The sequence below is a fragment of the Streptomyces sp. NPDC055966 genome, assembly GCF_042269865.1.
Taxonomy (GTDB): Bacteria; Actinomycetota; Actinomycetes; order Streptomycetales; family Streptomycetaceae; genus Streptomyces.
The window spans coordinates 229,357-342,594 of sequence record NZ_JBHJYK010000003.1 but is presented as its reverse complement, the minus strand read 5'-3'; the positions used below and the strand labels follow the sequence as shown (position 1 = coordinate 342,594).

Annotated in this window: 108 protein-coding genes, 1 tRNA gene, 3 pseudogenes and 1 riboswitch (3 of these 113 running past the window's edge); of the genes and pseudogenes, 69 read left to right on the top strand and 43 right to left on the bottom strand. The window is 69.8% G+C overall.

All coding sequences use genetic code 11. The features are described from left to right. Positions 1-32, top strand: partial view of an MFS transporter gene (locus ACFC8N_RS08475; protein ID WP_376287503.1) — the end only. It extends 1,210 nt beyond the left edge of the window; the window shows 32 of its 1,242 coding nt (coding positions 1,211-1,242); its start codon lies beyond the left edge, outside the window; it ends in the stop codon at positions 30-32. Here the strand turns inward: ACFC8N_RS08475 and ACFC8N_RS08470 are convergent. Together ACFC8N_RS08470 and cynR are read right to left on the bottom strand one after the other, a co-directional pair. Then, positions 1-804, bottom strand: partial view of a slipin family protein gene (locus ACFC8N_RS08470; protein WP_376287501.1) — the 5' portion only. 75 nt of this gene lie to the left of the window's left edge; only the first 804 of its 879 coding nucleotides appear in the window; it begins with the start codon at positions 802-804; its stop codon lies beyond the left edge, outside the window. The genes ACFC8N_RS08475 and ACFC8N_RS08470 overlap by 107 nt on opposite strands. Before the next feature lie 134 nt (positions 805-938). Further along, complete coding sequence (cynR, locus tag ACFC8N_RS08465) at positions 939-1,847, bottom strand: transcriptional regulator CynR (protein ID WP_376287499.1); 909 nt, start codon at positions 1,845-1,847, stop codon at positions 939-941. A 137-nt stretch (positions 1,848-1,984) separates the two neighbouring features. Between cynR and ACFC8N_RS08460 the strand changes: the two genes are divergently transcribed. The 5 genes from ACFC8N_RS08460 (at position 1,985) to ACFC8N_RS08440 (ending at position 7,688) form a co-directional block, all read left to right on the top strand. After that, positions 1,985-2,578 carry a carbonic anhydrase gene (locus ACFC8N_RS08460; RefSeq protein WP_356019964.1) on the top strand — a complete coding sequence of 198 codons (594 nt, stop codon included), beginning with the start codon at positions 1,985-1,987 and terminating at the stop codon, positions 2,576-2,578. Between the two features lie 44 nt (positions 2,579-2,622). After that, positions 2,623-3,093 (top strand): cyanase, encoded by a 471-nt coding sequence (cynS, locus tag ACFC8N_RS08455; protein WP_356019962.1) that lies wholly within the window; start codon positions 2,623-2,625, stop codon positions 3,091-3,093. Between the two features lie 141 nt (positions 3,094-3,234). Next, positions 3,235-4,020, top strand: coding sequence for a hypothetical protein (locus ACFC8N_RS08450; RefSeq protein WP_376287497.1), 786 nt, complete (start codon positions 3,235-3,237; stop codon positions 4,018-4,020). A gap of 14 nt (positions 4,021-4,034) precedes the next feature. Then, positions 4,035-6,278, top strand: coding sequence for a bifunctional polysaccharide deacetylase/glycosyltransferase family 2 protein (locus ACFC8N_RS08445; protein ID WP_376287496.1), 2,244 nt, complete (start codon positions 4,035-4,037; stop codon positions 6,276-6,278). A 189-nt stretch (positions 6,279-6,467) separates the two neighbouring features. Next, on the top strand, positions 6,468-7,688 hold the full coding sequence (locus tag ACFC8N_RS08440; RefSeq protein ID WP_376287494.1) for a peptidase S8: 1,221 nt from the start codon (positions 6,468-6,470) through the stop codon (positions 7,686-7,688). Positions 7,689-8,139: 451 nt separating this feature from the next. On the opposite strand, the pseudogene ACFC8N_RS08435 reads toward ACFC8N_RS08440, so the two are convergent. Next, a pseudogene (locus tag ACFC8N_RS08435) lies at positions 8,140-8,552 on the bottom strand (hypothetical protein); the annotation flags it as partial. Here ACFC8N_RS08435 and ACFC8N_RS08430 point away from each other — a divergent pair. The 16 genes from ACFC8N_RS08430 to ACFC8N_RS08355 all read left to right on the top strand — a co-directional run bounded on the left by ACFC8N_RS08430 (position 8,516) and on the right by ACFC8N_RS08355 (position 26,451). Next, the gene (locus ACFC8N_RS08430) at positions 8,516-9,343 is read left to right on the top strand and encodes a hypothetical protein (protein ID WP_376287492.1); all 828 of its coding nucleotides are present in this window, start codon (positions 8,516-8,518) and stop codon (positions 9,341-9,343) included. The pseudogene ACFC8N_RS08435 and the gene ACFC8N_RS08430 overlap by 37 nt on opposite strands. 336 nt (positions 9,344-9,679) lie before the next feature. Next, the gene (locus tag ACFC8N_RS08425) at positions 9,680-10,045 is read left to right on the top strand and encodes a VOC family protein (RefSeq protein ID WP_362816644.1); all 366 of its coding nucleotides are present in this window, start codon (positions 9,680-9,682) and stop codon (positions 10,043-10,045) included. A gap of 1,204 nt (positions 10,046-11,249) precedes the next feature. After that, on the top strand, positions 11,250-11,834 hold the full coding sequence (locus ACFC8N_RS08420) for a hypothetical protein (protein ID WP_376287490.1): 585 nt from the start codon (positions 11,250-11,252) through the stop codon (positions 11,832-11,834). A 37-nt stretch (positions 11,835-11,871) separates the two neighbouring features. Then, positions 11,872-12,612 (top strand): YcnI family protein, encoded by a 741-nt coding sequence (locus ACFC8N_RS08415; RefSeq protein WP_362816638.1) that lies wholly within the window; start codon positions 11,872-11,874, stop codon positions 12,610-12,612. Between the two features lie 203 nt (positions 12,613-12,815). After that, a complete protein-coding gene (locus ACFC8N_RS08410; protein WP_356019947.1) occupies positions 12,816-13,058 on the top strand; it encodes a hypothetical protein in 243 nt (80 codons plus the stop codon). Continuing rightward, entirely contained in the window at positions 13,058-15,313 is a 2,256-nt protein-coding gene (locus ACFC8N_RS08405) for a heavy metal translocating P-type ATPase (protein WP_376287488.1), read from the top strand. Before ACFC8N_RS08410 ends, ACFC8N_RS08405 begins: the two co-directional genes overlap by 1 nt. Then, positions 15,310-15,831, top strand: coding sequence for a copper chaperone PCu(A)C (locus tag ACFC8N_RS08400; RefSeq protein ID WP_356019944.1), 522 nt, complete (start codon positions 15,310-15,312; stop codon positions 15,829-15,831). Before ACFC8N_RS08405 ends, ACFC8N_RS08400 begins: the two co-directional genes overlap by 4 nt. Positions 15,832-16,048: 217 nt before the next feature. Further along, positions 16,049-16,708: a hypothetical protein gene (locus tag ACFC8N_RS08395; protein ID WP_376287486.1), complete on the top strand. Its 660-nt coding sequence runs from the start codon at positions 16,049-16,051 to the stop codon at positions 16,706-16,708. Positions 16,709-16,876: 168 nt separating this feature from the next. Next, complete coding sequence (locus ACFC8N_RS08390; RefSeq protein ID WP_362816631.1) at positions 16,877-17,491, top strand: sigma-70 family RNA polymerase sigma factor; 615 nt, start codon at positions 16,877-16,879, stop codon at positions 17,489-17,491. A gap of 193 nt (positions 17,492-17,684) precedes the next feature. Further along, positions 17,685-18,773, top strand: coding sequence for an ABC transporter substrate-binding protein (locus ACFC8N_RS08385; RefSeq protein WP_376287484.1), 1,089 nt, complete (start codon positions 17,685-17,687; stop codon positions 18,771-18,773). 2 nt (positions 18,774-18,775) lie between these two features. After that, the gene (locus tag ACFC8N_RS08380) at positions 18,776-19,846 is read left to right on the top strand and encodes a FecCD family ABC transporter permease (RefSeq protein WP_376287482.1); all 1,071 of its coding nucleotides are present in this window, start codon (positions 18,776-18,778) and stop codon (positions 19,844-19,846) included. Further along, positions 19,843-20,658, top strand: a complete 816-nt coding sequence (locus tag ACFC8N_RS08375; protein ID WP_376287480.1) for an ABC transporter ATP-binding protein — start codon at positions 19,843-19,845, stop codon at positions 20,656-20,658. The genes ACFC8N_RS08380 and ACFC8N_RS08375 overlap by 4 nt, the downstream gene beginning before the upstream one ends. Before the next feature lie 150 nt (positions 20,659-20,808). Then, entirely contained in the window at positions 20,809-22,263 is a 1,455-nt protein-coding gene (locus tag ACFC8N_RS08370) for an MFS transporter (RefSeq protein ID WP_362816624.1), read from the top strand. Between the two features lie 16 nt (positions 22,264-22,279). After that, positions 22,280-24,106, top strand: coding sequence for an asparagine synthase (glutamine-hydrolyzing) (gene asnB / locus ACFC8N_RS08365; protein ID WP_362816622.1), 1,827 nt, complete (start codon positions 22,280-22,282; stop codon positions 24,104-24,106). Between the two features lie 11 nt (positions 24,107-24,117). Beyond that, positions 24,118-25,380, top strand: coding sequence for a cytochrome P450 (locus ACFC8N_RS08360; RefSeq protein ID WP_376287478.1), 1,263 nt, complete (start codon positions 24,118-24,120; stop codon positions 25,378-25,380). A gap of 132 nt (positions 25,381-25,512) precedes the next feature. Continuing rightward, complete coding sequence (locus tag ACFC8N_RS08355) at positions 25,513-26,451, top strand: L-tyrosine/L-tryptophan isonitrile synthase family protein (protein ID WP_376287476.1); 939 nt, start codon at positions 25,513-25,515, stop codon at positions 26,449-26,451. 34 nt (positions 26,452-26,485) lie between these two features. Here the strand turns inward: ACFC8N_RS08355 and ACFC8N_RS08350 are convergent, their stop codons facing one another. Then, positions 26,486-27,595 (bottom strand): HoxN/HupN/NixA family nickel/cobalt transporter, encoded by a 1,110-nt coding sequence (locus ACFC8N_RS08350; protein ID WP_356019922.1) that lies wholly within the window; start codon positions 27,593-27,595, stop codon positions 26,486-26,488. 26 nt (positions 27,596-27,621) lie between these two features. Then, a riboswitch (cobalamin riboswitch) is annotated at positions 27,622-27,811 on the bottom strand. 99 nt (positions 27,812-27,910) lie between these two features. On the opposite strand from ACFC8N_RS08350, the gene ACFC8N_RS08345 reads away from it, so the two are divergent. Further along, on the top strand, positions 27,911-28,291 hold the full coding sequence (locus ACFC8N_RS08345; protein ID WP_362816616.1) for a metalloregulator ArsR/SmtB family transcription factor: 381 nt from the start codon (positions 27,911-27,913) through the stop codon (positions 28,289-28,291). A 327-nt stretch (positions 28,292-28,618) separates the two neighbouring features. On the opposite strand, the gene ACFC8N_RS08340 is transcribed toward ACFC8N_RS08345, so the two are convergent. From ACFC8N_RS08340 to ACFC8N_RS08330, 3 genes are all read right to left on the bottom strand, one after another. Further along, positions 28,619-29,158 carry a hypothetical protein gene (locus tag ACFC8N_RS08340; protein WP_376287473.1) on the bottom strand — a complete coding sequence of 180 codons (540 nt, stop codon included), beginning with the start codon at positions 29,156-29,158 and terminating at the stop codon, positions 28,619-28,621. A 493-nt stretch (positions 29,159-29,651) separates the two neighbouring features. Continuing rightward, the gene (locus ACFC8N_RS08335) at positions 29,652-30,029 is read right to left on the bottom strand and encodes a hypothetical protein (protein WP_376287471.1); all 378 of its coding nucleotides are present in this window, start codon (positions 30,027-30,029) and stop codon (positions 29,652-29,654) included. A 93-nt stretch (positions 30,030-30,122) separates the two neighbouring features. Further along, positions 30,123-30,320 carry a dehydrogenase gene (locus ACFC8N_RS08330; RefSeq protein WP_376287469.1) on the bottom strand — a complete coding sequence of 66 codons (198 nt, stop codon included), beginning with the start codon at positions 30,318-30,320 and terminating at the stop codon, positions 30,123-30,125. A 319-nt stretch (positions 30,321-30,639) separates the two neighbouring features. On the opposite strand from ACFC8N_RS08330, the gene ACFC8N_RS08325 reads away from it, so the two are divergent. Beyond that, positions 30,640-32,592, top strand: a complete 1,953-nt coding sequence (locus ACFC8N_RS08325) for an ATP-dependent endonuclease (protein ID WP_376287467.1) — start codon at positions 30,640-30,642, stop codon at positions 32,590-32,592. Next, positions 32,592-34,442 carry an ATP-dependent helicase gene (locus ACFC8N_RS08320; RefSeq protein WP_376287465.1) on the top strand — a complete coding sequence of 617 codons (1,851 nt, stop codon included), beginning with the start codon at positions 32,592-32,594 and terminating at the stop codon, positions 34,440-34,442. Before ACFC8N_RS08325 ends, ACFC8N_RS08320 begins: the two co-directional genes overlap by 1 nt. A 383-nt stretch (positions 34,443-34,825) precedes the next feature. On the opposite strand, the gene ACFC8N_RS08315 is transcribed toward ACFC8N_RS08320, so the two are convergent. From ACFC8N_RS08315 to ACFC8N_RS08300, 4 genes are read right to left on the bottom strand one after another with little or no spacing between them, the layout of a single operon-like run. Next, positions 34,826-35,203: a hypothetical protein gene (locus ACFC8N_RS08315; RefSeq protein WP_228623261.1), complete on the bottom strand. Its 378-nt coding sequence runs from the start codon at positions 35,201-35,203 to the stop codon at positions 34,826-34,828. After that, on the bottom strand, positions 35,200-35,547 hold the full coding sequence (locus tag ACFC8N_RS08310) for a hypothetical protein (protein WP_376287463.1): 348 nt from the start codon (positions 35,545-35,547) through the stop codon (positions 35,200-35,202). The genes ACFC8N_RS08315 and ACFC8N_RS08310 overlap by 4 nt, the downstream gene beginning before the upstream one ends. Further along, positions 35,541-35,969: an ATP-binding protein gene (locus ACFC8N_RS08305; RefSeq protein ID WP_376287461.1), complete on the bottom strand. Its 429-nt coding sequence runs from the start codon at positions 35,967-35,969 to the stop codon at positions 35,541-35,543. Before ACFC8N_RS08305 ends, ACFC8N_RS08310 begins: the two co-directional genes overlap by 7 nt. A gap of 46 nt (positions 35,970-36,015) precedes the next feature. Next, a complete protein-coding gene (locus ACFC8N_RS08300; RefSeq protein WP_228623305.1) occupies positions 36,016-36,423 on the bottom strand; it encodes an NUDIX hydrolase in 408 nt (135 codons plus the stop codon). A gap of 110 nt (positions 36,424-36,533) precedes the next feature. Between ACFC8N_RS08300 and ACFC8N_RS08295 the strand changes: the two genes are divergently transcribed. Further along, entirely contained in the window at positions 36,534-37,322 is a 789-nt protein-coding gene (locus ACFC8N_RS08295; RefSeq protein ID WP_228623264.1) for a GntR family transcriptional regulator, read from the top strand. 22 nt (positions 37,323-37,344) lie between these two features. Here the strand turns inward: ACFC8N_RS08295 and ACFC8N_RS08290 are convergent, their stop codons facing one another. Continuing rightward, positions 37,345-37,710: a hypothetical protein gene (locus ACFC8N_RS08290; protein ID WP_376287459.1), complete on the bottom strand. Its 366-nt coding sequence runs from the start codon at positions 37,708-37,710 to the stop codon at positions 37,345-37,347. A gap of 180 nt (positions 37,711-37,890) precedes the next feature. Here ACFC8N_RS08290 and ACFC8N_RS08285 point away from each other — a divergent pair, with 180 nt between their 5' ends. From ACFC8N_RS08285 to ACFC8N_RS08245, 9 genes are all read left to right on the top strand, one after another. Continuing rightward, positions 37,891-38,247, top strand: coding sequence for a hypothetical protein (locus tag ACFC8N_RS08285; protein WP_376287457.1), 357 nt, complete (start codon positions 37,891-37,893; stop codon positions 38,245-38,247). Then, positions 38,247-39,623: an FtsK/SpoIIIE domain-containing protein gene (locus tag ACFC8N_RS08280; RefSeq protein WP_376287455.1), complete on the top strand. Its 1,377-nt coding sequence runs from the start codon at positions 38,247-38,249 to the stop codon at positions 39,621-39,623. The genes ACFC8N_RS08285 and ACFC8N_RS08280 overlap by 1 nt, the downstream gene beginning before the upstream one ends. A gap of 40 nt (positions 39,624-39,663) precedes the next feature. Beyond that, positions 39,664-40,275 (top strand): DUF2637 domain-containing protein, encoded by a 612-nt coding sequence (locus tag ACFC8N_RS08275; protein ID WP_376287454.1) that lies wholly within the window; start codon positions 39,664-39,666, stop codon positions 40,273-40,275. 10 nt (positions 40,276-40,285) lie between these two features. Then, positions 40,286-40,477 (top strand): mobile element transfer protein, encoded by a 192-nt coding sequence (locus ACFC8N_RS08270; protein WP_228623269.1) that lies wholly within the window; start codon positions 40,286-40,288, stop codon positions 40,475-40,477. A gap of 17 nt (positions 40,478-40,494) precedes the next feature. Then, positions 40,495-40,689 (top strand): hypothetical protein, encoded by a 195-nt coding sequence (locus ACFC8N_RS08265; protein WP_376287452.1) that lies wholly within the window; start codon positions 40,495-40,497, stop codon positions 40,687-40,689. Positions 40,690-40,714: 25 nt separating this feature from the next. Further along, positions 40,715-40,960, top strand: a complete 246-nt coding sequence (locus ACFC8N_RS08260) for a SpdD protein (RefSeq protein WP_376287739.1) — start codon at positions 40,715-40,717, stop codon at positions 40,958-40,960. A 157-nt stretch (positions 40,961-41,117) separates the two neighbouring features. Next, positions 41,118-42,398: a replication initiator gene (locus tag ACFC8N_RS08255; RefSeq protein WP_376287737.1), complete on the top strand. Its 1,281-nt coding sequence runs from the start codon at positions 41,118-41,120 to the stop codon at positions 42,396-42,398. Further along, positions 42,391-42,603 carry an excisionase family DNA-binding protein gene (locus ACFC8N_RS08250; protein WP_228623273.1) on the top strand — a complete coding sequence of 71 codons (213 nt, stop codon included), beginning with the start codon at positions 42,391-42,393 and terminating at the stop codon, positions 42,601-42,603. The genes ACFC8N_RS08255 and ACFC8N_RS08250 overlap by 8 nt, the downstream gene beginning before the upstream one ends. After that, entirely contained in the window at positions 42,603-43,763 is a 1,161-nt protein-coding gene (locus ACFC8N_RS08245) for a tyrosine-type recombinase/integrase (protein WP_376287450.1), read from the top strand. The genes ACFC8N_RS08250 and ACFC8N_RS08245 overlap by 1 nt, the downstream gene beginning before the upstream one ends. Before the next feature lie 81 nt (positions 43,764-43,844). On the opposite strand, the gene ACFC8N_RS08240 is transcribed toward ACFC8N_RS08245, so the two are convergent. Continuing rightward, positions 43,845-43,917, bottom strand: a tRNA-Arg gene (locus ACFC8N_RS08240). 517 nt (positions 43,918-44,434) lie between these two features. Beyond that, positions 44,435-45,354 (bottom strand): annotated as a pseudogene (locus ACFC8N_RS08235) (alpha/beta hydrolase). 1,421 nt (positions 45,355-46,775) lie between these two features. Between ACFC8N_RS08235 and ACFC8N_RS08230 the strand changes: the two are divergent. From ACFC8N_RS08230 to ACFC8N_RS08220, 3 genes are all read left to right on the top strand, one after another. After that, entirely contained in the window at positions 46,776-49,016 is a 2,241-nt protein-coding gene (locus ACFC8N_RS08230) for an MMPL family transporter (RefSeq protein ID WP_376287448.1), read from the top strand. A gap of 409 nt (positions 49,017-49,425) precedes the next feature. Next, positions 49,426-50,439: a DMT family transporter gene (locus tag ACFC8N_RS08225; protein WP_376287447.1), complete on the top strand. Its 1,014-nt coding sequence runs from the start codon at positions 49,426-49,428 to the stop codon at positions 50,437-50,439. 11 nt (positions 50,440-50,450) lie between these two features. Then, positions 50,451-51,380, top strand: coding sequence for an SGNH/GDSL hydrolase family protein (locus ACFC8N_RS08220; protein ID WP_376287445.1), 930 nt, complete (start codon positions 50,451-50,453; stop codon positions 51,378-51,380). A 4-nt stretch (positions 51,381-51,384) separates the two neighbouring features. On the opposite strand, the gene ACFC8N_RS08215 is transcribed toward ACFC8N_RS08220, so the two are convergent. The 3 genes from ACFC8N_RS08215 to ACFC8N_RS08205 all read right to left on the bottom strand — a co-directional run bounded on the left by ACFC8N_RS08215 (position 51,385) and on the right by ACFC8N_RS08205 (position 54,409). After that, on the bottom strand, positions 51,385-52,044 hold the full coding sequence (locus ACFC8N_RS08215) for a LuxR C-terminal-related transcriptional regulator (protein ID WP_376287443.1): 660 nt from the start codon (positions 52,042-52,044) through the stop codon (positions 51,385-51,387). Beyond that, the gene (locus ACFC8N_RS08210) at positions 52,032-53,186 is read right to left on the bottom strand and encodes a histidine kinase (RefSeq protein ID WP_356019878.1); all 1,155 of its coding nucleotides are present in this window, start codon (positions 53,184-53,186) and stop codon (positions 52,032-52,034) included. The genes ACFC8N_RS08215 and ACFC8N_RS08210 overlap by 13 nt, the downstream gene beginning before the upstream one ends. A 797-nt stretch (positions 53,187-53,983) precedes the next feature. Next, complete coding sequence (locus tag ACFC8N_RS08205; protein ID WP_356019876.1) at positions 53,984-54,409, bottom strand: hypothetical protein; 426 nt, start codon at positions 54,407-54,409, stop codon at positions 53,984-53,986. A 181-nt stretch (positions 54,410-54,590) separates the two neighbouring features. Between ACFC8N_RS08205 and ACFC8N_RS08200 the strand changes: the two genes are divergently transcribed. After that, complete coding sequence (locus ACFC8N_RS08200; RefSeq protein WP_376287441.1) at positions 54,591-54,875, top strand: hypothetical protein; 285 nt, start codon at positions 54,591-54,593, stop codon at positions 54,873-54,875. Continuing rightward, positions 54,872-55,216, top strand: a complete 345-nt coding sequence (locus ACFC8N_RS08195; protein ID WP_376287439.1) for an SDR family oxidoreductase — start codon at positions 54,872-54,874, stop codon at positions 55,214-55,216. The genes ACFC8N_RS08200 and ACFC8N_RS08195 overlap by 4 nt, the downstream gene beginning before the upstream one ends. Positions 55,217-55,496: 280 nt before the next feature. Here the strand turns inward: ACFC8N_RS08195 and ACFC8N_RS08190 are convergent, their stop codons facing one another. From ACFC8N_RS08190 to ACFC8N_RS08145, 10 genes are all read right to left on the bottom strand, one after another. Continuing rightward, entirely contained in the window at positions 55,497-56,945 is a 1,449-nt protein-coding gene (locus tag ACFC8N_RS08190; RefSeq protein WP_376287437.1) for an MFS transporter, read from the bottom strand. Positions 56,946-57,053: 108 nt separating this feature from the next. Beyond that, the gene (locus ACFC8N_RS08185) at positions 57,054-58,328 is read right to left on the bottom strand and encodes a cytochrome P450 (protein ID WP_376287435.1); all 1,275 of its coding nucleotides are present in this window, start codon (positions 58,326-58,328) and stop codon (positions 57,054-57,056) included. A 23-nt stretch (positions 58,329-58,351) separates the two neighbouring features. Then, positions 58,352-59,545, bottom strand: a complete 1,194-nt coding sequence (locus ACFC8N_RS08180; protein WP_376287433.1) for an NAD(P)/FAD-dependent oxidoreductase — start codon at positions 59,543-59,545, stop codon at positions 58,352-58,354. Further along, positions 59,542-59,742: a ferredoxin gene (locus ACFC8N_RS08175; protein WP_356019864.1), complete on the bottom strand. Its 201-nt coding sequence runs from the start codon at positions 59,740-59,742 to the stop codon at positions 59,542-59,544. Before ACFC8N_RS08175 ends, ACFC8N_RS08180 begins: the two co-directional genes overlap by 4 nt. Next, entirely contained in the window at positions 59,739-60,416 is a 678-nt protein-coding gene (locus tag ACFC8N_RS08170) for a TetR/AcrR family transcriptional regulator (RefSeq protein ID WP_376287431.1), read from the bottom strand. Before ACFC8N_RS08170 ends, ACFC8N_RS08175 begins: the two co-directional genes overlap by 4 nt. Before the next feature lie 2 nt (positions 60,417-60,418). Continuing rightward, the gene (locus tag ACFC8N_RS08165) at positions 60,419-61,639 is read right to left on the bottom strand and encodes a cytochrome P450 (protein ID WP_376287429.1); all 1,221 of its coding nucleotides are present in this window, start codon (positions 61,637-61,639) and stop codon (positions 60,419-60,421) included. Between the two features lie 246 nt (positions 61,640-61,885). Continuing rightward, positions 61,886-63,448 carry a hypothetical protein gene (locus ACFC8N_RS08160; protein WP_376287427.1) on the bottom strand — a complete coding sequence of 521 codons (1,563 nt, stop codon included), beginning with the start codon at positions 63,446-63,448 and terminating at the stop codon, positions 61,886-61,888. Then, positions 63,441-64,397, bottom strand: a complete 957-nt coding sequence (locus tag ACFC8N_RS08155; RefSeq protein WP_356019855.1) for a hypothetical protein — start codon at positions 64,395-64,397, stop codon at positions 63,441-63,443. The genes ACFC8N_RS08160 and ACFC8N_RS08155 overlap by 8 nt, the downstream gene beginning before the upstream one ends. Before the next feature lie 417 nt (positions 64,398-64,814). Beyond that, positions 64,815-65,675: a hypothetical protein gene (locus ACFC8N_RS08150; RefSeq protein ID WP_376287426.1), complete on the bottom strand. Its 861-nt coding sequence runs from the start codon at positions 65,673-65,675 to the stop codon at positions 64,815-64,817. Positions 65,676-65,863: 188 nt separating this feature from the next. After that, positions 65,864-66,364 (bottom strand): hypothetical protein, encoded by a 501-nt coding sequence (locus ACFC8N_RS08145; RefSeq protein WP_376287424.1) that lies wholly within the window; start codon positions 66,362-66,364, stop codon positions 65,864-65,866. Between the two features lie 518 nt (positions 66,365-66,882). Between ACFC8N_RS08145 and ACFC8N_RS08140 the strand changes: the two genes are divergently transcribed. Beyond that, positions 66,883-67,224 (top strand): helix-turn-helix transcriptional regulator, encoded by a 342-nt coding sequence (locus tag ACFC8N_RS08140; protein ID WP_356019849.1) that lies wholly within the window; start codon positions 66,883-66,885, stop codon positions 67,222-67,224. A gap of 69 nt (positions 67,225-67,293) precedes the next feature. Further along, complete coding sequence (locus ACFC8N_RS08135) at positions 67,294-67,761, top strand: hypothetical protein (RefSeq protein ID WP_376287422.1); 468 nt, start codon at positions 67,294-67,296, stop codon at positions 67,759-67,761. A 214-nt stretch (positions 67,762-67,975) separates the two neighbouring features. On the opposite strand, the gene ACFC8N_RS08130 is transcribed toward ACFC8N_RS08135, so the two are convergent. The 3 genes from ACFC8N_RS08130 to ACFC8N_RS08120 form a co-directional block, all read right to left on the bottom strand. Beyond that, complete coding sequence (locus tag ACFC8N_RS08130; protein ID WP_356019845.1) at positions 67,976-68,878, bottom strand: aldo/keto reductase; 903 nt, start codon at positions 68,876-68,878, stop codon at positions 67,976-67,978. 407 nt (positions 68,879-69,285) lie between these two features. Next, positions 69,286-70,287 (bottom strand): SMP-30/gluconolactonase/LRE family protein, encoded by a 1,002-nt coding sequence (locus tag ACFC8N_RS08125; protein ID WP_376287420.1) that lies wholly within the window; start codon positions 70,285-70,287, stop codon positions 69,286-69,288. 487 nt (positions 70,288-70,774) lie between these two features. Further along, positions 70,775-71,704, bottom strand: a complete 930-nt coding sequence (locus ACFC8N_RS08120; protein WP_376287418.1) for a helix-turn-helix transcriptional regulator — start codon at positions 71,702-71,704, stop codon at positions 70,775-70,777. Between the two features lie 226 nt (positions 71,705-71,930). Between ACFC8N_RS08120 and ACFC8N_RS08115 the strand changes: the two genes are divergently transcribed. From ACFC8N_RS08115 to ACFC8N_RS08105, 3 genes are all read left to right on the top strand, one after another. Then, a complete protein-coding gene (locus ACFC8N_RS08115) occupies positions 71,931-72,770 on the top strand; it encodes an SDR family oxidoreductase (protein ID WP_356019838.1) in 840 nt (279 codons plus the stop codon). 17 nt (positions 72,771-72,787) lie between these two features. Continuing rightward, positions 72,788-73,579, top strand: coding sequence for an SDR family oxidoreductase (locus tag ACFC8N_RS08110; RefSeq protein WP_376287416.1), 792 nt, complete (start codon positions 72,788-72,790; stop codon positions 73,577-73,579). Positions 73,580-73,670: 91 nt separating this feature from the next. Beyond that, positions 73,671-74,003 (top strand): carboxymuconolactone decarboxylase family protein, encoded by a 333-nt coding sequence (locus ACFC8N_RS08105; protein WP_356019833.1) that lies wholly within the window; start codon positions 73,671-73,673, stop codon positions 74,001-74,003. Positions 74,004-74,102: 99 nt separating this feature from the next. On the opposite strand, the gene ACFC8N_RS08100 is transcribed toward ACFC8N_RS08105, so the two are convergent. The 4 genes from ACFC8N_RS08100 to ACFC8N_RS08085 all read right to left on the bottom strand — a co-directional run bounded on the left by ACFC8N_RS08100 (position 74,103) and on the right by ACFC8N_RS08085 (position 78,161). Further along, the gene (locus ACFC8N_RS08100; protein ID WP_356019831.1) at positions 74,103-74,981 is read right to left on the bottom strand and encodes a helix-turn-helix transcriptional regulator; all 879 of its coding nucleotides are present in this window, start codon (positions 74,979-74,981) and stop codon (positions 74,103-74,105) included. 481 nt (positions 74,982-75,462) lie between these two features. Then, complete coding sequence (locus ACFC8N_RS08095) at positions 75,463-76,701, bottom strand: low temperature requirement protein A (RefSeq protein WP_376287414.1); 1,239 nt, start codon at positions 76,699-76,701, stop codon at positions 75,463-75,465. Positions 76,702-76,803: 102 nt separating this feature from the next. Then, entirely contained in the window at positions 76,804-77,187 is a 384-nt protein-coding gene (locus tag ACFC8N_RS08090) for a nuclear transport factor 2 family protein (protein WP_362816578.1), read from the bottom strand. Between the two features lie 41 nt (positions 77,188-77,228). Next, a complete protein-coding gene (locus ACFC8N_RS08085) occupies positions 77,229-78,161 on the bottom strand; it encodes a helix-turn-helix transcriptional regulator (protein ID WP_376287412.1) in 933 nt (310 codons plus the stop codon). 183 nt (positions 78,162-78,344) lie between these two features. Between ACFC8N_RS08085 and ACFC8N_RS08080 the strand changes: the two genes are divergently transcribed. From ACFC8N_RS08080 to ACFC8N_RS08065, 4 genes are read left to right on the top strand one after another with little or no spacing between them, the layout of a single operon-like run. Further along, the gene (locus tag ACFC8N_RS08080) at positions 78,345-79,316 is read left to right on the top strand and encodes an aldo/keto reductase (RefSeq protein WP_376287410.1); all 972 of its coding nucleotides are present in this window, start codon (positions 78,345-78,347) and stop codon (positions 79,314-79,316) included. Positions 79,317-79,363: 47 nt separating this feature from the next. Then, positions 79,364-79,780, top strand: a complete 417-nt coding sequence (locus tag ACFC8N_RS08075) for a cupin domain-containing protein (protein WP_376287408.1) — start codon at positions 79,364-79,366, stop codon at positions 79,778-79,780. Between the two features lie 26 nt (positions 79,781-79,806). Next, entirely contained in the window at positions 79,807-80,772 is a 966-nt protein-coding gene (locus tag ACFC8N_RS08070) for an aldo/keto reductase (protein ID WP_376287406.1), read from the top strand. A 22-nt stretch (positions 80,773-80,794) separates the two neighbouring features. Next, positions 80,795-81,829, top strand: coding sequence for a zinc-dependent alcohol dehydrogenase family protein (locus ACFC8N_RS08065; RefSeq protein ID WP_376287404.1), 1,035 nt, complete (start codon positions 80,795-80,797; stop codon positions 81,827-81,829). A 6-nt stretch (positions 81,830-81,835) separates the two neighbouring features. On the opposite strand, the gene ACFC8N_RS08060 is transcribed toward ACFC8N_RS08065, so the two are convergent. Next, entirely contained in the window at positions 81,836-82,738 is a 903-nt protein-coding gene (locus ACFC8N_RS08060) for a helix-turn-helix transcriptional regulator (protein WP_356019812.1), read from the bottom strand. A gap of 249 nt (positions 82,739-82,987) precedes the next feature. Here ACFC8N_RS08060 and ACFC8N_RS08055 point away from each other — a divergent pair, with 249 nt between their 5' ends. The 6 genes from ACFC8N_RS08055 to ACFC8N_RS08030 all read left to right on the top strand — a co-directional run bounded on the left by ACFC8N_RS08055 (position 82,988) and on the right by ACFC8N_RS08030 (position 90,146). Then, the gene (locus ACFC8N_RS08055; RefSeq protein WP_356019810.1) at positions 82,988-84,418 is read left to right on the top strand and encodes an MFS transporter; all 1,431 of its coding nucleotides are present in this window, start codon (positions 82,988-82,990) and stop codon (positions 84,416-84,418) included. Next, positions 84,415-84,801, top strand: a complete 387-nt coding sequence (locus tag ACFC8N_RS08050; protein WP_376287401.1) for a DUF2255 family protein — start codon at positions 84,415-84,417, stop codon at positions 84,799-84,801. Before ACFC8N_RS08055 ends, ACFC8N_RS08050 begins: the two co-directional genes overlap by 4 nt. Before the next feature lie 24 nt (positions 84,802-84,825). After that, positions 84,826-85,869: an NAD(P)-dependent alcohol dehydrogenase gene (locus tag ACFC8N_RS08045; protein ID WP_356019806.1), complete on the top strand. Its 1,044-nt coding sequence runs from the start codon at positions 84,826-84,828 to the stop codon at positions 85,867-85,869. A 118-nt stretch (positions 85,870-85,987) separates the two neighbouring features. Further along, the gene (locus ACFC8N_RS08040; RefSeq protein WP_376287399.1) at positions 85,988-87,391 is read left to right on the top strand and encodes an MFS transporter; all 1,404 of its coding nucleotides are present in this window, start codon (positions 85,988-85,990) and stop codon (positions 87,389-87,391) included. A gap of 40 nt (positions 87,392-87,431) precedes the next feature. Beyond that, positions 87,432-88,478 (top strand): NAD(P)-dependent alcohol dehydrogenase, encoded by a 1,047-nt coding sequence (locus tag ACFC8N_RS08035; RefSeq protein WP_362817002.1) that lies wholly within the window; start codon positions 87,432-87,434, stop codon positions 88,476-88,478. Positions 88,479-88,559: 81 nt separating this feature from the next. Beyond that, positions 88,560-90,146, top strand: a complete 1,587-nt coding sequence (locus ACFC8N_RS08030; RefSeq protein ID WP_376287397.1) for a Na+/H+ antiporter — start codon at positions 88,560-88,562, stop codon at positions 90,144-90,146. A gap of 166 nt (positions 90,147-90,312) precedes the next feature. Here the strand turns inward: ACFC8N_RS08030 and ACFC8N_RS08025 are convergent, their stop codons facing one another. After that, positions 90,313-92,301 (bottom strand): hypothetical protein, encoded by a 1,989-nt coding sequence (locus tag ACFC8N_RS08025; protein ID WP_356019799.1) that lies wholly within the window; start codon positions 92,299-92,301, stop codon positions 90,313-90,315. 492 nt (positions 92,302-92,793) lie between these two features. Here ACFC8N_RS08025 and ACFC8N_RS08020 point away from each other — a divergent pair, with 492 nt between their 5' ends. From ACFC8N_RS08020 to ACFC8N_RS08005, 4 genes are all read left to right on the top strand, one after another. Beyond that, positions 92,794-93,030, top strand: coding sequence for a hypothetical protein (locus ACFC8N_RS08020; RefSeq protein WP_356019798.1), 237 nt, complete (start codon positions 92,794-92,796; stop codon positions 93,028-93,030). Then, on the top strand, positions 93,027-95,087 hold the full coding sequence (locus ACFC8N_RS08015) for a hypothetical protein (RefSeq protein ID WP_376287395.1): 2,061 nt from the start codon (positions 93,027-93,029) through the stop codon (positions 95,085-95,087). Before ACFC8N_RS08020 ends, ACFC8N_RS08015 begins: the two co-directional genes overlap by 4 nt. Before the next feature lie 152 nt (positions 95,088-95,239). Beyond that, positions 95,240-95,875, top strand: coding sequence for a hypothetical protein (locus ACFC8N_RS08010; RefSeq protein ID WP_362816567.1), 636 nt, complete (start codon positions 95,240-95,242; stop codon positions 95,873-95,875). Continuing rightward, positions 95,872-96,234, top strand: a complete 363-nt coding sequence (locus tag ACFC8N_RS08005; protein ID WP_356040408.1) for a hypothetical protein — start codon at positions 95,872-95,874, stop codon at positions 96,232-96,234. The genes ACFC8N_RS08010 and ACFC8N_RS08005 overlap by 4 nt, the downstream gene beginning before the upstream one ends. 305 nt (positions 96,235-96,539) lie before the next feature. Here ACFC8N_RS08005 and ACFC8N_RS08000 read toward each other — a convergent pair. Together ACFC8N_RS08000 and ACFC8N_RS07995 are read right to left on the bottom strand one after the other, a co-directional pair. Beyond that, positions 96,540-96,976 (bottom strand): annotated as a pseudogene (locus tag ACFC8N_RS08000) (ATP-binding cassette domain-containing protein); the annotation flags it as partial. A gap of 49 nt (positions 96,977-97,025) precedes the next feature. After that, positions 97,026-97,289, bottom strand: coding sequence for a hypothetical protein (locus ACFC8N_RS07995; RefSeq protein ID WP_376287393.1), 264 nt, complete (start codon positions 97,287-97,289; stop codon positions 97,026-97,028). A gap of 72 nt (positions 97,290-97,361) precedes the next feature. Here ACFC8N_RS07995 and ACFC8N_RS07990 point away from each other — a divergent pair, with 72 nt between their 5' ends. From ACFC8N_RS07990 to ACFC8N_RS07980, 3 genes are all read left to right on the top strand, one after another. Further along, positions 97,362-98,333 (top strand): hypothetical protein, encoded by a 972-nt coding sequence (locus ACFC8N_RS07990; protein WP_376287391.1) that lies wholly within the window; start codon positions 97,362-97,364, stop codon positions 98,331-98,333. Positions 98,334-98,386: 53 nt separating this feature from the next. Continuing rightward, entirely contained in the window at positions 98,387-98,632 is a 246-nt protein-coding gene (locus tag ACFC8N_RS07985; protein WP_356040411.1) for a hypothetical protein, read from the top strand. A gap of 63 nt (positions 98,633-98,695) precedes the next feature. After that, positions 98,696-99,403 (top strand): B3/4 domain-containing protein, encoded by a 708-nt coding sequence (locus ACFC8N_RS07980; protein ID WP_376287389.1) that lies wholly within the window; start codon positions 98,696-98,698, stop codon positions 99,401-99,403. A 22-nt stretch (positions 99,404-99,425) separates the two neighbouring features. Here the strand turns inward: ACFC8N_RS07980 and ACFC8N_RS07975 are convergent, their stop codons facing one another. Both ACFC8N_RS07975 and ACFC8N_RS07970 read right to left on the bottom strand, forming a co-directional pair. Then, on the bottom strand, positions 99,426-101,051 hold the full coding sequence (locus ACFC8N_RS07975; protein WP_376287387.1) for an IclR family transcriptional regulator C-terminal domain-containing protein: 1,626 nt from the start codon (positions 101,049-101,051) through the stop codon (positions 99,426-99,428). Positions 101,052-101,123: 72 nt separating this feature from the next. Further along, positions 101,124-102,359: a M6 family metalloprotease domain-containing protein gene (locus ACFC8N_RS07970; protein ID WP_376287735.1), complete on the bottom strand. Its 1,236-nt coding sequence runs from the start codon at positions 102,357-102,359 to the stop codon at positions 101,124-101,126. 580 nt (positions 102,360-102,939) lie between these two features. Between ACFC8N_RS07970 and ACFC8N_RS07965 the strand changes: the two genes are divergently transcribed. Both ACFC8N_RS07965 and ACFC8N_RS07960 read left to right on the top strand, forming a co-directional pair. After that, entirely contained in the window at positions 102,940-103,587 is a 648-nt protein-coding gene (locus tag ACFC8N_RS07965) for a helix-turn-helix domain-containing protein (protein ID WP_356036975.1), read from the top strand. A 182-nt stretch (positions 103,588-103,769) separates the two neighbouring features. Beyond that, positions 103,770-105,314: an MFS transporter gene (locus ACFC8N_RS07960; RefSeq protein WP_356036972.1), complete on the top strand. Its 1,545-nt coding sequence runs from the start codon at positions 103,770-103,772 to the stop codon at positions 105,312-105,314. Between the two features lie 25 nt (positions 105,315-105,339). On the opposite strand, the gene ACFC8N_RS07955 is transcribed toward ACFC8N_RS07960, so the two are convergent. Continuing rightward, positions 105,340-105,852: a MarR family transcriptional regulator gene (locus ACFC8N_RS07955; RefSeq protein WP_356036970.1), complete on the bottom strand. Its 513-nt coding sequence runs from the start codon at positions 105,850-105,852 to the stop codon at positions 105,340-105,342. A 173-nt stretch (positions 105,853-106,025) separates the two neighbouring features. Then, a complete protein-coding gene (locus ACFC8N_RS07950) occupies positions 106,026-106,184 on the bottom strand; it encodes a hypothetical protein (protein ID WP_356036967.1) in 159 nt (52 codons plus the stop codon). Here ACFC8N_RS07950 and ACFC8N_RS07945 point away from each other — a divergent pair. The 3 genes from ACFC8N_RS07945 to ACFC8N_RS07935 all read left to right on the top strand — a co-directional run bounded on the left by ACFC8N_RS07945 (position 106,183) and on the right by ACFC8N_RS07935 (position 110,044). After that, positions 106,183-106,959: a class III extradiol ring-cleavage dioxygenase gene (locus tag ACFC8N_RS07945; protein ID WP_356036964.1), complete on the top strand. Its 777-nt coding sequence runs from the start codon at positions 106,183-106,185 to the stop codon at positions 106,957-106,959. The genes ACFC8N_RS07950 and ACFC8N_RS07945 overlap by 2 nt on opposite strands. A 547-nt stretch (positions 106,960-107,506) precedes the next feature. Continuing rightward, positions 107,507-108,505, top strand: a complete 999-nt coding sequence (locus ACFC8N_RS07940) for an RNA polymerase sigma factor RpoD/SigA (RefSeq protein WP_376287384.1) — start codon at positions 107,507-107,509, stop codon at positions 108,503-108,505. 912 nt (positions 108,506-109,417) lie between these two features. Next, positions 109,418-110,044: a TetR/AcrR family transcriptional regulator gene (locus tag ACFC8N_RS07935; protein ID WP_376287733.1), complete on the top strand. Its 627-nt coding sequence runs from the start codon at positions 109,418-109,420 to the stop codon at positions 110,042-110,044. 145 nt (positions 110,045-110,189) lie between these two features. On the opposite strand, the gene ACFC8N_RS07930 is transcribed toward ACFC8N_RS07935, so the two are convergent. Next, on the bottom strand, positions 110,190-111,197 hold the full coding sequence (locus tag ACFC8N_RS07930) for a helix-turn-helix transcriptional regulator (RefSeq protein ID WP_376287382.1): 1,008 nt from the start codon (positions 111,195-111,197) through the stop codon (positions 110,190-110,192). 63 nt (positions 111,198-111,260) lie between these two features. On the opposite strand from ACFC8N_RS07930, the gene ACFC8N_RS07925 reads away from it, so the two are divergent. Together ACFC8N_RS07925 and ACFC8N_RS07920 are read left to right on the top strand one after the other, a co-directional pair. Further along, positions 111,261-112,805 carry an MFS transporter gene (locus ACFC8N_RS07925; protein ID WP_356036956.1) on the top strand — a complete coding sequence of 515 codons (1,545 nt, stop codon included), beginning with the start codon at positions 111,261-111,263 and terminating at the stop codon, positions 112,803-112,805. A 251-nt stretch (positions 112,806-113,056) separates the two neighbouring features. Beyond that, positions 113,057-113,238 carry the beginning of a DeoR/GlpR family DNA-binding transcription regulator gene (locus ACFC8N_RS07920; protein WP_071377144.1) on the top strand. The gene runs 580 nt beyond the window's last position, so only the first 182 of its 762 coding nucleotides appear in the window; it begins with the start codon at positions 113,057-113,059; its stop codon lies off the right edge, out of view.

The window sequence follows — 113,238 nt, the reverse complement described above, 5'->3', positions numbered from 1 at the left end:
CGGCTGGGGCGGCTGGGGCGCGTCGGGGTTGAGGTCCGCGTCGATCTTCCGCACGGCCCGGTCGAAGTAGCGCAGCAGCTCGACGGGGAACGGCATGACGAGGGTGGAGTTCTTCTCGGCGGCCACCTCGACGACGGTCTGGAGGAGACGCAGCTGCATGGCCTCGGGAGTGTCCGACATGATCCGGGACGCGTTGGCGAGCTGCTGCGCGGCCTGGAACTCACCGTCGGCGGTGATGACCCGGGCCCGCCGCTCCCGCTCGGCCTCGGCCTGCCGCGACATGGACCGCTTCAGCGACTCCGGCAGCTGGACGTCCTTGATCTCGACGCGGTCGATGTGGATCCCCCAGCCCGCGGCCGGGCTGTCGATCATCAGCGCCAGCCCCTCGTGCAACCGCTCCCGGTCGCTGAGCAGGTCGTCCAGATCGCTCTTGCCGATGATGGACCGCAGGGAGGACTGGGCGACCTGCCCGACGGCGAAGACGTAGTCCTGCACCTCGATGGCCGCGCGCACCGGGTCGGTCACCCGGAAGTAGACGACGGCGTCGACCTTCACCGACACGTTGTCCTTGGTGATGCCCTCCTGGGTGGGCACGGGCATGGTCACGATCTGCACGTTCACCTTGCGCATCCGGTCGGCGAACGGGATCAGGAAGGTGATGCCGGGCTGCCGGTGGCTCGGCAGGGCCTTCCCCCACCGGAACACCACCCCGCGCTCCACCTGGTTGACGACCCGCATCCCGCTCTTCAGCACGAGCAACAGCAGCAATGCCACCACGACGACCGCCACCACGGTGCCCTCCATGGCACTCCCTTCCTCGCGACCGGCACGAACGCCGGTACGGACACCGGCAAGGACACCACCCGCGACCGGCCGGATGCGACCCCCGCGTCAGGACTCCGTCAAAATGCGGCGCCGGCGCGGGCCGTGGCACCGCGTCACCGGGGCGGGGCGTAGCCGCGGGTGCGGACGAGGCCGTGGGTGAGCCCGGCGAAGGCGCGGGCGGCGGCGCTGCGGTAGGCGCCCTCGCGGTGCAGGAGGGTGACGGTGCGCGGGGGCAGCGGCGGGTCGAGGGCGACGGGCGTGAGGTGGGGGTGGTCGTGGGTGACGGCGTCGGGCAGCACGGTCGCCACCGGGGTGCGCCGCACGATCTCGGTGAGGGCCTGCACGGAGTTGGCCTCGACCGCGATGCGCGGGGCGGTCCGCTGCCTGGCGAAGTAGGCGTCGATGTGGGCGCGGGTGGCGAAGTCGCCGCTGAGCAGCGCGAGTTGTACGTCCCTGAGGGCCCGCACCGGCAGCGGCTCCGGCAGCGCCCGCGGGTGGTGGGTGCCGGTGACGAGGCTGAGGGTCTCGGTGAACAGCGGCGTCGGGGCGACGCCGGGCAGGTGGGCGCCGCTGAACGCGATGCCGAGGTCGAGGTCGTCGGCGAGCAGGGCGGCCTCGATCCGGTCCTGGGTCGTCTCGGTCAGGGCCAGGCTGACGCCGGGGTGGCGGGCGTGGAGCGCGGCGGTGAGCGGGCCGACGAGGTAGGCGGTGAAGGTGGGGGTGACGCCCAGGCGCAGATGGCCGCGGGTGAGGTCCTGGACGTCGTGGACGGCTCGTTCGGCGGCGGCCAGGTCGCGCAGCGCGCGGCGGGCGTGCTCGGTGTAGACGGCGCCGGCGTCGGTGAGCCGTACCGTACGGCCGGTGCGGTCCAGCAGCTGCACGCCCAGGGTGCGCTCCAGCTGCCTGACCTGCTGGGAGAGCGTGGGCTGGGAGATGTGCAGGTCCTCCGCGGCACGGGTGAAGCTGCCGTGTTCGGCGACGGCGAGCAGATAACGCAGGTGACGCAGCTCCAGGACGGCCATGAACGCCACTGTAGCCGCAACTATAGATACGACCACTGACTCTCATGGCTATCAGCTCTTGGACTCTATAAGTCCAGGTCGTGCATGGTGGATTTCGCCGGCCCGCAGGGGTCGGTCACCACCGAAGGGAGTGCCCCATGCAGGACCTCGCCGAGGGTGTCGCCCGTTTTCAGCGGGACGTCTTCCCGGCCAAGGCGGAGCTCTTCGCCCGTCTGGCCACGCGGCACACGCCCCACACGCTGTTCATCGGCTGCTCCGACGCCCGCGTCGTCCCCGAGCTGATCACCGGGTGCGAGCCCGGTGAGCTGTTCGTCATCCGCACCGCCGGCAACCTGGTCCCGCCGCACACCCCGGGTGCCGACGGAGTGGCGGCGAGTATCGAGTACGCCGTCGGCGCACTCGGTGTCACCGACATCGTCGTCTGCGGCCACTCCGCGTGCGGCGCGATGACCGCCCTGGCCGAGGGGCACGACCTCAGTGACGCCCCGGCGGTCGCCACCTGGCTGCGGCACGCCGACGCCTCCCGGGCCCGCACCGCCACCCCCGGCGACGTGCCGTCCCTGGTACGGCAGAACGTGCTCGCGCAGCTGGCGAACCTGGCCACCCACCCGTCGGTCGCCCGCGCCCTGGCGGAGCGGAAGGCCACCCTGCACGGCTGGGTGTACGACATCGGCACCGGCCGCGTGACACACCTGCCCACCGAGGCCCCCGCCCCGGCCCCGGCTGCCTGACCCCTTTTGACCGACCCCCATCGAAAGAGAAGGAAGTACCGATCATGATGCACGCCCAGTTCGACCCCACCGCCCGTCAGGCCCTGGCCAACGCGGCCGTGGACGCCAAGACCCGCAAGAACCTCTCCTGGCAGCGGATCGCCGACGCGGCCGGCCTCTCCGTCGCCTTCACCACCGCCGCGGTCCTCGGCCAGCACGCCCTGCCGGAGGAGTCCGCCCGCGCCGTCGCCGAACTGCTCGGCCTGGACGAGGACGCGGCGATGCTGCTCCAGACCATCCCGGCCCGCGGCTCGATCCCCGGCGGCATCCCCACCGACCCGACCGTCTACCGCTTCTACGAGATGCTCCAGGTCTACGGCACCACCCTCAAGGCCCTGGTCCACGAGGAGTTCGGGGACGGCATCATCTCCGCGATCAACTTCAAGCTGGACGTGCGCAAGGTCGCCGACCCCGAGGGCGGCGAGCGCGCCGTCATCACCCTGGACGGCAAGTACCTGCCGACCAAGCCGTTCTGACCGTCGCCGCCGGGTGCGGGCGTGTGGTGGTGAAGTGGACGTCCGAGGCGTGAGTTGTGGGTGAGGTGTAACAGTTTCGGCCCGCCGCGCTCTGTCCAAGCGGACGACCGCCCCGGTCGTCCAGGACAGGGGACACGACTCGTGCAGTGGACGAACGGAAACGGCGGACCGTACGGCGAGGATCCGTACGCCGGCGCCGGGTACGCGTATGCCTACGGCCACGAGGGGTACGGCGGCGAGGGCTACGGCTACGAGACGTACGGCTACGAGACGTACGGCAGCGACACGGCCACGCTGACCTGGGACCCGACGCGGTCGACGCAGTGGGCGCAACCGCACCCGACGGCATGGGACGGCGCAGGCGGTCCGGCGTGGCAGGCCGCCCGCGGCGACGTCCTCACCGCGACCGGCCCGGAGAGCGACACACAGCCCATCCCCTTCGTTCCGGTGCCGGCACCGGAGTCTGAGCCGGTCCCGGACACGCCGGAGCACGAGTCGGCGCGGCCGGTCTTCGTGGACACCTCGGGGCGACGCCAGCGCCGCGTGATGCGCGCCGCACGGCTGCTGGTGATCCCCGCCGGCGGCTATGTCGCCCTGCTGATCAGCACCGTGCTGGGCGGCCCTGGTGGCAGCGCCCCCTTCGTCCCGCAGCCGGACGCCGCGCACCGGGCGACGCCCCGCGTGACCGCCTCCGACTCCCCGTCCGGGCCCGGCCACTCCGCCGGGCGTGCGGGCTCGGCCGCAGGGCACCCCGACTCCCGTCCCACGGCGCGGCGGACCGCCCCGCCCGTCCGGCCGACGGCCTCGACCGCCCCCGCGACCACCGCACCCACCAGGGCCACTTCCCCGACGGCCACCGCCAGTGCGACCCCGACCATCTCCTCCCGGGGGCGTGCCCGCGGGACGTCCCACAAGCCCGTGAAGTGACCCAAGGCCCTGACGTGACCGATCGACGCCGCCGTACCGCTCCTGCCCGCCGCCACGGCCGCACCCGCCAGATCACCCCTCGCGCCCACTGGCTGCTGCTGAGCGTGCTCGCGGTGACCCTGTCGACGGCCCTCCTGCTCCAGGGGTACACCCATCACATGTTCGGGATCACCTCGGACGACGTGACCGGTGCCCGTGGCCGCAGCGAGGCGGTGCCCGCCCAGGTGGCCGACGGCGGTCCGGTGATCGCGAACGCCGCGGGCGCCGTGCACACCGCCCGGCCCCGGGACCGCACCATCGCCCTCACCTTCGACGACGGGCCCGACCCCGTCTGGACCCCGCGCATCCTCGACGTGCTGCGCCGCAACCATGTGCGCGCGACCTTCTTCGTCGTCGGAACCCAGGTGGTGGCCCACCCGGAGCTGGTCCGCCGGATCGTCGCCGACGGCCACCAGATCGGCATCCACACCTTCACCCACCCCGACCTCTCCCGCCTCGCCCCCTGGCAGCGCTCCCTGGAACTCCACGAGACCCAGCTGGCGCTGGCCGGCGCGGCCGGGGTCACCAGCGCGCTGCTGAGGCCGCCTTACTCCTCGAAGAACGACGCGCTGACCGACGCCGACTGGTCCGTCCTCAAGCAGGCCGACACGGCGGGCTACGTCACGGTGCTCTCCACCCAGGACGCCGAGGACTGGCAGCGTCCCGGCGTGGACCGCATCCTCGCCAACGCGACTCCGCACGGGCACGCCGGACAGATCCTGCTGATGCACGACGCCGGCGGTGACCGCTCCCAGACCGTCACCGCGCTGAACACCCTGATACCGCGGCTCAAGGCACAGGGCTTCCGGTTCGCGACGGTCGGCGCCGCAGTCGGCATGGCGGGGCCCGTCCAGCCCGCCGGCCTCGGCGAACACCTCCAGGGCATGGCCCTGGTGAACGCGTTGCAGGCCGGCGACTGGATCGTATGGCTGCTGGGCGTGCTGATGTACGCGGCCGGAGTGATCAGCGTGCTGCGCGCGGTGGTCGTGGTGCTCACGGCCCGCCGGCACCGGCGGCTGCGCAGGGCAGGACGCCGGGGCGGGTCCTGGGGGCCGCCGGTGACCGAACCCGTCAGCGTCATCGTCCCCGCGTACAACGAGAGCGCCGGGATCGAGGCGGCCGTGCGCTCCCTGATCGCCTCGGACCATCCGGCGGAGATCATCGTGGTGGACGACGGTTCCACCGACGGCACCGCCGACCTGGTGGAGTCGCTCCGGCTGCCGTGGGTGCGGGTGATCCGGCAGGAGAACGCGGGTAAACCGGCCGCCCTCAACACCGGCCTCGCCGCGGCCTCCTGCGACCTGGTCGTGATGGTCGACGGCGACACCGTCTTCGAACCGGACACCGTCCGCACCCTCGTGCAGCCCTTCGCCGACCCCCGCGTGGGCGCCGTCTCCGGCAACGCCAAGGTCGTCAACCGCGGTGGCCTGCTGGGTCGTTGGCAGCACATCGAGTACGTGGTCGGCTTCAACCTCGACCGCCGGCTGTTCGACCTCGCCGAGTGCATGCCGACCGTCCCGGGTGCGGTGGGCGCGTTCCGGCGTGGTGCGCTGCTGGATCTCGGTGGCGTCAGCGACGTCACCCTCGCCGAGGACACCGACCTCACCATGGCGCTGTGCCGGGCCGGCTGGCGCGTGGTCTACGAGGAGGGCGCGGTGGCCTGGACCGAGGCACCCGCTTCCCTCAGCGCCCTGTGGCGGCAGCGGTACCGCTGGTGCTACGGCACCCTCCAGGCGATGTGGAAGCACCGCGGCGCACTGCTCCAGCGCGGCGCCGCCGGCAAACTGGGCCGCCGCGGCCTGGGCTACCTCCTCCTCTTCCAGGTCCTGCTGCCCCTGCTCGCCCCGGCCGTCGACCTCTTCGCCCTGTACGGCCTGGTCTTCCTGGACCCGGTCCGGATCACCGCCCTGTGGCTCGGCTTCCTCCTCCTGCAACTCGGCATGGGCCTGTACGCGTTCCGCCTCGACGGAGAACACCCCGGCCCGCTGTGGAGCCTGCCGTTGCAGCAGTTCGTCTACCGGCAGCTCATGTACCTGGTGGTGATCCAGTCCGTCTTCACCGCCGTGTCCGGCTCGCGCCTGCGCTGGCAGCGCATGGAGCGCTACGGCAGCCTCCGGGCTCCCGCGGGAGCGGAACCCTTCCCGGACACCGGCACCGCGCCCGCCGCGCAGCCGCAGCCCGTGCCCCCGAGCCATGAGCAGGTCGACTCCAGTCCATGACTTGCTCATGAACGACACATGCACGTCCCGGAAAAGGCAAAGGAACGTCCCAGATTCAACATCCGTCTTGTTGACGCGACCCCGCCATCCGTACGTTCTGCGCGACCACGACGCGACACCCCGCGCCGTGGTGGCACCGCGCACCCCCCACAGCCCTTCCCGGTACACCCACCATGTGGAGGACGTACGTTGCGCAGAACCGTTTCCCTCACCGCCGTGGCCACGCTCGCCACGGCCGCCCTCGCCCTGGCCGCCCCCGTCGGCCAGGCCGCCCAGGCCACCGCCTCCCCGTCCCACGGCGTCTCCGTCGCCCGCGCCTGTGCGACTCCGACGAAGAAGGACCAGATGGCCTGCAACGCCCTTCAGGTCACCGCGGGCACCCCCGCCTCGGCGCACGCCGAGAGCGCCCTGACGGCCGCCGCCGCTCCCTCCGGCTACGGCCCCGCCTCGCTCCAGTCGGCCTACAACCTGCCCTCCGCGACCGGTGGTTCGGGCCAGACAGTGGCGATCGTCGACGCCTACGACGACCCCAGCGCCGAGTCCGACCTCGCCGTCTACCGCTCCCAGTACGGCCTGTCCGCCTGCACCACGGCGAACGGCTGCTTCAAGAAGGTGGACCAGAGCGGCGGCACCAAGTACCCGCGCGGCAACTCCGGCTGGGCCGAGGAGATCTCCCTCGACCTCGACATGGTCAGCGCGGCCTGCCCCAACTGCAAGATCCTCCTGGTGGAGGCCGGTTCGGCGAGCATGACCAACCTGGGCACGGCCGTGAACACCGCCGTCAGGCTGGGCGCCAAGTTCGTCTCCAACAGCTACGGCGGCTCCGAGTCCTCCAGCGACGCGTCGTACGACTCCACCTACTTCAACCACCCGGGCGTCGCCATCACCGTCTCCTCGGGAGACGGCGGCTACGGCGTCGAGTACCCGGCGGCCTCCACGTACGTGACGGCCGTGGGCGGTACGTCCCTGAAGACGGCCTCCAACACCCGCGGCTGGACCGACTCGGTGTGGAGCGGGGCGGGCTCCGGCTGCTCCGCCTACGACGCCAAGCCCAGCTGGCAGAAGGACTCCGGCTGTGCGAACCGCACGGTCGCGGACGTCTCGGCGGTCGCCGACCCCAACACCGGCGTCGCGGTGTACGACACCTACGGCCAGGGCAGCGGCTGGATGGTCTTCGGCGGCACCAGCGCCGCCTCCCCGCTGATCGCCGCGGTCTACGCGCTGGCCGGCACCCCGTCCTCCGGCTCCTACCCCTCCTCCTTCCCCTACGCCCACACCTCGGCCCTGAACGACGTCACCAGCGGCTCCAACGGCAGCTGCGGCGGCTCCTACCTCTGCACCGGCACCACCGGCTACGACGGCCCGTCCGGACTCGGCACACCGAACGGCACCGCTGCCTTCACCGGCTGAACATCCCCAGGGGACGGGCAGCCACCACGGAGGGCCGTAGCCACTGTGCCGCGGCCCTCCCGGCCCCGCACCACCGAGCCGGCGCCACCGCCGGCTCGGCCCACACGTCGGCCTGCCGGGTGCGGAGCAGGCCGGCCGGTTCGACGGTCGCCCAGGGGTGCCGCTGTGTGCTGCCGTCCGGGCTCGTTGATGTCAGCCGTGGACGTCAGAAGTCGGCAGACGGTGTCGGCTGGAGTCGTCAGGCGTCGGAGCCTTCCAGCAGTTCTTTCAACGCGGCCACGTCCTTGACGTTCGCCCGCCGCACAGCTGCAGCCATCATCGGAGCGCTCACTTTGGCAAGGCCGGATGGCTCGCCGCGGTTGCGCAGCGTCCACCGGCTGCCAGGTGTAGGTCGTCTCCATGGGAAACGGCCCCTGCGCGGTGCGCATCGCTCGGGATCTCGACACACGTGCTGCCTGCCCAGGAGTGACGCCTCCCCGGCGGTCGTCTGCCGCGGCTCCGGCTGCTCCACGGCGTGGCTGACGGTGACGCCGAACGCGGCCATGCGGTTCACGACACCCGCCCCGGAGTGCGGCCCGCCCTCGCGGAGAACGACGGGAGTGCCGGCGGTGAGGTCGTACGGCTCCCGGCTCGCCGACAGCTGCACGGGCCTGCCGTCGGCCAGGAACTCGTACGTCGTCCGCACGCACAGGCCGCCCGATCGCCTGATTCCCCGCTGCTCCCCGCTCGTTCCGGGGGTGCCGGCCAGACAGGGCGATGCCCCTGAGAACCGGGTCCGGTGTCACCGACCGGCGCTACCCTGAAGGGAGTTGGCGTGGTGTCAGTTGGTGGCGTCGGGGGAGGCCGGGATGACGGATGACGCAGACGGTGACGTCCTGTCGGTGCCCGGTGTGTCTTCCGCGCTGGAAGGCATGACCGCGTACGAAAGGGCTTGGGCCATACGCGTGCTGCCCTCGGCGTCGGCAAAGGACACGATGTTACTGAGGAGCTTCTCGACTCACCCGGACCAGGTCCAGGCGATCATCCGAGCACTCATGGCGGCAGACGTCGGACGACAATACGAGGATGCCCGGCAGCAGGTGGTGCAGTCCGCGGGCGAGGTCCACAACGTCTTCATCGGGGGTTACGACCCCACGGCTGCCCCGGCGCCCCAATCCGCTCCGGACAAGCCGAGCCTGGCCGAGCAGCGGCAGAAGTTCCACTTCGAGTTCCTGGACCACTCGCTGAAGCAGGCCGAGTGGACGTTCCGCCTGAGCGTGTGGTTCATGACGGGCGGGGCGGCGGTCATCCTCGTCGGGGCCGTCCTGGCGCTGCTGCACGCGGGCAGCCCCAGCCACGGCTACGTGCCCCTGGTGACGAGCCTGACGGGTGCGCTGATCACGGTCGGCGGCGGTGCGCTCGCGGTTCACGCCCGGCGTGCCAGGGCTCACGTGACCGAGCAGGCCCAGCGCATCGAGGACAAGATCGACGCTGACCACCAGCTTGAAACCGCGACGACCTTCATCGACCGCGTGAGCGACCCGGAAGCCAAGGACCGGCTCAACGCGGCAGCCGCCATGAAGGCGCTGAACATGCAGGCGAATCAGGCGATGGTGAACCGCCTGCTCCCCGGCGAGCAGCCCAGGGAAATCGAGCCCGGCGACGCCGCCGAATGAGCCTCGGACGCAAACCGGCCACCACCTGCGCGTTCCACTGGATCTGCGCCTGACCCGGCGTGGCCGCCGAGCCGGGCGATCTCACGGCTGTCCCGCAAAAGATCTCCGAGTGTCGTCATACGCTGCGTCGAAGCACTGCGCCTGCGGCCCGCGCAGCGCGGACCCGTCGTACATCCGTTCCTGACCGCCTCCGCGAGGCGGGACGCATAGCTGCTGGCCAAACAGCGATCAGGCCGCACGTGAGGAGATCCGTCCGGTCGATCTTCATGACCGGCGATGAGTTACTTCGCCTGCCTCCGTCTTACCTGGTGAAGACCAAGGAAGCGGAGGCATGGGATGAGCAGGTCCACTCACATCACACAGGTGGCCACGATCGGGATCCGCGTCACCGATCAGCACAAGGCGGTCGAGTTCTACGTCGGTGAGCTCGGCTTCGAAGTACGCCGGGACGTGCCCTTCGGTGACGGGCGCTGGATCGAGGTCGCGCCGCCTGGTGCGACGACGACTGTCGCGCTCGTTCCCGAAGGGGTCCCGACTGGCATCCGTCTTACGACCCGGGATGCCGACGCCGATCACGCGGACCTGCGCGCACGCGGCGTCGATGCGGATGCACAGGTCTTGCGGATGGGGCCCGCAGTGCCGCCGATGTTCGCTGTGCGTGACCCGGACGGCAACAGCCTCATCCTCATCGAAAGCTCCTGAACAGGCGGTATCCGTGATGGACAAGCAGTTCACCGCGACCCTGCAGAAGAGCCCGGACAAGGGCGGCTGGAGGACCTACGCTGTCCGGCGGTGAATGGTGCCGAACAAGACGGAAACTGTGACGGCCGCACTTCTCACCGCGGCACACGAGATGGCCCCTGCCGGTTGCCGGAGCCACCATCGTCGGCGGAGCTAGGCTGCCTCGGGCCGCGCTGCCCGCATGCCCGGGGCGGGCTCCTGTGCGTCCTCAAGGGGCAAGGTTTCGTCTTCCCCGAAATCGGGGGCCTGGAAGGGGTTGGTCGCCGGAGGCGGCGATGCTGCAGTGGAGCAGCGGGGTTGCCCTTCCAGGGCGGAGAACAGCGATGTCAGATCGATGAGAGGACTCTCTTTCGTCACAGGCCCCTGAAGGGTCCTGGTGTGCCGTGACCGGGCACAGCGGTCCTACAGCTTGGTCATCTTGGCGTACGGGCTCAGAATCCGCATTCGCGCCGAGCCGAAATCCACGAGCGCCGCGCCCCCGTCCTCGATGCCGGTCACTCGACCGAGGCCGTAGGGGCTGGCAGGCAGATGACGCTTCGGCGCAGCAGGCTTTGCCATGACTCAGTATGCGCCCACGTCCGTCCCGTCCGCTGTGGCCGTCGGCACGGATCCGGCGGCCCGATCGTGGGCGACCGCCCGCGTTGATGTCAGAAGTGGATGTCAAAGGCCATCTGCGGAGGTCCGTGGGTGGCCTTTTCCCTTGTGCCCCCGGCAGGATTCGAACCTGCGACACCCGCTTCAGGAGCATGATCATTGGATCATCGATCCTTTGCGTCGTCCACCAGGGACGAGAACTGGTCGGCGCTCATCTGGACGCGCCGGCCGAAGTCGTCGGTCATGGTGTTCCGCCTCCGTGGACATGAGGTCGCGGCGTCCGGTGCCCGGACCGGTCCGGGGGGCCGCAGGGGGCTGCCCTCGGGATACCCGAAGCGGACGTGGCGGACGCGCGCCCCGTCGTGTGCGGAGGCGCGGAGGGCTGCGGGTGCGCTCGCGCTCCTCCGGCCGCTTCCGATGCTTCGATATCGCCGGGGTGGCCGGGAACTGGACCGCACGTGCGTCCGACTCCTAAGGAGGGGGGCGATGACCAGGTAGTTCGTGGGCGGTGATGCATGTGCGTAGACAGGGGGCGGTGAGGCCCCTCGGTCGCGTGGCGGCATCGGGTGCCGTGAGTGTGTCCTGGGCGGTGCGAAGCGTGCGCGCGGCGGTGTTCGCTGTGCTGTGCGTGCTGCTCGCCGTCGGGGGGCATGCCCTGGCCACGGGTGCCGCACCGCCGGTGTGGGTGCAGGTCGCCGCGTTCGCGTCGGTCTTCGCGGCCGGCTTTCTGCTGGGCGGTCGGGAGCGGTCGCTGGCCGGCATAGGCGTCGGGACGCTGGCCGCCCAGGGTGGGCTGCACCTTGGCTTCCACGCCGCGCGGCCACAGCACGTCGCGATGGCTGTGCACGGCATGCGGATGGCCCATGGCCATGCGCTGACGCCGCACGCCACCGCCGCCCATGTCGGGGCGGCCGTGCTGCTGACCTGGTGGCTGCGGCGCGGTGAGGCCGCGTTGTGGTCGCTGCTGCGGTGGGCGGTCGCGTTCGTACCGGGGCTTGTCGCCTGGTGGCAGGTGACCGGTGGGGTGCGGAGCGTGCCGGACGCGCCGGGGCTCGTGGGGCGGGCCGGTGGTGAACCGTGGTCGGTGCGACAGGTACGGCTGAGGCATGCGGTTCACCGGCGGGGGCCGCCGACGGGGATGTCGTACGCGATCTGACCCGACATCCGCTCTCAGTACGGAGATTCATCACCTCATGTCCCCGAACCGCATCGCCCTGCGCCGTGCCGGCACCGTCACCGCGCTGACCGCCGCCGGACTCCTCGCCGCCGCCGGCGTCGCCTCCGCCCACGTCACCGTCCACCCCGACAGCTATGCCAAGGGCGCCACCGACGGCGTGCTGACCTTCCGCGTGCCCGACGAGGAGGACAACGCCGGCACGAACAGGGTCCAGATCTTCCTGCCCACCGACCACCCTGTTCTCGGTGTGCTGGTCCACCCGCAGGACGGCTGGACCGCTCAGGTCACCAACACCAAGCTCAAGACGCCCGTGAAGACCGACGACGGCACCATCACCGACGCCGTCTCCGAGATCACCTTCACCGGCGGCAAGATCGGGCCGGGCCAGTACGAGGACTTCAACGTGGCCTTCGGGCAGCTGCCCGACGACACCGACCAGCTGACCTTCAAGGCCCTTCAGACGTACTCCGACGGCAAGACCGTCCGCTGGATCGAGACGCCCTCCGGCGGCCAGGAGCCGGAGAACCCGGCGCCCGTCCTCAAGCTCACCGCCAAGGGCGCGGACGAGAGCGGCAGCACCTCGACCGGCTCGCCGGCGAACTCGAAGAGCTCCGCGAGCGCCAAGGCGACCGCTTCGAGCAGCGACTCGACCGCCCGGGGCCTCGGCGTCGGCGGGCTGGTCGTGGGCGTGCTGGGCCTGGCAGCGGCCGTGTTCGCCGTCCTGCGCGGCCGCTCCACGGGATCCCGGGCCGAATAGCGCAGGTGCCCTGCCGACAGCCGGAACCCGGAAACCGTCGGCAGGGCTCCCGTCCTTCGACGCGCGACGCCAGAGCACGGTTGTTCGTTACGTGACGTGCGCCATAGGTGTGCTCCGGAACTCGGGCGTCCGGTGGCCCGACTCCTGAAGCGGTACGGCTCGATCCGGCCGGCGCCGTACGACGTGATCTGGAGACGCGGTTGATGGACGAATCCCGGCAATCCTCCTCCAACGCGGGTGCGGTGCTGCGGAAGCTGGTCCCACCGCCCGCCCTGTGCGGGTTCCTTCTCCTGCTGGCACTGATGTTCGCGGTGTCGTATGCCGTCGGTGCCGCCGCCGGACCCGTCGCCCCCGGTATGCACGGCACAGGGGTACGGCCCGGCGGCGACGGCAGTGGAGGCGGAGGCGCCGACGACATGGGTGACATGCACGGGGGAGGCCACTGATGGGAGCGGAACCCGTGGGCACCCTCGTCACGACCGACCTGACCGTCGGCGGCATGACCTGCGCGGCCTGTGTGAGGCGGGTCGAGAAGAAGCTCGGCAAGCTCGAAGGGGTCACGGCGACCGTCAATCTGGCCACCGGGCGGGCCCGGGTGAGCCATCCGGCGCAGATCAGTGCGGCGGAGCTCGTCGCGGCCGTCGAGAAGGCGGGCTATACGGCCGCCCTCCCCGAGCCGCCCAGGAAACAGAAGCGCGAGGACGACGCCGAGGGCGAGGGCGCCCGGCAGGAGCGCGACCGGCTGGTGATCACCGCGCTCCTCGCGCTGCCGGTGCTGGTGCTGTCGATGGTGCCCGGCCTCCAGTTCCGGAACTGGCAGTGGCTGTGCCTCATGCTCGCGGCACCCGTCGCGGTGTGGGGTTCCCTTCCCTTCCATGTACGGGCGGTACGCGGGCTGCGGCACTCGGCGGCGACCATGGACACCCTGGTGTCGCTGGGCGTGGTGGCCTCTTTCTCCTGGTCGGCGTACGCGCTCTTCCTCGGCGGTGCCGGTGAGCCCGGGATGCGGATGCCGTTCACCCTCGTGCCCTCCGCCTCGGAGGGCGCCGCGCACATCTACCTCGAAGCGGCCGTCGGCGTACCGCTGTTCGTCCTGGCCGGCCGGTTCCTGGAAGCGCGTGCCCGGCGCGGAACGGGGGCGGCGCTGAGGTCGCTCGCCCAGCTCGCGGCCAAGGAAGTCTCCGTGCGCGAGGACGGCGTCGAACAGCTGGTTCCCATCGAGCAGTTGGGCGCCGGACAGGTCTTCGTCGTACGGCCCGGAGAGAGGGTCGCCACCGACGGCGTGGTCGTGGAGGGCGCCTCAGCCGTGGACCTGTCCCTGGTCACCGGCGAGAGCGAGCCGGTTGAAGTGGGTACGGGTTCGGCCGTGGTCGGCGGGGCCGTCAACGCCGGCGGCCTGTTGCTCGTCCGGGCCACCGCCGTCGGCGCCGACACCCAGCTCGCCCGGATCACCCGCCTGGTCACCGAGGCACAGGCGGGCAAGGCGCGGGCGCAGCGGATGGCCGACTCGGTGGCCGGCGTCTTCGTGCCCGTCGTGCTGGCGCTGGCCGTCACGGCGCTCGGCTTCTGGCTCGGTGCCGGAGCCGATCCTCAGGCGGCCGTCACCGCGTGCGTGGCGGTGCTCGTCGTCGCCTGCCCCTGCGCACTCGGCCTGGCGACCCCGACCGCGCTGATGGCCGCGACCGGTCGGGGTGCTCAGCTGGGCGTGCTCGTCAGTGGGCCGCAGGCTCTGGAGGGGCTGCGGCACATCGACGCGGTCGTATCGGACAAGACCGGCACTCTCACCTCCGGCCACATGAGTGTCGCCCGGGTGACCGCTGTGCCCGGCGGGCTCGGGAAGGAGGCGGTGTTGCGGCTGGCCGGAGCTGTCGAGCAGGGCTCGGAGCACCCGCTGGGCCGAGCCGTCGCCGCGTATGCCGGACGGGCCGCGCAGGGACAGCCGACGCCGGACGTGACCGAGTTCGGCGCCACACCGGGGCAGGGGGTGCGCGGCCGGGTCGAAGGCCGCCTGGTCGAAGTCCTCGTGCCGGACGATGACTTGCCCACGGTCCTCGCGGACGCCGTGTCCGGGGCCGAGGCCGCCGCCCACACACCCGTCCTGGTCCGCGTCGACGGCGTGGCCGAGGCCCTGATCGAGGTCGGGGACGTCGTACGCCCCGGAAGCTACCGTGCCATGGAGCGCCTGCGGCGGCTCGGCGTCCGACCGGTGCTCGCCACGGGCGACCGGGAGGCGCCCGCGCAGGCCGTCGCGTCGGCTCTGGGCATCGACGAGGTGCATGCCCGCTGCACCCCCGAGGGCAAGGCCGACCTCGTACGGGATCTGCAGGAGCAGGGCTACCGGGTCGCGGTGATCGGCGACGGGGTCAACGACGCCGCCGCCCTCGCCGGTGCCGACCTCGGCATCGCCATGGGCAGCGGCACCGACGTGGCCATCGGAGCGGCCGACGTGACGCTGGTGCGCGGCGACATCGAGGCCCTCACGGACGCGGTTCGGCTGGCCAGGCGCACCCTGGGCACCATCCGCGCTAACCTCGTGTGGGCGTTCGGCTACAACGTCGTCACCGTGCCGCTCGCCATGGTCGGCCTGCTCGACCCGATGTTCGCCGCGGCCGCGATGTCGGCCAGCTCGCTGCTGGTGGTCGGCAACAGCCTGCGACTGCGCGCCTGGCAGCCCTCGCCCGCCCGGAGGCAGACCCGATGACCGAGCAGAACCCCTGGCGGCCGTCGCGCCGCCGGCTGACCGACACTCTGCTCGCCGCGGCCGTGCCCGTGGCCGCGTGCAGTCTCGCCCTGGGCGGCCTGACCACCTGGGTCGGGGCCGGGAAGGCGGGCAGCCCGGCACGGATCGCCGTCACGTCCGGGCGGGTGTTCCTGCCCTACGGCGGCAGCACGGAGACCGCGGCGTTCTTCGACGTCTCCAACCTCGGCGGCGCGGACGACCGACTGGTGAAGGTGACGTCCACCGACACGCGCGGAGAGATCACCCTGAGCCGTCACCGCGCCACCGACAGCGGGGCCGCGTACAAGGCCGACGTGAACTCGGTGACGCTCCCCGCCGGTGGCGAGCTGTCCATGTCCCCGCACGGCGTGGACCTGACCCTGCGGGCGCGCGCTGGGTGGCAGGCAGGTGACCTGGTGTCGTTCACGCTGCACTTCGAGCGCAGCGCGCCGGTCAGGACGATCGCGGTGGTGATCCGCTCCGGCGACGGAGTCTCCTGATCAGCCGCCCCACGAGGGCAGTTCGGCCTTGCCGGGTTCGCTGCTGCCGGAAAACCGCGGCCGGAAAGTGCTTCCCGGAGAGATGTCGGGTAGGAACCCTCGTCAGTTCCGGCGCGGCGTCGTGGTCTGGATCACAGGCCGGGTACTGAGTGCGGTGCCCGGTGGATTTCCGTACCCACGCATGACGGCCGAAGCCCGGATGCGAGGATGAGGCGCCATGACAGCAGGGTGGTGTGCTCGCACGATTCGGGCCGCGGTGTTCGCGGCCGTCTGTGTGCTGCTCGCCGCCCTGGGCCACGTCCTGATGTCCGGGAGCGACGTGCCCGCGTGGGCGCTGGCCGCAGGCGTGGCCGTCACCGGTGCCGTCGGCTGGTGTCTGGCGGGGCGTGAACGCGGGCTGCCGTTGATCGTGACGGCCGTGGTCGCCGCCCAGGCCGGGCTGCACGAGGCGTTCTCCTACGCGCAGTCGGCATCCGGCGGTTCGGCCTCCGCGGACATGAGCGGCATGGGCTCCATGGGCATGGGGCACACGGGCATGAGCCACATGGACCACGCGGGTCGGATGGGCCACGCGGGACACATGGGGCACTCCATGGACGGCGGCTCGTCGTCGTTCGGCATGCTCGCCGCTCACCTGCTCGCCGCGCTGCTGTGCGGGTTGTGGCTGGCGTACGGCGAGAGGGCTGCCTTCCGGATCCTGCGGGCGGTGGCCGGATGGCTGGCGGCGCCGCTGCGACTCCTGTTCGCTTCACCCGTCACCCCGCACCGCCCGCGCGTCCGCCTGCGGCGCCGTCGCTCGGACCGGGCGCCGCGTCTGCTCCTTCTCGGCCACGCGATCACTTCTCGGGGTCCGCCGGTGGGGACGGCTGTCGTCTGAGGACAGCTGGTTTCCCGAGGCTGCCCGTCTGCGCCTCGGGCCACGGCCGTACGACCGCGCAGGCGTTGTAGCGCCACCGCGTCGTAGGGCCGTCTCCCCTCTTTCACCGGACCTCGCGCTTTTGCCGGCCGTTGGTCCGGATCACGGTTGACCCTAGAAGGACACCAGGTGATTACCTCTGCCCTGCCCGCGTCGCGCGTCAAAAGCGACAAAGCGGCAGCACTCGACGAATCGATCACCGCCTGGGCGCTGGCCGCCCGCGGCGGTGACGCGGACGCGGTCGAGCAGTTCGTGGGCGCCCTGCACCGCGACGTCCAGCGCTACGTCACGCACCTTTGCGGCGATCCCCAGGCTGCGGACGATCTGGCCCAGGACACCTTCCTGCGGGCGCTCGGCAGCCTGCACCGGTTCGAGGGGCGTTCCTCGGCCCGGGCCTGGCTGCTGTCCATCGCCCGCCGCGCGGTGATCGACAGCTACCGCTACGCCGCAGCCCGGCCGCGTCAGTCGGACGTACCGGACTGGTGTACGGCCATCGAGCTGGCTCAGCCGTGCGACCTGCCGGGTTTCGACGACGGCATCGCACTGCTCGATCTGCTGGCTTCGCTGCCCGATGACCGGCGGGAGGCGTTCATCCTCACGCAGCTGCTCGGCCTGCCCTACGCGGAGGCCGCCGAGATCAGCGACTGCCCGGTCGGCACGGTCCGCTCCCGCGTGGCCCGCGCCCGGGCGGCCCTGATGGACCTGCTCGACGAGGCGGAGAGGCCCGCCGCGCTGGCGGCCTGACGCTCCGGGAGGGTGTCGGCGCCGGCCGGGAAAACCCCGGCACCGACACCCTCGTCCGCACCTGGGAACGGTTCTCCTGAGCCGTGCCGCCAGCTTTTCGGGAACTCACGGGAACTCGCGTGACGTTCGCCCCGACTTCTGGAGCGGGTGACGGAGGTTCGCCCGCGTACCGAGTGGATCCGGGAGTTGTTCGATGCGTTCTCGTGTGTGGGGCTCTGCGGCGGCCGTCGCGCTCGGTGGCCTGCTGGCGGCGGGCTGTGGCGGCGGGGACCGCGGAAACACGGACACCGGAAGCGAGGGCGCGGGGAAGGCCAAGGACTCCGTCTCGGGCGCCTACCCGGTGTCCGTCACCGACTGCATGGGTGCCAAGGCCACCTTCTCCGCCGCTCCGAGGAAGATCGTCACCAGCAACGCCTCCAGCCTGGAGCTGCTGCTGCGCCTCGGTGCCGGTGACAAGGTGATCGGCACCGGCTTCCCGCCCGGCAAGGGCACCTTGCCCGGCGCCCTCGGCACGCAGGCGCAGAAGGTGAAGGTGCTGAGCCAGACCGTGATCCCGAAGGAGAAGTTGCTCGGCTCCGGCGCCGACCTGTACATCGACACCTTCGCCTCCATGGGCAGCATGGGCGGTGGTGGGATGGGGGACGCGCCGACGGCGGAGGAGTTCCATGCCGCCGGAATCAAGCACATCTACCTGAAGTCCACCGCCTGCGCGGCACAGAGCAAGAGCCCGGTGACCGACCTGTCCGCGGTGGAGGCCGACATCACCTCCCTCGGCGCGGTCACCGGCACGAGCGCGCGGGCGAAGGAACTCGTCGCCGGGATGAAGGAGAAGGTGGACGCCGTCCAGAAGGCGGTCGGCGGCACGGCGGAGGACAAGCGGCCGACGTACTTCTTCTTCGACTACGACGCCGGCACCAAGCAGCCCTCCGTCACCTGCAACCGCCAGGTCGCCAACGCGGTGATCACCCTGGCCGGGGCCCGCAACGTCTTCGCCGACTGCGACGGCGACTACAAGCAGGTCGGCTGGGAGGACGTGATCGCCAAGAACCCGGACTGGATCCAGCTCGGGGTCCGCGACCGGGGCAGCGAGGCGGCGAACAAGAAGGCGTTCGACGAGGCCGAACAGTGGCTGAAGTCCGACGCGGCGACCAAGGGGCTCAAGGCGGTGAAGGAAGGCCACCTCCTGCGCGTCGGCTCCGAACAGACGACCATCGCGGGAGTCGAGAACGCCGACACGGTCGAGGAGATCGCCAAGGCCCTCTATCCGGGCAAGGTCGGCTGACCATGCCCTCCACGCTGGTGCGCCGGAAAGCCTCAGCTTCACAAGAGCGCAGTCTGCCCGCGACGCCGCTGGCGGCGGTCCTCGCAGTGGTGCTGCTGGCCGCGCTGACGGCCGCGGTGGCCTGGGGCTCGACGTCCATTCCGCCCGGCGAGGTGTGGGGCGTGGTGTGGCGCAGACTGTCCGGTGAGGCGCCGCGGCCCGGCACGAACGACTTGATCGTCTGGCAACTTCGCGTTCCGCGCGCTCTGCTCGCCGCTCTCGTCGGCGCCGGGCTCGGTGTCGTCGGTACGGCCGTACAGGCGCTGGTGCGCAACCCGCTGGCGGACCCGTATCTGCTGGGGATCTCCAACGGGGCCTCCCTCGGTGCGGTCGCCGCGATCGTGCTCGGTGTCGGGGCGGGCGGGACGCTGGGGCTGGGCCTGTCCGGCGCGGCCTTCGCCGGGGCGCTGGCCACTTTCGTGCTGGTGTGGGCGGTGGCCCGGCGCGGCGGGGGCTTCGCACCGCTGCGGCTGGTGCTGGCCGGGGTGGCGATCGGCCAGTTCCTGTCCGGCTTCACCAGCTACCTGGTGCTGCAGGCCGGGGACGAGCAGCAGACGCACGGCGTGCTGTTCTGGCTCATGGGCAGCCTCAGCGGTGCGAACTGGCAGATGCTCGCGGTCCCCGCCGTCGCCGTGCCCATCGCTCTGCTCTGGCTGCAGGCGCGCGCCCGCGGACTGAACGCCCTGCTGATGGGCGACGAGACGGCCGCCGGCCTCGGCATCGACGTCACCCGGCTGCGCCGCGAACTGTTCACCGTCACCAGCGTGCTGACCGGCGTCCTGGTCGCCGTCTCCGGCGCGATCTCCTTCGTCGCCCTGATGGTGCCGCACGTCTGCCGCCTGGTCGTCGGCGGTGACCACCGCCGCCTGCTGCCGGTCTCGGCCCTCTTCGGGGCGGTGCTCCTGGTCGTGGTCGACATCGTCTGCCGTACGGCCATGGACACACAGGAGCTGCCCGTGGGCGTGGTCACTTCGCTGCTCGGGGCTCCGGCCCTGCTGTATCTGCTGGACCGGCGCCTGGGGAGCGGTAGTTGAGGCTCGACATCGAGGACCTGCACGTCGCCTACGCCGGCCGTACGGTCGTCGCGGGCGCCCGCTTGATCGCCGCCGAGGGCGAGATCACCGGCCTCGTCGGGCCGAACGGCAGCGGCAAGTCCACCCTCCTGCGCACCGTCTACCGGCACCTGAAGCCCACCGCCGGGCGAGTACTTCTGGCCGGCACCGATCTGCGCGAGCTGAGCCCGGTCGAGTCGGCGCGGCACGTGGCCGCTCTCCCGCAGGAGCGGGGGAGCGACTTCGAGCTGAGTGTGCGCGAGGTCGTCGCCATGGGCCGCACCCCCTACAAGCGAGCCTTCGCCGGTGAGGACGCCGCCGACCGGGACATCGTCGCCCGCGCCTTGGCCGACGTCGGCATGGACGAACAGGCGGGGCGCCGGTTCACGGCCCTGTCCGGAGGGGAACGCCAACGCGTCCTGCTCGCAAGGGCCTTCGCCCAGAACCCCGACATCCTGGTCCTCGACGAGCCGACCAACCACCTCGACATCCGCCACCAGGTCGAACTGCTCGCCCTGCTGCGTGCGCAGCGCCGTACGACCCTGGTGTCGCTGCACGACCTCAACGCCGCCGCCTCCGTCTGCGACCGCCTCCACGTCCTGCACACCGGATCGGTCGTCGCCTCCGGCCCGCCGCGCGAGGTTCTCACGCCCTCCTTGATGGCGGAGGTGTTCGGGGTGCGGGCGGCCGTGGTCGACCACCCCCTCACCGGGGATCCCCTGATCGCCTTCGACCACCGGGCACCCGCCGGCGCGGAGCCGGCTGTGGCAGTGGAGACGCACACCGGCGCGTGAACGCGATGGGGCCCGACTGATCGATGGGGTCAAATCCAGCCTGTCCGCCATGTTTTTGGGACAGGTCCGGGAACTCACGTGCGATCCCTCCCGACTTGTGGGACGAGGCTGCCTTCCGGCAGCCCGCCCACGAAGGTGAAGGGCGGAAAGGTGACAGACCACAGACACGGTTCGGAACAGCCCGGGCGCATACCCGACGGCTCTGCCGGTGAGGACCGCTGGCTGCTGGTGGCCGTGGCGGGCATGCTCTCGTTCGTGGCGATGCTCGACATGAACATCGTCAACGTGGCTCTCGCGGACATCGCCGATGGCCTGCACGTCTCAGCAGCGACCGCCCAGTGGGCCGTGCTCGGATACCAGCTTCCCGTCGTCGCACTGCTGTTGCCGGTCGGGCGCTGGCTGGACGGCGTGGGGATGCGCTCCGCCGTACTCGCCGCGACCGCCGGCTTCGCACTGTGCAGCGCGCTGGCGGCCGCCGCTCCCTGGGCTGCCTGGCTGATCGCCGCGCGCATTGCGCAGGGCGCCTTCGGGGCGGTGCTGTTCGTGCTGATGCCGGTCCTCGCGATCCGCTCCGTACGGCCCGAGAAGCGAGGGCGGGCGATGAGCGTGCCCGCGACCCTGGGCCCGCTGGGGGCGGTGACCGGGCCGGCCGTGGGCGGGCTGCTCCTGGACCATCTGGGCTGGCACGCCGTCTTCCTCGTCAAGATCCCCTTCTGTGCGCTCGCCCTGGTGCTGGCCTGGCGTGCGATGCCGCGGGACGGCGGGCTGCGCCGGCCCGATCGGCGCTCGGCAGGGGACGCCCTCCTGGTGGCCACCGGTGTGGCGGCCCTGCTGCTGGCGCTGACCCTGGCCTCGGACCGGCCGGCGTGGCTGGTACTCGCGCTCGCAGCAGTCCCGCCGCTGTGGTGGTGGCTGCGCGGTCCGGGCGGGCGTCCGGTGACCGGCGTGCTGGGTGTCTCGGGGCTGTTCCGGGCACACGGGGCGGTACTGGCCCTTGCGGCCGGCTTCGCCGCCATGCACTACGTCGTCGCCCTGCACCTCCAGCGTGACGACGGCGTCAGCGCCACCACCACCGGGCTCACCGTGCTCGCCTTCCCGCTCGGTATGGGCCTGGCCGGACCGCTCGGCGGACGCCTCGCCGACCTCCCCCACTCTCGGCTCCGCTCAAGCGGGGGTACCCCCATCGGCGCCCGTCCGACAGCGGTCACCGGTGCCGCTCTCATCGCCGCCGGGCTGGTTCTCCTCGTTCCGCTGGGCGGCGACTGGTCACCGCTGGACGTCGCCTGGCGGCTGGGGCTGGCCGGCCTCGGCATGGGCCTGAACGGCGGCCCGACCCAGGCCCTGGTCATGGGCGCCGCCCCGCCGGAGTGGACCGCGACCGTCGGCTCGACCGTCCAGTTCGCCCGCAGCCTCGGTTTCACCCTGGGCCCGGCCCTGGCCACCGCCGCCTGGGGTCTTGCCGGACCTGCCGACGGCGTGCACGCCGGGCTCGCCGTGGCCGCCACCGCCGCTTGCCTCGCTGTACCTCTGCTGGCACTGCCCGCCCGACGCCCAGCCGCCGTGCCGGAGAAGACCACCGACGCGGCGTCCGCCGCCCATCGTTGAGCAAGGAGTCACCCGTATGTGCGGAATCACCGGCTGGGCGAGCTTCCACCACGACGCCCGCACCCAGGCTCCGGTCATCGAGGCCATGACCGCCACCCTCACGCCCCGCGGCCCCGACGCCCGAGGTGTCTGGCTCGGCGAACGCGCCGCGATCGGCCATCGTCGCCTGGCCGTCATCGACCTCGAAGGCGGTGTGCAGCCGATGCCGGATCGTCCCGGGCAGCCGGACATCGTGCTCACCTACAGCGGCGAGGTCTACAACCACCACGAACTCCGTGCCGAGCTGCGCGGCCGGGGCCATCTGTTCCGCACGCGCAGCGACACCGAGGTGGTGCTGCGGGCATACGCGGAGTGGGGCGAGGACGTTGCCGACCACCTGGAGGGCATGTTCGCCTTCGCCGTCTGGGACGAGCGGGCGCAGCGGCTGCTGCTGGTACGTGACCGGCTCGGCGTGAAGCCGTTGTTCTGGGCGGCCGTCGACGGCGGTGTGGCCTTCGCCTCCGAACCCAAGGCCCTGTTCGCCCACCCCGAGATCCGGCCCAGGGTGGATGCCGACGGGCTGCGGGAGGCGTACAGCCTGCTGTTCAACACCGGGCCGACCGTGTGGTCCGGAGTGCGCGAGGTGGAGCCGGGCGGGCAGCTCGTCCTGGACCGGCACGGCGTCCGCGAACGCCGCTACTGGCAGCTTGAGGCCAGGGACCACGGCGACGATCAGGAAACGACCGTGGAGCGGATCCGTGCGCTGGTCGGCGCGGCGGCCCGCAGCCAGCTGGAGGCCGACGTCCCGCTGTGCAGTCTGCTCTCCGGCGGCATCGACTCCACCGTCCTGACCGCGCTGCTCGCCGACGAACTACGGCTGCGAGAGGGGACGGAGGCGAGGATCCGCTCGTACGCCGTCGACTACAGCGACCAGGCCGAACAGTTCACGGGCGACGTCCTGCGCACCGGTCACGACACCCCGTACGCCACCGAGGCCGGCGCCTTCATCGGCACCGACCACAGCACCGTCGTCCTCGACCCGCGTGCTCTGCTCGACCCCGAGCACCGCAAGGCGGTCGTCGTGGCCCGTGACTCGCCGATCGGGGTGGGCGACATGGACACCTCGCTGTACCTGCTCTTCGGCGAGATACGGCAGCACTCCACTGTCGCCCTGTCCGGCGAGGCGGCCGACGAGGTGTTCGGCGGCTATCCCTGGTTCCACAACCCCAAGGCGCTCGCCGCGCAGACCTTCCCGTGGCTGCTGGTCACCGGCGACGAGGCCGCGATGCCGCTCAATCCCGAACTGGACCTGCACATCGGAGAGTTCCGCGACGACACGTACCGCAGCGCCCTGGCCGCCGTACCGCACCTCGACGGCGAGAGTCCCGTCGAGCGTCGGCAGCGCGAGATGCAGCACCTGTCCCTGACCCGCTGGCTGCGCCAGCTCCTGCACCGCAAGGACCGGCTGAGCATGGCCCAGGGCCTGGAGGTGCGTGTCCCGTACTGCGACCACCGGCTCGTCGAGTACGCCTTCTCCACGCCCTGGGCACTGAAGAGCTTCGACGGCCGTGAGAAGAGCCTGTTGCGCGCCGTCGGCACGGGCCTCGCCCCGGACTCGGTGCTGTACCGGCCCAAGAACCACTACCCGGCCACCCACCACCCCGACTACAACCGCGGCTTGCAGGACATGGCCCGCGACGCGCTCGCCACCGAACAGGTCCGGGCGCTGGCCGACGAGACCCGGATCAAGCCCTGTCTGGACACCCCGCCCGACCGGCTGGAGTGGGGCCACCGCCTGCGCCTCGAACGTGTCGTCGACCTTGCCCTGTGGCTGGACCACCACCGGCCCGAACTCGCCCTCTGAGGAGCCTCCGCATGACCATCCAGGAACCGATACCCGGCACCGATCCGGACGTCCTGCCCGATCCGGTCCCGCTGATGGGCTGCCCGTACAAGGCCGACCCCTACCCCCTGTACGAGCAGATGCGTGAGACCGGCCCGGTCCACCGCGTGCTCTTCCCCAGCGGGGTGCAGGCCTGGCTCGTCACCGGCTACGACGCCGCCCACGCCGCGCTGAACGACGAGCGCCTGGGCAAGAACCACGACCGCGGCAACGACCGCTGGCGCGCCCGCGCCTCGATCATGCCCGAGCCCCAGCACTCCCAGCTCCAGGTCCACCTCCTCCACCAGGACCCGCCCAAGCACACGCGTATGCGGCGCTTCGTCACCGACGCCTTCACTCCACGTCGTGTCGAGAGCCTGCGCCCCCGGTTCCAGGAACTGGCGGATGCGCTGGTCGACGCCCTGCCCGAAACCGGCCCGGCCGACCTCGTCACCGACTTCGCCGCCCACTTCCCCTTCCAGGTCCTCGCCGAGGTCATCGGGCTTCCACAGGATCTGGCGGCTCGCTTCGACCGCGACTGGGGCAAGGTCGTCCAGCCGGTCGGCCCCACCGACCCCGGACGCCCGCTGTACGAGGCGCGGCTGCACGGCCTGCAGAGCTACATCGCCGACGTCGTCGCCCACAAGCGCGAACACCGGGACGACGACCTCCTCAGCCGTCTCGTCGTGGCCCGAGACCGCCGTGAACTGTCCCAGGAAGAGCTGGACTCGATGATCTTCCAGCTCCTTGTCGCCGGCCAGGAACCGGTCACCAACCAGATCACCACGTCCCTGATCGCCCTCTTCCGCAACCCGGACCAGCTGGCCCGGCTCCGCGACGAACCGGACCTGCTGCCGCGCGCGGTCGAGGAACTCCTCCGTTACGACAGTGCCTTCGAACTGACCACCTGGCGCTTCTTCGACAAGGACAGCGACCTGCACGGCACCGAGGTCCCGGCCGGCGACTCCGTGATCGTGTCCCTGTGCGCCGCCAACCGCGACCCGCGCCGCTTCCCCGGCCCCGACACCCTCGACCTCGACCGGACCCCGAACCCCCACCTCGCCTTCGGCCACGGCATCCACTTCTGCCCCGGCGCGGCCCTCGCCCGCGCCGAACTCCGGACCGCCCTGGGCACCCTGCTCACGCGGCTGCCCGGCCTGCATCTCGCCATCAAGGCCGAGGACATCGAGTGGATCCCCGCCGTCCTCGGCCGCGGCACGAACAGCCTGCCCGTGCGCTACGTCCGACGCTTCTGACATCGACGTATCGCTGACCGGGTCCGGCCACACCGGCCTCGGCTGACTCACACCCGCTGACCACTGGCGCCGTGGGACGCATTCCCGCCACGGCGCCATGTCGACATGCCCTCGTACTCCAGGAGGAACGACATGCCCCTGACGACCGCGTCAGACGCCCTCCCCACCCGCATCGGCACCGAGATCCTCAACCTGCTCCTGCCGCATCACCGCACGACCGATCCGGCCCCCGTTCCCGCCCCTGCGGAAGCGTTCCCCCATCAGCTGCGCCGCATCGCCGAGTTCGTACGTGAGGGCGCGCCCATCGTCTTCACCCTGCCCGCCTTCCCCTGTAAGTCCCCCAACCCCGCCAAGGTCCTCGGTCACCTCCCCGACCAGGGTGAACGCCTCTCCCTGACGTTCCTGAACGTCCTGTGCACCGAGATCGAGAGGATCTACCCGCCCGGCGCGCGCGTGATCATCTGCTCCGACGGCCACGTCTTCGGCGACCTCGTTCACGTCCCCGACCACCACATCGACGCGTACGCCGACGACCTGCGCATACAGATAGCCCGACTGGGCCTGGACAGACTGTCCGTCTTCGACCTGCGCGACATCCTCGGCGACCTCCCGCACGACACGAAACGCGCCCACGTCCACGACCGCCACGCCCCCGCGCTGGACGCTCTGCGCGCCGAGGCCCGTACCGACGACCAGACCCTCGCCCTCTACCGGGGCATCACGCGCTTCCTCGTCGAGGACACCGCCGACTGGACCGGCACCCGCTCCGCCCTGCAGCGCGCCTGCCGGCAGCGCGCCTACGGCGTCATCCAGCGCAGCCGCGCCTGGGGCGACCTGATCGCCGAGCACCACCCCCACGCCGTGCGCCTCTCGATCCACCCGCAACCCGTCGGCGCGCCGAAATTCGGCATCCGCCTCCTTGACGCCCCCGACGCCTGGACCACCCCCTGGCACTCCGCCGCACTCCACCGAGCCGACGGCACCTGGACGCTCGTGCCCCGGGCGACGGCGGCTCGGCTGGGCCGGCTTGTCCGACGCGACGGCAGGCCCAGCCACTTCGAGCACGATTGATCAGGCCGGGGTCGCGGCGACGGCCACCGTGCCGTCAGCCGGTGTCCGCGGCGCGGGTGTTCCAGCGCTCCTCGACCTTGGCCAGACGCCAGTAGGCGACGGCCACGGCCCAGACGACCACGAACAGGCCGGCGATCACGTAGCCGACGTTGTCCAGGTCCAGGCCCGCGATCCAGCCGGACACGTCATCGCTCAGGCCCAGCTTGTCGTGCAGCACGCCGACCAGCTCGATCGTGCCGACGAAGAAGGCCACCGCGATGGACAGGCCGGTGATGGTGAGGTTGTAGAACACCTTGCGCACCGGGTTGGAGAACGCCCATTGGTAGGCGAAGTTCATGAAGGTGCCGTCGAGTGTGTCGAACAGGCTCATACCCGCCGCGAAGAGGAGGGGCAGGCACAGAACCGCGTACCAGGGCAGGCCGGCGGCGGCGCCGTTGCCGGCCAGGGCGAGGAGCAGAACCTCGGTCGAGGTGTCGAAGCCGATGCCGAAGAGGAAGCCGAGAGGGAACATCTGACCCGGTCGGCGGATCGACTTGGTGAACCGGCCCAGGAGGCGGTTCATGAAGCCGCGCGAGTCCAAGTGGGCCTCCAGCTCCGCCTCGTCGTAGCGTCCGGCGCGCATGGCCTTGAAGACGCGCATGATGCCGAACAGCGCGACGAGGTTGAGGGCGGCGATGAGGTACAGGAAGCTGCCGGAGACCGTGGTGCCGACGGTGCCGAGGACCTGGTGGGTTCGGGAGCCGTCGTTCATCAGGGTGCCGGCGAGCTTGGCGCCCCCGGCGACCAGCGCGGCCATGACGACCACCACGCTGGAGTGGCCGAGCGCGAACCAGAAGCCCACCGACACCGGACGTTTGCCGTCGGCCATCAGCTTGCGGGTGGTGTTGTCGATGGCGGCGATGTGGTCGGCGTCGAAGGCGTGCCGCATGCCGAGGGTGTAAGCGGTGATGCCCAGCCCGACACCGAACGCCTTGGTGCCGACCTCGTAGTGGTGCGGGACCACGAGCAGGAAGAGGATTCCGAAGGCGACCACGTGCAGAGCGACGATCACGGTCATGAGGCCGACGGTTCGGACGGTGTCCTCGCGGCGCCATCGGAAGGAAGGGGCGGCGTCGGTTTCGGGCACGCCTTCGGACAGGGTCATACGGTCACGCTCCAGCACCTCGTGGATCTGCTTCGTGCTGCCGTGGCCGGTCTCCTGGCTGACGGGTCACCGCGCCCGCCCCTGCCTTCCCGGCCGCGAGACCAGTGGCAATGCATGGGGCGGGAACTCCCCGATCACAGTGGCGAGGGCCGCTCCGGGCTGAGCCCCTGGGGGCTGTCACCGGTCTTCCCGAACACCACGGCCTGCTCAGCCTAGAAGGCGGCCCGTGTCAGCTGCAAGGCTGCATATCTGAGCAGATATAGAGCAGATATAGAGGGGTATGGAGGGTGAAACGTTGGCTGCGATGATGCCTCCATGCATCTCGTCCCCGCGGAACGTGCCGGGCAGCGCACCATCGACGGCCATCGAGTCTGCGACGCCATCGCCGCCGTCGGCGAGCCCGAGCACGTACGCGCCTGGGCCGACCGCTTCTCCCTGCTCTCCGATCCCCGACGCCTGTCCCTGCTGCTCGCCCTTCACGAGGCCGGCCCCATCGCCGTGTCCGACCTCGCCGTTGCCACCGGGATGCGGGACACCGCCGTCTCCCAGGCCCTGCGCCTCCTGCGCACCGCAGGCATCGTCGAGGGCGAGAAGGACGGCCGGGTCGTGCGCTACCGACTCGTCGACGGACCGGTTTCCGCGCTGCTGCGACACTGCGCGTCCGACCCTGGAGGGCACGTTCCCGCGGTCCCCTGACCGGGCACTCGACCGAGATGGTGCAGCGCGAGGGGCTCTCGGCCGAAGGCGAGTCCACGGGAAGCGTTGCGGACGTCGGTCAGCAGGGCGCGGTCGCGAGTGCAGTAGAACTTGTTGGTCAGGAGAGTGTGCTTGAACTGCCTCTTCCTTAAAGCAGAAAGCCTCTCAGGGGCCTACTCGTATGCCCAGGTCCCCGAAGAGCCTGAGGGCCCCAATGACGAGCCCGGGCATGCAGCCGCCCAGCTCAGAGAACCTATGGCCGCGGCAACAGGGAGTCCTCCCGGCACCGAGGCGCCGGGAGGACTCCCTGCCGGGTAGTGCCCCCTGTCAGCCGCAGGGCAGGTCGAGGTTGTAGGTGCGGTAGCCGGAGTTGATCTGGGTGTCGGTCCAGTACGGGCCGGACAGGACGTACCGGGCCCTGAGCGTGTAGGTGCCGGGGCCCGCGCAGCCGGTGGAGTTGCCTTCGACCACTCCGCCCGGACCGCCGCTGCCGGAACTGCTGCCGTCCAGCACGTTCTGGCCTTCACGGGTCACGGTGTATTGGAAGTCGAACCCGCACGGGTACTTGGCGTTGGCGTAGTACCAGGCCGCTCCCCAGTAGTACTGGCACTCGGAGAAGTCGAGGATGGGCCAGACCTGGCTGCCGTCGGTCCCCAGGCAGAACCGGGCTTCGGTGTAGGTCCAGCGGCCGTCCGAGTACTGCGGGAACTTGCTGCCGCACACCGTCACCGGATCGGCCTTCGTCGCAGCGTGCGGCGCATGGGCGGGTGCGGCGCTGACAGCGGGTGCCATCGCCATCCCCAGCGCCACCGTGACGGTGGCCGCGCAGACGGCGGCGCGTTTGAAACGCGTCAGGAGCGAGGTCATGTTGCATCCCTCCGGGTTCTCGATTACCTACGGCAATCTCGGCAACTGCCGCCAAACAGCGCGGAGTTGCTTGCCTGGCAACGATGTCATGCACGCAATGAGCAGTCAGTAGAAATGCCCCAGATTGGACCATGTGAGGGAATGTGTCACATTTTCACATTGCTCCGGATAGGGTCTGGTTCCCCAGATTCATGGCGACGGCGCGTTCCCATCCGGAGCAAGAAGGCCCTCCGTGATCTTCACGGAGGGCCTTCACTGCACTAAACCAGGCTCTGACCTGGTGTTCCTCTGTGCCCCCGGCAGGATTCGAACCTGCGACACCCGCTTTAGGAGAGAGGGTGGGGCGTCGGGCCGGTGACCTGCTGCTTCGGCGGGCGAGATGGTGGGCACAGATGCGCCCGCCAGCCACCCTTGTTGACCGCTGCTGACCCCGGCATCTGGCACGGCTATGGCACGGCGACCTCTTCGTCCCGAAGCTGCTGAGACCTGATCATCAGTCCGGCAGGCAGGAGCGGAATCGGTGGAGCAGTTCAAGGGCGGCAGGGCTCTCTGCGTCGAAGGTCTGGCCTCGTTGTTCGACAGGAAGACCCGGCCCCCAGATACGGGCCCCGTGACAGCGGAAGCAGAAGGCGATCTCGAAGAGCTGATCGGTGGAGCTGTGCGCCCGGATTCCCCACCCTGGGAGGAAGCAGCGGTACAGCTCACTTCCTGGCAGGTCGGCGATCAGGGACAGGGCCTGCTGGGCTTGGTCTCCCTCCCAGATCGCGGCAGTGTCACCGGCTAGGTTCTCCGAACTGAGGTGCCTGACGGGGTCGGTGATGCGGACGACCTCGATGAGCTCGGTCTTCCCATGGGTCAGCGGCAGCAGCATGCCCCCAGACTCTCCGATCGTGACTTCGCTGACCAGTGACGGCCGCGGCGGCCGAGGCGGAGGGTACGGCGATGGCGGCGCCGGCGTTGGATGTCAGCGGAACAGCTCGGGCATCGGGCAGGCCTCCAACGGCTCCTCCGGCCGGTCGGCCCAGCGCCACCGGACATGCCGACCGGTACACCTCCACAGCGCCCGGCAGGTCCGCCGGCCATCGTCCTCCCGCTTGACGAGGACGAAGCCGCCGAACTGCATGGACTGACTGCACTCCGGACACACCGGGGCGTCGGTCATGCAGCGCACCCTAACGGAGCGACCGCTTCGTCCCGAAGCAACTTGGGCGGGGGCTGGGCCTGGGGCTGCTGTGCCGGTCACCTGCGCTGACGGTCCGCAGACGTCCGCGCTCCTCCGCCGCTGTGCGTCGCCGTTGTCACGCAGTTGGACACTCACCCGGTGCCGCCCCGCGTGCGTGTGAGACACCGGTGCTGGTGCTGGTGCTGGTGCTGGTGCTGGTGCTGGGACGTGGGCGCCCAGAGTTCACCAATCGCCCCCATACGCCAGCCTTGCAGCCTTAAGATGCGGTGCGGAAGTCCTAGGCAGGGGCGGGATAAATATGCGAATCAGCCGTGTTCTCATCGAGAACTACCGTAATTTTCGACGCCTGGAGATTGACCCTTTTCCTCCGTCAGCGGTAATCGTGGGAGAGAACGGCGTAGGCAAATCCAACTTCCTGCGAGCTCTGCGGCTCGTGCTCGATCCTGACCTACCCGACTCTGCACGATTTTTGCGACCCGAAGACATCTGCGAGTTTTCCGACACAACCTATGAAAAGGGAGTAAAAGTAAGGGTCGAAATCGACATTACGGGCTTTGCTGGAAATCTAAAAGCTGAAGCTGCACTTGATGGCTGCTTTTCCGAGCTGAACCCTTTGACGGCGCGGCTGACGTATCTATTCGAGCCGTTGGTCAAGGTAGACGGGCAGAGCCCGACGAACCTTACCCGAGATGACTATACGTGGGACATTTGGGCTGGCATCAAGGCCGACCGGGATGGCAGACGCATCAGGCGAGACGTCAACTTCACAGTACTTCCTGCTATGCGTGACGCAGTCGGGGATCTTTCACGATGGCGAGACTCCCCTCTGCAGGAGCTACTGGACACACGAAAGCCGAATAAGTCGGCTCTTGCCGATACTGCTAAAAAAGTGTCGGCTGCGATGGATCTCCTGGCCCAGGAGCCGGATATCGCGCAACTGGCCAATGACGTGTCAAAGCGGCTGATTGCTATGGCCGGCTCTCGGGTCGACATTAGCCCGAAGCTCGGGTTCGCCTCTAGCGACCCTGACCGCCTCTTGCGATCCATTCGACTGTTCGTTGACCAGGAACGGACTCGCAGTGTGGCGGATGCTTCGACAGGCAACGCCAATATTCTCTACTTGGCCCTACTTCTCGAAAGAGCAGCATCGAGGAGAGAGTCGGACGCCGTGTTGGACACCATTCTCGGAGTAGAGGAGCCTGAAGCGCATCTTCATCCTGTGCTTCAGCGGCAGGTATTTAGTTACCTCTTGCGCAACGAGTCCTCGTTGATGGTAACCACCCACAGCCCTCATATTGCTGCCGTCTCGCGTTTGGATTCACTGGTATTGCTGAGGCCTGGCAGGGACGGGGCTACGGAGGCCGCCTTCACGGCCCGCTGTAATTTCACAGCAATGCAAAAGGCTGATCTTGAGCGATACCTTGATGTAAGTCGCGCCGAGATTCTCTTCTGCTCCGGTGCAATTTTGGTAGAGGGAATCGCCGAGGTCTACGTCGTTCCTGCTCTAGCCAAGGCTCTAGGCTTTGACTTGGATGAGCATGGCGTCGTCGTAGCCAACATCACGGGCACAGACTTTCAGCCTTTCAGGAACCTTCTTGGTTCAGGTGCTCTTCAAGTTCCTCACGTGATCATTACCGATGGAGACCCAACCAATAAGGAAGGAGAATACATTCATCTCGGATTGCGCCGTGCCGCAAAATTGATGGAGCCGGTAAAGCAGTCTGACTTTTTGCGCCGAGTGGAAGAGGCGCTCGCAATGGGAGATCAGGCAGACACCTTTAGTCTCCGAGCCGAAGCGGTCGACGTAGGCGTATTCATCGGCCCGAAGACCCTGGAAGTGGATGTGGCTCCGTTGCTTGTGGAGCCCATGGTCTCCGCGTACGCAGACTTCGACGTGTCAGAACCCCTCAAGGCCAAGTTTGAGCAAGCTGCACGTGGCCTCGCTGGGGGCGATCAAGCTCACATTGAGGAATTTCTAAGACGTATCGACGCGGTTAGTAAGGGAAGGTTTGCTCAGCGTTTGGCGTCCTATGTAGAGAACGCTGACTTCTCAACCTTTTCCTCTCGGATGGAAGGAGTCATCGCCTCGGTCACTTCTTCCGCCACGGAGGAGGAAAAGGAGAGGCGGGTGGTAATGGGCCTGTACTCCCATTCCACCTTTGGCCATCTCGTTAGTGCACTGGATCAGATTTCGAGAGCTGTACGGAAGACTGGCCTTTTCGATGCCAAGCCTGCTAAGGGTGAGGCGTAGTGACTGAGCATCCGCTGCTGCGCCGCGTTCTAGCTAAGGAAATCGAGGAACTAAATGACGGACAAAAGGAGGCGGTGATCCATAAAGGAAACCTCGTGGTTCTCGCTGGCCCAGGTTCCGGGAAGACGCGTACCCTTGTCGCCCGCGTTGGGTATCTCCTAGAAACACAGGTTCCAGCGCATAGAGGGGTCGCGGCAATCACCTACACCAATCATGCTGCGCGTGAAATTGTCGATCGCCTCGGCCGCTTGGGAATGAGGCCGGGAAATCGATTGGCGTCAAGCACACTGCACTCCTGGTGTCTCACGCATGTACTTCGCCCTTACTCCGAACTCGTGGGCAGAACCTCTCCCGATGATTTGGTCATTGTCGACGACAAGGCTAAGGATTGGATGAGGGTTCTGGAGGAGAGTTTCGCACACGCTGGGGTCATGGGCATTCCCAGGTACGAGAAGCCAGCGTTCACAAGAGCGAGGCGGCGGCACGCTGTAGGCGATGTTGATGAGTTTCGCGACCCGATGATCGACGCTGCGATCGCATTCGATCAATTGATGGAGGAGAGGGGGTGGATCGACTTTGACATGATGATTTCTCGTGCACTCTCACTCCTTCAAGAATTTCCTGACATCGCGAATCTTGTTGCATCAAAATTTCCGCATATTGTGGTGGACGAGTATCAAGATCTAGGTCCGGTGCTCCATTCTCTGGTTACAACACTTGCTGGTGGTACCCCCGTTACTATCTCCGCCTTTGGTGATCCTGATCAAACGGTAATGGGATTTACTGGAGCGGACCCCAAGTATTTGGAGGAGTTGTCTAAGGCATTTCATAGCGTCCCTCTCAAAGTAAACTACCGAAGCGGCCAGGCCATCATTGCAGCCAGCCACGCTGTGCTGAGAGAGACGCGTGACCATGAAGCGCGTCCGGGACGCGAAGACGCGGGCATTATTGAGCCCATCTATGCTGACGGTGGGCTGTGGGATCACGCCGAAATTGTGTCACGGAAGATCCTTCAGCTGGTAGTTACTGGAATCCCTGCTCACGACATCGCTGTGTTGTATCCAAGAAAGGGTCCCCTGCTCACGTCTCTATTGTCCGCTTTTACTGAATACGGTCTCGATTTCGTACACGAGAAGGATGAGAAGCTTCCAGAAGGGGAAATGGCTGACTTTATCCGCGCTTGTGCTGCTCGCACTGTTTCGGGTTACCAGCCCCCCGAAACTGATATGAGCGCGGACGAAGTCCGGACACTCGGCGATCTGTCTCGTCAATATTTCAATATGCGGCGAGAGGGGGGACTAAGTGACTTTCCGCGAAGAGAGGTCGATGCCATCCTGGCTAGACTCTTGCATCCTGACACTGACGGAAGCCAGCCAGAGTTGCTGACATGGTTCGATGAATTGGTAAGCGAGCTTGAACTCGATTTGGTTGCCCAAAGAAATCCTCGGCGGCTGAATGCCGAATCGGTTGCCGATTTTAGAGAATGCTGTGTCAATCATGATCTTGAGCTAGCCGATATCGTGGTGGGCGCCCTACGTACCGGCAGATTCACGCTGACCACTTACCATGCGGCGAAGGGCCGAGAATGGCAGGTAGTCATACTCCCAGGTCTGGTGGATGGAATCATGCCCGGTCGCTTCTGGGATAGGAAGCGCAGAACGTTCCCTGAACCCCCACCTGACAGGTTGGCTCAAGACCGTCTTGCCTTCTATGTGGGTCTAACTCGCTCTAAAGCGGCCGCTATTCTCGTCTACGGAGATTTTTGGGAGACCGACTGGGGGACGAGAAACACCTTGGGTGTGTCACGGTTCATGCGGGATGTTCTGGCACACTTGTCGCCCGGAGAATAACCACATTTTTCAAAACTTGGTCGCTGTCTGAGGCCACCCGAGGTCGGCGGAGCGATTTTGGGCTGGAGCTGCTTTGGCGCGAGTGATCATGGCCCCGTAAGCTTCCGGCGCGTCGGGCAGTCTGTGGACCTGCCCGGTAAAGCACGACGTTGGGGCCATGATCTGCGAGGCTCGCGCCAAAGTGGCTGCCTAAAATCGCGGAGCCGACCGCCCCAGCCACGACGTACCCCTTCTCTGACGGCAAGCGGCTGATTGCTGTGCGCGCGGCACGGGCGCCGGCCGGGCTGGAGCGGGGCGGAGACAGGAGCGCAGGCCCGGCCGGGGGCCGGGCCGCGCGCGGCGAGCAGGGCGAGCCGCCTTGAACCAGTAGAGAAAGTTGTAACTCAGTCGGCCGCGTGGGGTTTGAAGTCGTATGCGCAGGCTGGCAGTTCGGCCCTTTGGCGGTGGGCGAGTGGCAGGAAGAGAACCGGCCGGATCGTCCACGTGATGCGAGTGCTGGCCTGAGTGACCGTGACCGTGCAGGGCTCGGAGCGCAGGAGGGCACGTCGGGTCTCTATGCGGCCCTCGTACAGCCAAGCCCATGCCTGGTCGGAGGCGTCAGTGTCCAGCGCCGGTGAGATCGTGCGGAGTGTGACCGCGACCCATCTGTCTGCCTGGGGTGCCGTGTAGGCGTCGAAGGATGCCCGGAGTGCCGGCGGCTGGTCGCCGCTGAGGTCCTCAGTCCAGCACTCGCACCAGTAGCCGCGCGCGAGTCCCGTCACGATGCCGCTCCTCTGGGGTAGGCGACGAGCACGTAGCGCGTGTTCTCGTCGTACAGGGCGAGTTGGTAGGCCGTGCCTGTGGCCAGATAGGCGAGGGCTCGCTCATGCTCCGGCTCGTCGGTGAGCCAGTGGCGGCCCGGCTGTGCGTATGCGGCGTCGAGCTGGTCCGTGATGTGACTCGTACGCTCCTGAAGCCAACGCAACGCCAGACGGGGGCTTGTGGCGGTGTGCGATCCCAGCGTGATGGAACGGACTTCGTGCAAGGGGTAGGCGGCGGCCCAGCACTGATAAGAGCCGTACCGCCCGCCCGCATGCAGGTCCTCAGCAAGGGCTGACGTCAGCATGACTGACCCTCTGAGCCCGGCTGTGCGAAGAGTTCCGCGGTGACCGTGTGGCCGCCGTCGCTGTCGTGGACCACGACCCTGTGAGCGATGGCGCTGACCATGCCCAGGCCCCGGCCGTGCTCGGCGTCCTCGGCCTGGTCCTCGACCTTCGGGGCCGTAGCCGCGCCTCCGTCGTCCGTGACGGACAGCGCGATCACCTGCGGGGAGACCGCAAGGGCCAGGTGGAACCTGCCGGACTCCAGGCCGCTGACCGTGTGGAGGATCGCGTTCGCGCTCAGCTCGCTCACGATCAGTTCGGCATCCGCCGCTAAGGGCGATCCGCGCAGGATGTCCCGGGTCCAGCGGCGGGCCCGGCTCACTTCTTCTGGGAATCCTGGGCAACTCAGCCCCCAGACCCGGGCTGTACTCGTATACTCGTGCATACAAGTTCCTTCGTGCTGGTAGGCCGCCATGTGCAGCGGGTTCGGGCTAGACGAGTTTCACGCCATCGTGGGCGCGGATGGCCGGCGGGGACGCCGCGTCGAGTGCGTCAAGGACGCGGATCGCGTACGCCTCGTCGGCAAGCTCGGTGACCTCTTCACGGGTGGCCCAGCGCAGCGCACGGGTCTCGTCACCGGTGGTGGGCGTGCCGTCGGCGGCCTCGCAACGGAAGACCAGGGAGACGATCAAGCCCTTCATGTTCTTGTAGACGCCGGTCAGGGCCGCCGGAAGCGCGATCTTGATGCCGGTCTCTTCGAGGACTTCGCGCTGGAGGGCTTCCGGGATGGTCTCCTCGCGTTCGAGGACACCGCCCGGCGGCTCCCACTTGCCGTTGTCACGGCGCTGGATCAGGAGGGCCCGGCCGTGGTCGTCGACGACGACCCCGGCGACGCTCACGGAGTGCGGGCGTTCTGTGCTCACGTTCCTCGGCCCTCTCGGCTGGCTAGGCTCTCCACCGTAGCAACAACACTCGCCCACTCGTCTAGATACCTAAAGGAGTACTCAACGTGAGCCCTCTCCCTTCCGGCCTCCTCGGCGATCTCGACCCCACGAGCGATCGTGCGGTCTTCCGGCAGATCGCTGATCAACTGCGCGAGGCCATTGACCGTGGGCGATTCCGCGAGGGCGAAAAGCTGCCCTCGGAAGCTGAGCTTGTCGAGCACTACGGAGTGTCCCGGATGACCGTCCGGAACTCCTTCTCCATCCTCCAGGGTGAGGGCCTGGTGCACGCCGAGCACGGCAAGGGCGTCTTCGTGCGGCCCCGGCCGCCCGTGCGGCGACTCGCCTCCGACCGCTTCGCCCGGCGACACAGGGAGCAGGGAAAGTCCGCGTTCATCGTGGAGGCCAACGCGGCCGGCAGTCACCCCCAGGTCGACAGCCTTGAGGTCAAGGAAGAGAAGGCCAGCCAGGACATCTCCACCCGACTCGGCTCCGTCCGGCGCGTGCTCGCCCGGCGGCGCCGGTACCTCCTCGACGGACGACCGGTCGAGTTTGCGACCTCCTACCTCCCCCTCGACATCGCGCGCGGCACCCCGATCGCCGAACCCAACCCCGGTCCCGGCGGTATCTATGCCCGCCTGGAAGAGCTGGGCCATCGTCTCGACCACTTCGAGGAAGAGATCCGGGCCCGGATGCCCTCGCCCGCCGAGGTCAAGACGCTGCACCTGGCGGCCGGCGTGCCGGTCATCCATCTGATCCGGACCGCCTTCGACACCGAGGGACGGGCCGTCGAGGTCTGCGACACGGTGATGGCGGCGGACGCGTACGTCCTGTCGTACCAGCTTCCGGCGACGTGATCAGATGGGCGGCGGCACAGCTCTAGACAGTCGATTCGTCCTCGCCATCGAGGACGGGCGGGAACATGTGGCCGATGTTGTTCCACATGAAACCCTCCCGCCAGTCGGGCTTGTCGGCCATCCAGCCGAGGAGTGCTTGGAGGACCTTCTCCTGCGACACCGTCCGGGTCTGGTAGTGCTCCGAGGGGACGCCATCGCGGTATTCCAGCTGGTAGGTGTTGTTGTCGCAGAACCAGGCCTGGATGTACCAGTCGCCCTCTCGTTCCTCGTCCCGCCGGTCAAGGATCAAGTACTCGTTGCCGCGTCGCAGGTTGGCGAGCATGGCCCCTACTGCCGGCTTCGTGGGGCGTTTCAGCTCGTAGCCACGGCCGTTGGTCGCTATCAGCATGGGTGGATTGTGGCGGGTGGGTCTGACACGGGCGCAGGTCGCTTCTCCGAACTCGTACACCCCAACACGCTTACTCGTATAGACGAGTGGGCAAGTTGTGTGGCACAGTGGTCCGCACGAACCAGGGAGATCGGGTTCGCAGAACGGCACATGTATAGACGAGTAGATAGGGGAATTCCCTTGCGCACCATCCGTGTTGAGACCTCCGCTGCGACGATCCTCCTCACCGAGGCCCCTGAGCCGAAGGTCCGCGACCGGCAGACGGGCGAGATCGCCAAGGACGCGAACAGCGGTGAGGCCTTGATGACGATCGGCGTCGTCTACATCGAGGGCGGCGAGTCGTCGCTGATCAAGGTCACCGTGCCGGAGGGTGGCATCTCCGAGGGGCTGGCTCTTGGGGCGCCGGTCTCGCTTCCGGGGCTGGTCGCCCGGCCGTGGGAGTCCGTGTTCAATGGCCAGCAGCGACACGGCATCGCCTACCGGGCCGCCGCCGTCACTCCGGCCGCCTTCCCGGCCGTCACCGGGGCCGCTGCCTGATGACCGACCTGACGACGCTCCTGGAGGTGGGTGGTCCCCTCGCCGCGCTCGGCGGTGGGGCCGCCTACACCCGGGCCAAGCACCCGGCGGTGTACTGGTCCACGGTCGGCCTGCCGATATCCACGGCCCGGCTGCTCGGCTCGTACAGCTCGGTCATGGAAGCCTGCGGCCTGACCGTGGCGCCCTCCCGGCTCCGAGTCCTCGCCGTCAAGGCCACGACCAACCGTGAGGTCCGGCCCGTACCACCCCGGCGGGGCCTCATCCGGCCCACCTCGACCGGCCTCCGGATCCGGCTCCGGCTCGCACCGGGGCAGGAACCCGCCGACGTCGCCGCCTCGGCGGAACGACTGCGGCATGCCTGGGGCGTGCACGCCGTATACGTCACGACCGTCAAACCGGGCGTGGTCGAACTGCGGCTGGTCGGCTACGACGTACTACGGCGGGTGCGGATGCCCCGCAAGGTCGCGAACGGCTTCCTCAAGGTTCCGGTCGCGCTTCGGGAAGATGCCACTCCGTTCGTACGGGACTACCGCACCATCCCGCACCAACTCACCCTCGGCGCCACCCTGTCCGGCAAGTCCATGTACCTGCGCCACCTGATCGCCGGGCTCGCCCGACAGCCCGTCGCCCTGGTCGGCATCGACTGCAAGCGGGGAGTGGAGCTGGCGCCCTTCGCCGCTCGGCTCTCGGCGCTGGCCACCGACCCGGAACAGGCGGCCGAACTGCTGCCCGTACTGGTCAAGGAAATGGAGGACCGATACGACCTGATCAAGACACGACAGGGGATCGCCCCGGACACCCCGGACGAGGAGATCACCTCCGACATCTGGGGCCTGCCCGAGAAGCAACGCCCGGTGCCCATCGTGCTGTTCGTGGACGAAGTGGCGGAACTGTTCCTCGTCGCCACACGCAAGGACGAGGAACGACGGGACGAGATGGTCACCCAGCTCATCCGCCTCGCCCAACTCGGCCGCGCCGCCGGCATCTACCTGGAGGTGTGCGGGCAACGCTTCGGCGCCGAACTCGGCAAGGGCGCCACCATGCTGCGGGCCCAGCTCACCGGCCGCGTATGCCATCGCGTCAACGACGAAGCCTCCGCCAAGATGGCGCTCGGCGACATTGCCCCTGAAGCTGTCTATGCCGCCTGTGCCATCGCCCCCGAACGGCCCGGCCTCGCCGTAGCTGGTGACACCTCCGGCGGCTGGTCCCGCATCCGCACGCCGTACCTCTCCCTCGGCGCCGCCGCCGAGACCTGCCGCGAGTCGGTGGACCTCGTGCCCGACCTGCCCGCCCTCAAGCGCTTCCGGCCCGACACACCCGTGCGCCCGGTCGAGACCGCGACCCCGGCCGTTCTGCCCCACCCGGCAGCCGACTGACCTTCCCCGCTCCCCGCCCGACTCCAGAAGGAGCCGCATCATGCGCGCCCGCCTGGTCCGCGTCGACGCGGTACTCGTCCAAGCACTCATCGCTGCCGCACTGTCTTTCGCCCACCTTCACGACGTCGCCGTGGCGGCCGGACAGGACGGGTGGAAGGCGTGGGCCTATCCCATCTCCGTCGACCTGTTGCTTGTCGCCGCCTGGCGCCAGCTGCGCTCGGGCACGACCAAAGCGGCGGCCTGGTGCTGGTTCGTCATCGCGCTCACGGCGTCCCTCGGCGCCAATGTCGCCACCGCCGGCCTCCTCGACCTCGGCAACGTCCCCGCCTGGCTGCGCATCCTCGTCGCCGGCTGGCCCGCCATCGCCTTCCTCGGCGGGACCCTCCTCGCTCACTCGGTACCGCAGAAGGACGCCAGCACCGAGGACCAGGAGGACGACCCCGAGACGGCACCCGAACCCTCCGACCCACCCGCCATCGAAGCATTGCCAGAGCCTCCGCCCGTGCCGGTCCCGTCCGCCCTGGTCGACCACGCCCGAAAGGTCGCCGCCGAGCACCACGCCCGTACCGGCGCCGCGATCGACACACCGACCCTCCGCGCCCGCCTCGGCGTCCCGGCTCCCATGGCCGAAGCCATCGCCGCCCACCTCTGAAAGGACACCCATGGCCGCCAACCGCAACTTCCGTGACGTCACCCGCATCGGCCCCGTCCAGGTCGGCACCTCCTACGACCAGCGTGGCCGCGAGAAGCACACTGCCGCTTGCACGGCCCCGCGCTGCGGCTTCTCCGCCGACTACGACAGCCGCGCCGCCGCCGAACTGGCCGCCCGTACCCACCGCTGCCCCGTCCGCTGAAAGGGCCAAGACCAACCGTGACCGTCAGTCTGCCGCTCGTGCTCGTCCTCGGTTTCTTCGTCTGGGGAGCGATCAAGTTCCTCGGCATCCGGCCCTGGATCGTCGTCCTGATCGCCCTCTTCGGCTTCTGGCTCTCGCACACCTTCCTCGCCCCCGGCATCGAGTCCGGCACGCGCTCCGGCGTGGGCGTCATAAACGGCACACATGACTAGACGAGTAGATATGGAGAGCCCGGCTGTGTTCCTGCCCAAGTACCCGGACAACCCCACCCCTCCGCCCGCCCACACCCACACCCCGACGGACCCGGCGCCGCTCCAGCGCTACCGCCCGTCCCTCTCCATCGATCAGAAGACGGTCGCGGCCCTGATCGTCGGTGGCGTAGTCCTCACCGCGCTACTGGCCGCCGTCGCTGTCACGGCCATCTCGGTGGCCATCGCCGCCGTGGTCCTGCGCTCGCTCCTCCGCGAGCACAACCGGCGCTGACGCGCCTTGACCTCCGGGGCGGCGCGACACGGCCAAGCATCCGCCGCCCCGGCGGCCCATTCCTCCCGACAACGCCAGTCAGAAGGAGACCGCCATCTTCGCCCGCACCACCCCGCCCCCGCTCCCGGAACTCAGCAACCTCGCCGCCGACGGGACCCTGCCGGGTATCCTCCGGCAGCTCTCCGGGCTCGGCGGCTGCACCCACCCCATCCGGCTGGACGGCCACCGCACCGAGTACGACGTCGACACCACCACCGGTGAGATCGGCCGTGTCCTCCAGCATCTCGACTCGACCGCCCTCCCGGCCGGCCAACTCCTCGTCCGCTGCAACAACCGCCGTACCACCCGCTGCCCTGCCTGCGCCGAGGTCTACCGGCGTGACACCTTCCACCTGATCACCGCCGGACTGCGCGGCGGCAAGGGCACCCCGGAACGCGTCGCCGCCCATCCCCGGGTCTTCGCCACCTTCACCGCCCCCGGCTTCGGCCCGGTCCACAACCGCCGTACCGATGGCCGCCGGTGCCGCTGCGGCACCCACCACGACCAGAACGACGACACCCTTGGCACCCCGCTCGACCCGGACACGTACGACTACGAAGCCGCCGTCCTATGGAACGCGCACGCCGGGCAGCTCTGGCGCCGCTTCTCCATCTACCTGCGCCGTGAGGTCGCCAAGCGCGCGGGCCTGTCACAGCGCCGGTTCCGCGAACACGCCCGCGTCTCCTTCGCCAAGGTCGCCGAGTACCAGAAGCGCGGTGCAGTCCACTTCCATGCCGTGATCCGCATCGACGGCCCCGATGGCGGAGAGACCCCGCCCCCGGCCTGGGCCACCGCTGACTTGCTCACGGACGCCATCAAGGAAGCAGCCGCCAATGTCCGTGTCGACGGTCCGGTGATCGAGGGCCGCACTCATACCTTCGCCTTCGGCCGCCAACTCGACATCCGCACCATCCGCTCCGCCGACTTCAACGACGGCCAGGAGCTGACCGAGCGGGCCGTAGCGGCGTACATCGCCAAGTACGCCACCAAGGGCGCCGAGACCGCGACGGGCGCCCTCGACCGCCCGCTCAAGTTCGCCGCCGAACTCGCCCAGTTCGACATCAGCGACCACGCCCGCCGCCTCATCCGAACCGCCTGGACCCTCGGCGCCCGCAAGGACCTCGAACACCTCCGCCTGCGCGCCTGGGCCCACATGCTCGGATTCCGCGGCCACTTCTCCACCAAGTCCCGCCGCTACTCCACCACCCTCGGCGCCCTCCGCGACGCCCGCGCCGAATGGCGCCGCGCCCAGGCAGCAACCGAAGAACGCCCGACCGACACGACGTACGTCCTCGCCCACTGGGTCTTCGCCGGCACCGGCCTGTCCGACACCGAAGCCTGGCTCGCCGCATCCCTCGAACCCGCCCCCGGAACGGAAGGAGAACCCACCCATGGCTGACCGCTACCTCACCGTGGCTCAGGTGGCCGAACTCCTCGGGACCACGGAACGCTTCCCGCGCCGCCTGATCGCCGAGCGACGCATCACGTTCGTCAAGGTCGGTCGGCACGTTCGCATCCCGGAAAGCTCGCTGAGCGCGTTCATCGACGCCCACACGGTTCAGCCGATCGGTCACCGGCGCGGCTCGCTGCGGAGGGTTGCCTGATGGCCAACAAGCAGGGGAGGCGTAGAAGCTTCGGGTCGGTCCGGCAGCTCCCATCTGGCCGCTGGCAGGTTCGGTACCGCGATCCCGAGACGGGCCAACTGCGCCCGGCCGAGAAGACGTACCCGACCAAGACCGACGCGCAAGCGGCGCTCACACACATCGAGTCCGACATCGCGCGTGGGCACTGGTCGGACCCGGACGCCGGGGCAGTGAACTTCGAGGAGTACGCCGTTGCTTGGCTGCGAGACCGGAAGCTGGCCGATCGCACGCGCGAGCGCAACGAGTCGGTGATTCGGCTGCACATCCTGCCCACGTTCGGGGCCGGGAACGTGGCGGACGTGTCGACGGCTCGGGTGCGCAGCTGGCGCGGCAAGCTCCTCGCCGCCGGCGTCGGGGAGCCGACGGTGGTCAAGGCGTATCAGCTGCTCCGGGCCTTGATGAACACGGCGGTGGACGATGAGCTGATCCGGCGCAACCCATGCCGTATCAAGGGAGCGGACCACTACGACGTGCCAGAGCGGCCGGTCCTCACGGTCGCGGAAGTCTTCGCCGTTGCCGACTCCATCGCTCCGCGCTATCGGCTGCTCGTGCTCCTGGCGGCCTTCACCACTCTCCGGTTCGGAGAGCTGGCGGCCCTGAGGCGCCGGGACATCAACCTGGGGGCACTGACCGTCACAGTGCGCCGCGCTCAGGCCGAACTGCAGAACGGGCGGCTCTTTGACAAGGCGCCGAAGTCCGCAGCCGGCGTCCGCTCCGTCTCCTTCCCGGCTGAACTGCTCGATGAGATCACCCGCCACCTGGAGCACTTTGCCGCGCCTGGCAGCGAGGGGCACATCTTCGTCGGGCCGCAGGGCGGACAACTGCGGCGTAGCAACTTCCGCGACGACTGGGTGCAAGCCCGGAAGGCGGCTGGCGTCACGGCTGAGCTGCACTTCCACGACCTTCGGCACACCGGCAATACGCTTGCCTCCACGGCTGGCGCCAGCACGCGCGAGCTGATGACCCGGATGGGCCACAGCAGCTCACGGGCCGCGCTGATCTATCAGCACATGACCAGCGACCGCGACCGGGCCATCGCTGACCGGCTCGGAGCAATGATCCGGGGCGGTGGGGGAGCGGCGTCCGAGCAGCCCTCCGAGAAGGACCCTGCGGGCCCGTAGTGGCACGCCTGTGGCACGACCCCTGAAACGCCGAAGGGCCAGCCTGGGAGGAATTCCCTCCTGAGCTGGCCCTTCTCTCTGTGCCCCCGGCAGGATTCGAACCTGCGACACCCGCTTTAGGAGAGCGGTGCTCTATCCCCTGAGCTACGAAGGCGGGGCCTTGCGTAAAACGTGGCTGAATACTCTGAGTGACTATTCGCCCCGGTTGCGGCAAGGGTAGGGACCGTCACCGAGGTGGCGGTTCCTGACAGGGTAGCGGATCGGAGTGGGGTGGTGGGCTGGGGCTGATGCCTCAGCCCGGTTAGTGATCGGCGGGGTTTGCCGTCGCCGATGCTGAGGTCGGTGGTCTCTGTGTCGGCGTCTGTGTAGGTGGGGTCCTCTTTGTGGCGGGCGGCGCTGGTGGCGTTCTGGGCGGGCGAGGACGACGAAGCTCTGGGCTTCGGCGCCGAAGACGATCACTCGGCGCTCCAAGGGGAGCGGGGCGAACAGGGGGCCGGCTTCGGAGTCTTCGCGGCCGCCGTAGAGGTGTTGGCGGACGGCGGTGTTGTCTCGGTGTCGCTTTGTCCTTCGTCGCGTTCTCCGGGGATGGTGGCGACGCCGACGGGTACAGTGCGGGACCGCGGTCGGCGGCGTGGACGAGCCCTCACCTGGTCCCCTCCGAGCCGGTGCGGTCAGCCGGTCGGCCGCCTCGTCCGCAGTCCGCGCCGCATGGCGCCGACCGCCTCGCTCACCATCCGCTTGCTGATCTCGGAGTCCACGATCGCGCCCGACGCGTGGAAGGTGCCCGGGAACAGGTGCAGTTCGGTCGGAACGCCGGCCTGGACCAGGCGCTGGGCGTAGTCCATGCCTTCGTCGCGCAGTGGATCGAACTCGGCGACGGCGACGTACGCGGGCGGCACCCAGCGAGGTCCTCGGCTCGGGCGGGCGCTGCGTACGGGGACACATTCGCGCCGCCACGGATGGCGGGGCCGCCGAGATAGTGGTCCCAGATCAGCTCGACGTGCTCCCGCCGTAGCCCCGGGGTGTCGGTGAATGCGCGCACCGACGGCGTCCGGATCCGGTCGTCCAACGCGGGGATGCCCAGGTACTGGAAGTACGGCACCGGACCACCGCGGTCTCGGGCCAGCAGCGCTACGGCGGCCGCAAGTCCGGTGCCGGCGCTGTCGCCGCCCACGCCGATCCGCCCGGGGTCTACGCCCACCTCGGCCGCGTGTGCGAACGTCCACGCCAGCGCGGCGTAGCAGTCCTCCAGCCCGGCGGGGAAGGGGTTCTCCGGGGCCAGCCGGTACCCCACGGAGACCACCACCGCGCCGGTCTCCGCTGCGAACATGGAACTGCCGCCGTTCGACATTTCGATGCTGCCGAGGACGAACCCGCCGCCATGGAAGGAGACCAGCGCAGACCGGACCTCCTCGTCACCCTTCGGCGTGTAAATCCGCACCGGCACCTCGGGCGCCCCCGCGGGGCCCGGGACGTTCTCCTCCCGCACGTCGGCCGGGAACGGGTTCCCGCGCCGGCTCAACACCGTGAGCAGGTCCGCCTCCTGCGCGCGGGCCGCCGGGATGTCGTCGTACGGCAGCTCAGGGAGCATGGCGACCCAGGGGGCGAGTTCCGGATCGATGGCGTGGGGCATGGCGTGCTCCTTGTGGTCCTCTCTTCGCTGCTTGCGGTCGCACGCGTGCGCGGTCCGTGGCAGTGCCGCCGGCGGCCGTCGCCCGCCAACTGTCGGGCGTGCCCAACCGCCCATGAGACACCTGCTGCTCCGCTTGTCGGCTAGACGCGGGTGCCGGCAATGCGGTCCGTGTAGTGACGTTCTTCGTTTGGTCTCGGTTGGTTACGGCTTCCTGCGAGATCCGGTATGCCGTGAGGTCCACGCCGGCCACAGCGGACGCGGTTCCCCGTCGTGGGGCAGCAGGATCTGCTGCCCCACGAGCGGACGATTCCCACGGACCTCACCGCGGCCGCCACCGCGCTGACGGAAACCATTGATGGGGCCGACACGGCCCAGTGGTCCACCGGGCCGCAGTCCGGTGGACCAGACAACCAACGAACCCCAGACGACGGCGCGTGCTGGGCGGCATGGCGGCAGAGGTGCGTGACGAGGGTATGGGGTGCCGCGAAGCCCGCTGAGGGGACTCACGGTCGGGTGGATGCGGAAAATACACAGCGCCCCCGCGTCCATCTCTGGCCTGAGCCAGTGAGTTGATCCCTGGCGGCGCCGCCTTCGGCGCCGGCGATCGCCTCGTCGGAAGCGGCGGGATCTTTAGCCACTGTCCAGCCTGCTGGCCCCGCTCATGGTGTGACGGACCGCGCTGTACCGGGGAGGGAGGTTTAGGGGCGCGCCAGGCCCCCCCTGGGTCCTGGCGCGAAAATTAAAGAATTGCAAAAATGCGCTGCTCGGCGTAGGGGCACAGTCCTCGCGGCCTGCGTCGCGGCCGAGAGGCGGGTGCCATGGTCTGTGCGCCGACAGGTGTGGGCATCACGGCACGGCAGCGGCTAGCAGGCGAAAAGGCGTTCGGTAAGTCGCTGTCCGACAGCGAATCGCCGCAGTGTGAGCTGTTCGAGAAACTGCAGACCGAGCATGGACCGTGCTGGTCGTCATGGACCAGCCGGCATTGTTCGGGACCCCGGCCGTTGGCGTCGCGCCAGACGCGGCCGGTGACGCTTCCGCGGACCGGCTCGCCTTGTTCGCACCCGGCAGACTCCCCGAACCCGTCGATCTGAGCGGCGCGTGACGGTACGGCCGACGAGGCCCAGCTCGGGAACGGGTACGCCCCGGACGGTGTCGGCGGTCGGCCCGGGAGGGACTCCGCTCCCGAATCGGTGGTGTAGCCCGCTCCACCACCGATTGGGGAGTGCGGCCCGTCGCGCCACCACGCTCGCGGGCGGAATTCTGGAGATCAGGAAAACGCACCTCCCACAGTCCCTGACCGGGGCTGACAACACGCGGCAGGGGCGGCTCATCCCTCTTTCGACGTTTTTTCGACCGCTGATGTGGAGGCTCTCCCCGCCATGGCAACTGTCCTGTATCACCTGGGCCGTGTGGCCTTCCGATGGCGCTGGTTCGTTTCCGTGTTCTGGGTAGTGGCTCTGGGCGCCCTCGGCGTCGCCGCGGCCAAGGCCCCCGCGGCTGCCGACGAGGGCTTCACGATGCCCGGCATCGAGTCGCAGAAGGCGTTCGACCTGCTGGAGCACCGTTACCCGGGTACGGCGGCGGACGGGGCGAACGCGCGGATCGTGTTCGTGGCACCCAGTGGTGAGAAGATCACCGCGGCCGAGAACAGGCAGGCTGTGGAGAGACTGGTCGACGAGGCCGCCAACGGGTCACAGGTCGTCTCCGCCGTCGATCCCTTCCAGGCCAAGGCCGTCAGCAAGGACGCGACCACCGCGTACGCCACCGTCTCCTTCAAGGCCAAGGCCAGTGACCTCACCGACGCGAGCAAGGCGCACCTGCGGAAGGCCATCGACCAGGCGCGGCACGCGGGTCTGACCGTGGAGGTCGGCGGGGACGCGCTCGCGGCCCAGCCCGCGGCCGGTGGTGCCACCGAGGTCGTCGGTATTGCCGTCGCCGCGGTCGTCCTGCTGATCACTTTCGGATCGCTGGCGGCGGCCGGGCTTCCGTTGCTGACCGCGATCCTCGGCGTCGGGGTCAGCATGACCGCGATCACCGCGTTGAGCGGCACCTTCGGCCTGTCGGAAAGTACGGGCACACTGGCGACGATGCTGGGCCTGGCGTGCGGTATCGACTACGCGCTGTTCGTCGTCTCCCGCTACCGCGAGGAGCGGGCCAAGGGACATGACCCGAGGACCGCGGCCGGGCTCGCCGTCGGTACGGCCGGCTCGGCGGTCGTCTTCGCCGGCCTCACCGTCGTCGTCGCCCTCGCCGGGCTCTTCGTGGTCGGCATCCCGATGCTCACGAAGATGGGTCTGGCCGCCGCCGGCGCGGTGCTTCTGGCCGTCCTCGTCTGCCTCACACTCGTTCCGGCGCTGCTCGGATTCTGGCCCAACGCCGTGCTGGAGCGCGGGGCGCGCAAGAACTCCAAGCGTTACCAGAGGAAGCAGCGCAGGCGGGACAACGGCGGCTCGCGCTGGGCACGGATCGTCGTACGGCGTCCGCTCCCCGTGCTCCTGCTGGGCGTTGTGGGCCTCGGCGCGGTCGCCGTCCCGGCCATGAACCTCCAACTGGGCATGCCGGGCGATGAGGCGAAGCCGACCTCCAGCACCGAGCGGCGAGCCTACGACGACCTGGCCAAGGGCTTCGGCCCCGGCTTCAACGGCCCGCTGACCATCGTCGTGGACGCCAAGGCCACGGGGGGCGCCGAAGAGGCGAAGGCCGCCGTACGGACGATCGAGAGGGACATCGCGGCCACCGACGGCATCGTCTCCGTCTCGCCCGCCCGGTTCAACCAGGCCGGTGACACGGCGGTCTTCGCCGCCACTCCCGCCACCAGCCCCACCGACAAGAAGACCCAGGACCTCGTCACCACCATCCGCGACGAACGCCCCGGCATCGAGGCCAAGACCGCGGGCGCGACCTTCGAGGTCACCGGAAAGACCGCGCTGAACATCGACGTCGCCGAGAAGGTGCAGGCTTCCCTGGTCCCCTATCTCGCGGTGGTGGTCGGCCTGGCGATTGTCCTTCTGCTGCTGGTCTTCCGCTCCCTGCTCGTGCCGGTCAAGGCCGCCGTCGGCTTCCTGCTCTCGGTGCTGGCGGCCCTGGGTGCGGTCGTCCTGGTCTTCCAGGAGGGGCACGGCGCCGACCTGCTGGGTGTGGAGTCCACCGGGCCCATCATGAGCATGATGCCGATCTTCCTGGTGGGCATAGTCTTCGGACTGGCCATGGACTACGAGGTGTTCCTCGTCTCGCGGGTGCGTGAGTCCTACGTTCATGGCGACACGGCCAAGTCGGCGGTGGTCTCCGGGTTCCGCTACAGCGCGCGGGTGGTCGTGGCCGCAGCGCTGATCATGATCGCGGTGTTCTCCGGGTTCATCGGCGCCGACGAGTCGATGATCAAGATGATCGGCTTCGGGCTGGCGATCGCGGTCCTCTTCGATGCCTTCATCGTGCGGATGATGATCGTGCCGGCCGTGCTGTCCCTGCTGGGCGACAAAGCGTGGTACCTGCCGCGCTGGATGAACCGACTGCTGCCGAACATCGATGTCGAGGGCGAGAAGCTCAACGCCAAGGTGCCTGCCCCCGAGCGGGCGGTGCGGGAGGAACCCCCCGTCACAGAGCCGGTTCCCTTCGGCTGAGCATCGGCCGACCAACTGCGGCGGACGCATCTCCTGATCCGTCCGCCCGCTGACCGGGGCCGCTCTGAGCGGTGGCGGCCCCGCCGCGCCGAACCCGTGGGGACGGAGGTCCGGCGCGAACCCGGGCCCGGTGGGTCGAGCCTTCCCCTGGCTCGCCGCCGGGCCCGCGGATTTCTCTTCGTGCGGCCGCCTCCCAGGATCGGCCCCTCGTGTGTGGCTGCCCATGAGCGCCTGCGGGGTGTAGCCCGCTACACCCCTGCTTCGGGAGGGTGCCCCCTCCTTGCGGCGCCTCTCGGACGGAATCGTGGAGACCACGAGAAGCCGCCTCTCCACCTCGCTGACCAGGACGGAAACGCATCGGGCGAGGCGTCCCCCGACCTCCGACCGATCCCCGATGGGAGAGTCCGCGATGAACATCACGGTCGCCGCGCTCCTGGCGCTCGCCTCCGTCGCCGCCTACGCCGCCGCGGCCGCGATGCAGCACCGTGTGGCCTCCACCGCTTCGGGCCGCACGGGCCTGCGCGCCCTGCTGGCCAACGCTGCCTGGTGGGTGTCGAACGCCGCCAACGCCACGGGTGCGGCCCTGCACGTGGCCGCCCTGAAGTACGGCACGCTCACCCTCGCGCAGTGCCTCGGCGCACTCACCGTCGTCGCCGCGGTACCCCTCGGCGCCCGCGCCGGCCAACGACGTGTCACCCGTGCCGAATGGCGAGGTGTGGCGCTCACCCTCGCGGGCTTCACCGCCCTGCTCCCGCTCACCGTCACCGGCACGGGGTCTACCACCGTCCTGTCCGCCCCGGCCGCCGTCGTGGTGACGGCCGTCACCTGCCTCACCATCTCCGTCGCCCTGTCCGTGCGCGGCGGTGCACGGCGTTCACTGGCCCGGGCGGCCGCCTCGGGCATCGCCTCGGGCACCGGGTCCGCGCTCACCCAGACCGTCCTGCACACGGACCACCTCCTTTCCTGGCACACCGCCCTGACAGCCGTCGCCGCCGTCGTACTGGCCCTCGCCGGTCTGCTCCTGTCGCAATCCGCCTACGCCGGCGGCCTCGGCGCACCCCTGGCGACCCTCACCCTGGCGAACCCGGTCACCGCGGCCGTCATCGGCGTGAGCCTCCTCGGCGACCGGATCCACGGCGGGCCCGCAGGTGTTCTCCTCGCCGTCGCCGGCGCAGCCCTCGCGGTCCGGGGCGTCCTCGTCCTCGCCGACCCCGCGGAGTCCACCCCCGCTGAGTCCGCCCTTTCGAAGCCCTCCTCGGCGGACCCCCGTTCCACGACTTCCCCCGTATCGGACAGCGCCGACCTCCGTCCGGCGGCCCAGCACCAGAGCCACACCGCTCCGCCCCCGTGGTCCCCGGCGGTCGGCCGCCGCCCGCACCCGCACCTCGCGGTCATGCCCGAACCGGAAGGCAGAACACTGTGACACTCCGTGACTTGCGCATCACCTTCGCTGGAGGCCTCGTCGCCGCCGGCGCCCTGACCGCCGCCGTCGCCGCCGCGCACGACGGCGGACACGAAGACAAGCCCGCCGTGTCTGTGGCCTGGGCGAAGGGCCCCTACGTGGCTCTCGGCGACTCGTACACCGCAGGCCCGATGATTCCCGGCCAGCACGGAACTCCGGCCGGGTGCGCCCGCTCCGACCACAACTACCCCTCCCTGGTCGCCGCCCGACTCGGCATCACGGCCACGGACTTCCGCGACATGAGCTGCACCGGCGCAACCGTCGCCGACCTCACCGCGCCTCAGCACACCGACGACGGCACCAACCCTGCCCAGCTCACAGCCCTGTCGGCGAAGACCCGCCTCGTCAGCATCGGCATCGGCGGCAACGACACAGGGTTCGGCCCGATGATCAAACGCTGCGTCACCATGGGGGCGGTCTACCACGCCCTGGGCAGTGGCACGTACATCTCCGACGACTCGCCCTGCAAGCGGCTCTCCACCGAAGACGGCAGCAACGACCAGGTCGAACGGAAGACCGGCACCGCGGGCGCCCGGCTGGCCGACGCGCTGCGGGAGATCAAGCGTCGTGCTCCCGAGGCCCACGTGTACGTGGTCGGCTATCCGGACATTCTGTCCACCGACAGCTCCGCCTGCGAACGAGTCATGTCCCTCGCCCCGGGCGACATGGCCTATCTGCGAGAGAAGGAACAGCGGCTCAACACCGAACTGCGCGAGCGAGCCGAAGCCGCGGGAGCGGTGTACGTCGACACCTACGGGCCCTCCGAGGACCACAATGCCTGCTCGGCAGAGGACACCCGCTGGATCGAACCGCTCCTGCCCAGCAGCCTGGCGGTGGCCGTCCACCCCAATGCGCGTGGTGAGCAGGGCATGGCCGACGCCGTTCTGCGAACCATACGATGAGTCGTCAGGAAGACGCCCGATAGGGGCTGTTGAGATAGGCCAACACAGCGAGCACCCTGCGGTGGCCGCTGTCGCTGGGCGGCAGGTGCAGCTTCAGAAAGACGTTGCCGATGTGCTTGCTGACCGAGCGTTCCGTGATGACCAGGGTCTTGGCGATGGTGGCGTTGTCGTGGCCCTCGGCCATGAGTTGCAGCACTTCGCGCTCGCGTGCCGTCAGAGAGTCGATCGGCGTGTCACGACGGCGAGTGAGGAGCTCGGAGACCACCTCCGGGTCGAGGGCGGTGCCGCCGCCGGCCACTCGTTCCAGCGCATCGAGGAACTCGTCGACACGGCCCACACGATCCTTGAGCAGGTACCCGACACCGCTCGCACCGCCCACCAGGAGATCGGCCGCGTACGACTCCTCGACATACTGCGAGAGCACGAGCATCGGCAGACCGGGGATGTTCCTCCGGGCCTCCAGAGCCGCGCGCAGTCCCTCATCGCGGAAGCTGGGGGGCATGCGTACGTCCAGCACGGCCACGTCAGGGCGATGCTCCAGCAGCGCAGGCAGGATCTCCGGCCCGCTCCCGACCACGGCCACCACCTCATGACCGGCCGACCTCAGCAGCAGGACCATCCCTTCTCTGAGCAGGGCGTTGTCCTCGGCGATCACCACACGCACGGCAGTTGCACCTCGATCACGGTCGGGCCCCCGGCGGGGCTGGACACCTGCACGCTACCGTCCAGCGCGGCGACCCTGCGGCGGATGCCCAGCAAGCCCGTGCCCTCGTTCTCGTCCGCGCCGCCGTGGCCGTCGTCCCGGACGACGGTACGCAGACCGGCGCGGAGGCGTTCCAACCGGACGTCGGCCCGTCGGCCGCCGCTGTACTTGGCGGCGTTGGTGAGTGCCTCCGCGACCGCGAAGTACGCCGCGGCCTCGACGGCGGCCGGCGGCCGCGGCCCCTCCTCCAGACCCCCCTTCACCTCCACGATCACCTCCAAGCCGCTGCTCGCGGCCAGCGCCCTGACGGCGCCCACGAGGCCCCGGTCGGTGAGGATCGGCGGGTGAATGCCCCGCACCACCTGCCGCAGTTCCGTGAGGGCCTCCTGCGCCTGAGCATGGGCCTCGGCGAGCAGCTTGCGCGCCCCCTCCGGATCCCGGTCGTAGGCACGCTGCGCCAGCCCGATCCTCATGGACAGCGCCACAAGGCGGGCCTGGGCGCCGTCGTGGAGATCGCGCTCGATGCGGCGAAGCTCGGCCTCGTGCGCGGCGATGGCGTCGGCACGGGTGGCTGCCAGCGCCTCGACCCGGGCGGCCAGCAGCGCCTTGGGTGACGGCCTGAGCAGAGCGGTCGACCAACGGGCTTCCAGATCGGCGATCTTCGTGATCAACGGCAGCACGACCGGCGCGCGGCGCAGCAGACCGCTCCACACGCCGTCCACGACCAGAGCCAGGGGCCACAAGGGCAGCGCCAGGGCAAGGAGAGCGCCGTACAGATACGAGGCAATCATCCAGCGCAGGTCGAGGAGGGTGCCAGGGTCACGAACCACGGCCCGCAGACGCACGCGCAACGGCCCGTCGAGAGCCTGATACGCCTCGGGAATCTCCCGTCCCGTCCACGCGGTCGTCATGCGCCGCTTCGCTCCCGCGATACGGCGGATCACCAGCACGGTCTCGGGCAGCATCCAAGCGCCGGCCACCGCGACCGTTCCCACGGCCGTGATGATCAGAACGGTGATGAAGATGTACAGGCCGAAGGCCATGACAGCGGCCAGGAACAGATGGACGGTGGCACGCCCTGCCCGCCGCAACGATTTACCCATACGGCCACGCTAGGCGACCGGACACCGACAACCGGGAGAGCAGACCACACCATCGTGGTGTAGCCGGCTACACCATCCCCCGGGGACGGCACACCTGGGAGACGGCGAGCTCGGGCCGGGACCGAGGACATCGGCGAACCGATGTCGCCACCTGGAGAAGGCACCCCGAGACGAAGTGATGCAAGCCGATCCTTACGCCGACGGGCTCGTACCAGAGCCTGTCCGCCACCGGTCTCTTCGGTATCGGCATCCCCAAGCTCTTCCCCGACATCACCATGCGGCACGTGTCTTTGACGGCTTGATCGCTCCGTCCGTGGTCGTCGGTCGCCCTCCCGTGCTCCGGGAGCCGTTGAAGTCCTGGAGGCACAGAGCGCCGGTCCTGTTGAACGGAGGTGTTCGACGCTCTGTTCAGGGCGAAGCCGCGGTACGCGGATGCGGTGCCGTTGAACGAGGGCAAGAACCAGGTACCAGACCAGATCGGCAGGAATTCCTTGCTATTTCGTTTCCATGCGGTCCGGCGAAGCCGAGTTCCTGAACCGGGATATACCGACGACCCGCGTCGAGAGCGCTGTCATGGAGTCCGCGCTCGTCTTCGACTCCTTTTTGATTGCCTTGAGGGACTCATTGGCTCGGGCGGGAAGTCATGTGCGTCCGAGTTGATCTCGTGCACCCTGGTGAGACCGTCGGCCATGAGAAAGACGCAAGTCCCCGGCGTTCCGCGAAGGGATTTCCGCCAGGGGCTTGCGCCTTCGGAGGTGGAGGGCGCTCACGACTCGCGGCCGTGTCGGTCAGGCTTGTCAGGCCCACGGGCTGTCGGGGCCCGCCTGGTGGGTGGCAGCACTCGGTGCCATGCGCTTGTTCTTCTTGGCGGCGATGAGGCCGCCGAGGGCGCCCAGGGAAACGAGGCTCATCATGCCGGAGCCGACGTAGCGGTCCACGCCGCTCATGACGAAGTACATGCCGGCGGCCGCGGCGCCGTTGAAGAGAAACAGGAACCAGAGTGTGTCCGGGCGCCCCAGGAATGCCTTGATTTTCGGCTTCCTCGCGATCTGCGAGCCAGCGATGAGAGCGACGACTCCACCGCCATAGGTGGCAAGGTTCTGCTGGGTACTCTCGTCGAAAATCTGCTTGGCGGCGCCGCTCAACGCGAGACCCGCCGCGAAGAATGTCCAGAGGAAGAGGTTGACGAAGAACGACTTCATCTTGGCGAGGACCGAGTTCACGCGAGTTTCCTTCGGACGAGGATGAGTGGCGAGGAAGGGAACCCCCTTCGCTGGTCATCAAGAATCCCGTCATCGGCTCGTCGTCACGAGGGACCGCACTCCCGAACACGAGGTGTAGCCAGCTACACCATCGCACGACGCGGTTGCCTGGTGTCTCACGACTGCGGCCGGACAGGGGCGAATGACGACTGTGCGGTGGCACATTGATATCGAGAAGTTCGGCCAGTACAGCCGCGGCGAGCCAGCTCAGGGGCGCGGGGTTGGGGAAGACCTGAACGACGTCGGTCCGCCGCTCACATCGGCGCGGACCTCTCGCCGAACAACCTCGGCCGCGACGAACCTGCTGGAGACGGACCTCGACGTGTGGACGAGGACCAGGACCTTCGACGTCAACGTGATCGGCCATGTACGCACCGCCCGCGCCGTCCTGCCTCATCTGCTGGAGAACGCCGGGGCAGCATCGTGAACTGCTCTTTCGGCACGGCGATCAGCGGCGGTGACCGCAAGCGTCCCGCCTGTTCCGCCTCCAAGTCGGACATCAACGCGCTGACCTGCAACATCGCCGGCAACTGGGGCAACGCCGGCGTGCGCTGCAACGGGGTGATGCCGGGCCTGGTCACGGGCGAGACCCAGGAGAAGCAGAACGACGTCGAACTGCAGAAGATGTCCCTGTCCCAGGTGCCGACCACGCGGCTGGGCCGCCCGGCCGACCTGGCTTCGGTCGTGCCCTTCCTGCTGTCCGATGACGCCGAGCGGATCAACGGCCAGGTCTGGGCGATCGACGGCGGCGCCAACATGCGCGCCTGACCGTCCGTTTCGGCTCCGTCCGTGGGCGGGCCCCGGGCGCCACACCCGTGGCTGCGGGACCCGCGTTATCCGGCAGTGCGACCCAGCGCACACCGGCCAGCTTGTACCGCACCCCGGCAGTTGGCCGTGATCTTCCTCGTAGAGCCTGGTTCAGGCTCGTGGCCTCCAGGGCCGGTATGGCTCTTTGCAGCTGTCCGGACGAGTGGCTGGGCCGGTCGTGCACCCCGTACGGATCACGGCTCCTGGAGTATGGCGACGGCCCGCTGTCATCGCCGCACCGTTATGCGTTCTTCACGAGCGCGGCCTGTGTGTCCTCGTCCTGCCGCGCGGGAGCGGCGTTGCGCAGCGGGATGGTCAGCGCGACGGCGGCCGCGGCGAGGGCGGCGCCGCAGCCGATGAGCATGCCGGTGCGGAAGCCGTCCTTGGAGGCGATGGCGTGGCCGCCCAGGTTGACGGTCATGTGGGCGAGGACGACGCCGACAACGGCGGCGGAGACGGAGGTGCCCACCGAGCGCATCAGGGTGTTGAAGCTGTTGGCCGACGCGGTCTCGGACTGCGGGACACCGCTCATGATGAGGGCGGGCATGGCGCCGTAGGCCAGCGCGACACCGCTGTTGATGATGACGGTGACGACCAGCAGGCCGCCGGTCGAGCCGGAGAGGGCGAGGAACGAGGCGTAGCCGGTCGCGATGACCGCGCCGCCCAGCGAGAGTGTGATCTTCGGGCTGGTGGCGGCCGACAGCTTGGCGCCCAGCGGGGAGACCAGCATCATCATCAGGCCGGCCGGGGCCATCCACAGGCCGGTGGCCTGCATCGACTGGCCGAGGCCGTAGCCGGTGGCCTTGGGCAGCTGCAGCAGCTGAGGGATGATCAGCGACGAGGAGTACATCGCCAGTCCGACGACGACGGACGCCGCGTTGGTCATCAGGACCTGCGGGCGGGCGGTGACGCGCAGGTCGACCAGCGGGGCGGGGTTGCGCAGTTCCCACCAGCCCCAGGCGAGGAAGACGACGGGCGCGGCGATCATGAGGCCGAGCGTGGTGCCGCTCGCCCAGCCCCAGTCGGCGCCCTTGGAGACGCCGACCAGCAGGCAGATCAGGCCGGTGCCCAGGCCGAGTGCGCCCACGTAGTCGAAGCGGCCCTGCGCGCGGGTGGGGACGGCGGGGATGAAGAGCCAGATCAGCACGCCTACCAGGGCGCTGAGCGCGGCGGAGATCCAGAAGAGCACGCGCCAGCTGGCGTGTTCGGCGATGGCGGCGGCGATCGGCAGGCCGAGGGCGCCGCCGATGCCGAGTGAGGAGCTGATCAGTGCGACGGAGGAGCCCAGCTTCTCGGGCGGCATCACGTCGCGCAGTGCGCTGATGCCCAGGGCGATCACGCCCATGCCCATGCCCTGCAGACCGCGGCCGACGATCATCATGCCGACCGAGGTGGCGAGCGCGCACAGCACGGAGCCGAGGGTGAGCGGCACGATGCAGGCGAGCAGCATGCGGCGCTTGCCGTAGAGGTCGCCGAGCCGGCCGGTGGCCGGGGTGGTCACGGCGCCTGCGAGGAGGGTCGCGGTCACCGCCCAGGAGGCGTTGGAGGCCGTGGTGTGGAGCAGCGTGGGCAGTTCGCCGATGAGGGGGACCACGAGGGTCTGCATCAGCGAGGCGACGATGCCGGCGGTGGCCAGTACTGCGATGATCGCGGCCGGGCGGACCGCCGGGCCGGAGCGTGAAGAAGACATGCAAAACTCCTGTGAAGGCAGGGCGGCCGGGCGTGGGCGGGCGGTCAGGGCCCCCGTCCTGACCGCCCAGCAGCTCTCGGAACCCTCAGAACTTTCGGAACGCCCCGGTCACCAGGTGACGTGGAGCTGGTGGGCGCCGTAGATCACGGCGTCGTACTTGAAGGGGACCTCGTCCAGCCCGGTCGCCAGCCGCAGGGTGGGGATGCGGCGCAGCAGCGCCGGGTAGATCACCTGCAGCTCCATCCGGGCCAGCGGCTGCCCGATGCAGTGGTGGGTGCCCCCGCCGAACGCCTGGTGCTGGCGGGCGTCGCGGGTGATGTCCAGCCGGCCCGGGTCGGGGAAGACGGACGGGTCGCGGTTGGCGAGCTCGCCCAGCATGATCACGCCGTCGCCCTTGCGGATGGTCTGCCCGGCGATCTCGATGTCCTCCAGCGCCGTGCGGCGGCGCCCGAGGTGGGCGATGGTGAGGAAGCGCAGCAGTTCCTCGACCGCCCGGACGACGACCTGGGGGTCCTCGGTCTCGCGGATGGCGGCGGCCTGTTCCGGGTGCTGGAGCAGCAGCAGGGTGCCGAGGGTGATCATGTTGGCGGTGGTCTCGTGCCCGCCGAGCAGCAGCAGGACGCCCATGGTGGCGACCTCACGGCGGGTCAGCTCACCGGCCCTGACCTGCTCGGCGAGCCGGGAGAGCAGGTCGTCGCCGGGGTTGGCGAGTTTCTCGCCGACCAGCTTGTCCAGGTACTGGGCCAGGTTGGTGTGCGCGGTGTGCCGTTCGGCCTGGGTCGCAGTGGTGGAGACGATGGTCTTGCTGTTGGTCTGGAAGAACTCGTGGTCCTCGTAGGGCACCCCGAGCATCTCGGAGATCACCAGCGACGGGATCGGCAGAGAGAACGCCTGGACCAGGTCGACGGGCCTGGGCCCCTCCAGCAGGCGGTCGATGAAGCCGTCCACCATCTGCTGCACGGCCGGGCGCATGGCCTCGACCCGCTTGATGGTGAACGTGCCGCTGACCATCCGGCGCAGCCGGGCGTGCTCCGGGTCGTCCATCCCGACGAAGCTCATGTCGGTGGCGCCGTGGCTGTCCCCGCCGCCCTCGGCGTAGGCCCCGCCCTCGCCCTCGCCGCCGTGGTGGGCGATCGGGCTGGGGAAGTTGGGCGCGGCGAAGTCCACGCTCAGCCGGTTGTCGGCGAGCAGCGCCTTCTGCTCGGCGTGGCTGGTCACCACCCACGGGGTCTTGCCGTCCCAGTTCCGGACCTGGAACACCGGGCCGAAGGCGGCCAGCGCCAGCGTTGCCGGGGACGGGTCGAACGGGCAGCCGGCGACGCGCGGCTCGGGGAAGTCGGGGATGCCGGCTGAGACCGGGCAGGTCTCGTGTGACGTAGTCATGATTCGATCCTTGTGACGGATGCTCAGCGCTGCAGCGCGAGGGAGGGGCCGGCAGCATCGACGAGGGCCTGCCGGTGCAGGCGGGTCTGCTTGGGCATGTTCCAGCCGAGGACGCCGGTCGGAAGGCCGTTTTTGCGGTAGAGGGCAACGAAGCGGCGGTCGTCCTCGCTGCCTTCGACGATCTCCACGTCGGCATCGGCGCAGAGCATCCCGTAGACCTGGATCTTGACGTTGAACTGGTCGGTCCAGAAGTACGGGATGGGGGTGTAGGCGCGGTCCTCGCCGAGGATGTTGCCGGCGACGACGCCGGCCTGCTCGGTGGCGTTGGTCCGGTTCTCCAGCCGCAGCATGTCGCCGTGGCCCTCGTGGTGCCAGCGGGCTACGTCGCCCACCGCGTAGACCCCCTCCGCGGAGGCCCGACAGCGGGAGTCGCAGACCACGCCGTTGTCCAGCAACAGGCCGCTGCCCTCCAGCCAGTCGGTCACCGGGACGGACCCGATCGCGACCACGACCACGTCCGCGGGCAGCACTTCGCCGCTCGCCAACCGAACCCCGCTGACCCGGCCCCGATCCTCCGCCAGCCCGTCGACGGCCGTGCCGAGCAGCAGCCGGACGCCGTGCTCGACGTGCACCCGGCCGAGCAGCTCACCCACCCGCGGGCCCAACTGACCTGCCATCGGGGCCGCCTGGGGGCCGACCAGGGTGACCGTCGCGCCCAGGCCGCGCGCGGTGGCTGCGATCTCGGCGCCGAGCACGCCGTCGCCGACCACCACCGCACTCGCCGCGGCCAGCAGCTCACCGCGCAGCGCCGCCGCATCCTCCAGGGTGCGCAGCAGATGGACGCCCCGCAGGCCCTCGCTGCCCGGGAAGGGGCGCGGGCGGATGCCGGTGGCCAGTACGACCGCGTCGGCGCGCCGCGTCCACCCGGAGGCGGTGCTGACGGTGCGGGCCGCGGCATCCAGCGCCACCGCGGGATCGCCGAGCACGAACTCGGCGTCCAGCGCGTCCAGCACCTCCCGCCCCCGCAACTGCGTCTGCTCGGGGTCCCAGGCCCCGGAGAGCACCTGCTTGGACAGCGGCGGCCGGTCGTAGGGCAAGTGCCGCTCGGCGCCCAGGAGGGTCAGCGCGCCCCGGTAGCCCTTGCGCCGCAGGGACTCCGCGGTGGCCAGCCCGGCCGCGGACGCGCCGACGACCAGCACGCTCTCGGGGATGCTCACGACTCCTCGCTGAGGTAGATCGCGGCGGCCGGGCAGACGCTCGCGGCCTCGCGCACGGCGCCGTGCTGCTCGGCGGCCGGCTCGGCGTCCAGCAGGATGACGATGCCGTCCTCGTCGCGCTGGTCGAACACCTCCGGCGCGATCAGCACGCACTGACCGGCGCCGCAGCACTTCACTTCGTCGATGGTGACCTTCATGACGGGTTCTCCTTGGTGGGGGTGTGGGGTCGGGGCGTGACGGGGGCGAGCAGCAGGCCGGTGATCGCATCGGTCAGCGACATCGCGGTATGCCGCCACGAGGGCTGGAGCGCGCCCGTGCCCTCGGCGAGGGCACGCTCCCGTTCGGCGCAGGTGTGCACGATCAGCAGCCGTGCCATCTCGCCGCGTTCGTGGCGCACGAGCCTCGGCAGCCCCGGCAGACGGCGGCCGAGTTCGTGCAGCGTCCTGCGCAGCGGCGGGCGGTCGATGGCCGCCTCACTGACCGCCGCCCGCAGCACGGGGTCTGTCATCACCTGGGCGGCGAAGCGTGCGTGCCACGAGGGCGTGCCGAGCGAGTCGAGGTACTCGGTGACCGGGCGCACCAGGCAGCCGACCCAGTCCCGGATGTCGTCACTGCCGTCGATCTCGGCGAGCAGCCGCTCCCGGATCTGCTCGACGGGCCCGGCGCCCCTGCTGGTCATCGCCTCGATCAGGCCGGCCTTGCTGCCGAAGTGGTAGCCCACCGCGGCGTTGTTGCCCTGCCCGGCCGCCTCGCTGATCTGACGGCTCGACACCGCGGCCAGCCCGTGCTCGGCGAAGAGCCGCTCCGCGGCTGACATGATCGCCTCACGGGTCTCCACGGCCCGCTCGGTCCGCACGCTTGCGCCGACCATGTTCACCACCTGACCGGGAGCTCGCGTAGCGGTGTGGTGATGAGGCCCTCGACGCGGTTCAGATCCGCCGGGTCGACGGCGAGGTCGAGGGTGGGCAGGCGGCGCAGCAGCACGCCGAGCACGGTCTGCATCTCGGTGCGGGCCAGCGGCTGGCCGAGGCAGGAGTGCGGCCCGGCGCCGAAGGCGAGGTGGGCGTTGGGGGTGCGGCCCAGCTCCATGTCCTCGCCGTTCGCGAAGGCGTCGGCGTCGCGGTTGGCTGCGGCCATGCTGCACACCACGGTGGTGCCGCCGGCCAGCACGGCGCCGCTGGGCACCTCGGTGTCCTCGTGGACGTAGCGGAGCATGCCGAAGCCGGTGTAGGGCTCGAAACGGAGCACCTCCTCCACCGCGGAGCGGATCAGCGAGCGGTCCAGCAGCAGCCGCTCCCAGCGACTGCGGTCGGCGAGCAGCACGGCCGCCATGGTGGTGATGAAGCCGGCGGTGGTCTCGTGTCCGGCCAGCAGCAGCCCCTGGCCGGTCGCGGCCAGGGCGAGGTCGGTCATCGGCCGGCCCTCGGCGTCGGTGGCGACGATCAGCTGGCTGATCAGGTCGTCCTGGGGGTCGCGCCGCTTCTCCTCGATCAGGGCGGCCATGTACTCGCCGAAGTCTCGGTGCGCCGCCTGCATCTCCTCGGCGGTGTACTTGGAGAGGCTGAGGAAGGTGTCCGACCAGCGCTTGAAGTCGTCCCGGTCGCTCTCCGCGACGCCGAGCATGTCGCAGATGACGTACACCGGCAGCGGGAACGCCAGCGCCTGCACGAAGTCCGCGGGCTGCCCCTGCTCCGGCATCCCGTCGATGAGCCGGTCAGCCATCGCCTCGATCTTCGGCACCAGCGCCTGCATGCGCTTGGCGGTGAACCACTTGCCGACCATCCGGCGCCAGCGCTCCTGGCCGAAATCGTTGAGCGCCCGCGCCATCGGGCTGTCGAAGATGTCGCCCGCCTCGCTGGCGCTGATCCGGGCCGCGTCGGGCCGGGTCAGGCCCTCCCGGCTCAGGCGCGGGTCGGAGAGCGCGACCTTGACGTCCTCGTAGCGGGTGAGCAGCCTCGCCCGGTCGCCACTGGGCAGCACAATGCGCGCGACAGGGCACTTCTGCCGCAGCTCCGGCCACTCGGCAGGAGGCACCAGCGGGCCGGCGGTCGGCAGCGGGTAGTTCAGCGCGTCATCGGGCTGGAGCTCAGCCATGAGCACTCCTCGGGTCCGTTTCGGGCTGTTGCCGCTCAGCCAACCCCGCGACGATTAGTTAAGTCAAGCGACTGACTTAAACTGTGGCGTGAATTGTCCGAGGGTGACATGTGAGAGCCCCGGAATACGCCGCAGGGGTCGATGCGCCTCTGGGCACTGCGGTTGGGCTCATCTCCATGGAGGTGAGCCGCGTGGCTCAAGGATCGGGGTGGGGTTGGTGGGCTGAGGCTGATGCCTCAGCCCGGTTCATGATCTGCGGAGTGTGCCGCCGTCGCTGCGGTCGATGGTCTCTGTGCCGGCGTCGGCGTAGGTGGGGTCCTCTTGGTAGCGGGCGGCGCTGGTGGCGTTCTGGGCGAGGAGGAAGCCGAGGACGACGAGGCTCTGGGCTTCGGCGCCGAAGGCGATCATGCGGCGGTTCCACAGGGAGCGATCGAACTGGGAGAAGCCGGCTTCGGTGTCTTCGCGGCCGCCGTAGAGCTGTTGGTGGACGGCGGTGTTGTCGGGGATCTGCAGGAGGTGCTCGGCGCGGTGGAATCCGGTCTCGGTGTCGCTCTGGCCCTCGTCGCGTTCTCCGGGGGCGGTGGTGACACCGACGGGTTCGCGGTGTTCGTGGGGGCCGCGGGGGCAGGGGATGGTGAGCAGGTGGTACCAGCGGTGGCTGTGGGAGCTGGCGCGGCGTTCTAGTTTGCGGACGGGCAGGGGGACGAGGGTGCTGGTGCCGTTGTCGAGGTAGGCGCGTTCGTGGACGCGGCCGCCTTGGGACCACAGTTCGTGGCGGCAGCGGCCGTAGCTGAGGGTGCGGATGTAGCGCGGTTTGGTGCCTTTGTGCTGCTTGTTGATCAGAAGGCGGCCCCGGCGGGCGATGACGTCGCGGTGCATGCCGCGGAAGGCGCCGTCGTAGAGGACGCCCATGCAGCCGTCGACGGAGTCCAGGATGCCGCAGGCCAGTTCGAGGGCGACGGCGGCCTCGCCGCCTTCCTGGTTGTGGGGGACGTGGGCGTAGTTGAGGAAGACGCGGCGGAAGTAGCCGCGGTGGCGGGTAGAGAAGACGACGAACTTGGTGCCCAGGACCATCGCTTCGTCACTCTTGCTCCCGTCCATCTTTTGGTCGGAGCCATCCTGCGCCTGTGTCTGGCCGACCGTGTCGTCGGTGCGGTCGGCGCCGCCTTCCTTCTGCCAGGAGGAGGCGGGATCGACGCGGTGGCGGCGGATCTCTCCAGTGGTGGTGTCAACGCTGTAGGGCTGAGTGGAGAGGGTGGGGGATTTGGCCACGGTGCCGTCGCCGGCGATGAGCTGGTGGCGCTGAGGACTGCTCCAGCATCGGCGTGCGTCGCCGGGCAGCAGGCCCTGTCGCAGGGCCTGGGTCAGGGCGAGATCGGTGAAGGAGGCGTTGAGTTCTTCCAGGCGGGGGACGAGCAGCTTGCGCTGGGCGTGCTGCCACTGGTGGCGAGAGGGTCCGGTCCTCGGTAGGCGCCGGGCTTCGTCCTTGCCCAGGTGATGGGCGACACCCTTGCGGATCTTCTTCCACGCCGTGGCGTCCTGCAGATCGCCGGCGCAGTAGCGGGCGGATCCGTGGATGCCGCGCAGTGCGAGGAAGAGGACGTAGATGTAGGGCGGGTACTCGGGCGGTCGGCCCCGGCGCGGTCCGGGGGCCTGTTCGAGAACGGCGGCGAGGCGGTAGAGGTCCTCGAAGCGGGCTACGTCCTTGACGCGGCGGGAGGCGGTGCGAAGGTCGGACTCGCAGGCTCGGCGGGCGGTCTTCTTGCGCTGTGTGCGCGGTACGCGGTCGCCGAAGAGGTCGTCAGGCATGGGGGCTGTCTCCGTTCGGTGCAGTGTCCGGTTCGGTGGTGTGCTGCCAGTCGTGGCCGATGAGGGCTGCGGTGCTGTCGAGTGAGGCCATGCCGAGGTGGCGGGCCGCGGCTTCGATGCGGCGGGTGCGGGTGAAGGTCTCCCAGCCCGCGTACGCCGTGATGGAGGCGGGTCGGACGGCCGGGTCGGTGCCCAGCCCGATGCGCTTGATCAGGTCGCGCAGGGCGACGCAGACCCGGGCCTGGATCTGCTCGTCTGTGCCGTTGCGGGACGACACGACCAGCCGCTGACGGTGGACGTCCTGGTTGGGCGGTGCTGTGTTCTGGACGTGGTGGGAGCGGGCGGCGAGGACCTGGATGCCCCAGGCGTCCAGCGGGCACCAGCGGGGCCGGGTCTTGGCCGAGCCGTGCATCCACACCCGTGCCGCCGCAAGGTCGAGGTCGGCAGGTGCGATGTGGCCGATCTCGCCGCTGAATCCACCCGCCAGCGCGAGGGCAGCCGCGGCGGCATGGCGGGTGGGGCGATCGGTGAACTCCGCCGCCATGCGCAGTTCCACCGTCTCCGCCTCGTCCAGCGGCCGGGTCTCCCCGGCGGTGCGGGCCGGCAGGTCGATGTCCCGCGTGGGGTCGGTGTCGCTCAGGCCGAGCCGGCGGGCGGTGGTGAAGCACATCCGCAGCACGCTGCGCCGCAGGTGCCTCGTGGACAGAGAGGCTGGCGCGATGTGTCCGTGACGGGTGCGGCCGTGCGCGTCCACGAACTGCGCGGCCAGCGGTTCATCCAGGTCGGCGAGCGCCGAGGCGCCACGCACGGCGGCGAACGCTTCGAAACGGCGTAGGAGTTGGCTGAACCGGCTCAGGGTCTGCTCGGACATCTCACCGTGATCGACCAGAGCCTGCCAGGCCGTCAGGATCTGGCTGACGGTGGCCGTGAGGGTGATCTCACCGGCCATGCTCGGTGCCCGTCGTCGCCGTTGCCAGCGGGCGGGGCCCAGATCGCGATAGGACGGCAGGCGGGTTCGGAGTGCCGGGCATGCTTCCACCTCCACACAAGCGGTGCGAACATGCACCACGGTGTGGAGGTTTGCGTGTGCCCGCAACGTGAGGGCGCCCAGGTGGTGAAAGGCTCGCCCGTTCGGTGGGCGCCCTGACGTTCGCTCAGTGCGCTGGTTGTGGAACGGTGTTGAGCATGGGTGCTGGTCCCCTTCGGGTGCTGGATGCCATGCTGGCTGGCGAGGGGTGGATGGCGAGGGGATCGAACCCTCCGCGTGCGGGTCCAGAAGCCATACGCGGACACCAAGCCGCCACCCCTGGGTGCGTCGTCCTTGCTGATGCCGGGGCGGCGCACCACTTGTGCCGAGTGCCGGGCGTCAGGCGGGAGGTGCGAGGGCGCCGCGCAGGCTGAGCAGAACTCCTTCGAGGAAGGCGGCGTACCGGACATCGGGCAGCGCCTGGATTTCCTGGCGGGTCAGCCCGAGCAGGGTGGTGCCCGCGGCGCCTTCGGCCAGATCCGGACCCGGCTCCCGTTCCTGGTCCCGTTCGCCAAGTTCGTCCGGCTTCGGACCCCCTGGTTGCTCAGCCTTCGGCTCCGCCCCCGCGTCCGCGCCTGGCCAGGCGCCTGGTCCGGCAGTGGGCGGTACAGCGTCGGCGGGTGCAAGGTGCATACGTAGCTGCTCGTCGCGGATCAGGACCAGGCCGATCACGAGCCACTCCACCAGGTACATGCCGCGCACAGGCACTCCTGGCAGGCCTGCACGCAGCCGCTCCGCCAGTTTCTCCTGCGGCAGAGGCCCGTTCGCCAGATGCCGGGTAGCCGCCTCGAATGACCAGTGCTCCTGGAGCAGCGGGCGTAGCAGCAGCCGTGCCCGGGCGGAGTCCCTGGTCCACAGGTGCGCGAAGGTCCTCCCCTGGTCGGTGAGCGAGTACCAGCCCCGCTCGGCCCGAGCCAGCCCGACGTCCGACAGGAAGGCCATGCAGTCCCCGACGGTGGCCGGGCTGAGGCTGACTTGCTGCGCCAGCCGGCTGCGCTTCACCGCGTCGGCGAGGCCCTGGGTCAGGGAGGCGAGCCCGAGAACGATTTTGATCTGCTGGGCAGGGCTGGAGCGGTTACTGGGCAACGTACGGCGCGGCGGTGACGTGGCGCCCGAGTCCGGCTGCCCGGCCTGCTCGCCGGGCGCCCCTCTGCCCGCGTGCCAGGAGGCACTGGAATTCTGATGAGAAACGAAAGACACGGTGAGCCCATTTCCCGACCCGGTGCGGGCCGAATTTCCTCCAGGCTCTCGCGCGCGCGCCGAAAGGCGCATAAGATGAAGGCGATGCGTGAGCCCAGAAAGACAGCGCGTCCCAGTGCCGCCGAGGCCTAGTTCGGCGGCACTTGCGCGTGTGTACCTTTCACATGCTGCGTTGGATATCGCGTCCGCTAGCTATCACCGTCCCCGGCGCTTCGCGGCACTCCGTACACGCCGCGTTCGACCCTGGTCAGCGCCCCGGCCCGGACCAGTTCGGTGAGTTCCGGACCCAGGCCACTGAGCCTGATGTCCGGGCGCACGGCCGCCAGATGCGCCGAGATCTCCCGCCTGTACATGCCTCGTTCCTGATCCCGCAGGAAGGCAATGATCTCCTGGGCGAGTGTCCGCCCCGTTCGGCCCGGGGCCGTACGCGGCCCAGCCTGTGGGGCGAAAGGAGGTTCCGGCACGTCATCGGGCGGCCGTGCGTCATCGGGCAGCAGTTCCTCGGCGCCGTCGGCTACCCGTTGGGAGACCTCTGCCCTTGTGCTCGCCGAGTCGAACATGTTCTGGGCCGCTGTCAGCTCCTCCTGGGCCCGAGCGAGGCGGTCCTTTGCCGTCGTGAGGCGCTCCTTGTCCTCGGCCGCCAGTGACCTCAGCGCGGCCAGGACGGCCCGCGGTCCATGCGTCTTCACGAAAGAACCTCCCCTCAATTCCCGGATCCGGAATCCGGAATGAGAGTATCCGGCGACACCTCAGCCCGGTAGGGCTTCTCCTGAAATACCCCCGGCGCCGCTACAGGAGAAGGGGAGAGGTGAATTCGAACTGAATCCGAAAGGGGGGTCTCAGTCATTGGCATTCAGTGATACCCCCGAACATCCCACGCTCCTTGGCCTGCACTTTCTTTCCGAGGCCTCAGTTACCCAGCGTCAGCACCCCGTGTGCAGAACGGGAGGGGGCGCACGGGAGTGAAAGACCCTGGCGTGTGGAGAGAGGAGTGGGACCGGCCTCTTGCGCACTGGCCTCACGCGGGAACTCTGCAGTGCCGACGGCCGTGTCGGGGGTGCCATGCAGGTGATGTGACCGTGAGGGTGAGTGCCAACCCGCCTCGCATGGTGTAAGTGGTGTATGTATGCACCGACTGAGTAGAGGGGGCGCCCCGGCGTCCGGCGGCAAGGACCGGCAGCACCCAGGCGCGTGGGATGATCCGGGCATGCCCCGGAGCAGTAACGACAAGGTGCCGCGCGACTATGTCGCCTCAGGTACCTGGCCGCACGCGGCTCTCGAACCCGAGGCTCCGGTCAGCGCGCACTACGGTCAAGCCCTCGCCTGCAACATCGAACGCGCCCTCGCCTCCACGGGGTACAGCCTCCGAACGCTGGCCGATGCCACAGGGGTCACCCACTCCACCATCAGTCGGGTCGTCAATGGCAGGGTGCTGCCCGACCTCGGCACCCTCGCCCGCCTGGAGTCCGCCTTCGGCTTCCAGATCTGGCCCGGTCTTGCGGCACTGCCTCGTTCCGCCCCGTCGGCCGAAGGCCCCGTGTCGCCATAAGGGTGGTCTGGCCCCCCGCTCGCCTGCGTGGACGCGCGCGGAGCTGCGGTTCACCCTTACGCTCACCGCATGTGTATGTATGCACCGCTCGGGTTCTGTGACGGTGACGTTCTGCTGGCCTGCTTCGACCCTGCGCACCGCATCGCGCTGATCCGCCCCGAGGCATCGGCCGAGGCGCGGCCGCCGGAACTGCCCGCCATTCGGCGCCGAACTGGGGAACCGTACCGGCGTGCCGCATTACGCCTCGCCAGGGCGATGGCTCCTGCCGGTGTGCTCCGCTTCGGAAAGGTCACCGGCCGGATCTCGGCTGCCGGGGGCGGCAGCGCGGAGCAACAGCGGGCGCAACGCCGTCTGTTCACCGCACATGCCCCCGCTCCCGTTGACCTGCATCCCCCCTGGGACCGAGGGCAACTGCTGTGGCTTCCGTACAGTGAGGTCGCCGCTCAGGTCGCGGGCCTGGCGATCGGGGACCTCGACGCCTTCCTGGAGGGGTACGTGGAGGGATGGATTCCCGACGGTTGGATCACACTGGAATGAGCCCCGCCCTGCGTCAAGGTGATGTGGTACCTGGAGGCGAAGGTGATCGACGAGGCCTTGGGCCTGCTCCAGGTGCCCATGGCGTCACGGCTGATCAGCACGGCGAAGCGGGCCGCGGACAAGGAACGGCACTCAGCGGTACCGCAGTTGGAGAAGGCGTCACAGGTGCTCGCGCGCATGGGATATGGACACCAAGCACGACCGCCTCTCGTTCTCAGGCCTCGGGGATGACGACCTTGAACCGTTCGGGGCTCGTGACGTTGGGGTCGGGGCCGCCGCGGACGCCGGCGTCGAGCGCGTCGAGCACAGTGAGTTCCTCAACGCTCAGCGCGAAGTCGAACACGTCGAAGTTCTCGGCGATCCGGGAGGGGTTGGTCGACTTGGGGATCGCGTTACGGCCTTGCTGGAGGTGCCAGCGCAGCAGCACCTGCGCCGGGGTCTTCCCGTGGGCCTGCGCGATGGCCTGGACGGCTGGGTCCTGGAGCGTGCTGCGCCCGGTGCCGTTCTTGTCCCAGTAGAAGGTGATGCCGCCGATCGGGGACCACGCCTGGGTGTGCACGCCGTGTTCGGCGTTGGCCTTCTGGACGTCGGGCTGGGTGAAGTAGGGGTGCAACTCGACCTGGTTCACGGCCGGGACGATGCTGGTGCGCTCCACCAGTTCGGCCAGGTGATGGGGCATGAAGTTGCTGACGCCGATCGTACGGACCTTGCCCTCCTCGTACAGCTTCTCCAGTGCCTGGTAGGCGGCCACGGTCGTGTCGAACCGCTCGGGCACCGGCTGGTGCAGGAGCAGGAGGTCGAGCTGGTCCACGCCGAGCTTGCCGGTGCTCTTCTCGAACGCGTGCAGCGTCTCGTCGTAGCCGTAGTCCGTGACCCAGATCTTCGTTTCGATGAACACTTCGGCGCGGTCTACGCCGGAGCGGCGCAGTCCTTCGCCGACCTCTCGCTCGTTGAAATAGGCGGCCGCGGTGTCGATGTGCCGGTAGCCGGTGCGTAGGGCCGTCTCCACCGCCGCGGCGGTTTCCTCTGCGGGGCTCTGGAAGACGCCGAGGCCGAGCGCCGGAATCGTGACGCCGTTGTTCAGGGTAAATGTGCCGTTCTGCTGCGGATCAGTCATGCATTCCAGTCTGTGGGCCCTGTGACCTGCGTGCCAGCGGGTTGGGGGGCTGTGTTGCACCCCTGAACAGCGCTCCCCGGCACAGCACTGCCTGCCATCTGGCACGGGGGATCAGCAGGCTCTGATCGACGCCCACCGGCATGACCGGGGCGCGTCGGGCAGGGGTGAGGCGGACCCATGCGTGATGCTGGACGGCGACGGGCGGAGCGATGCTCGTTGTGGATACGAGGGGCAGTTGGCTCCTGCGGTCGCTGCTCTTGCAGTGCTCGACGGCGTCTATACGTGGTGGTTCGTGGGGTTGCTGCCGCAGGGTTCGTGCCTGTCGTGGGATCGCGGTGGCATGCAGCGAGGCCGGAATCCCGTGCCGAGGACGGCGTTTGAGGATTCCGGCCACACCGGGGTCAGGATTAGCCGTGCAGGGTGGTGAAGTTGATCTTTCCGCTCTGCATCTGGGCGTTGTGCGGTGCGTTCAGACCGCCGTCGATGACGTACAGCCGGCCGTCACGCACAGCGGTGGCGCTGGGGGAGGCCAGGCCGTCCGCGTGGGTCAGTACTGTGCGGACCTTGCCGTCCGGGTAGATCACCGACACCTTGTCCGGGGCGTTCTGGGCAGCGAAGACCACGTCGGAGCGGTCGTTGAGAAAGCTGAAGTCGTCCACGCCGTTGATGTTCCTGGTGATGGTGTGGATCCGGCCGGCCTTGCCGTCGGCCGTGACCGGGATGCGCAGCAGGCTGTCCTTGGCGAGGTTGGAGACCCAGACGGCACCCTTGTGGAACTTCAGACCGTTCGCGCCGAAAGGCACCGCCTCGGACGTGACGGGGGCCAGGGCGGGGTCGGTCAGCCATGCCTTCGCCTTGCCACCCTTGACGGGTACGGCCCAGATGGTGCTCTTGAGGCTGTCGGCGACGTAGATGGTGCGCCCGCTGGGGTCGAGAGCCATACCGTTGGGAAGCCCGTCGGTGGGCAGCGCCGCGAGGCGCTGGGGGCTTTTGCCGGGCGCGATCTTCCAGACGCCGGCGCGGGAGGCGTCGGAGGACCACACGAGGTAGTAGACCGTGCCGTCCTTACCGCGCGTGTTGCCGGTTATGCCGTCGCCCTGCGGCGAGGTGGCGAGGACCGTCCGGTGCCCGGAGGGCGAAATGCGTATCAGCTGGGGCGCCTTGTGGGCCGCGGCACCGATCATCGACAGGGTCACGGAGCGATCCGGGTTGAACGTGATGTTCTCCGGGATCTCGCCGGCGTTGTAGTCGAACTTGGCCACCGTCTGGACATCGCTGACGACGCGCTGCTGGTGGTGCGTCGGGGTGGCGGCGAAGGCGGAGGGCGCGGCCACCAGGACCGCCGAGGCCGCGATGGCGACCGCGGCCGGCCGGATCCTCTTCTTCAGAGAGAGCGAACTGTGGGACATGTAGCTTTCCTTGCGTTGCAGCCGCTCGCCGGGCGTGAATGCCGGGCAGGCGTGGGAAGGTCACAAACGGGGACTGAGCGACGGCCCGCTCCGAGGGGCTCATCGCGGTAGCGCAGAGAGCCAGGTCGAGAGGGCTGGAGAACCGGCTTGTCCGGTGTTTGCCCTGATGGCCGATCGCCTGAATGAGTCTGGCAGCGGAGAGGGCACAGGCGCCACACAGAAGGGGGGCCGTGTCACACCCCTGAACAGCGCTCCCCGGCAGGGCGCCCCCTCTCACCGCGAGCGAGGCGGAGGCGGAGGCGACGACGTCGCACTCTCCGGAGTGCTGCTTGGTCGGTGACAGCGACTCGTGGCCTTGTGTGTCGAGGCTGCAGCACCGCCGACCAGGTGTGCCCCCTCGCAATGGAGGACTGGACCCGCCAGGCCGCGGGGACGGGCCGGCGTACGGCCCAGGACACGCCGTCGCCGATCTCGGCAACCTCGGGAATCAGGAGGGCGCAGGACCGTCCTGCGCGGTGGCCGACGGACGGTCGGGGTGCGTCGTGGCGGTCGGTGACTGCTGAGAGCCGAGGAGGTCGAGGAGGGCCAGGGCGTCGTACTCGGGCGTGTCCGGCTCGGCGAAGTACGCGACCAGGCGGTGACCGGGTGTGTCCTCCAATTCCATGGACTGGTAGCCGAGGGTGAGGTCGCCGACCTCAGGGTGGTGGAAGGTCTTGCGGCCGTGCGAGCGGCCCTTCACGTCGTAGCGTTCCCACAGGCGGGCGAAGTCCGGGCTCTTGAGGAGGAGTTCACCGGCCAGACGGGCGAGATCGGGGGCGTCGGGATCGGTGCCCGCAAGTCCGCGGAGGCGGGCGACGCAGCTGCGGACCTGATTGCTCCAGTCGTCGAACAGCTCGTGGGCGGCAGGATGGAGGAAGACGTAGCGGGCGATGTTGCGTTCCTTGGCCGGCCAGCCCTCCATCCCGGCGAGCAGGCGCAGCCCGCCCGGGTTGTGCGCGAGGATGTCGGTGGTGCGGCCCGCCACGTATGCGGGGTACGGGCGCAGGGCTTCCAGTAGCAGATTCACGCCCGGCCGTACCGCCCGTGACGGGGCGGGCCGGGGCTCGGGGACGCTGCGGGCAGCCATGATCGCGAGGGTGCGCAGGTGCTCGTGCTCGTCGTCCTCCAGCCGCAGGGCGCGGGCGAGGGCGTCGACGACGGAGGGGCTGGGCCGGGTTTCCTTCCCGCGCTCGAGGCGCGTGTAGTAGTCGATGCTGATGCCGGCGAGGGTGGCCAGCTCCTCGCGGCGCAGCCCGGGTGTGCGCCGCAGCCCGGATCCTGCCGCGAGCCCGGCCTCGGCAGGCGTCAGCCGAGAACGGCGGGCGCGCAGGAAGCGCCCCAGCTCGGTGCCGCCGTCGGTGGTGTGCTCACGTGTCATGCCTTTCAGTGTCCCCAGGCAACCACATATGCGGGAGGAGCGTGGGGAGCCCTGTCACTCCCCCGAACGGCACTCCCCGGCACGGCACGGCCTGCCACGCCGCGCGTCACTCCCGCACGCTGGATTCCGGTGCTGAAAACGGCTGGCCAGGAGCGCTCATCGTCTTCATCACCACGCACGTGGTCCAGCGGTGCGCGAGAGCGCAGGCAATCAAGAGGTTGGGGACATGAGCAAAGACACGAAGGAAGTAGTCGTCGTCATCGGCTCCGGCAGCATCGGACGTGCCATCGCTCGCCACGTCGGCGCCGGCCGCACCGTGCTGCTCGCCGACTACAGCGTGAAGGCGGCCGAGGCCGCCGCCGAGCAGTTGCGGGGCGAGGGGTACGACGTCACAACCCGGGTCATCGACGTCTCCGACCACGCCGCGGTCGAAGCACTGGCCGACGCGGCCGCCGCTCTGGGTCCGGTCACCCAGGTCGTGCACACCGCCGGCGTCTCGCCCACCCAGGCGAGCATCGAGCGGATCCTGCATGTCGACCTCGTCGGTACGGCGATGGTCCTGGACGCGTTCGCCCGGGTCGTCGCCCCCGGCGGCGCTGGCATCGTGGTCGCCAGCATGGCCGGGCACCGCGAGAGCCCCTACGCGCCCGAGATCGAGCACGCGCTCGCCACCACCGAAACCTCGAAGCTGCTGGGACTGCCCTTCCTCCACGCCGAGCAGGTCGGCACCACCGTGCACGCCTACGCACTCTCCAAGCGGGCCAACGCGCTGCGGGTGCAGACCGCCGCGGTCGCCTGGGGCAAGCGGGGCGCCCGGATCAACGCCGTCAGCCCCGGCGTCATCATCACGCCGCTGGCCCTGGACGAGCTGTCCGGGCCCCGCCAGGAGTGGTTCGAGCAGGTGCGCAAGGTCTCAGCGGCCGGACGCTTCGGCACCCCCGACGAGGTCGCCGACGCGGCCGCCTTCCTCCTCGGCCGCCAGGCCGGGTTCATCACCGGCGCCGACCTCCTCATGGACGGCGGCGTGACCGCGGCCCTGCGTACCGGCGAACTGACCACCCCCTGAAGGCAGAAAGAGAACCCATGACCAAGGCACCCATGACCGTCCTGGTCGTCGGCGCGACCGGCAGCATCGGCCGCCTCGTCGTGGCCGAGTCGATCGCGCGCGGGCACACCACCCGCGCCCTGGTACGCGACGCCGCGAAGGCCCGGCACCGGCTCCCCGCCGAGGCGCAGCTCGTCGCAGGCGACGTCACGCAGCCCGACACATTGTCCGAAGCCCTGGCCGGCGTCGACGCCATCGTCCTGACCCTCGGATCGCACGGCGGCGCGCACTCCTCGCCGGAGAGCGTCGACTACGCAGGAGTCCGCAATGTCCTCGCTGCCCTGTCCGGGCAGAAGCCCCGCGTCGTGCTGATGACCGCCATCGGCGTCACCGCGCGCGGCAGCGGGTACAACCACCTGCTCGAATGGAAGCGCCGCTCGGAGCGGCTCGTGCGCGCCAGCGGCCTGCCGTACACGATCGTGCGGCCGGGCTGGTTCGACATGAACGCACCCGACGAGCACCGCCCTGTCTTCCTTCAGGGAGACACCCGCCGCTCCGGTACCCCTTCCGACGGCGTCATCGCCCGCGAGCAGATCGCGCAGGTTCTGGTGCAGGCCCTCACGGCTCCCGGGGCTGAACGCCGCACCTTCGAACTCGTCGCGGAACACGGCCCCGCCCCCAGCGACCTGGGCCCGCTGTTCGCCACGCTGGAGCCGGACGCACCCGGCGCCCTGGACGCGGTCCGGGACGAGGACAACATGCCGCTGACGCAGGAGCCACAACGCGTCCGCGACGACCTCGACGCCGTCAGGACACCCGCCGGCGCCTGACCAGGTGGCCGACCCGATCGGCGCCGCCACTTCGGCGTCGGCACTCGCTGGACGAGATCAACACCATCCCCGAAAGGCAGCACACCTGCCCATGGCAGAGAACCAGACCCCCGCACAGAAGCTGATCGGCGACACCGCTCCGAAGCTCGTCGAGCTGACCGACGAGGTGCTGTTCGGTGACGTGTGGGCCCGCGAGGAACTGTCCCCGCGGGACCGCAGCCTGATCACCGTGAGCGCGCTGGTGGCCCTGTACCGCACCGAGCAGCTCGGCTCACATCTGCGCCGCGCGCTGGACAACGGCCTGACCCAGGACGAGCTGGCCGAGGCCATCACCCATCTGGCGTTCTACGCCGGATGGCCCAGTGCCATGAGCGCCATCACCCAGCTGAAGGCCATCATCGAGAACCCGGCCACGCCCCGCTGACCGGGTCCGTGCGAACAGCCCCTGCGGATACTCATTCCGCAGGGCACACGTGTACGGCGGAGGGCGAAGCCACCGCGATTGAGATCCCGCGCGGCGGCCTCAGCCGGCCAGGACCGACTCCCGGTCGAGCCGCACCATCACGTCGTACTCCGGTGTGCCAGGGGCCACGTGGTACGCAACCAGGCGCTGGCCCGTGCCACCGTCCGGCTGGAGTGAGTGGTAGCCGAATGTGAAGGTCCCGGCCTCGGGATGGTGGAACGTCTTGGTGCCGTGGCTGTGGCCCTTGACGTCGTACCGTTCCCACAGGCGGGCGAAGTCCGGGCTCTTCGCGAGGAGTTCGTCGACGAGGCCGGTGAGGTCGGGGGCATCCGGTTCGACCCCGGCGAGAGTGCGCAGGCGCGCGACGCAGCCGCGAATCTGGTTCTCCCAGTCGTCGAAGAGGACGCGGGCCGTCGGATGGAGGAAGACATAGCGCACGATGTTGCGCTGTCCCTCCGGCCAGTCCTCCAGGCCGGCCATCAGCCGCAGCCCGCCGGGGTTGGTCGCGAGCAGGTCCATGGTGCGGCTGACGATGTGCGCGGGGTAGGGACGCATGCTGTCCAGGAGCAGCTGAAGACCGGGGTCCACGGCCCGGCCGAGCACTGCGGCCGACGGTTCCGCCGATGCACCACGCGCGGCGCATGCAGCGAGTTCGCGCAGGTGTCGAACCTCGGCCTCCTCCAGCAGCAGCGCGGAGCCGAGCGCGTCGACGACCGACGGGCTGGGGTTGGTCTCCCGGCCGCGCTCCAGCCGCGTGTAGTAGTCGATGCTCACTCCGGCCAGCGTGGCCAGCTCCTCCCGCCGCAGACCCGGCGTCCGACGCAGTCCCGCGCCCTGTGGGAGGCCCACGTCGGCTGGGCTGACCCGGGCGCGGCGGGCCCGCAGGAAGTTCCCCAGCTCACTGCTGGTGTTCCTGCCTTTGTGCTGCTCAGGTGCCATGCGGTCCAGTCTGGCAGCCGTGTGACCAGGGTGGCAGCCGCGTGGGGGGCCGTGTCACACCCCCTGACACTGCTCTCCTGCACAGCAGGTCTGCCACCTCAGGAGCCCGGTCGCGGACGGCTGCACGCTCATGTTCGCCGCCGCCTCCGTCACCTACGGTCTCACCCCTGACCTGGGCGTCCTGGTGGCCGCACAGCTGCTTCAAGGTGCCGGTGCCGCGGTGATGGCACTGGGCCACGCCGGACCTGGTCCGTCAGGCGCACCCGGACCCTGCGCCGACGCCATGGCCGTCGCCGTCTTCGGTGCTCTGGTGGCCGTCTTGGCTGTACGGCCTTGGGGGGGGGAGCCTGCTCACCGCCGAGGCGCCGCTGATTCCGGGACCACGGTGGCCGGCCTGCTCCTCCGGCCCGGCACCCGACACTGATCCTGGTGCGCGGTGCTCGCACCCCACCCGCCTGCTCGGATACACAGGCGGCGACCGCTACCGATTGAGATGCGCGCTGTGGAGTACGCGGCGACGCATTTCCGCGTACCCCAACCTCTCCGCTGTGGCCACCGCCGCGAGGATGACCACGACACCTGCCAGGGCAGCCACCGGCGGGAGCAGCCCTGCCATCGGGGCCCAGGCGAGAAGCAGGCACAGTCCGAGCAGTCGGAAGCCGCCCCACGCCTTGAGCATGATCCGGCCGAACAACAGCAGCCCGCCGACGTACAGAGCTGCCCCGCCGCACAGCGCCCAGCCGTAGAACGCGCCGAGTGCCTTGCCATCGTCTGCGTGGGCGACGACTGCCTCGATGCCGAGAGCCGTGACGACGATGCCTGCGGCGACGGGGAAGTGACCGTACCCGTAGGCGCCTACGGCCAGGGTGAGGCGGGCCGGGCCCTGGGACTGCTCGAGCTGGTGTTCGCCGATGTGGGTGGAAAGGTCGAAGTACAGCCACCACAGCCCAGCCGCGGCGCCGACGCCCAGAACGGCCGCTGCCAGCAGGGGCGCGCTCATCGGGTGACCGGCGGCGCCCGCCCCCATGGCGAGCAGGGACTCGCCGATCGCGATGATGACGAAGAGCTGGTGGCGTTCGGCGAAGTACGCGGCGCTGTGGATGCGCCAGCTGCCGCGCCGGGACGTCGCGTACACACCGCCCCAGTCGACCGCGATGGCCGCCGCGAACAGGGCCGTCTGCGTGTCACCGCCCATGATCGCGCCCACGATCAGCAGTGCGGCTCCGCCCAGGACCGGTGGCCAGGAGACCGCGACCTGCCGCACGAGCCCGCGGTCGCCGCGTGCGAGCCTGGCGTAGACGACCAGGTGCACGCAGCGCACGAACAGGTAGGCACAGGTCAGGACCAGTGGGCCGGGCAGCCCGCCGGGGAGGTCATGCCATGCCTCGGGGATCGTGAGGGCGACGACGAAGACACCGGCCATGGCGAGAGCCATGCCGGCACGCACGATGCCGAGGTCGGCGCGAGCCTGGTTGCCCAGCCAGGCATAGGCCGACCAGGAGAACCACACCAGCGCGAGTAGCAGCATGCCCTGGAGCGCACCGGCGCTGCTGTGCGCGTGCGCCATGTACGCGGTGATCTGGGTGAGCGTGAAGACGTAGACCAGGTCGAAGAACAGCTCGAACGTCGTGACGCGGCCGGTGCCGAGCACGGCACCGCCACCGGTCAACTGTCCGTTCCCCGACGGGCCGCCGCCCTCGTCGGTCTGCGCCGCCCTCACGTCGACTGTCCTCCGGGTGTGTCATGGGTCATGGAATCAGGCTGACCACACGGCATGGCTACGGCCAACGAGCCTCGGTCGGCAGAGTGATGCAGAGCGGGATCACCAGGTCGTGGCGACTGCCCGGAGTGCGGTCCAGGCACCGCCCTCGCATGCGTAATCCATGGTCAGGCGCAGCCGCCAGTCGGCATGCGCGCCGTACACCGTCGCGTCGGTGACGATCCGTCCGACGAGCCGGGCTGCGTCGCCTTCGGTCTCGACCGTCACGTCCTTTTCGTCGATCGCGTGGTAGACGAACCGTCCGGCGCGCATCTGGGCGAGCCACTCGGCCTTCGGCTGTACGTACCCGGTGATGTGGGTCAGGGTGAAGCCGCCGTCGAGCAGATCGTCGAGAGCATCGGTGTCGCCGTCCGTCATCGCTCGGAGGTACGCGCGGTAGGCCGTGACGACCTCGTCATGATCGGTGGAGACGGGGGGAGTGGTCACAGATGGCTCCGGGACGGTGGGGGACGAATCAGACACAGATGTCAGGAGGAGGACGCAGCACCGTCCTGTGCGGTGGCCGACGGATGAGCCGGCTTCGCCGTGCCGGTCGGTGTCGGCTGGGAGCCGAGGAGATCGAGCAGGACGAGGGCGTCGTACTCGGACGTGTTCGGTTCGGCGTAGTAGGTGACCAGGCGATGGCCGGGGGTGCCCTCCAGCTCCATGGACTGGTAGCCGAGGGTGAGGTCGCCGACCTCGGGGTGGTGGAAGGTCTTGCGGCCGTGGGAGCGCCCCTTGACGTCGTAGCGTTCCCACAGGCGGGCGAAGTCCCGGCTTTTGAGGAGGAGTTCACCAGCCAGTTGGGTGAGGTCGAGGGCGTCGGGGTCAGTTCCTGCGAGAGTGCGGAGGCGGGCGACGCAGCCACGGACCTGGTTGCCCCAGTCGTCGAACAGGTCGCGGGCGGTGGGGTGGAGGAAGGCGTAACGGGCGATGTTGCGGTCCCTGGCCGGCCAGTCCTCCATCCCGGCGAGCAGACGCAGTCCGCCGGGGTTGTGCGCGAGGATGTCGGTGGTGCGGCTGAGCACATGCGCGGGGTACGGGCGCAGGCTCTCCAGCAGCAGCTTCACGCCCGGACGAACCGTCCGTGAGGGCGCGGTCTGCTGCACGGGGGTGCTGCGGGCGGCGCGCGCGGCGAGGGTGCGCAGGTGCTCGTGTTCGTCGTCCTCCAGATGCAGGGCGCGGGCGAGGGCGTCGACGACGGAGGGGCTGGGCCGGGTTTCCTTGCCGCGCTCCAGGCGGACGTAGTAGTCCACGCTGATTCCGGCGAGGGTGGCCAGTTCTTCGCGGCGCAGCCCGGGCGTGCGCCGCAGCCCGGAGCCTGCCGCGAGTCCGGCCTCTTCGGGGGTCAGCCGGGCGCGGCGGGCGCGCAGGAAGCGCCCGAGCTCGGTGCCCTCGTTGGAGGTGGTCTCACGTGTCATGTCCTCCAGTGTGGACATGCCGTGACCTGCACGGGAGGCATGTGGGGGGCCCTGTCACTCCCCCGAACGGCGCTCCCCTGCACAGCGCGGCCTGCCACCGGAGGGCTCGGGCACGGAGAGTGGATAGCGCGGGAGCTGTGCCGCAACCGGGCACCCCGCACACCGAACGGAGCACACACCCCCATGAAGCACATCAAGCTCGGCGAGCTGGACGTCTCCCGCATCGGGCTGGGCGCGATGCCGATGAACGCGTTCTACACCGGCAAGGACACCGACGAGGCCGAGGGCATCCGGACCATCCACCGGGCCATCGACCTGGGTATCACGCACATCGACACAGCCGAGGTGTACGGGCCCTTCACCAACGAGGAACTGGTCGGCAAGGCCCTCAAGGGCCGCCGCGACCAGGTGGTCCTGGCGTCGAAGTTCGGCTTCGTGTCCCACACGGGCCGTGAGGGCCTCGACAGCAGCCCCGCCAACATCCGCATCGCTGTCGAGGGCTCCCTGAAGCGGCTGGGCACCGACCACATCGACCTGTACTACCAGCACCGCGTCGACCCGGACACCCCGATCGAGGAGACCGTCGGAGCGCTGGCCGAGCTGGTCGCCGAGGGCAAGATCCGGTACATCGGGCTGTCCGAGGCCGCGCCCGCCACGATCCGCCGCGCTCACGCCGTCCATGCCGTCACCGCCCTTCAGACGGAGTACTCGCTGTGGTCGCGTGAGCCCGAGGCGGAGATCCTGCCGACGACCCGCGAGCTGGGCATCGGCTTCGTGCCGTGGTCCCCGCTCGGGCACGGCTTCCTGACCGGTGCGATCCGCTCGACCGACTGGTTCGACGACGACGACTTCCGCAAGAACAATCCCCGGTTCCTGCCCGGCAACTTCGAGAAGAACCTGAGCATCGCGGACGAGGTCAAGGCTGTCGCCGACGAGGTGGGCGCCAGCCCCGCCCAGGTCGCGCTCGCCTGGCTGCTCGCCCAGGGCGACGACATCGCCCCAATCCCGGGCACCAAGCGGGTCGTCCACCTGGAGGACAACGCCGCCGCCGATGCCGTGGAACTGACCGCCGAGCAGATCGCCAAGCTGGGCAGCCTCACCCCGGCAACGGGGGAACGCCTGGACGAGCAGTCCATGCAGCTGTCCAACCGCTGACCCCCACCTGCATCGCGTTACAGAGCACACCCCGCCAGGAGCACTTCGTGGAGATCCTCAAGAGGCAGCCCACCAGCAAGGCACCGGCCGACTGGTTCACCGGTGACGTGTGGTGGGACGTGATCTACGCCGGTCAGGAGCCATCTAGGGCCCGGCTGAACCTGGTCCGGTTCGCGCCCTGCGCGCGGACCGACTGGCACTCCCACGCCCTGGGCCAGACCCTGCACATCGTCTCCGGCATCGCCCTGATCGGCGGCCGCGACGGCACGGTCATCGAGGCCCGCCCCGGCGACACCGTCCACACCCCGCCGGGCGAGGAGCACTGGCACGGCTCGGCCCCCGACGCCTTCATGGAGCACCTCGCCCTGTGGGAGGGCAGCGGCCCGGACGGCGGCCCGGAGACCACCTGGCTGGAGAAGGTCACCGACGAGCAGTACCGCGCGCCGCGCACCCCCGCTCACTGAACGCCCCGCAGGAAGGGAACGACTGCATGCGGACCACCACCCTCGGATCGGACGGTCCCGAGGTCGGCGTGATCGGCCTGGGCTGCATGGGCATGAGCTTCAGCTACGACGTGGCCACGCCGCGCGACGAGGACACCCTGATCGCGGTGATCCACCAGGCCCTCGACCAGGGCATGACCCTGCTGGACACCGCCGACGTGTACGGGCCCTTCACCAACGAGGAACTGCTCGGCAAGGCCCTGAAGACCTGCCGGGAGCGGGCGGTGTTGGCCACCAAGGTCGGCGCGCTGGACCGGGACGCTGACGGCAACCCGGTGCGCGGCAACAACGGCCGTCCCGAGCACATCCAGCGCTCGATCGACGAAAGCCTGAAGCGCCTGGGCACCGACCACGTCGACGTCTACTACCTGCACCGCGTCGACCCGGACGTACCGATCGAGGAGAGCGTCGGCGCCCTGGCCGAGACCGTGCAGGCAGGCAAGGCACGCGCGATCGGTCTGTCCGAGGTCAACGTCGACCAGATCAAGCGCGCCCAGTCCGTCCACCCCGTCACGGCCGTGCAGTCGGAACTGTCACTGTGGACCCGCGACTGGATGACCGAGGTCCTGCCCTACTGCGCGCAGGAAGGCATCGCCTTCGTGCCGTACTCGCCCCTCGGCAGGGGCTTCCTGACAGGCCGGTTCACCTCGTACAACGATCTGCCGCAGGACGACTCCCGGCGTGGCCTGGCCCGCTTCCAGCAGGAGGCGCTGCGGCAGAACCTCGGCATCGTCGACCAGGTGAAGCAGATCGCCACACGGCTCGGGGCGACGCCGGCACAGGTGGCGCTGGCCTGGGTGCTGGCCCAGGGCGAGTACGTGATCCCCATCCCCGGCACCAAGACCCCCACGTACCTGCTGGACAACGCCGGTGCCGCCGACATCGAGCTGAGCCCCGGCGACCTGGCCGCACTCGACGCCCTGCCCGTCCCGCAGGGCGGCCGCTACCTCTGACCCCACTACGGAGAAACACATTATGCGAGCAACAGTGATGTACGGCGCCGGAGACGTCCGCGTCGAGAACGTCCCCGACCCGAAGATCCAGCACCCCAGCGACGCCGTCGTCCGCGTCGTACGCTCCTGCATCTGTGGCAGCGACCTGTGGCCCTACGCCCAGATGCCCGCCACTCCGGAAGGGCGGCGCATGGGGCACGAGTTCCTCGGGGTGGTCGAGGAACTGGGTTCGGACGTCTCGGGGCTGAAGCGGGGGGACCTGGTCGTCGCCCCCTTCGTATGGGCCGACAACACCTGCGACTTCTGCCGTGAGGGCCTGCACACGTCGTGCCGCGACGGCGGCCAGTGGGGCCCGAACGGCGTGGATGGCGGCCAGGGCGAGGCGGTGCGCGTGCCGCAGGCCCAGGGCACGCTGGTCAAGCTTCCGGTGGCCGAGGACTCCGCACTGCTGCCGTCCCTGCTCACCCTGTCCGACGTGTTCTGCACCGGCCACCACGGCGTGGTGACCTCCAAGGTCGGCCCGGGCAGGTCGGTGACGGTGATCGGGGACGGCGCGGTCGGCCTGTGCGCCGTCCTGGCGGCCAAGCGCCTCGGCGCCGAGCAGATCATCCTCATGGGCCGGCACAAGGACCGCACCGACCTCGGCCGGGACTTCGGCGCCACCGACGTCGTCGCCGAGCGTGGTGAGGAAGGCATCGAGCGGGTACGGGAGTTGACCGGCGGTGACGGTACGCACGCGGTTGTGGAGGCCGTCGGCGCCGAGCAGTCGATGCACACCGCCCTCGGCATCGTCCGCGACGGCGGCGCGATCAGCCGGCTCGGCGTGCCGCAGTACACCGACGTCCCGCTGGGTTTCCCCACGATCATGGGCAATATCACCATCACCGGCGGGGCCGCTCCCGCCCGCGCCTACATCGAGGAGCTGCTGCCGGACGTCCTCGACGGCACGGTCGAGCCGGGCCGCGTCTTCGATCGCACCATCGGGCTGGACGACGTACCGGACGGGTACCGGGCGATGGCGGACCGGACCGCGCTCAAGGTCCTCGTGCGCCCGTGAGGACCGTCAGCGAACGTCTGTAGCAGGTGAGGTGGCCGGACACCCGGCCGCCTCCGACATGTCGAGCAGCACCATCTTGTCGTGATCGGGAGTGCCGGGTTCGGCGTAGTAGGCGATGAACCGCTGCCCCTGAGTGCCTTCCAGCTGCATGGACTGGTAGCCGGGGGTGAGGTCGCCGACCTCCGGGTGGTGGAAGGTCTTGCTGCCGTGAGTGTGCCAGCGCACCTCGTAGCGCTCCCACAGATCTTTGAACTCCGGGCTCTTGCCGAGGAGTTCGGCAACGAGATCGGCCAGGTCGGGGGCGTCCGGCTCCAGACTGTGCAGTGCCCGCAACCTCCCTACCACCGCGCGCAGTTGCTCGTCCCAGTCATCGAACAGCTTGACGGCAGCGGGGTGTAGGAAGATGTAACGCACCACGTTGCGCTTCTCAGCCGGCGAGTCCGCCATCCCCGCGAAGAGTCGAAGCCCGCTCGGGTTGCAGGCGAGGATGTCCATGGTGCGGCTGATGACGTACGCGGGGAAGGGCCGCAGGCTCTCCAGCAGCAGCTCGGTTCCCGGCCGTACGGTTCGGGCGGGCTCTGCGTCGGTCTCCACCGGCGCGCTGCCCGCGGCCCGGGCGGCTAGCTCGCGCAGGTGCTCGTGCTCGGCCGGGTGCAGTTGCAGGGCGCGGGCGAGGGCGTCGACGACGGAGGGGCTGGGGTTGGTCTCCTTACCGCGCTCCAGGCGGACGTAGTAGTCGACGCTGACACCGGCGAGCGTGGCCAGTTCCTCCCGGCGCAGCCCCGGAGTGCGCCGCAGCCCGGTACCGGCGGGCAGTCCGGCCTCCTCGGGGGTCACCTGGTTGCGCTGGGCCCGCAGGAAGGTGCCCAGTTCCGAGCCGCCGTTACCGGCCTGCCGCTCACGTGCCATGCGTCCAGTGTGACAGGCCGGGCCCGAGGGGGCCATGAGCTGGGGCAAAGCGCCATGGGGCCGTGATCTGCGACAAGACCGCGTGAGGGGCCCTGTCACACCCCCGAACAGCGCTCCCCGGCACAGCGCAGCCTGCCACTACGAGCGCAAGGCCCGCAGGCTGGATCACGGGCCGCGAACCGCCCGGGCCGACAGGCCGCCTCGCCGCCCTCAAAACCTCCCCGTTCCGTTCCATCAGGAGATCTCCACGTGTCCTCTTCTCTCACCTCGGCCCCGCACTCCGGGAGCCCGGCCCGGCCCCACGGGGCCGGATGGGCGCTGGTGGCCGCGCTGCTGGGCTTCTTCGTGATGACGCTGGACGCCCTGATCGTCAACGTCGCCCTTCCGGAGATCGGCCGCGGCTTCGGGGGCGGCATCACCGGGTTGCAGTGGGTGGTGGACGGCTACACGCTGATGTTCGCCGCGCTCCTGCTCTCCGCCGGATCGATCACCGACCGCGTCGGGGCCCGCCGCGCGTTCGGCGTCGGGCTCGCCGTGTTCGTCGCCGCCTCCGCCGCCTGCGGCTTCGCACCGAGCCTCGGTGTGCTGATCGCCGCCCGGCTGGTGCAGGGTGCCGGCGCCGCGGTGATCGTGCCCGCCTCTCTGGCTCTGCTCCGCGAGGCGTACCCGGATCCGGCCCGGCGCGCCCGGGCGATCTCGATCTGGGCGATGGGCGGCTCGGTGGGCGCGGCGGCCGGTCCCGTGGCCGGTGGCGTTCTGAGCCTGGTCAGCTGGCGGATGATCTTCTTCGTCAACCTGCCCGTCGGTGTGCTCGCGCTCTTCCTCCTCGCCCGTACCGCTCCGTCGCCGCGGCGGGCCGACACCGGGTTCGACTGGGCGGGCCAGATCAGCGCGGTGGCGGCGATGGGCGGCCTGACATACGGAGCCATCGAGGCCGGCGCTGACGGCTTCACCGCCCCCCGGGTGCTGATCGCCTTCGGTATCGCAGTGATCGCCGGCGCCCTGTTCCTGATCACGCAGGCGCGCGGCAAGCACCCGATGGTGCCCCTGCCGCTGCTGAAGGCCCGAACGATGCTCATCTCGGCAGGCGTGGGCTTCGCCCTGAACGTCGGCTTCTACGGCATGGTCTTCCTGCTCAGCCTCTACCTCCAGCAGACCCGAGACCTGTCTCCGCTCGCCACCGGCATGGCGTTCCTGCCAATGACCCTGCTGACCGCCTTCATCAGCCCCAGCGCGGCCTGGTTCGCCGCCAAGTTCGGCCAACGGATGCCCATCATCACAGGGCAGCTCACGATGGCCGCCGGCCTGCTGGTCCTGAGCCTGGTACCGGCCTCGGCGCCGACCTGGCTGGTCGTCCTGCTGATGATCCCAATCGGCGCAGGGGGTTCCCTGGCCGTCCCGGCCGTGACCGCCCTGCTGCTCGACCGTGTCCCGGCCGAACGCGCCGGCATCGCGAGCGGCGTCCTCAACGCCTCCCGTCAGGTCGGCGGCGCCCTGGCCGTGGCCGTCTTCGGCGCCCTGATCGCCCAGCACGCCGGCTTCTTCCACGGCCTGCGCATCAGCCTGCTGACCGCTGCCGTACTGGTCCTCGCCACCACGGCCGCGAGCCTGCTGCTCAGGCCAGCGGGCGCCGCCGCACCCGCCCCCGCCAAGCCCCTCGAAAAGGAGGCGACCGCATGACCACCACGACTACCTGGACAGATGACGAACTCGACTCCATCGGCCACGCCGAGGAACTGGAGATCGCCTCACTGCGGCGCGACGGCAACCTCAGCAGCCAACGGACCATCTGGGTCGTACGCCTCGGCGACGACATCTACGTCCGCTCGGTCAACGGCCCCCGCTCCGACTGGTACCGCAGCACCCGCGTACGCCGGGAAGGCCGGATCCAGGCCGGAGGCGTGAGCGGGGACGTCGCCTTCGTCGATGCCGACGAGGAGATCAACGAGGCGGTCGACGCCGCCTACCGCACCAAGTACGGCCACTACGCCGCCTCCATCATCCAGGCCATCACCAGCCCCGAGGCGAGCTCCACCACGATGCAGCTCGTGCCTCGTGCATGAGAATCACCCCCCACAGGAGAAACCGTGTTCACCGTCAACGCCTACGCTGCGACGTCCGCAACCGCACCGCTCACCCCCACGACCGTCGAGCGCCGTGACGTCGGCCCGCACGACGTCCTGATCGAGATCAAGTACGCCGGCATCTGCCACTCCGACATCCACCACGCCCGCAGCGAATGGGGCCCGACGACCTACCCGATCGTCCCCGGCCACGAGATCGCCGGCATCGTCACCGAGGTCGGCTCCGAGGTCACCAAGCACGCCGTCGGCGACCGCGTCGGCGTAGGCTGCATGGTCAACTCCTGCCGCCAGTGCGAGCCCTGCAAGCGGGGCGAGGAGCAGTACTGCCAGAACGGCAACACCCTCACCTACGGCTCCATCGATGCCGACGGCACCCTCACCCAGGGCGGCTACTCCACCCACGTCGTGGTCAACGACGACTTCGTGGTCCACATCCCCGAGGGCATCGACCTGGACGAGGCGGCCCCGCTGCTCTGCGCGGGCATCACCACTTTCTCCCCGCTGCACCGCTTCGGCGCCGGCCCCGGCAAGAAGGTCGCGATCGTCGGCCTGGGCGGACTGGGCCACATGGCCGTCAAGCTCGCCCATGCCATGGGCGCCGAAGTCACCGTCCTGTCGCAGTCGCTGAAGAAGATGGACGACGGCCTGCGCCTGGGCGCCGACCACTACCACGCCACCGGCGATCCGGCGACGTTCGAGCAGCTGGCGGGCACCTTCGACCTGATCGTCAACACGGTCAGCGCCAAACTCGACCTGGACGCCTACCTCGGCCTGCTCGCTGTCGGCGGCACGATGGTCAACGTCGGCGCTCCGGCCGAGCCGCTGTCCCTGAGCGTGTTCTCGCTGATCATGCAGGGCCGCACGTTCGCCGGCTCGCTCATCGGCGGCATCCGCGAGACGCAGGAGATGCTCGACTTCTGCGCCGAGCACGCCATCGGCGCAGAAGTCGAGGTCATCCCCGCAGACAAGATCAACGAGGCGTACGAGCGTGTTCTCGCCTCCGACGTGCGCTACCGCTTCGTGATCGACACCTCGACGCTGGGCTGACCGGCAGCCCGGCCCCCTCAGACCGCCCCGTACGGGGAGCAAGTCCCCCGTCAAGCCTCCCCGTACGGGGCGCACCACCCCACCCGCAGCCACCCCGCGACCGCAGGAGCGTGCCCGCATGTCCCTCCCTGCCACCCCGGCCAGACGAGACCCCGTCGAGGAAGTCTCGCGGTGGGGGAACGGTTCCCCCACCGCTGCACTGACGGCCGCGGTCGTCGGGTTCTTCGTGATCACCCTTGACGCCCTGGTCGTCAACGTCGCGCTGCCCACCATCCGCGACGACCTCGGCGGCGGGGTGACCGGGCTGCAGTGGGTGATGGACGGCTACACCCTCATGTTCGCCGCACTGTTGCTGTCCTCCGGGTCACTGTCCGACCGCGTCGGTGCCCGCCAGGCGTACGCGGCCGGATTCGCATTGTTCATCGCAGCCTCTGCGGTCTGCGGTCTCGCCCCCTCCCTGACCGCGCTGGTCGTGGCACGGCTGATGCAGGGGCTGGGAGCCGCGCTGATGCTTCCGGCGTCCATGGCGCTGATCCGCGAGGCGTATCCGGACCAGGCGAAGCGGGCCCGGGCCATCTCGATCTGGGCGATGGGCGGCGCGGTCGCCTCTGCGGCCGGGCCGGTGGCGGGCGGTTTCCTGACCGAGCTGAGCTGGCGGGCGATCTTCTTCATCAACCTGCCGGTCGGTGTGCTGGCGCTCTTCTTGTTCTCCCGGATCGCCCGCTCCCCGCGCCAGGACGCTCCCCTCGACTGGACCGGACAGATCACCGCCGTCGTGGCCATGGGCGGACTGACCTACGGCGTGATCGAGGCCGGCGCCGACGGTTTCGCCGCTGCCCGCGTGCTGGTGGCTCTGGCGCTCGCAGCGGTCGCCCTGGCGGTGTTCCTCATGGCACAGGCGCACGGCCGGCACCCGATGGTGCCGCTGGACCTGTTCCGCTCCCGCACTGTGGTGATCCCACTGCTCGGTGGCTTCGCCTTCACAGTCGGCTTCTACGGGCTGGTCTTCCTGCTCAGCCTCTACTTCCAGGAAGAGCGCGGCCTCACCTCCCTCGGCACGGGCCTCGCCTTCCTGCCGATGACGATCGTGACCGCGTTCATGAACCTCGTCGCCGCCCGCGCCGCGCAGCGCTTCGGGGTCCGGGTGCCGCTCGCGGGCGGCCTGTTCCTCATGGCCGTCGGCCTGCTCGTGCTGTGCGCCGTACCGGCATCGACCGCGACCTGGCTCATGAGCCTGCTCATGGTCCCGGTCGGCGCAGGCGGCGCCCTTGCCGTGCCCTCGCTGACCACCGTGCTGCTGGACAGCGTCCCGGCCGAACGCGCCGGAACGGCAAGCGGCGTACTGAACACGTTCCGGCAGATGGGCGGCGCCCTGGCCGTGGCCGTCTACGGCGTACTGATCGCTCGGACCGGCGTGCTGCACGGCATGCGGGTCAGCCTCCTGATCTCCACGGCATTGCTGCTCGCGGTCGCGCTGGCAGGCGCCGTACTGCTGAAACCCGCTGCCCGGAAGCAGCTCTGAAACCTTGTCAGTCATGAACGGAACACGAATGGACATGCCCATGATGACCGTCCCCGCCTATGTGGCCACCTCACCCACCGAGCCACTCACCCCCGCAACCATCGAACGCCGTGACCTCGGCCCCCGTGACGTCCTGATCGACATCAAGTACTGCGGCATCTGCCACACCGACATCCACTGGGTGCGCGGCGACTGGGGAGCGAAGGACTACCCGGTCGTCCCCGGTCACGAGATCGCAGGCGTCGTCGCCGAAGTCGGTCCGGAGGTCACTCAGTACGCCGTTGGCGACCGGGTCGGCGTCGGCTGCATGGTCAACTCCTGCCGTCAGTGCGGTCCCTGCCGCGCCGGTGAGGAGCAGTACTGCACCCAGGGCACCGTGCTCACGTACGGTTCCATCGACCGGGACGGCACGCTCACTCAGGGCGGCTATTCCACCCACGTGGTCGTCGACCAGGACTTCGTCCTGCGGATCCCCGAGGGCATCGGTCTCGACGAGGCCGCCCCGCTGCTGTGCGCGGGCGTCACGACGTACTCGCCGCTCACCCGCTGGGGCGCCGGGACAGGCAAGAAGGTCGGCGTCATCGGGCTCGGCGGCCTTGGCCACGTGGCCGTCAAGCTCGCCAAGGCGATGGGCGCCGAGGTCACCGTCCTGTCCCGCACGCTCGCCAAGAAGGACGACGGCCTGCGCCTGGGCGCCGACCACTACCACGCCACCAGTGACCCGGCGACGTTCGAGCACCTGGCCGGTACCCTCGACCTGATCGTCAACACGGTCAGCGCCGAACTCGACGCCGACGCCTACCTCTCTCTGCTCACGGTCAACGGCACCCTGGCCGTCGTCGGCGCCACCCCGAAGTTTTCCCTCAACCGCTCCAGCCTGGTGCGCAACCAGCGCGCCTTCGCGGGCTCGGCCATCGGCGGCATCCGCACCACCCAGGAAATGCTCGACTTCTGCGCCGAGCACGGGGTGGGGGCCGAGATCGAGGTGATCCCTGCGGACGAGATCAACGAAGCCTACGACCGCGTGCTCGCCTCCGACGTCCGATACCGCTTCGTCATCGACATCTCAACCCTCGCCACGTCATGAGCACGCACGCCGTCATCGGTGCCGGGCCGCTGTCCGGCGCCGATGACGCCATCGATTTCTGATTCACCCCGGAGGCACACGGTGCTCGGTCTCGAACTCGTCGTGGTCCTCGGACTGGCGGTCCTGCTGGCCGAAATCACCGGCAAGCGACTGAAGATCGCCCCGCCGGTCCTGCTGCTGATCATCGGTGCCCTGGTGGGCTTCGTCCCCGCCCTGCGCCAGGTACACCTGCCGCCCGATGTGGTGCTGCTGCTCTTCCTGCCCGTCCTGCTGTACTGGGAGAGCCTGACCACCTCGCTGCGGGAGATCCGGCGGAACCTGCGCGGCATCGTGCTGCTCAGCACCCTTCTGGTCATCGGCACCGCCGGCGCTGTCGCCGTCGTGGCGCACGCCCTGGCACTGCCCTGGGGGCCAGCCTGGGTACTCGGCGCGGCTGTCGCCCCCACCGACGCCACAGCCGTCGGCGTGCTCGCGCGGGCGCTGCCCCGCCGCAACATCACCCTGCTGCGGGCCGAGAGCCTGATCAACGACGGTACCGCCCTCGTCGTCTATGCCCTCGCCGTCGGCATCACGGTCGGCGAGGAACACCTCACCGTCGTGCATGTCGGCTGGTTGTTCCTGGTGTCCTACCTGGGAGGGGTCGCCGCCGGGGTGCTGACCGCGTGGCTGGGCATGCGTGTGCGTCGTGTCTTCGACAACCCGCTGTTGGGCAACGTGGCCGCGATCCTGACCCCGTTCGTCGCCTTCCTGCTCGCGGAACTCGTCCACGCCTCGGGTGTCCTCGCTGTAGTCGTCGCCGGACTGATCATGAGCCAGGCCGGACCGCGCATGGTGCGGGCTGCCACCCGCCGACAGGCGGAGGAGGTCTGGTCGCTGGCCACCTTCTTGCTCAACGGCTCCCTCTTCGTTCTCGTCGGTGTGGAGGCGCAGTCGGCCGTGCGCGGCTTGGCCGGTAACGATCTGGTCCAGGCTCTGGTCGCAGTCGGCGCGGTCTCGGCGGTCGTGGTCGCCACCCGCTTCGCGTTCCTCTTCACCATCCCTTACCTCATACGGCTCCTCGACCGTCGCCCGCAGCAACGGCTGCGCCGCATGACCTACCACCACCGGGTCGTCAGCGCCATGTCGGGTTTCCGGGGCGCGGTGTCGCTGGCGGTGGCCCTGTCCGTGCCGACCACCGTGGACTCGGGTGCGCCCTTCCCCGGCCGCAACGCCATCGTCTTCGTCACCTCCGGAGTCATCGTCACCACACTGGTCGTGCAGGGCCTGCTGCTTCCGGGCGTGATCCGCTGGGCTCGCCTGCCCCACGACACCTCAGTTCAGGACGAGCGATTCCTCGCCGAGACCACCGCCACCGAGGAAGCGATCAAAGTACTCGACGACGTGGCCGCCGCCCTGGGCACCGACCCCGACGTCGTCGAACGCATGCGGCAGGAACACGAGACCCACCTCCAACTCCTGCGCGAGGGCGGCGGCGAGACCGACGGCGAGGACGCGCTGCGCCATGACCGGCAGTACACCGCCCTGCGCCTGGCCATGCTCGACCGTAAACGCGCCACCGTGCTACGCCTTCGCGACGGCCACGAGATCGACGACACCGTGCTGCGCCAGGTACAGCGACAACTGGACATCGAAGAAGTACGCCTGTCCCGGCGTCCGGCGACCGAATGACCCGCAAGACGAACCAGCGTCAGGGACAACGGCCGTGCGTGCCGGACACGCCGAAGCACCAGCCAGCCGCATCACCAACCTGTCCGAACAGCACACCTAGTTGCTGCGCATCGTCAAGAGCCTCCCCCAGAAGCAGCACCGCCTGTCATCACTGCGGACCTACTCGCTAGCTGACGGCGCTGTTGTAGTTCTGCCACCATTCGGGGCCCGCAACAGGCGCGCTGCCCCAAGTCACCAGTTGGGTCAGCTCTGCTGCCGCGTCGCTGTTGGGTCCCAGACGGACGTGCCGTATCGCGCCGGACAGTGTCCAACTCAGCAGGTCGTCTTCGGCAAGCACGGCCAGTTCGCGCAGTCGGCGCAACTGCGGGATGGCTATTGCCGGCGTTGCCGCCAAGGCGTTGGCGGCCTGCCCGGCCATCCAGACGCGCACGAAGCTGGTGGGCAGCCAAGGTTCACCGTCGTACGTCCAGCTGAGCTGGGCGCGAAGGAAGGCCACATGGTGGGCGTCACTGCCCTCGGGTGTGTCGGACAGTTCACGCCAGGGGGCGACGGGCCCGGAGAGGACATGGACGCCGTCGTCCTGATGCGCGGTGAGGACCAGCTTTTCCAAATTTCGTGGCAGGGCTGGTTGGACCATGGCGACCAGCATCGGCAAGGGTGTGCCTGAACTGGCGTGCGCTTCGATGCGCCACTGCGTGTCCCGGGCAGTAATGGCGACGTCCCGGCAGTTCATCGTCTCCAGGACGGTGGTCGTCATCTGCTCGGCAGTCAGGCCCAGGCTCCTCCATAGGCCGTCGAGTGCAAAGCTGGTGTATCCCAGCTCACCCAGTGCCTGGAGCAGGGCGATCTGGCAGGCCACGACACTCTCATGCCCTTGGAAGACCCCGTCGAGGACGTCGGCCCAGGCCACCCGACGGGTCTCGGACTTGCGCTCGATGACAGCGAAGTCCTGTTCGTAAGCGACCAGGGCGTGGGCGCGACCAGTGCGAAGGTCGCTGTCCAGGCCGTCGAGGAGCCCGTGCAGGGCTGGTTCCTGTTGGGCTTTCCTCACGAGGTCGGTCGCGTTCGCGTGCCGCAGGTTCGCGTATGCCGCCGACTTGCGGCCGCAGGCCAGCAGCAGAACGGTGGCTATGACCTGGCCTGGGCCCTCCACCAGTGCGGCCGCGATACCGAGTAGTGCCCGGCCAGCCTGCCGGGAGTGTACTGCGTTGTCCATGGCGTGGGCAGCTTCCATCGAGCCGTCGAACAGTTCACAGACCGCCCGTTTGAAGTCCTGCTCGAACGAAGGTGTCGTTGCAAGTGCCCGCAGGACCGCGGGATTCTCGCGGAACACCAAGTAGGCGCGACGCACGACATCATGGAACTGGTCGGGGTCGAAAAGGCTGCGAGCCTGCGCCTCATGCATGGCGAACAGAGCCCCCGATCCGGGGACTCCGCGCGAAGACATCAGTTGCTGCAGTGCGTCTCGGCCGGCAGTGTCCAAGGCCAATATGTCCGGGACTTGGTACGCCCGCAGCGCCCGGACGACCAGGTCGGCTTGGATCTGTGCGATATCGCGCTGTTTGGTCATCGTCTGCACCGTGTCCGCGATGGCATTGGCTTGATCAGCCAGCGCTGCGATGCGGTCCAAGTGGCGTTGTGCGGCGCGAGCCAGGTCCTGTGCTTCCAAGGGGGAGGCCGCGAGGAGTGCTGCAAGGTAGGCATCGACCATGAGCGCCAACTCGGACACCAGCAACCGTAGGTTCCTGACTAGGGTGCGCAACGGGCGCCTGTCGTCCGCGCCGAGCACTATGGCCCGCAGCTCGACGAACTCCGACACTCTTTTCTCAAGGTCCTGCGCGCCTTGCGTGCCCCCGTCAGCCGCCGCTGCCGTCGCCCGGAAGAAGCCGTCCATCCAAGTTCTGAGGCGCACGTCGACTTCGGCATGCAGGAACTCGAGGGCGTCCAAGCCCCCCGCTGCCGGCAGTGCGACGGGCCGCGACAGCGCTGCCTGCGCCCGAGCGGCGGCCTGCCGACGCGCGAGGGTGGCTGTGTTCACCTCCCACGGTTCTGGCCGGCGGCCGCAGTCGGCGCACTCGATGCCCCGAATGCGGTTGATACCGCAGCCCGAGCAGATGATCTGGGAAAAGGCCAGCGTGAATTTGTGCGGGGTCATGGGCCAGGTCATCCCTGTCGTTGCTGAACGAGGCGAGTGCCGGTCGCGGATACGGGGGCATGGACATGGTCCCGCTTGGCGCTGACAACGGGCACTGAGTTTTGCGTGACTGCGGCGCACCATGCCGAGTCGAGGTACCGCAGCGACGCCAGGGGGGAGCAGGCATGAGCATGCCGTTTTCAGTCATGTAACGCCATGAATGCGCCGAGATGCCCTTAGTGATCAAGGATGGGGTGTTCGGAGGGGAATGGATCGCACTCGTCACTGCCGGAGCGTAGGGGGGAGCAGGCGTTGGGTATGCCCGCGGAACTTGCGACAGTAGGGACCATCAGTGCATCGGCTCTGGTCACAGCCATGACGACAGACGGATGGCAGGGCGTCAGGGCGCGGATCGGCAGATGGCTGGGGAGGGGAGGCACCGCGGCCGAGACTCACCAGCTCAGCCGCCTCGACCGAGATCGGACTGCGCTGTTGGCAACAGGTCCTGAGCAGGTGGACGAGCTTGCGCGTGACCTGGCTGCAGCCTGGGCCGTACGGCTGCAGGACATCGCCGACATGGACGAGGACGCGGGTCGGGAACTGCTGGAATGGGTCAACCAGTGGCGGACGGAGAACCCGGAAGCCGTGCAGCGGGCAGCCGTCGTCTGGCAGAACGCCAAGGCGAGCGGACGCTCACGCATCACCCAGGTCGGCGGCAACCAGACCCTCATCCGACCGGAGCGGTCATGACCACACAGACCGCAAGCGCACCGGAGCAGGTCAGGATGGAAGCGGAGGCAACCGACCACGCCATCCTCACCCAGGTAGCGGGGAACTACGAAGAGCACCACCACACCTATCAGCGAACCTGGCAGTACCTGCGCACCCTCGGCATCGACAAGAACGAGATCGAGCTCGTGGAACAGGCCTACGTCCACGAGCAGCCGGAAGACGGCCAGGTACGCCAGATCGATCGTGCCCGCAGAGCACTCAAACGGCCCCTGGGCCAGCACAACGTCCTGGTACTGACCGGGACAGAGGGCACTGGGCGGCGTACCACGGCACTCCGAGTGCTCCTCGACGTAGGCATACAGGACAAGAACATCCAAAGCCTCGTGCTCGACTGGGACCGACCGGACACCGAGCAGATCCCATGCACCCCCGAGCACGGCTTCATCCTCGACCTGTCCAACTACCGCACACTGCCCAAGGACTTCTACCAGGGGCTGGCCACCTACCAGCAGGACGCCGCATCCGCGAACACCTACCTGATCATCCTGGCCACACCCGAGACCTGGGACGCCGGCACGGCCGCTGCCGTCGCGCGCCTGGACCATGTCCATCCCCCAGCCCTTGAGATCGCCCGTGCACACGTCAGGGTGCGCAATCAGGAACGCCTGGACTGGCTCGACGACGACACCGACCTCTCCAAGCTGCTCGGTTCCACGACCTCGCCCGACGCCGCAGTCCGGCTCGCACGCATTGTCGCGAACCCCAAAGCCGAAAAGGACCGGGCCAAGGAAGAGTTCGAGAACTGGACCGACTCGCTAAACAAGTGGTTCAAGGAGCACGACACGAGCGAGGATCTGCGGGAGCGTGCCCTGATGATCGCGGTCGCGCTCCTCGACGGCGGGCCCGCCGACATCCTGATGAAGGCAGCCGACCGACTCTTCAGCCGGGTCAGGGGCGAGCTCCCACCCGGCGGCGCGCTGGCCGGACCAGACTTGGACACACGCCTGGAACGCATCCACACGGAACGAATCGGAGACGACGCACTCTCGCTCGCACACGCGCGCCACGGCCTCGACAAGGCAGTGCTCGCGCACGTCTGGAAGCAGCGCCCAGACCTACGGGACACCCTGCTGGACTGGGCTGTCGACATCAGCGCTCCCAAGAGCATCGCCGTCAGGTACACCGGACGCATCGCCGAAAGCGTGACGCGGCTGGCAGCAGGCCCCGGAGGACAGACCGTCCTGAACATCGTCACCCAGTGGACTGCCCTGGACAGTGCCCATCACCGGCACCTCGCCGTGGGCGTGCTGGAGAGCATGACGCTGCACCCGCGCATCGGCATCACCGTCCGAAAGCACCTCTACGACTGGGCCAGGCAGAAGAACACCACCGAAGCGCTCGCGGAGACTATCGCCGATGTCTGCGGTGGTGCCCTCGGCCGCACCTACCCACGTGTGGCCCTTACACGGCTCAGACTCCTCGCAGCCCGACAGGACCAACGGAGCGCCAAAGCAGTGGCCGGAGCCATCCGCTCCTTGGCAGCCAGCCCTGACCTGCGCGGGCTGGTCCTGGAGGAAATCGTCGGATGGGCCAAGAGCGCGGACACTGCCGCACAGCAGGCCGGGGCCACGGCCTTCCTCGCTCTGACCGACCTGTCCGGCGACGACTCCATCGGCCTCTCCATGGCCGCGGAACTGGTGGACAACCCCGATGCTGAGTTGGAGGACCAACTCTTCGTCGAGGGCTGGCGAGCCGCTTGGTTCCACAGCCCGACTTCAGCCGCGTCCCAGAAGTCGCTGGCGGCATGGCTGGACTCGCCGGACGTGCCCGACGACCACGTCATCGTCATTGCCGAGGCGGTCCTCGCAGGGCATCTGGCAGACGCCGGCGTCGCCGAACTCCTCGTCGGACCAGCCGGAACCAGAATCGGACTGCAGCGTCGTAAGCAACTTTGCGCCCGGCTCCTGACCAGAGCGGCAACAGCCACCGCTCGACGAACAGAAACCGAGGCAGCGGACGAACCGGTAGACGAAACGGCCACAGACGACAAGGAGCCGGACGCCGCGACCGCATGACCATGTTCGGCCGACGCCGCAGACGCCCGGGACCGCCTTCGACCGCACACGCCGCAGAGACGGGCCCGGGCGCCACTCCCCGACAATGCACCGTCTCGATCACCGACGAACGGCTCCCCAGCCGCGTGCCCAGCGTCTTCTTCGCCGTATGCATGGACGGCACGTGGAGCGCGCTGGACGACTCTGCCCCAAGACACCGGAGCCCAGCCGCCCTCACCCGCCACCATCTGCGCGAACAAGCTCGACAAACCCTCTCGCACTACGACGTGCTCGATGCCCCAGCGGCCGAAGATGCCCTCAACGTGGCCCTCACCCAGCCACACGACCTGCCGGAAGGTCTCACGGTGCACGGCACAGCACACCTGTCCGTGACAAGCCGCGACCAGAAGCTGGCCGAAGAACACTTGGACACCGAACAACGCGGCGACATCGACCGACAGGAGAGTCGACGCCGCATCAGTCACCTGCAGAGGATCCTGGCCGACCCAGACCTGCACAGAGTCTGGTGGATCGACCAGTACCCCAAGCGCCTCGCAGACCTCCCACTACTCACGACAGCGGTAAAGGACCTCAAGGCTCCCCACGACCCCTCGCACGACGCGCTGCGCGAGGAAGTGGCCCGCTTCGTCGATCAACTCCTCGGCGACATCCGCACGCCGCACCAACGGGAGATCTTCCTCCGCGCCCTGACCCAGACGCTTCAGGTCCTCGGCAGCACCGAACTTCAGACCGCATCCGCTCAGTGGCTCAACGCCCTGGCACCGCACACCGGGAGCACACCCACATGAACCTGCAGCGCAGGCGCTGGCTCTTCGCCCCCATCCGCCAATGGCAGACACGCCGCCTCATGGCGCAGCACGGACCGTCCCTCACGTACACGACCGCCTGGGCGCTCATCGCCCTGCGCACAAGCCCGAACGAATTCACCCTCGTGCAGCAATGGGCAAGGGAATCCGGTGACTTCGGTGAGCCAGGCCTCTACAACGATGAGTGGAGCGAACTCACCGACGCTGAACGAGCCCGCAGGAAGCGCTGGCTGATACGCCACGGATGCTCACCCGTACAGAGACTGGGCATCTCCGAACCGCTACTCAAACGCGCCGGCATCCACGTCATCGACTGGGGCCAGCCCCGGGCTGAGTCATGACAACACAGTCACCCGAGCAGCCAGGCTGACCTGCAAAGACGTTACGTACGTTCCCAAAAACAGCGAGGCACGTTCCCAGGACCGTTTGGGGTAAGCCGCTGACCTGCGGCTTAGCAATTTTGCTCAAGGCCCACGAAGGCGGGGCCTTGCGTGGAACGTGGCTGAATACTCTGAGTGACTACCCGGCTCGGTTGTGGCAAGGGTGGGACCGTCACCTGGGTGGCGGTCCCTGACAGGGTAGCGGATCGGGGTGGGGTTGGTGGGGTGAGCATCGTGTTCGGGAGGCTGTAGGGCCTCGGGGTGGGTCAGCGGGCGCGCTCGACCTGGTGTTCGTGCCACACCGGTTCCGATGTCTCGCGTACCCGGTCGTCGCTGCCGCGGTCGAAGGAGCGGGCGGACCAGCGGTCGTGGGCGACCGCGAGAACCGTCCCCTCGTACGACTCCAGCCCCTCCTGCAGAGCCTCCGCCGACTCCAGGACGAGGTTGTCGGTCGGCTCGTCGAGCAGCAGTGCCGTGGTGCCCCGCAGCTCCAGCAGCAGGATCTGGAAGCGGGCCTGCCGGCCGCCCGACAAACGGTCGAAGGCCTGGTCCGCCTGCCGGTCGAGTCCGTAGCGCCGCAGGGCCGACATGGCCTCACCGCGGCTCCGGGCGTGTTCGGTCCACAGGATGTCCGCCAGGGTCCGCCCGAGCAGCTCGGGGTGGGCGTGCGCCTGGGGAAATGGCCCGGTACGACGCGTACGCCACCCTGGCAGCCTCCGGCGTGCCGGTGCTGCCGTTTTTCCGCGAAGGAGTCACCCGCTCATGCAGTACGCGCCGCACGCCCCCGCCGACGGGACGGCGACCCCGGCCGCCTCGCCGTTCTCCCTGGCCGACGACGCGGCCTCGTACGCGGCGGCCGTCGCGGAGTTCCTCGCCGCGCCCTCGCACCCGACCGTCCCGGTGTGGACCGGCGGACGCGCCGACCTCGCCGCCTCCGTCCGGCGCGCGGCCACGCTGTACGCGGGGGTGGACCGGCCCGTCCCGCACGCGCGCGGCATCCTGCTGCGGCCCGACACCCTCCCCGCCTGTGCACCTCCACGGACCGCCCCCTCGCCCCGGCCGGCATCCACCTGCGCGACGAGCGCGGCGTGGAGAGCACCGACGTCAAGTCCGAGATACTCGGCACCCGCTGGCGCAGGATCCTCTTCCAGGGCCACGGCAATCACGACTCGATCAACCTCGCCGACTTCACCGTGTGCGGCCTGAGCGAGCTCGCCCTCCGGCGCCCCGGCGCCCTCGGCCCCGCCTGCGCCTACGGCCCCACCTGCTACAAGCCCATGGACAAGCTGATCCAGTCGCGCGAGGTGCGCGCCGCCGAGATCGTCATGAGCTCGTGCAACAACGCCCCCTTCGCCGACGCGGCCCTCTACGACCCCAAGTACCAGCTGATGCTCAACGCGATCGACGGCACCGCCAAGGACGTCGTCGCCGCGATCACCGTCCACGACTCCGACCGCGCGGAGAACCGTGCCTGGATGGACGCCGCCCTGGCGGACGCCCCCTCGGTCACGGTCCTCAACGCGAGCATCCGCACCGCTCAGCCCTTCCCCGCCTACCTCCACTTCGGCATGGCCGCCGACGAGGGCGCCGCACCGCCGCTCCCGTCCCTGGACCCCGAGCCGCTGCTCCTCACCGCCGCCGCACGCCTCGCCGCCTGTCTCGCCGGCGGGCTGCTGCCCCCCCCAGCAACGCGCTGCGTCCCCGGCTCGGCAAGCCCGCCGCCAAGGTCGAGAACCTGGTCACCAGGCGCTCGTCGGCGTCCCGCGACCGGGCCGACACCCTGCGCAGCCTCCTCGACGACCTGCAGTCCCTGGACCAGACCGTCGCGGCCCAGCTCGCCGAGGACCCGGAGAACGAACTCAGCGACCATCCCGCCCACTTCGGCGACCGCAGCCGCCTCGACCCGGCCTCCGCGACCTCGGTGCGCTGCTCGTGCGGCCGCCCCGCCGAGCGCTACGTCCGGCGCGCCCTGGTCCCCACCGCGCTCGACACCGAGTGCGTCATCTGCCCGCGCTGCGGCGACGTCTCCTTCCGTCTGCCCGGCTCCCCGGAGCTGCTGATCCACGCCGACGACCAGGTCACCCGGGGCGGCACCCTTCAGGTGCGGGTCGCCGTGCGCGGCGCCCGCCCGGGCCCGGTGCGGCTCGGTCTGTACGTCCCCCGGTACCTGCGCGCGGACTGCACGGTGGCACCGGCCCTGCGCAAGATCCGGGCCACGCCCGACGAGGACCGCGAGGCCGAGTTCACCCTGACCCCGGCGCCCGGCACCACCCCCCAGGCCTACTACCTGACCGCCTACGCTGTGCAGGACCTCGCCGTGACGACGGCCCGCCGCCACTTCGGCGTCCTGCCGCAGTGATCGAAACGGCCGCCCCGGCCGGCCACGGCCCCGCACACTCCCAGGAATCGGAAACCACCGCCCATGACCGTCTTCCGTCTCGCCCCCGCCGTCGCCGACGCCTTCCCCGACGCCCTCATGGCCGTGGTCACCGCCACCGGCCTGCGTGGCCGTGAGCCCTGGCCGCACGCCGTCACCGCCCTGGAGGAACTGGAGCGGCAGCTCGCGGACGGCAGTTGGGCCCCCGCCGACGAGACCGACCCCCGCATCGAGGCCTGGCACACCGCCTACCGCGCCTTCGGCACCAACCCGCGCCGCATCCGCCCCAGCGTCGACGCGCTCGGCCGCCGCCTCGCCAAGCGGGGCACCCTGCCGCGCATCAACCCGGCCGTCGATTCCTACAACGCCGTCTCCGTACGGCACGGCCTGCCCGCCGGCGCCTTCGACCTCGACCGGGTCGAAGGCGACATCGACATCCGCCACGCGGACGGCACCGAGTCCTTCACCCCGCTCGGCGAACCCGACACCGTCGAGACCCCGAAGCCGGGCGAGATCGTCTACGCCGACACCGCCGGCGTCCTGACGCGCCACTGGAACCACCGCGACGCCCACCGCACCCGCGTCACCGAGGACTCCACCCACGTCGCCTTCATCCTCGAAACCGTCCACGCCGCCCGGGACGGCGGCCTCCTCAAGGTCGCGGCCGACGAACTCCAGGGCCTCCTCGCCCCCCACGCCGGGCAGACCGCCGTGCACCACCTCGGCCCGGCACAGCCCCAGGTCACCGTCTGAGACCTCGACGCCCCGCGCGTGGTCACGCCGGGGGGACGGGCGTGAAGCGGGAGGCGGTGTGCAGGTCGGCCTGGAGGCGGTCGGCGGTGGTGCGCAGGGCGGGCAGGACGTCGTGGACGCAGGACTCCAGGGTGCGGCGAGCCGTGTGCGTGGCCACGCACACGGCGGCGACCGCCCGGCCGGTGCGGTCCCGTACCGGTACGGCGACCGAGCGCAGGCCCGACTCCAGTTCCTCGTCGGCGAGGGCGTAGCCCTGCGCGCGGACCTCCGGGAAGGCGGGGGAGGCGTCCGCCAGCAGGACGCGGCCGAGTGAGGTCGCGGCGGCGGGGAGGCGGGCGCCGACCGTGATGTGGACCGTGAGGACACGGCTCGTGCCCGCCCCGGCCGTGTACTGGATCTCCCTGCCGTCGGGGGTGAGGACCGCGAGCGCCGTCGGCTCGTGCAGGGCGTCGGCCAGGGCCCGCAGACGGGGCTCGGCCAGCCGGGGCAGCGTCGTGCGGGAGAACGAGGGGAAGCCGAGGTCCAGGACGCGCGGGGTGAGGGCGAAGGAGCGGTCGGGACCCGCGGCCACCAGGCCCAGGTGTTCGTGCGTGAGCAGCGCGCGCCGGGCCGTGGCCCGCGACAGGCCCGTCGCCCGGGCGACCTCGGTCAGCGGCAGCGCCGAGCGGCCCGCGCCGAACGCGGTCAGGACGGTGAGGCCCCGGGCCAGCGACTCCACGAAATCCCGGCCCAGTTCGTGCTTCGACGCCGTCGTCCAGGCCGCCAGGCCCGAGGGCGGCGGGCCGGGCTCGGGCACGGGTGCCGTGCGCAGGTCGCACTCCATCGCCGCCACCGCCGTACGCAGCCGGGGCAGGAGGCTGGTGCGCAGGCCGGCCGCCGAGTGCCGGCTGGTGTGGCTGACCACGCTCGCCACGCACACCGGGCGGCCGGTGTACGGGTCCCGCACCGGTACGGAGACCGCGACCAGGCCCGGTTCGATCAGCTGGTCGTCCAGGGCCCAGCCGTCCTCGCGCGCCCGCTCCACCCGTGCCGGGAAGGAGGGGAGAGGGGTGTCGTCGGCGGCGGGCGTCTGCCGGGGCGGGAGGGCGGGGAAGGCCGTGTCGTGGGGGTCGGCGGAGCGCCGGTCCCGCCAGCGCGCCCAGTCCGGCTCGGTCCACTCGGTCGCGAACAGCGGGCCGGGGCCGGTGCGTTCGGCCGGGAGCAGGTCGCCGATGCGGAAGCTCACCGACAGCGCGCGGCGCCGGGTGGCCTGGTGGATGAAGCGGATGCCGTCGAGGTCGGCGACCGCGAGGGACACCGACTCGTCCAGCTCGTCGGCGAGGGCGTCGGCGCGGGCGCCGAGCAGTGCGGGCAGGCGCAGGGCGGCCAGATAGGAGTTGCCCAGCTCCATCACGCGCGGGGCGAGGACGACGTCCCGGCCGTCGAGGCGGACGTGGTCCATGCGGGCCAGGGTCGCGGTGATCCGGTCGACCGTGGAGCGCGCGAGCCCGGTGGCCCGCTCCAGCGCGCTCGGGCTGAGCGTGCCGCCGGCCTCGGTCAGCCGCCGCAGCACACCGACCCCGCGGACCAGCGGCCCGACCGCCTCGGCCGGCGGCCCGGCCGCGGCGGCGGGCACGTCGGTGTCCAGGACGGGGTCAGCAGCGGGCATCGGCTCTCCGGTACGGCGTTCGGGCACGCCTACGGTAAACCCCGCCCGGCCCCGTCCGTCCGGGCCGTTCCCTCAGCTCCGTGTCACCCGTACCCGATAGTCCCCGTCCTCGTCCTTCTCCCGTACCTGGACCGTGATGCCGTGGCCCGGGTCCTTGAAGGTCTCGCCGGGGGAGTAGGGGGCGTCGGAGAGTTCTGCCTGGACGTTGGGGGTGCGGGTGCAGCCGCCGCTCTTCGGGTGGCTGTCGCGGACCGTGATCGGGCCGCGGCCGGTGTCGACCGTCGCGTCGACCCGGTAGATCAGGATGCCCGGGTGGCACACCGCCTCGTCGTTGCCGCTCTGGGTGCGCAGCTCCAGCGCGTATCCGCCGTGCGAGTCCGTCGGTACGAACACCAGCTTCTCGCCGCCCGCCTGCGCCAGCGGCGTCAGCGTGTACTCGGTGCTGCCCGGCCGTACCGCGCAGCGGACCTGCGAGGCGTCCAGCCAGCCCAGCTTCCACTTGTGCCAGCCGAGCAGATCGTTGTCGGCCCCCCAGTCCTCGCTCATGATGTCCCAGTGCCCGACCGCGCCCCCGCCCTCCTGCGTGTACAGGTCGGGCAGGCCGAAGGTGTGGCCGTTCTCGTGGGGCAGGACGCGGAAGCCGGTGTGGGCGTAGGAGCCGGAGCCGTCGTCCTGGCGGGAGTAGATGAAGGACGCGTTGGCGACGGGCACGCCGTCGGCGACCGGGGCGTCCCCGTTCCCGGCGAAGGTCACGGACAGCACGGTGTCGAGGGCGGACGGGCCGGCGTTCGGGGTGACCAGGACGTTCAGGAGGTCGTACGAGCGGAAGTCCACCGCGGGGTCGGCCGCGGCCACCATGTCCTGCACCAGCTGGCGGTAGCCGGGATCGAAGGGCGCGCCGCGGTCTATGCCGTACGCCTTGAAGGGCTTGGGCATCCGCAGCCAGCCGGTGACCGGGGTCTCGGGCTCGTAGTCGAGCCGGCCGTAGGACGCGGTGCGGAACCACTCCTGGGTCTGCGGGAAGAACTCGTGGAAGCGGTCCATGGCGCTGCCCTGGCCGGGCGCGTCGGAGAAGTCGATCATCAGGGTCAGGGCGTGGACCGTGCCCGTGGAGCGGGAGTAGCCGTGCGGGGTGGGGACGCCCTCGGTCATCTGGATGTCGGGGCTGCCGTGGATCAGGCAGGGCCCGAAGGCGGAGGAGCGGGCCAGGGCGATGGGCCCGGCGGTGGTGGGCGCCGTCAGATGTCCGGTCCCGGCCGAGGTGCTGACCGCGAGGGTCAGTGCGGTCACCGCGGCGAGGGCGGCCACGCGGCGCGTGCGTATCCGGCGCCGGCTGCGCGCCCCGGCGGCCCGGGATCTCCTGCGGCAAGGGGGCAGGGAGGGGGCGCGGCCGTCGTCCTCGCCCTCGTCGTACAGGCCGTCGGGCGGACACTCGTGCCGGCTCTCGTGCCGGCTCCCGTACCGGCGCTCGTACCGGCTCTCGTGCGGGATGCGGCCCGTGGTCGGGTGGTCGTGGGGGACGTGTCCGTGGGGGAGACGTATGCGGCGGGGCGGCTGCGGCTGCATGCACGGGCCTCTCGCTCCACGGCAGCGGCCGGTAGCCGGCTGCACCCTTGCGCTCACCCTGTGTCGAGGGGGTGCGGGGCGCGCGTTGGAGGAGACCGAACGTGGGAAAACGGGGCCGCAACAGGGTGAATCCCGGCCCGAGATGAGTGTGGCTCAGGTCACAGGGATTCGTGGCGCGGGCGGGAAATATCCGGGGACCCGTTCCCCGTTTAACCCTGCGTCCGAGCGAAACGGGGACTGCTTCCCCGGATCGTGATCATCGCCCGCCGAAGCTCCCGAAGCCTCCGCCGGGCCCCGTCACTTCGACCACGAGGAGTACGCCGTGTCGACCGCGACCACCCCGGCCGTGCGCAAGGTGCCCCGGCCCCGGGCCGACGCCGTGCGCAACCGGGAGCGGATCGTCACCGCCGCCCGGGAGATGTTCGTCGAGGACGGCCCGCACGTGCCGTTGGACGAGATCGCCCGCCGGGCGGGCGTCGGCAACGCCACGCTGTACCGCAACTTCCCCGACCGCGAGGCCCTCGTCCGCGAGGTCGTCTGCTCCGTCGTGGACCGTACGGCCGAGGCGGCCGAGCAGGCCCTCGCCGAGACCGGCGACGCCTTCGCCGCGCTGGAGCGCTTCGTGCACGCCTCCGCCGACGAGCGGATCAGCGCGCTGTGCCCGATGATCTCCAGCACCTTCGACCAGCACCACCCCGACCTCGAAGCCTCCCGCGAGCGACTGGAGCAGCTCATCGAGGAGGTCATGGACCGGGCCAGGGCGGCCGGGCAGCTCCGGCCGGACGTCGGTGTCGGCGATGTGATGATCGCCGTGGCGCAACTGAGCCGGCCCCCGGCCGGCACGGACTGTCTGCGCAGCGACCGGTTCGTCCACCGCCACCTGCAACTCCTCCTCGACGGCCTGCGGGCCCCCGTCCGCTCCGCCCTGCCGGGCGAGGCCGTGACCCTCCGGGAGCTGCGCAAGCCCTGACCGACCAGTCCTGACCGATGAGTTCGGTCCCGCACCGCAGTCCACCCTCACATCCCGGCCGTCCGCCGCGGCCGTCCGACCCGTCCGTCGCCACCGCCGCCGACGAGCCACGCCTCCGTCTTTCCATTTTTTCGCTTTACTTCAGCTTTTTCCGTCACGAAAGTCCCGAAGTGGGTAACCCCATGTCCGAAACAGACCGCAAGGGCGCCTTCGGCGTCACCGCCGGCGTCGACCCCAACCGCTGGAAGGCGCTCGTCTTCATCGCGCTCGCCCAGCTGATGGTCGTCCTCGACGCCACCATCGTGAACATCGCGCTCCCCTCCGCCCAGACGGACCTCGGCATATCCGACGGCAACCGGCAGTGGGTCGTCACGGCCTACGCCCTCGCCTTCGGCGGCCTGCTCCTCTTCGGCGGCCGTATCGCCGACAAGTGGGGCCGCAAGCGCGCCTTCGTCACCGGCCTGGCCGGCTTCGCCCTCGCCTCCGCGCTCGGCGGCGCCGCCACCACCGGCCCGATGATGTTCGGCGCCCGCGCCCTCCAGGGTGTCTTCGGCGCGCTGCTCGCCCCGGCCGCGCTCTCCCTGCTCGCGGTGATGTTCACCGACGCCAAGGAGCGCGCCAAGGCGTTCGGCATCTACGGCGCCATCGCGGGCGGCGGCGGCGCCGTCGGCCTGATCGTCGGCGGTTTCCTCACCGAGTACCTGAACTGGCGCTGGACGTTCTTCGTGAACATCCCGTTCGCCGTCGTCGCGGCCCTCGGCGCCGTCTTCGTCATCCGTGAGCCCGAGGGCGGCCGCAACCGCTCCCCGCTCGACATCCCCGGCGTGGTCCTGTCCTCGCTCGGTCTGATCGCGCTCGTCTACGGCTTCACCCGCGCCGAGTCCGACGGCTGGGGCGACACCGTGACCGTCTCGATGTTCGTCGCGTCCGCGGTGCTGCTGCTCGCCTTCGCGGTCGTCGAGTCGCGGGTCAAGGCCCCGCTGCTGCCGCTGCGCGTGGTGACCGACCGCAACCGCGGCGGCATCTACCTCTCCCTCGGCCTCGCGATCATCGGCATGTTCGGCCTGTTCCTCTTCCTGACCTACTACCTCCAGGTCGTGAAGGGCTACACGCCGGTCAAGACCGGCTTCGCGTTCCTGCCGATGGTGGCCGGCATGATCACCGGCTCCACCCAGATCGGCGCCCGCCTGATGACCCGGATCCCGGCCCGCTTCCTGATGGGGCCCGGCTTCCTGGTCGCCGCGCTCGGCATGCTGATCCTGACCCAGCTGAAGGTCGACTCCTCGTACGGCACCCAGCTGCTGCCCGCGATGCTGCTGCTCGGCCTCGGCATGGGTACGGCGTTCATGCCGGCGATGTCCCTGGCCACCCAGGGCGTGCAGCCCCGGGACGCCGGTGTCGCCTCCGCGATGGTCAACACCTCGCAGCAGGTGGGCGGCGCGATCGGCACCGCCCTGCTGAACACCATCGCCGCCTCGGCGACCACGTCCTACATCAAGGACCACATCGCCGGTGCCGCCGCCAAGCCGCAGCAGGAGCTGGTCAAGCTCCAGGGCATGGTGCACGGCTACAGCAGCGCGATCTGGTTCGCCGTCGGCATCCTGGCCGTGGCCTCCCTGATCGCCTTCACCTTCGTCAACGCCGGCCGCCCGGGCTCCACCCCGGTGACCTCCGGCTCGGGCGAGGGCGTCGAGGACGAGCTGCCGGTGCCGGTGGTGGCCCACTGACCCCGTCCACGGGACGGCGCGCCCCCTAGCGGAGCCAGGGCAGATCCGCACCCGCTTCGTCGGGCTGGAGGCCCTCGGCGATGATCCCCATGATCTCGCCGAGGGCCTTCTGCTGTTCCGGGCTGAGCCGGTCGAACATCGCCTGCCGCACGGTGGCCACATGGCCGGGCGCGGTCCGTGCGAGCACCTCGGCGCCCTCGTCGGTGAGCACCGCGAGCTGGCCGCGCTTGTCGGAGGGGCAGTCCTCGCGGCGCACCCAGCCGTTCTTCTCCAGCCGCGCGATGGCGTGCGAGAGGCGGGAGCGGGTGATCTTCGACCTCATCGCCAGCTCGGTCATCCGCAGCCGCCGGCGGGGCGCCTCGGCGAGGCCGACGAGCAGGCCGTAGTAGATGTGCGGCATCCCGGCGTCGCGCTGGAGCTGCCGGTCGAGGTGGTCCTCCAGCAGGGTGGTGGCGTGCATGTACGCACGCCAGACGCGCTGTTCCTCGTCGGTGAGCCAGCGGTGCCGCGCGGCGTCGGGGTCGGGTGCCGTGTTCATGTGTCCCACTGTACGAGGCATCTCCTTGAAACTTGAACAAATCGGCCGTATGCTTCCGATAGAACTTGAGAGTTAAAGCAACTCTGGAGTCTTCGTCCGGAGTCCTCCCGGAGTCCTTCCAGAGCCTTTGCGCGGTGCTCCCGCAATTCTGTCGGGAGCCTGGCGGGGGCCTGTCAGGGACCTCGCGGAGACCTGTCGTTGGACCTGCCGTTGGGAGCCGCCGCCATGTCCGCCATGCCCGCCGTGCCGCAGGAGACGCCCGCTGCGGCGTCGCCGGAGACGTCCACGGCGCCGTCGCCGTCGCAGACGTCCGCCGCATCGCAGGAGCGCATGCCCGCCCTCTACCTCAGCCACGGCGCGCCGCCCCTCGCCGACGACCCCGTCTGGCCCGGCCAGCTCGCCGCCTGGTCCGCCGGCCTGCCCCGTCCGAAGGCGATCCTCATGGTCTCCGCCCACTGGGAGGAGGCCCCGCTCGCGCTCGGCGCGGTGCAGACCGTCCCGCTCGTCTACGACTTCTGGGGCTTCCCCGAGCACTACTACCGCGTCCGGTACGCCGCCCCCGGCGCACCCGAACTGGCCGCGTCCGTCCGCAAGCTGCTGCGCGCCCCCGGCGTCCCGGTCCAGGACATGCCCGACCGCGGCCTCGACCACGGCGCCTACGTCCCGCTCGTCGAGATGTACCCGGACGCCGACATCCCCGTCCTCCAGGTCTCCCTGCCGACCCTCGACCCGGTCCGCCTGATGGACATCGGCCGCAAGCTCGCCCCCCTGCGCGACGAGGGCGTGCTGATCGTCGGCTCCGGCTTCTTCACCCACAACCTCGCCGCCCTGCGGTACACCGGCGGCGGCGTGCCGAGCTGGTCCTCCGAGTTCGACGACTGGGGCCGGCGCGCCCTGGAGGCCCGCGACTGGGACGCCCTGCTCGACTTCCTCGACAAGGCCCCGGCCGGCCGCTACGCCCACCCGCGCACCGAGCACTTCGCCCCGCTCTTCGTCACGATGGGCGCCGCCGAGGCGGGCGGCGAGCCGGCCGCGCAGAAGTCCGTGACCTCCGTGATCGACGGGTTCTGGATGGGCATGGCGAAGCGGTCGGTGCAGTTCGGCTGAGGCTGCGCCCGGGGTGGACGCCGACGGCGGAGTCGGGGGCGGAGTCCGAGCCGGGGGCGGGGCGGAGTCCGGGTCGGGGGCGGAGTCCGAGTCTGGGGCCAGGTCAGGGGCGGAGCCCGGGTCGAGGGCCTGCGATGGCGGGTGCCGCGTGTCGGCTGCCGCGGGGCGGTGGGTGGCCTGCGCGGTCTCCGCCCGGTAAGGGCCGGATATGGCCTAGCTCAGTATTTGCTGTGATTCCGCTCGCGTGGCAACCATCGGGCGGCGCGACCCGTCTTCCGGGTCGGGAGGGCGGTCGAGGACGACGGAGATCCTCCTCGACTCCCGTCCTGACCTGCGTCTCTGCAGGTTCGGCGGCCCCTCTCGCCCCATGCGGCGAGACAGGGTACTGCATGATCAGAAAAATCGGAGGGCAGGTTGGGAATTCTGTCCGGATTCCAGTCGTTGTTTCCATCGGACGCAGGGCAGCCGAGGAGAGTCCCTTCACAGTCCCCCGAGTGCTGAGCGCCCACAGGACCACCTGCCAGCCCACCATCGCAAGGGAGCACGCATGGTAACCCGTGCCGTCGCCCGTCGTCAGTCCGCCTCCGGCGAGACGGCCGACTCGGCAAGCAGGCTTCGCGCACACGGCGGTGAGATCGCCGACCGTGACCTGGTCGGCATGTACCTCGACGAGATCGCGCGTACGCCGCTGCTCGACGCCGCCAAGGAGGTCGAGCTGTCCCAGACCATAGAGGCGGGTGTGTTCGCGCGGCAGGTCCTCGACGGCGAGGAGGAGTCCGCGTCGGACGCCACCCGTGAGGAACTGGAGGCGCTGGTCGCCGCCGGCGAGCGGGCCAAGGACGTCTTCATCCGCTCCAACCTCCGCCTGGTCGTCGCCGTGGCCCGGCGCTATCCGCGCAGCGGCCTGCCCCTGCTGGACCTGATCCAGGAGGGCAACGCCGGCCTGGTGCGCGCGGTCGAGAAGTTCGACTACCGCAAGGGCTTCAAGTTCTCGACGTACGCCACCTGGTGGATCCGTCAGGCCATCACCCGCTCCATCGCCGACCAGTCCCGCACGATCCGGCTCCCCGTCCACCTGGTGGAGGAACTGGGCCGCATCCGCCGCATCCAGCGCGAGTTCAACCGCGAGCACGGCCGCGAGCCGGAGCCCGCGGAGATCGCGGCCGAGCTGGGCTCCACCCCGGAGCGCGTCACGGACGTCCTCGACTGGGCCCGCGACCCCGTGTCGCTGAACATGGCGGTGGACGACCAGGGCGAGACCCAGTTCGGCGACCTGCTGGAGGACACCTCCGCGGTCTCCCCCGAGCAGTCCGTCCTGACCCTGCTGCGCAGCGAGGAACTGGACGACCTGATCGGTCGCCTGGACCAGCGCACGGCCTCCATCATCAAGATGCGCTACGGCATCGAGGACGGCCGCGAGCGCACCCTGACCGAGGTCGGCAAGGAGCACGGCCTGACCCGCGAGCGCATCCGCCAGATCGAGAAGCACGCGCTGCTCGAACTGAAGAAGCTCGCGCGGGACACCGGATTCGACGCGGCCGCGTAACGGCCGTACGCCGCTCCCGTGAGGAGCGGCGTACGGGACTGGGGGCGGCATACAAGAGGGGGCGTTCACAGGACAGGAGGGGGCGGCTGCGGAGTCGTGTGCGCGCTGCGCGCGGAGTGCGAGGTGTGCGCGCTGCGGAGGGTGTGGGTGGTTGTGGGCGTGCGCTGCCCGGGACCGCGCACGCCGGTGGCGAAAGACGGCGCAAACATGGCGTGGTCCTGTCGCTTCAACGCCCGGGCCCGCGGGAACAACCCAAGCGGGCCCAGCGCAAGCCCCCCGGGAACCCGGACCGCACTCCCCAGAGCGTCTGACACACCGCCCGCCCGACACACCCGACATCCGCACCGCACGGCAGCCGATCCAGCGCCGCCGGCCGTCCCCACGCGAACCACGTCCCGACGCACCATCCCCCCCGGCGCCGGGACCTTCCGAAGCCGGGCTCCGGCACCCATCCCCCCTGGGTGCCGGAGCCCGGCTCTCTCGTGTGCGCGACGGCTGTCCCCGTGGCCATTCCTGTCCTGGTCTGCGCGGTCGGCTCACGACGGTCGGTGCGCACCGGGCGGTCGGCTCGCACCGGGCGGCTGGCGCGCACCGGGCGAGGAGAGCGCCGACTCGGCCAACTCCAGCCAGTCCGCGAGCTGTTCCTCCGTCGGTCCGGCGGGCAACTCGGGGTCGTGGAACGGCCGGTGGCTGAGGTGTAGTGGCTGAAGCGCAGTCGGGCTCGACAACGGTGCGACACGTTGGAACGGCGGCCCACCCCGTACCTGAACCCCGGGGTGGACCGCGCGGATGGCAGATTCTGCCACATGGGCATAGCCTGCCGGAATGAGCACCACCCCCAGCCCCTCCCACCAGCAGTTTTCCGCCTCCGCACCGGTCTCGTTGACCGAGCGCCGGAAGGCCGAGACCCGGATGGAGATCGCCCGGGCGGCGGGCGCGCTGTTCGTCCGGCAGGGCCTGCGGGCGACCCGCGCCGAGGACATCGCGCAGGCCGCGGGCATCGCACCCCGCACCTTCTACCGCTACTTCGCCACCAAGGAGGAAGCGGTCGCCCCGCTCTACGCCGCCGGCGCCCAGCGCTGGGCGGAAGCGGTCCGCGCGGCTCCGGCCCACCTCGGCGTCCCGCAGGCGCTGGAACACGCCGTCCGCCACACCCTCACCCCCGGTGCCGGGGTCTCGGCGGCCTCCTGGGAGTGGGTCCGCACCCTGATCCGGCTGGCCGACAGCAGCCCCGCCCTGCGCAAGGTCTGGGCCGAGGTGTGCCAGGCCTCGGAGACGACCCTGGGTGAGATCCTCGCGACGCGCCCGGCGCCCGGCGGACCCGCCACCGTCACCCCTGCCCTCCGTTTCACCGCCGCCGTCGCCGGCGCGGCCGTCCGCGTGGCTGTGGAGTCCTGGGCCGCCACCTCCGCCCCGGCGACCGGCCCCGAGGGCCCGGCGGCCCTGGCACTGCACAACCTCCGAGCGCTGAGGGGATTCGACTGGGGCGGGCAGGACCAGGGCCCGCGCCCCCGGGATGAGCCGAACGACACCCCCTAGGCCGCCGGCCGCCCGGCGGCGAACGGGCTGGAGACCGGCACCGGGAGGAACCGGGGGAGGGGGAGCGGGCGCCGGTGCCGTGAACCGATGCCGGACGCGCCCGGGTGTCAGCGCAGGAGGGGGTCAGGACTGCGGGGACCCGGGGTCAGGTTCCTCGGGCCCCGCCCTCCCCCTCCCCCCGCCCGCCCTCTCCCCGTCCCGCCCGGCTCAGTCGCCCGCCCAACTCCCGTACGCACTCGGCCAGTTCGCCAGGACCCCGTACGGTGAACTCGAATCCGGCCATCGCGAGCCGTACCGCCAGCCACTCCACGGGATCACCGGAGGTGCCCCGCAGGAGACAGCCGCCGTTCCCGTCGTCCTCCGGCTCCCCGAGCCAGGCCGGCACCCGCGCGGCGACCTGCCCGGCGGGCGCGGCGAAGCGCACCGCGAACTCGTACGTCTCCTGCCGCCGGTTGATGGACTGCCGCAGATACTCGGCGGCGTCCCCCGCCGGCAACTCCCGTGGTGCGAACCGCACTCCGGTCGCGAACGGCTCGCTCACCCGGTCCACCCGGAACGTGCGCCAGTCCGCCCGGTCGAGGTCATAGGCGACCAGGTACCACCTCCTTCCGGTCGACACCAGTCGGTGCGGCTCGGTCAGCCGCCGTGTCTCGCCGCCCTCCTTGTCGCGGTAGGCGAACCGCAGTCGCTCGTGTCCCGCGACCGTCGATGCCATCACGGTCAGCGTCTCCGGCGCGATGCGCGCGCCGTCCCCGCTGGTCAGCGGTGTGGTCGCGGCCTGCAAGGTGGACACCCGGTGACGCAGCCGGGAGGGCAGCACCTGCTCCAGCTTGGCCAGGGCCCGCACCGACGCCTCGTCCACGCCCGCCACCGCGTGCCCGGCGCCGGCCCGCAGCCCCACCGCGATCGCCACCGCCTCCTCGTCGTCCAGCACCAGCGGCGGCATCGCCTTGCCCGCGACCAGCCGGTACCCGCCGTCCGCGCCCTTCGTCGCCTGCACCGGATAGCCCAGCTCCCGCAGCCGGTCGATGTCCCGCCGCACGGTACGGCGCGACACCCGGAGCCGATCGGCCAGCTCCCCGCCGGGCCACTCGCGCGGGGTCTGGAGGAGTGAGAGCAACTGCAGCAGCCGAGCCGGTGTGTCGGTAGTCATACGGACGAGAATGCCGTACGACTAGGACACGATCTGACCTAATAGACTCCTAACTTTGCGGACATGACCTCCTCGGAACAGACCCTCACCCCTCGGCCGTCCCCGGACGACGCGCCGGCCCGGGGCGACCGGCGCCGCTGGTTCGCCCTGGCCATCGTCATGACGGCGGCCTTCATGGACCTGGTGGACGTGACGATCGTCAACATCGCCATCCCGTCCATCCAGCGGGACGCCGACGCGTCCGTCAGCCAGATCCAGTGGATAACCGCGGGCTACGCCCTCGCCTTCGCCGCGGCCCTGATCACCGGCGGCCGGCTCGGCGACATCCACGGCCGCAGGCGGCTGTTCCTCATCGGCATCGGAGGCTTCACGCTCGCCTCCGCGCTGTGCGGTTTCGCCGTGAACCCCGAGATGCTGGTCGCCTCCCGCATCCTTCAGGGCAGCATGGCGGCGATGATGGTGCCTCAGGTGCTGTCGATCGTGCACGCCACCTTCCCGGCCCATGAACGCGGCAAGGTCTTCGGTCTGTTCGGCGCCGTCGTCGGCCTGGGCGCGGTCTCCGGACCGCTGCTCGGCGCGCTGCTGACGGAATGGAACCTGTTCGGCCTCGAATGGCGGCCCATCTTCCTCATCAACCTCCCCGTCGGTATCGCGGCCTTCCTCCTCGGCCGCCGCTTCATCACCGAGTCCAGGGCGCCGAAGGCGCTGAAGCTGGACCTCGTCGGTGTCACCCTGGTCTCGCTGGGCCTGCTGATGCTGCTCTACCCGCTCACCCGCGGCCGGGAGCTGGGCTGGCCGCTGTGGGGGTACCTCTGCATGGCCGGCGCCCTCGTCGTCTTCGCCGCCCTGCTGTCGTACGAAAAACGGAAGGCCGTTCGGGACGGTTCCCCGCTCATCGAACTGTCCCTCTTTCGGGTGAAGAGCTTCGCCGCGGGCATCGCCGTACAGACCGTCTTCGGCGTCGCGCTCGGCATCTTCTTCCTGGTCTGGACGCTGTACATGCAGATCGGCCTGGGCTGGAGCCCGCTGCGGGCCGGGCTGACGGGGGTGCCCTTCTCGATCGCGGTGTCCGTGGCCGCCGGGATGTCGGTGCAGAAGCTGGTCCCGCGCTTCGGCCGCAAGGTGCTCCAGGCGGGCGCGCTCGTGATGGGCGCGGGCGTGCTGCTCTACCTGTGGGAGGCCCACCGGTACGGCCTCGCCATCGCCTCCTGGCAGATGGCCCTGCCGCTGGTCGTGATGGGCGCCGGCATGGGGCTGATCGTCGCGCCGCTGACGGACGCGGTGCTCTCGGAGGTGCCGCGTGAGCACGCCGGTTCCGCGTCGGGGCTGATCAACACCGTGCAGCAGATGGGCAACGCGCTCGGGCTGGGGCTCGTGTCGGTCGTCTTCTTCGGACGGATCGGCGACCGGCTGGCCCCCGTCCAGGTCGGCCCGGCCTTCGTGCACGCTTTCCAGTACGCGCTGTGGTGGGTCGCCGGGATCATGGGCGCGATCTTCCTGCTGATGTCCGCCCTGCCGAAGCGGCCGGCGCAGCACGTGGAAGGCGCGGAGGACGCGGAGGGCGACGAACTGTCCGCGCCGGAGAAGGAACCCGAGCTGGTGCCGTGACCGGGCGGGAGATGTCCTGACCCGCACGTCGAAGGGCCCGGCACCGATCAGGTGCCGGGCCCTCGTGCTGTCCGCCGACCCCACTTGCGCGGGCCCCTGCGTGAGCCCACGGTGTGGGCCGGAAGTCCGTTCATGCCCGAGCAAAGTCCGAACCTGTTTACATTCCGGAAAGCCGCGCGTAGCCTCGCAGTGAAACCACACGTTCGGGCATTACTCGGAAGTGAACGGACATCGAGGCGGAGGCGAGCGGGATGTACGCACCGGAACGGCAGCAGGAGATCCTCCGGCTCGCCCGTGACGGCGGCCGGGTGGACGTGCTGTCGCTCGCCGAGGAGTTCCAGGTCACGGCGGAGACGATCCGCCGCGATCTGAAGGCCCTCGACCGCGCCGGACTGGTCCGCCGCGTCCACGGCGGCGCCATCCCCGCCGGCCG

Bases quoted from the DNA above. Each gene is read 5' to 3' on its own strand.
- cynR (WP_376287499.1), bottom strand. From the start codon at position 1,847: ATGGCCGTCCTGGAGCTGCGTCACCTGCGTTATCTGCTCGCCGTCGCC.
- ACFC8N_RS08460 (WP_356019964.1), top strand. From the start codon at position 1,985: ATGCAGGACCTCGCCGAGGGTGTCGCCCGTTTTCAGCGGGACGTCTTC.
- cynS (WP_356019962.1), top strand. From the start codon at position 2,623: ATGATGCACGCCCAGTTCGACCCCACCGCCCGTCAGGCCCTGGCCAAC.
- ACFC8N_RS08425 (WP_362816644.1), top strand. From the start codon at position 9,680: ATGAGCAGGTCCACTCACATCACACAGGTGGCCACGATCGGGATCCGC.
- ACFC8N_RS08415 (WP_362816638.1), top strand. From the start codon at position 11,872: ATGTCCCCGAACCGCATCGCCCTGCGCCGTGCCGGCACCGTCACCGCG.
- ACFC8N_RS08410 (WP_356019947.1), top strand. From the start codon at position 12,816: ATGGACGAATCCCGGCAATCCTCCTCCAACGCGGGTGCGGTGCTGCGG.
- ACFC8N_RS08405 (WP_376287488.1), top strand. From the start codon at position 13,058: ATGGGAGCGGAACCCGTGGGCACCCTCGTCACGACCGACCTGACCGTC.
- ACFC8N_RS08400 (WP_356019944.1), top strand. From the start codon at position 15,310: ATGACCGAGCAGAACCCCTGGCGGCCGTCGCGCCGCCGGCTGACCGAC.
- ACFC8N_RS08395 (WP_376287486.1), top strand. From the start codon at position 16,049: ATGACAGCAGGGTGGTGTGCTCGCACGATTCGGGCCGCGGTGTTCGCG.
- ACFC8N_RS08385 (WP_376287484.1), top strand. From the start codon at position 17,685: ATGCGTTCTCGTGTGTGGGGCTCTGCGGCGGCCGTCGCGCTCGGTGGC.
- ACFC8N_RS08380 (WP_376287482.1), top strand. From the start codon at position 18,776: ATGCCCTCCACGCTGGTGCGCCGGAAAGCCTCAGCTTCACAAGAGCGC.
- asnB (WP_362816622.1), top strand. From the start codon at position 22,280: ATGTGCGGAATCACCGGCTGGGCGAGCTTCCACCACGACGCCCGCACC.
- ACFC8N_RS08360 (WP_376287478.1), top strand. From the start codon at position 24,118: ATGACCATCCAGGAACCGATACCCGGCACCGATCCGGACGTCCTGCCC.
- ACFC8N_RS08355 (WP_376287476.1), top strand. From the start codon at position 25,513: ATGCCCCTGACGACCGCGTCAGACGCCCTCCCCACCCGCATCGGCACC.
- ACFC8N_RS08350 (WP_356019922.1), bottom strand. From the start codon at position 27,595: ATGACCCTGTCCGAAGGCGTGCCCGAAACCGACGCCGCCCCTTCCTTC.
- ACFC8N_RS08345 (WP_362816616.1), top strand. From the start codon at position 27,911: ATGCATCTCGTCCCCGCGGAACGTGCCGGGCAGCGCACCATCGACGGC.
- ACFC8N_RS08340 (WP_376287473.1), bottom strand. From the start codon at position 29,158: ATGACCTCGCTCCTGACGCGTTTCAAACGCGCCGCCGTCTGCGCGGCC.
- ACFC8N_RS08335 (WP_376287471.1), bottom strand. From the start codon at position 30,029: ATGCTGCTGCCGCTGACCCATGGGAAGACCGAGCTCATCGAGGTCGTC.
- ACFC8N_RS08330 (WP_376287469.1), bottom strand. From the start codon at position 30,320: ATGACCGACGCCCCGGTGTGTCCGGAGTGCAGTCAGTCCATGCAGTTC.
- ACFC8N_RS08325 (WP_376287467.1), top strand. From the start codon at position 30,640: ATGCGAATCAGCCGTGTTCTCATCGAGAACTACCGTAATTTTCGACGC.
- ACFC8N_RS08310 (WP_376287463.1), bottom strand. From the start codon at position 35,547: ATGCTGACGTCAGCCCTTGCTGAGGACCTGCATGCGGGCGGGCGGTAC.
- ACFC8N_RS08305 (WP_376287461.1), bottom strand. From the start codon at position 35,969: ATGCACGAGTATACGAGTACAGCCCGGGTCTGGGGGCTGAGTTGCCCA.
- ACFC8N_RS08290 (WP_376287459.1), bottom strand. From the start codon at position 37,710: ATGCTGATAGCGACCAACGGCCGTGGCTACGAGCTGAAACGCCCCACG.
- ACFC8N_RS08280 (WP_376287455.1), top strand. From the start codon at position 38,247: ATGACCGACCTGACGACGCTCCTGGAGGTGGGTGGTCCCCTCGCCGCG.
- ACFC8N_RS08275 (WP_376287454.1), top strand. From the start codon at position 39,664: ATGCGCGCCCGCCTGGTCCGCGTCGACGCGGTACTCGTCCAAGCACTC.
- ACFC8N_RS08270 (WP_228623269.1), top strand. From the start codon at position 40,286: ATGGCCGCCAACCGCAACTTCCGTGACGTCACCCGCATCGGCCCCGTC.
- ACFC8N_RS08250 (WP_228623273.1), top strand. From the start codon at position 42,391: ATGGCTGACCGCTACCTCACCGTGGCTCAGGTGGCCGAACTCCTCGGG.
- ACFC8N_RS08245 (WP_376287450.1), top strand. From the start codon at position 42,603: ATGGCCAACAAGCAGGGGAGGCGTAGAAGCTTCGGGTCGGTCCGGCAG.
- ACFC8N_RS08230 (WP_376287448.1), top strand. From the start codon at position 46,776: ATGGCAACTGTCCTGTATCACCTGGGCCGTGTGGCCTTCCGATGGCGC.
- ACFC8N_RS08225 (WP_376287447.1), top strand. From the start codon at position 49,426: ATGAACATCACGGTCGCCGCGCTCCTGGCGCTCGCCTCCGTCGCCGCC.
- ACFC8N_RS08210 (WP_356019878.1), bottom strand. From the start codon at position 53,186: ATGGGTAAATCGTTGCGGCGGGCAGGGCGTGCCACCGTCCATCTGTTC.
- ACFC8N_RS08200 (WP_376287441.1), top strand. From the start codon at position 54,591: ATGACGACTGTGCGGTGGCACATTGATATCGAGAAGTTCGGCCAGTAC.
- ACFC8N_RS08190 (WP_376287437.1), bottom strand. From the start codon at position 56,945: ATGTCTTCTTCACGCTCCGGCCCGGCGGTCCGCCCGGCCGCGATCATC.
- ACFC8N_RS08185 (WP_376287435.1), bottom strand. From the start codon at position 58,328: ATGACTACGTCACACGAGACCTGCCCGGTCTCAGCCGGCATCCCCGAC.
- ACFC8N_RS08175 (WP_356019864.1), bottom strand. From the start codon at position 59,742: ATGAAGGTCACCATCGACGAAGTGAAGTGCTGCGGCGCCGGTCAGTGC.
- ACFC8N_RS08170 (WP_376287431.1), bottom strand. From the start codon at position 60,416: ATGGTCGGCGCAAGCGTGCGGACCGAGCGGGCCGTGGAGACCCGTGAG.
- ACFC8N_RS08165 (WP_376287429.1), bottom strand. From the start codon at position 61,639: ATGGCTGAGCTCCAGCCCGATGACGCGCTGAACTACCCGCTGCCGACC.
- ACFC8N_RS08160 (WP_376287427.1), bottom strand. From the start codon at position 63,448: ATGCCTGACGACCTCTTCGGCGACCGCGTACCGCGCACACAGCGCAAG.
- ACFC8N_RS08155 (WP_356019855.1), bottom strand. From the start codon at position 64,397: ATGGCCGGTGAGATCACCCTCACGGCCACCGTCAGCCAGATCCTGACG.
- ACFC8N_RS08140 (WP_356019849.1), top strand. From the start codon at position 66,883: ATGCCCCGGAGCAGTAACGACAAGGTGCCGCGCGACTATGTCGCCTCA.
- ACFC8N_RS08135 (WP_376287422.1), top strand. From the start codon at position 67,294: ATGTGTATGTATGCACCGCTCGGGTTCTGTGACGGTGACGTTCTGCTG.
- ACFC8N_RS08130 (WP_356019845.1), bottom strand. From the start codon at position 68,878: ATGACTGATCCGCAGCAGAACGGCACATTTACCCTGAACAACGGCGTC.
- ACFC8N_RS08125 (WP_376287420.1), bottom strand. From the start codon at position 70,287: ATGTCCCACAGTTCGCTCTCTCTGAAGAAGAGGATCCGGCCGGCCGCG.
- ACFC8N_RS08120 (WP_376287418.1), bottom strand. From the start codon at position 71,704: ATGACACGTGAGCACACCACCGACGGCGGCACCGAGCTGGGGCGCTTC.
- ACFC8N_RS08115 (WP_356019838.1), top strand. From the start codon at position 71,931: ATGAGCAAAGACACGAAGGAAGTAGTCGTCGTCATCGGCTCCGGCAGC.
- ACFC8N_RS08110 (WP_376287416.1), top strand. From the start codon at position 72,788: ATGACCAAGGCACCCATGACCGTCCTGGTCGTCGGCGCGACCGGCAGC.
- ACFC8N_RS08105 (WP_356019833.1), top strand. From the start codon at position 73,671: ATGGCAGAGAACCAGACCCCCGCACAGAAGCTGATCGGCGACACCGCT.
- ACFC8N_RS08100 (WP_356019831.1), bottom strand. From the start codon at position 74,981: ATGGCACCTGAGCAGCACAAAGGCAGGAACACCAGCAGTGAGCTGGGG.
- ACFC8N_RS08085 (WP_376287412.1), bottom strand. From the start codon at position 78,161: ATGACACGTGAGACCACCTCCAACGAGGGCACCGAGCTCGGGCGCTTC.
- ACFC8N_RS08080 (WP_376287410.1), top strand. From the start codon at position 78,345: ATGAAGCACATCAAGCTCGGCGAGCTGGACGTCTCCCGCATCGGGCTG.
- ACFC8N_RS08070 (WP_376287406.1), top strand. From the start codon at position 79,807: ATGCGGACCACCACCCTCGGATCGGACGGTCCCGAGGTCGGCGTGATC.
- ACFC8N_RS08065 (WP_376287404.1), top strand. From the start codon at position 80,795: ATGCGAGCAACAGTGATGTACGGCGCCGGAGACGTCCGCGTCGAGAAC.
- ACFC8N_RS08060 (WP_356019812.1), bottom strand. From the start codon at position 82,738: ATGGCACGTGAGCGGCAGGCCGGTAACGGCGGCTCGGAACTGGGCACC.
- ACFC8N_RS08050 (WP_376287401.1), top strand. From the start codon at position 84,415: ATGACCACCACGACTACCTGGACAGATGACGAACTCGACTCCATCGGC.
- ACFC8N_RS08040 (WP_376287399.1), top strand. From the start codon at position 85,988: ATGTCCCTCCCTGCCACCCCGGCCAGACGAGACCCCGTCGAGGAAGTC.
- ACFC8N_RS08035 (WP_362817002.1), top strand. From the start codon at position 87,432: ATGATGACCGTCCCCGCCTATGTGGCCACCTCACCCACCGAGCCACTC.
- ACFC8N_RS08025 (WP_356019799.1), bottom strand. From the start codon at position 92,301: ATGACCCCGCACAAATTCACGCTGGCCTTTTCCCAGATCATCTGCTCG.
- ACFC8N_RS08015 (WP_376287395.1), top strand. From the start codon at position 93,027: ATGACCACACAGACCGCAAGCGCACCGGAGCAGGTCAGGATGGAAGCG.
- ACFC8N_RS08010 (WP_362816567.1), top strand. From the start codon at position 95,240: ATGGACGGCACGTGGAGCGCGCTGGACGACTCTGCCCCAAGACACCGG.
- ACFC8N_RS08005 (WP_356040408.1), top strand. From the start codon at position 95,872: ATGAACCTGCAGCGCAGGCGCTGGCTCTTCGCCCCCATCCGCCAATGG.
- ACFC8N_RS07980 (WP_376287389.1), top strand. From the start codon at position 98,696: ATGACCGTCTTCCGTCTCGCCCCCGCCGTCGCCGACGCCTTCCCCGAC.
- ACFC8N_RS07975 (WP_376287387.1), bottom strand. From the start codon at position 101,051: ATGCCCGCTGCTGACCCCGTCCTGGACACCGACGTGCCCGCCGCCGCG.
- ACFC8N_RS07960 (WP_356036972.1), top strand. From the start codon at position 103,770: ATGTCCGAAACAGACCGCAAGGGCGCCTTCGGCGTCACCGCCGGCGTC.
- ACFC8N_RS07955 (WP_356036970.1), bottom strand. From the start codon at position 105,852: ATGAACACGGCACCCGACCCCGACGCCGCGCGGCACCGCTGGCTCACC.
- ACFC8N_RS07945 (WP_356036964.1), top strand. From the start codon at position 106,183: ATGCCCGCCCTCTACCTCAGCCACGGCGCGCCGCCCCTCGCCGACGAC.
- ACFC8N_RS07950 (WP_356036967.1), bottom strand. From the start codon at position 106,184: ATGCGCTCCTGCGATGCGGCGGACGTCTGCGACGGCGACGGCGCCGTG.
- ACFC8N_RS07940 (WP_376287384.1), top strand. From the start codon at position 107,507: ATGGTAACCCGTGCCGTCGCCCGTCGTCAGTCCGCCTCCGGCGAGACG.
- ACFC8N_RS07935 (WP_376287733.1), top strand. From the start codon at position 109,418: ATGGAGATCGCCCGGGCGGCGGGCGCGCTGTTCGTCCGGCAGGGCCTG.
- ACFC8N_RS07930 (WP_376287382.1), bottom strand. From the start codon at position 111,197: ATGACTACCGACACACCGGCTCGGCTGCTGCAGTTGCTCTCACTCCTC.
- ACFC8N_RS07925 (WP_356036956.1), top strand. From the start codon at position 111,261: ATGACCTCCTCGGAACAGACCCTCACCCCTCGGCCGTCCCCGGACGAC.